Annotated in this window: 101 protein-coding genes, 2 tRNA genes, 1 other RNA gene and 1 pseudogene (1 of these 105 running past the window's edge); 68 read left to right on the top strand and 37 right to left on the bottom strand. The window is 62.5% G+C overall.

The features are described 5' to 3' along the window. The first annotated feature begins 9 nt into the window (after positions 1-9). Complete coding sequence (locus tag AC5O5I_RS24780) at positions 10-834, top strand: DUF6515 family protein (RefSeq protein WP_494511723.1); 825 nt, start codon at positions 10-12, stop codon at positions 832-834. Between the two features lie 124 nt (positions 835-958). Here AC5O5I_RS24780 and AC5O5I_RS24775 read toward each other — a convergent pair whose 3' ends face one another. Next, on the bottom strand, positions 959-1831 hold the full coding sequence (locus tag AC5O5I_RS24775) for a cation diffusion facilitator family transporter (protein ID WP_494511722.1): 873 nt from the start codon (positions 1829-1831) through the stop codon (positions 959-961). Between the two features lie 37 nt (positions 1832-1868). Beyond that, on the bottom strand, positions 1869-2288 hold the full coding sequence (gene pmcY, locus AC5O5I_RS24770; RefSeq protein WP_172288953.1) for a periplasmic Zn2+ metallochaperone PmcY: 420 nt from the start codon (positions 2286-2288) through the stop codon (positions 1869-1871). 116 nt (positions 2289-2404) lie between these two features. On the opposite strand from pmcY, the gene hrpB reads away from it, so the two are divergent. Beyond that, positions 2405-4933, top strand: a complete 2529-nt coding sequence (hrpB, locus tag AC5O5I_RS24765) for an ATP-dependent helicase HrpB (RefSeq protein WP_172285968.1) — start codon at positions 2405-2407, stop codon at positions 4931-4933. A gap of 22 nt (positions 4934-4955) precedes the next feature. On the opposite strand, the gene AC5O5I_RS24760 is transcribed toward hrpB, so the two are convergent. Then, positions 4956-5480, bottom strand: a complete 525-nt coding sequence (locus AC5O5I_RS24760; RefSeq protein WP_372242408.1) for a hypothetical protein — start codon at positions 5478-5480, stop codon at positions 4956-4958. 90 nt (positions 5481-5570) lie between these two features. Beyond that, positions 5571-6227, bottom strand: coding sequence for a YciC family protein (locus tag AC5O5I_RS24755; protein ID WP_172219908.1), 657 nt, complete (start codon positions 6225-6227; stop codon positions 5571-5573). A 166-nt stretch (positions 6228-6393) separates the two neighbouring features. Here AC5O5I_RS24755 and AC5O5I_RS24750 point away from each other — a divergent pair, with 166 nt between their 5' ends. The 5 genes and pseudogenes from AC5O5I_RS24750 to rhlE1 all read left to right on the top strand — a co-directional run bounded on the left by AC5O5I_RS24750 (position 6394) and on the right by rhlE1 (position 10732). Beyond that, on the top strand, positions 6394-7155 hold the full coding sequence (locus tag AC5O5I_RS24750; protein WP_172219905.1) for a DUF2076 domain-containing protein: 762 nt from the start codon (positions 6394-6396) through the stop codon (positions 7153-7155). Between the two features lie 78 nt (positions 7156-7233). Further along, positions 7234-7713: a LabA-like NYN domain-containing protein gene (locus AC5O5I_RS24745; protein ID WP_172219902.1), complete on the top strand. Its 480-nt coding sequence runs from the start codon at positions 7234-7236 to the stop codon at positions 7711-7713. A gap of 9 nt (positions 7714-7722) precedes the next feature. Beyond that, on the top strand, positions 7723-8328 hold the full coding sequence (locus AC5O5I_RS24740) for a 3'-5' exonuclease (RefSeq protein WP_172285970.1): 606 nt from the start codon (positions 7723-7725) through the stop codon (positions 8326-8328). A 104-nt stretch (positions 8329-8432) separates the two neighbouring features. Then, positions 8433-9354, top strand: a pseudogene (gene yedA / locus AC5O5I_RS24735) (drug/metabolite exporter YedA). Between the two features lie 55 nt (positions 9355-9409). Next, positions 9410-10732, top strand: a complete 1323-nt coding sequence (rhlE1, locus tag AC5O5I_RS24730; protein ID WP_172219893.1) for an RNA helicase RhlE1 — start codon at positions 9410-9412, stop codon at positions 10730-10732. A gap of 35 nt (positions 10733-10767) precedes the next feature. Here the strand turns inward: rhlE1 and AC5O5I_RS24725 are convergent, their stop codons facing one another. The 3 genes from AC5O5I_RS24725 to pmrG all read right to left on the bottom strand — a co-directional run bounded on the left by AC5O5I_RS24725 (position 10768) and on the right by pmrG (position 13797). Continuing rightward, positions 10768-12009, bottom strand: a complete 1242-nt coding sequence (locus AC5O5I_RS24725; RefSeq protein ID WP_172219890.1) for a TIGR03862 family flavoprotein — start codon at positions 12007-12009, stop codon at positions 10768-10770. Positions 12010-12157: 148 nt separating this feature from the next. Further along, positions 12158-13072, bottom strand: coding sequence for a histone deacetylase family protein (locus tag AC5O5I_RS24720; RefSeq protein ID WP_172219887.1), 915 nt, complete (start codon positions 13070-13072; stop codon positions 12158-12160). A 38-nt stretch (positions 13073-13110) separates the two neighbouring features. Beyond that, on the bottom strand, positions 13111-13797 hold the full coding sequence (gene pmrG, locus AC5O5I_RS24715; RefSeq protein WP_172219884.1) for a lipopolysaccharide core heptose(II)-phosphate phosphatase PmrG: 687 nt from the start codon (positions 13795-13797) through the stop codon (positions 13111-13113). Positions 13798-13976: 179 nt separating this feature from the next. Here pmrG and AC5O5I_RS24710 point away from each other — a divergent pair, with 179 nt between their 5' ends. The 4 genes from AC5O5I_RS24710 to AC5O5I_RS24695 all read left to right on the top strand — a co-directional run bounded on the left by AC5O5I_RS24710 (position 13977) and on the right by AC5O5I_RS24695 (position 17179). Next, complete coding sequence (locus AC5O5I_RS24710; RefSeq protein ID WP_172219881.1) at positions 13977-14546, top strand: GNAT family N-acetyltransferase; 570 nt, start codon at positions 13977-13979, stop codon at positions 14544-14546. A gap of 95 nt (positions 14547-14641) precedes the next feature. Beyond that, complete coding sequence (gene tesB, locus AC5O5I_RS24705; protein WP_172219878.1) at positions 14642-15511, top strand: acyl-CoA thioesterase II; 870 nt, start codon at positions 14642-14644, stop codon at positions 15509-15511. Beyond that, positions 15508-16098 (top strand): HAD family hydrolase, encoded by a 591-nt coding sequence (locus tag AC5O5I_RS24700; RefSeq protein ID WP_172219875.1) that lies wholly within the window; start codon positions 15508-15510, stop codon positions 16096-16098. The genes tesB and AC5O5I_RS24700 overlap by 4 nt, the downstream gene beginning before the upstream one ends. Before the next feature lie 70 nt (positions 16099-16168). Then, the gene (locus AC5O5I_RS24695) at positions 16169-17179 is read left to right on the top strand and encodes a zinc-dependent alcohol dehydrogenase family protein (RefSeq protein WP_172219872.1); all 1011 of its coding nucleotides are present in this window, start codon (positions 16169-16171) and stop codon (positions 17177-17179) included. Positions 17180-17276: 97 nt separating this feature from the next. Here AC5O5I_RS24695 and AC5O5I_RS24690 read toward each other — a convergent pair whose 3' ends face one another. Then, the gene (locus AC5O5I_RS24690; RefSeq protein WP_172285978.1) at positions 17277-17978 is read right to left on the bottom strand and encodes a FadR/GntR family transcriptional regulator; all 702 of its coding nucleotides are present in this window, start codon (positions 17976-17978) and stop codon (positions 17277-17279) included. A 260-nt stretch (positions 17979-18238) separates the two neighbouring features. On the opposite strand from AC5O5I_RS24690, the gene AC5O5I_RS24685 reads away from it, so the two are divergent. From AC5O5I_RS24685 to AC5O5I_RS24670, 4 genes are all read left to right on the top strand, one after another. Next, the gene (locus AC5O5I_RS24685) at positions 18239-19591 is read left to right on the top strand and encodes an MFS transporter (protein WP_494511721.1); all 1353 of its coding nucleotides are present in this window, start codon (positions 18239-18241) and stop codon (positions 19589-19591) included. Positions 19592-19610: 19 nt separating this feature from the next. After that, complete coding sequence (gudD, locus tag AC5O5I_RS24680) at positions 19611-20957, top strand: glucarate dehydratase (protein ID WP_172219863.1); 1347 nt, start codon at positions 19611-19613, stop codon at positions 20955-20957. Positions 20958-21396: 439 nt separating this feature from the next. Next, entirely contained in the window at positions 21397-22788 is a 1392-nt protein-coding gene (gene gabP / locus AC5O5I_RS24675; protein WP_172219860.1) for a GABA permease, read from the top strand. A gap of 142 nt (positions 22789-22930) precedes the next feature. Further along, positions 22931-23968 carry a PDDEXK nuclease domain-containing protein gene (locus AC5O5I_RS24670; RefSeq protein ID WP_172219857.1) on the top strand — a complete coding sequence of 346 codons (1038 nt, stop codon included), beginning with the start codon at positions 22931-22933 and terminating at the stop codon, positions 23966-23968. On the opposite strand, the gene AC5O5I_RS24665 is transcribed toward AC5O5I_RS24670, so the two are convergent. Further along, positions 23969-24838 carry a LysR family transcriptional regulator gene (locus AC5O5I_RS24665; RefSeq protein WP_494511720.1) on the bottom strand — a complete coding sequence of 290 codons (870 nt, stop codon included), beginning with the start codon at positions 24836-24838 and terminating at the stop codon, positions 23969-23971. 204 nt (positions 24839-25042) lie between these two features. Here AC5O5I_RS24665 and AC5O5I_RS24660 point away from each other — a divergent pair, with 204 nt between their 5' ends. From AC5O5I_RS24660 to AC5O5I_RS24625, 8 genes are all read left to right on the top strand, one after another. Further along, positions 25043-26587: an MFS transporter gene (locus AC5O5I_RS24660; RefSeq protein WP_172219852.1), complete on the top strand. Its 1545-nt coding sequence runs from the start codon at positions 25043-25045 to the stop codon at positions 26585-26587. 128 nt (positions 26588-26715) lie between these two features. Further along, complete coding sequence (locus AC5O5I_RS24655) at positions 26716-27567, top strand: STAS domain-containing protein (RefSeq protein WP_172219849.1); 852 nt, start codon at positions 26716-26718, stop codon at positions 27565-27567. 4 nt (positions 27568-27571) lie between these two features. Continuing rightward, positions 27572-27934 carry an STAS domain-containing protein gene (locus tag AC5O5I_RS24650; protein WP_172219846.1) on the top strand — a complete coding sequence of 121 codons (363 nt, stop codon included), beginning with the start codon at positions 27572-27574 and terminating at the stop codon, positions 27932-27934. Beyond that, complete coding sequence (locus AC5O5I_RS24645; RefSeq protein WP_172219843.1) at positions 27931-28335, top strand: anti-sigma regulatory factor; 405 nt, start codon at positions 27931-27933, stop codon at positions 28333-28335. Before AC5O5I_RS24650 ends, AC5O5I_RS24645 begins: the two co-directional genes overlap by 4 nt. After that, complete coding sequence (locus tag AC5O5I_RS24640) at positions 28332-29345, top strand: ATP-binding protein (protein ID WP_172219840.1); 1014 nt, start codon at positions 28332-28334, stop codon at positions 29343-29345. The genes AC5O5I_RS24645 and AC5O5I_RS24640 overlap by 4 nt, the downstream gene beginning before the upstream one ends. Next, a complete protein-coding gene (locus tag AC5O5I_RS24635; protein ID WP_172219837.1) occupies positions 29338-30186 on the top strand; it encodes a sensor histidine kinase in 849 nt (282 codons plus the stop codon). The genes AC5O5I_RS24640 and AC5O5I_RS24635 overlap by 8 nt, the downstream gene beginning before the upstream one ends. Beyond that, positions 30176-32119, top strand: coding sequence for a PAS domain-containing hybrid sensor histidine kinase/response regulator (locus tag AC5O5I_RS24630; protein ID WP_172288448.1), 1944 nt, complete (start codon positions 30176-30178; stop codon positions 32117-32119). Before AC5O5I_RS24635 ends, AC5O5I_RS24630 begins: the two co-directional genes overlap by 11 nt. A gap of 124 nt (positions 32120-32243) precedes the next feature. Then, positions 32244-33206 (top strand): hypothetical protein, encoded by a 963-nt coding sequence (locus AC5O5I_RS24625; RefSeq protein ID WP_494511719.1) that lies wholly within the window; start codon positions 32244-32246, stop codon positions 33204-33206. A gap of 45 nt (positions 33207-33251) precedes the next feature. Here the strand turns inward: AC5O5I_RS24625 and AC5O5I_RS24620 are convergent, their stop codons facing one another. Next, on the bottom strand, positions 33252-33437 hold the full coding sequence (locus tag AC5O5I_RS24620) for a DUF1737 domain-containing protein (protein ID WP_172288893.1): 186 nt from the start codon (positions 33435-33437) through the stop codon (positions 33252-33254). Positions 33438-33587: 150 nt separating this feature from the next. Here AC5O5I_RS24620 and AC5O5I_RS24615 point away from each other — a divergent pair, with 150 nt between their 5' ends. After that, positions 33588-35981 (top strand): TonB-dependent siderophore receptor, encoded by a 2394-nt coding sequence (locus AC5O5I_RS24615; protein ID WP_494511718.1) that lies wholly within the window; start codon positions 33588-33590, stop codon positions 35979-35981. A gap of 155 nt (positions 35982-36136) precedes the next feature. Here the strand turns inward: AC5O5I_RS24615 and AC5O5I_RS24610 are convergent, their stop codons facing one another. The 6 genes from AC5O5I_RS24610 to AC5O5I_RS24585 all read right to left on the bottom strand — a co-directional run bounded on the left by AC5O5I_RS24610 (position 36137) and on the right by AC5O5I_RS24585 (position 43736). Continuing rightward, positions 36137-36400, bottom strand: a complete 264-nt coding sequence (locus tag AC5O5I_RS24610; RefSeq protein ID WP_494511717.1) for a DUF3077 domain-containing protein — start codon at positions 36398-36400, stop codon at positions 36137-36139. 527 nt (positions 36401-36927) lie between these two features. Further along, positions 36928-37326: a transfer-messenger RNA gene (gene ssrA, locus AC5O5I_RS24605) on the bottom strand. A gap of 100 nt (positions 37327-37426) precedes the next feature. Next, on the bottom strand, positions 37427-37720 hold the full coding sequence (locus tag AC5O5I_RS24600) for a PA2433 domain-containing protein (RefSeq protein ID WP_494511716.1): 294 nt from the start codon (positions 37718-37720) through the stop codon (positions 37427-37429). Positions 37721-37973: 253 nt separating this feature from the next. Continuing rightward, on the bottom strand, positions 37974-40784 hold the full coding sequence (locus AC5O5I_RS24595) for an FAD-binding and (Fe-S)-binding domain-containing protein (protein ID WP_494511715.1): 2811 nt from the start codon (positions 40782-40784) through the stop codon (positions 37974-37976). A gap of 74 nt (positions 40785-40858) precedes the next feature. Beyond that, positions 40859-42004, bottom strand: a complete 1146-nt coding sequence (gene lldD, locus AC5O5I_RS24590) for an FMN-dependent L-lactate dehydrogenase LldD (protein ID WP_494511714.1) — start codon at positions 42002-42004, stop codon at positions 40859-40861. Positions 42005-42065: 61 nt separating this feature from the next. After that, positions 42066-43736, bottom strand: a complete 1671-nt coding sequence (locus AC5O5I_RS24585; protein WP_172222462.1) for a lactate permease LctP family transporter — start codon at positions 43734-43736, stop codon at positions 42066-42068. 255 nt (positions 43737-43991) lie between these two features. Here AC5O5I_RS24585 and AC5O5I_RS24580 point away from each other — a divergent pair, with 255 nt between their 5' ends. Next, positions 43992-44759, top strand: a complete 768-nt coding sequence (locus tag AC5O5I_RS24580) for an FCD domain-containing protein (protein WP_172286926.1) — start codon at positions 43992-43994, stop codon at positions 44757-44759. A 221-nt stretch (positions 44760-44980) separates the two neighbouring features. Here the strand turns inward: AC5O5I_RS24580 and smpB are convergent, their stop codons facing one another. After that, positions 44981-45463, bottom strand: a complete 483-nt coding sequence (gene smpB / locus AC5O5I_RS24575; RefSeq protein ID WP_172222482.1) for an SsrA-binding protein SmpB — start codon at positions 45461-45463, stop codon at positions 44981-44983. A 163-nt stretch (positions 45464-45626) separates the two neighbouring features. Between smpB and AC5O5I_RS24570 the strand changes: the two genes are divergently transcribed. Beyond that, positions 45627-46061, top strand: a complete 435-nt coding sequence (locus AC5O5I_RS24570) for a type II toxin-antitoxin system RatA family toxin (protein ID WP_172222485.1) — start codon at positions 45627-45629, stop codon at positions 46059-46061. Between the two features lie 62 nt (positions 46062-46123). On the opposite strand, the gene AC5O5I_RS24565 is transcribed toward AC5O5I_RS24570, so the two are convergent. Beyond that, positions 46124-46660: an outer membrane protein assembly factor BamE gene (locus AC5O5I_RS24565; protein WP_172222490.1), complete on the bottom strand. Its 537-nt coding sequence runs from the start codon at positions 46658-46660 to the stop codon at positions 46124-46126. A gap of 97 nt (positions 46661-46757) precedes the next feature. Between AC5O5I_RS24565 and fur the strand changes: the two genes are divergently transcribed. Then, positions 46758-47162 carry a ferric iron uptake transcriptional regulator gene (fur, locus tag AC5O5I_RS24560; RefSeq protein WP_172222494.1) on the top strand — a complete coding sequence of 135 codons (405 nt, stop codon included), beginning with the start codon at positions 46758-46760 and terminating at the stop codon, positions 47160-47162. A 195-nt stretch (positions 47163-47357) separates the two neighbouring features. Here fur and recN read toward each other — a convergent pair whose 3' ends face one another. After that, entirely contained in the window at positions 47358-49031 is a 1674-nt protein-coding gene (gene recN, locus AC5O5I_RS24555) for a DNA repair protein RecN (RefSeq protein WP_172222499.1), read from the bottom strand. 193 nt (positions 49032-49224) lie between these two features. Between recN and grpE the strand changes: the two genes are divergently transcribed. The 8 genes from grpE to AC5O5I_RS24515 all read left to right on the top strand — a co-directional run bounded on the left by grpE (position 49225) and on the right by AC5O5I_RS24515 (position 59651). Further along, entirely contained in the window at positions 49225-49782 is a 558-nt protein-coding gene (gene grpE / locus AC5O5I_RS24550; protein WP_172222502.1) for a nucleotide exchange factor GrpE, read from the top strand. Between the two features lie 101 nt (positions 49783-49883). Then, positions 49884-51809 carry a molecular chaperone DnaK gene (gene dnaK, locus AC5O5I_RS24545; protein WP_172222503.1) on the top strand — a complete coding sequence of 642 codons (1926 nt, stop codon included), beginning with the start codon at positions 49884-49886 and terminating at the stop codon, positions 51807-51809. Between the two features lie 197 nt (positions 51810-52006). Continuing rightward, on the top strand, positions 52007-53137 hold the full coding sequence (dnaJ, locus tag AC5O5I_RS24540; RefSeq protein WP_172222504.1) for a molecular chaperone DnaJ: 1131 nt from the start codon (positions 52007-52009) through the stop codon (positions 53135-53137). Positions 53138-53150: 13 nt separating this feature from the next. Then, positions 53151-53954, top strand: coding sequence for a 4-hydroxy-tetrahydrodipicolinate reductase (gene dapB / locus AC5O5I_RS24535; RefSeq protein ID WP_172222505.1), 804 nt, complete (start codon positions 53151-53153; stop codon positions 53952-53954). A 327-nt stretch (positions 53955-54281) separates the two neighbouring features. Then, positions 54282-55418 carry a glutamine-hydrolyzing carbamoyl-phosphate synthase small subunit gene (carA, locus tag AC5O5I_RS24530; RefSeq protein WP_172222511.1) on the top strand — a complete coding sequence of 379 codons (1137 nt, stop codon included), beginning with the start codon at positions 54282-54284 and terminating at the stop codon, positions 55416-55418. 105 nt (positions 55419-55523) lie between these two features. Continuing rightward, positions 55524-58745, top strand: a complete 3222-nt coding sequence (carB, locus tag AC5O5I_RS24525) for a carbamoyl-phosphate synthase large subunit (protein WP_494511713.1) — start codon at positions 55524-55526, stop codon at positions 58743-58745. Next, positions 58742-59224, top strand: coding sequence for a transcription elongation factor GreA (gene greA, locus AC5O5I_RS24520; protein WP_172230874.1), 483 nt, complete (start codon positions 58742-58744; stop codon positions 59222-59224). The genes carB and greA overlap by 4 nt, the downstream gene beginning before the upstream one ends. Beyond that, on the top strand, positions 59202-59651 hold the full coding sequence (locus AC5O5I_RS24515) for an MFS transporter (RefSeq protein WP_172230871.1): 450 nt from the start codon (positions 59202-59204) through the stop codon (positions 59649-59651). The genes greA and AC5O5I_RS24515 overlap by 23 nt, the downstream gene beginning before the upstream one ends. A 12-nt stretch (positions 59652-59663) precedes the next feature. Here AC5O5I_RS24515 and yhbY read toward each other — a convergent pair whose 3' ends face one another. Continuing rightward, positions 59664-59972, bottom strand: a complete 309-nt coding sequence (gene yhbY, locus AC5O5I_RS24510) for a ribosome assembly RNA-binding protein YhbY (RefSeq protein ID WP_172230868.1) — start codon at positions 59970-59972, stop codon at positions 59664-59666. 102 nt (positions 59973-60074) lie between these two features. On the opposite strand from yhbY, the gene rlmE reads away from it, so the two are divergent. The 16 genes from rlmE to AC5O5I_RS24430 all read left to right on the top strand — a co-directional run bounded on the left by rlmE (position 60075) and on the right by AC5O5I_RS24430 (position 76038). Continuing rightward, positions 60075-60701, top strand: coding sequence for a 23S rRNA (uridine(2552)-2'-O)-methyltransferase RlmE (gene rlmE, locus AC5O5I_RS24505; protein WP_172230865.1), 627 nt, complete (start codon positions 60075-60077; stop codon positions 60699-60701). 203 nt (positions 60702-60904) lie between these two features. Further along, positions 60905-62809 (top strand): ATP-dependent zinc metalloprotease FtsH, encoded by a 1905-nt coding sequence (ftsH, locus tag AC5O5I_RS24500; protein ID WP_494511712.1) that lies wholly within the window; start codon positions 60905-60907, stop codon positions 62807-62809. 8 nt (positions 62810-62817) lie between these two features. Further along, complete coding sequence (gene folP / locus AC5O5I_RS24495; RefSeq protein WP_494511711.1) at positions 62818-63669, top strand: dihydropteroate synthase; 852 nt, start codon at positions 62818-62820, stop codon at positions 63667-63669. A 16-nt stretch (positions 63670-63685) separates the two neighbouring features. Next, on the top strand, positions 63686-65026 hold the full coding sequence (gene glmM / locus AC5O5I_RS24490) for a phosphoglucosamine mutase (protein WP_172221625.1): 1341 nt from the start codon (positions 63686-63688) through the stop codon (positions 65024-65026). 65 nt (positions 65027-65091) lie between these two features. Next, positions 65092-65847: a triose-phosphate isomerase gene (gene tpiA / locus AC5O5I_RS24485; RefSeq protein ID WP_172221622.1), complete on the top strand. Its 756-nt coding sequence runs from the start codon at positions 65092-65094 to the stop codon at positions 65845-65847. A 4-nt stretch (positions 65848-65851) separates the two neighbouring features. Continuing rightward, complete coding sequence (gene secG / locus AC5O5I_RS24480) at positions 65852-66250, top strand: preprotein translocase subunit SecG (protein WP_494511710.1); 399 nt, start codon at positions 65852-65854, stop codon at positions 66248-66250. Between the two features lie 21 nt (positions 66251-66271). Beyond that, a tRNA-Leu gene (locus AC5O5I_RS24475) sits at positions 66272-66357 on the top strand. Between the two features lie 100 nt (positions 66358-66457). Further along, a tRNA-Met gene (locus AC5O5I_RS24470) sits at positions 66458-66534 on the top strand. 130 nt (positions 66535-66664) lie between these two features. Further along, positions 66665-67123 (top strand): ribosome maturation factor RimP, encoded by a 459-nt coding sequence (rimP, locus tag AC5O5I_RS24465; RefSeq protein ID WP_172221631.1) that lies wholly within the window; start codon positions 66665-66667, stop codon positions 67121-67123. Between the two features lie 59 nt (positions 67124-67182). Continuing rightward, positions 67183-68664, top strand: coding sequence for a transcription termination factor NusA (gene nusA, locus AC5O5I_RS24460; RefSeq protein ID WP_016489167.1), 1482 nt, complete (start codon positions 67183-67185; stop codon positions 68662-68664). 27 nt (positions 68665-68691) lie between these two features. Further along, positions 68692-71214 (top strand): translation initiation factor IF-2, encoded by a 2523-nt coding sequence (infB, locus tag AC5O5I_RS24455; RefSeq protein WP_172221616.1) that lies wholly within the window; start codon positions 68692-68694, stop codon positions 71212-71214. A 116-nt stretch (positions 71215-71330) separates the two neighbouring features. After that, positions 71331-71729 carry a 30S ribosome-binding factor RbfA gene (gene rbfA, locus AC5O5I_RS24450; protein ID WP_172221613.1) on the top strand — a complete coding sequence of 133 codons (399 nt, stop codon included), beginning with the start codon at positions 71331-71333 and terminating at the stop codon, positions 71727-71729. Between the two features lie 3 nt (positions 71730-71732). Beyond that, positions 71733-72650: a tRNA pseudouridine(55) synthase TruB gene (truB, locus tag AC5O5I_RS24445; protein ID WP_172221610.1), complete on the top strand. Its 918-nt coding sequence runs from the start codon at positions 71733-71735 to the stop codon at positions 72648-72650. 147 nt (positions 72651-72797) lie between these two features. Beyond that, positions 72798-73067, top strand: a complete 270-nt coding sequence (gene rpsO / locus AC5O5I_RS24440; protein ID WP_016489163.1) for a 30S ribosomal protein S15 — start codon at positions 72798-72800, stop codon at positions 73065-73067. 251 nt (positions 73068-73318) lie between these two features. Beyond that, the gene (gene pnp / locus AC5O5I_RS24435) at positions 73319-75424 is read left to right on the top strand and encodes a polyribonucleotide nucleotidyltransferase (protein WP_043202562.1); all 2106 of its coding nucleotides are present in this window, start codon (positions 73319-73321) and stop codon (positions 75422-75424) included. Between the two features lie 263 nt (positions 75425-75687). Next, positions 75688-76038: a BON domain-containing protein gene (locus tag AC5O5I_RS24430; RefSeq protein WP_172221607.1), complete on the top strand. Its 351-nt coding sequence runs from the start codon at positions 75688-75690 to the stop codon at positions 76036-76038. 73 nt (positions 76039-76111) lie between these two features. On the opposite strand, the gene AC5O5I_RS24425 is transcribed toward AC5O5I_RS24430, so the two are convergent. Then, the gene (locus AC5O5I_RS24425) at positions 76112-76414 is read right to left on the bottom strand and encodes a heme-binding protein (RefSeq protein ID WP_172221604.1); all 303 of its coding nucleotides are present in this window, start codon (positions 76412-76414) and stop codon (positions 76112-76114) included. Positions 76415-76474: 60 nt separating this feature from the next. Between AC5O5I_RS24425 and AC5O5I_RS24420 the strand changes: the two genes are divergently transcribed. Next, positions 76475-76888, top strand: a complete 414-nt coding sequence (locus AC5O5I_RS24420; protein ID WP_172221602.1) for a VOC family protein — start codon at positions 76475-76477, stop codon at positions 76886-76888. Between the two features lie 34 nt (positions 76889-76922). On the opposite strand, the gene AC5O5I_RS24415 is transcribed toward AC5O5I_RS24420, so the two are convergent. The 13 genes from AC5O5I_RS24415 to dksA all read right to left on the bottom strand — a co-directional run bounded on the left by AC5O5I_RS24415 (position 76923) and on the right by dksA (position 95521). Then, positions 76923-79859, bottom strand: a complete 2937-nt coding sequence (locus AC5O5I_RS24415) for a DUF748 domain-containing protein (protein ID WP_494511709.1) — start codon at positions 79857-79859, stop codon at positions 76923-76925. A 77-nt stretch (positions 79860-79936) separates the two neighbouring features. Beyond that, a complete protein-coding gene (locus tag AC5O5I_RS24410) occupies positions 79937-80806 on the bottom strand; it encodes an oxygenase MpaB family protein (RefSeq protein WP_172221596.1) in 870 nt (289 codons plus the stop codon). A 42-nt stretch (positions 80807-80848) separates the two neighbouring features. Further along, the gene (acs, locus tag AC5O5I_RS24405) at positions 80849-82783 is read right to left on the bottom strand and encodes an acetate--CoA ligase (protein ID WP_172221593.1); all 1935 of its coding nucleotides are present in this window, start codon (positions 82781-82783) and stop codon (positions 80849-80851) included. A 136-nt stretch (positions 82784-82919) separates the two neighbouring features. Beyond that, entirely contained in the window at positions 82920-84584 is a 1665-nt protein-coding gene (gene pgi, locus AC5O5I_RS24400; protein WP_172286430.1) for a glucose-6-phosphate isomerase, read from the bottom strand. A gap of 199 nt (positions 84585-84783) precedes the next feature. Next, positions 84784-85647 carry a pantoate--beta-alanine ligase gene (panC, locus tag AC5O5I_RS24395; protein WP_494511708.1) on the bottom strand — a complete coding sequence of 288 codons (864 nt, stop codon included), beginning with the start codon at positions 85645-85647 and terminating at the stop codon, positions 84784-84786. After that, complete coding sequence (gene panB, locus AC5O5I_RS24390) at positions 85644-86444, bottom strand: 3-methyl-2-oxobutanoate hydroxymethyltransferase (protein ID WP_172221584.1); 801 nt, start codon at positions 86442-86444, stop codon at positions 85644-85646. The genes panC and panB overlap by 4 nt, the downstream gene beginning before the upstream one ends. A gap of 262 nt (positions 86445-86706) precedes the next feature. Then, complete coding sequence (gene folK / locus AC5O5I_RS24385; RefSeq protein ID WP_494511707.1) at positions 86707-87186, bottom strand: 2-amino-4-hydroxy-6-hydroxymethyldihydropteridine diphosphokinase; 480 nt, start codon at positions 87184-87186, stop codon at positions 86707-86709. Further along, positions 87183-88571: a polynucleotide adenylyltransferase PcnB gene (locus AC5O5I_RS24380; protein WP_172221578.1), complete on the bottom strand. Its 1389-nt coding sequence runs from the start codon at positions 88569-88571 to the stop codon at positions 87183-87185. Before AC5O5I_RS24380 ends, folK begins: the two co-directional genes overlap by 4 nt. A 783-nt stretch (positions 88572-89354) precedes the next feature. Then, positions 89355-90797: a sigma-54-dependent transcriptional regulator gene (locus tag AC5O5I_RS24375; RefSeq protein ID WP_172231920.1), complete on the bottom strand. Its 1443-nt coding sequence runs from the start codon at positions 90795-90797 to the stop codon at positions 89355-89357. Positions 90798-90801: 4 nt separating this feature from the next. Then, positions 90802-93777: a sensor histidine kinase gene (locus tag AC5O5I_RS24370; RefSeq protein ID WP_172286432.1), complete on the bottom strand. Its 2976-nt coding sequence runs from the start codon at positions 93775-93777 to the stop codon at positions 90802-90804. Further along, the gene (locus AC5O5I_RS24365) at positions 93761-93937 is read right to left on the bottom strand and encodes a hypothetical protein (protein WP_003250005.1); all 177 of its coding nucleotides are present in this window, start codon (positions 93935-93937) and stop codon (positions 93761-93763) included. Before AC5O5I_RS24365 ends, AC5O5I_RS24370 begins: the two co-directional genes overlap by 17 nt. Positions 93938-94123: 186 nt before the next feature. Next, a complete protein-coding gene (gene gluQRS, locus AC5O5I_RS24360; protein ID WP_172286433.1) occupies positions 94124-95011 on the bottom strand; it encodes a tRNA glutamyl-Q(34) synthetase GluQRS in 888 nt (295 codons plus the stop codon). A gap of 63 nt (positions 95012-95074) precedes the next feature. Beyond that, positions 95075-95521, bottom strand: coding sequence for an RNA polymerase-binding protein DksA (gene dksA / locus AC5O5I_RS24355; RefSeq protein ID WP_003250009.1), 447 nt, complete (start codon positions 95519-95521; stop codon positions 95075-95077). 210 nt (positions 95522-95731) lie between these two features. Here dksA and AC5O5I_RS24350 point away from each other — a divergent pair, with 210 nt between their 5' ends. Next, complete coding sequence (locus tag AC5O5I_RS24350; protein WP_494511706.1) at positions 95732-96904, top strand: pyridoxal phosphate-dependent aminotransferase; 1173 nt, start codon at positions 95732-95734, stop codon at positions 96902-96904. After that, positions 96904-97617 carry a DNA/RNA nuclease SfsA gene (gene sfsA, locus AC5O5I_RS24345; RefSeq protein ID WP_172227597.1) on the top strand — a complete coding sequence of 238 codons (714 nt, stop codon included), beginning with the start codon at positions 96904-96906 and terminating at the stop codon, positions 97615-97617. The genes AC5O5I_RS24350 and sfsA overlap by 1 nt, the downstream gene beginning before the upstream one ends. Here sfsA and AC5O5I_RS24340 read toward each other — a convergent pair. After that, positions 97607-97924, bottom strand: a complete 318-nt coding sequence (locus AC5O5I_RS24340) for a Rieske (2Fe-2S) protein (RefSeq protein WP_494511705.1) — start codon at positions 97922-97924, stop codon at positions 97607-97609. The genes sfsA and AC5O5I_RS24340 overlap by 11 nt on opposite strands. A 149-nt stretch (positions 97925-98073) precedes the next feature. Here AC5O5I_RS24340 and AC5O5I_RS24335 point away from each other — a divergent pair, with 149 nt between their 5' ends. From AC5O5I_RS24335 to AC5O5I_RS24320, 4 genes are read left to right on the top strand one after another with little or no spacing between them, the layout of a single operon-like run. Next, positions 98074-98958, top strand: a complete 885-nt coding sequence (locus tag AC5O5I_RS24335; RefSeq protein WP_494511704.1) for a heme/hemin ABC transporter substrate-binding protein — start codon at positions 98074-98076, stop codon at positions 98956-98958. A 50-nt stretch (positions 98959-99008) separates the two neighbouring features. Then, a complete protein-coding gene (locus AC5O5I_RS24330; protein ID WP_172227613.1) occupies positions 99009-99992 on the top strand; it encodes a FecCD family ABC transporter permease in 984 nt (327 codons plus the stop codon). Beyond that, positions 99992-100759 (top strand): heme ABC transporter ATP-binding protein, encoded by a 768-nt coding sequence (locus tag AC5O5I_RS24325; protein WP_172287411.1) that lies wholly within the window; start codon positions 99992-99994, stop codon positions 100757-100759. Before AC5O5I_RS24330 ends, AC5O5I_RS24325 begins: the two co-directional genes overlap by 1 nt. Before the next feature lie 12 nt (positions 100760-100771). Continuing rightward, positions 100772-101659, top strand: coding sequence for a ChaN family lipoprotein (locus AC5O5I_RS24320; RefSeq protein WP_494511703.1), 888 nt, complete (start codon positions 100772-100774; stop codon positions 101657-101659). 180 nt (positions 101660-101839) lie between these two features. On the opposite strand, the gene AC5O5I_RS24315 is transcribed toward AC5O5I_RS24320, so the two are convergent. Together AC5O5I_RS24315 and AC5O5I_RS24310 are read right to left on the bottom strand one after the other, a co-directional pair. Further along, entirely contained in the window at positions 101840-102118 is a 279-nt protein-coding gene (locus AC5O5I_RS24315; RefSeq protein WP_172227607.1) for a TfoX/Sxy family protein, read from the bottom strand. Positions 102119-102295: 177 nt separating this feature from the next. Further along, positions 102296-103858 carry a bifunctional aminoglycoside phosphotransferase/ATP-binding protein gene (locus AC5O5I_RS24310; protein WP_494511702.1) on the bottom strand — a complete coding sequence of 521 codons (1563 nt, stop codon included), beginning with the start codon at positions 103856-103858 and terminating at the stop codon, positions 102296-102298. Positions 103859-103973: 115 nt separating this feature from the next. On the opposite strand from AC5O5I_RS24310, the gene mrcB reads away from it, so the two are divergent. The 10 genes from mrcB to AC5O5I_RS24260 all read left to right on the top strand — a co-directional run. Beyond that, complete coding sequence (gene mrcB, locus AC5O5I_RS24305) at positions 103974-106295, top strand: penicillin-binding protein 1B (RefSeq protein WP_494511701.1); 2322 nt, start codon at positions 103974-103976, stop codon at positions 106293-106295. 15 nt (positions 106296-106310) lie between these two features. Then, complete coding sequence (locus AC5O5I_RS24300) at positions 106311-107114, top strand: tetratricopeptide repeat protein (protein WP_172232065.1); 804 nt, start codon at positions 106311-106313, stop codon at positions 107112-107114. Then, positions 107114-107446 (top strand): YqcC family protein, encoded by a 333-nt coding sequence (locus tag AC5O5I_RS24295; RefSeq protein ID WP_172232067.1) that lies wholly within the window; start codon positions 107114-107116, stop codon positions 107444-107446. The genes AC5O5I_RS24300 and AC5O5I_RS24295 overlap by 1 nt, the downstream gene beginning before the upstream one ends. Before the next feature lie 408 nt (positions 107447-107854). Beyond that, the gene (locus AC5O5I_RS24290) at positions 107855-109579 is read left to right on the top strand and encodes an acetolactate synthase 3 large subunit (RefSeq protein WP_172288354.1); all 1725 of its coding nucleotides are present in this window, start codon (positions 107855-107857) and stop codon (positions 109577-109579) included. A 1-nt stretch (position 109580) separates the two neighbouring features. Beyond that, the gene (gene ilvN, locus AC5O5I_RS24285; protein ID WP_003250040.1) at positions 109581-110072 is read left to right on the top strand and encodes an acetolactate synthase small subunit; all 492 of its coding nucleotides are present in this window, start codon (positions 109581-109583) and stop codon (positions 110070-110072) included. 55 nt (positions 110073-110127) lie between these two features. Further along, the gene (gene ilvC / locus AC5O5I_RS24280; RefSeq protein WP_172230917.1) at positions 110128-111144 is read left to right on the top strand and encodes a ketol-acid reductoisomerase; all 1017 of its coding nucleotides are present in this window, start codon (positions 110128-110130) and stop codon (positions 111142-111144) included. 150 nt (positions 111145-111294) lie between these two features. Then, the gene (gene pssA, locus AC5O5I_RS24275) at positions 111295-112146 is read left to right on the top strand and encodes a CDP-diacylglycerol--serine O-phosphatidyltransferase (protein ID WP_172230914.1); all 852 of its coding nucleotides are present in this window, start codon (positions 111295-111297) and stop codon (positions 112144-112146) included. A 78-nt stretch (positions 112147-112224) separates the two neighbouring features. Continuing rightward, the gene (gene msrP / locus AC5O5I_RS24270; protein WP_494511700.1) at positions 112225-113238 is read left to right on the top strand and encodes a protein-methionine-sulfoxide reductase catalytic subunit MsrP; all 1014 of its coding nucleotides are present in this window, start codon (positions 112225-112227) and stop codon (positions 113236-113238) included. After that, complete coding sequence (msrQ, locus tag AC5O5I_RS24265) at positions 113238-113849, top strand: protein-methionine-sulfoxide reductase heme-binding subunit MsrQ (protein WP_172230908.1); 612 nt, start codon at positions 113238-113240, stop codon at positions 113847-113849. Before msrP ends, msrQ begins: the two co-directional genes overlap by 1 nt. A gap of 441 nt (positions 113850-114290) precedes the next feature. Beyond that, positions 114291-114555, top strand: partial view of a hypothetical protein gene (locus AC5O5I_RS24260; RefSeq protein ID WP_494511699.1) — the 5' portion only. 113 nt of this gene lie beyond the right edge of the window; 265 of the gene's 378 nt are visible here — the first part of the coding sequence; its start codon is at positions 114291-114293; its stop codon lies beyond the right edge, outside the window.

The following is a 114555-nucleotide window of genomic DNA, read 5'->3' as shown; positions in this document are numbered from 1 at the left end:
AGGCACAACATGAAGTCGCGCATCTGGCAGTTGGCAGGTGTTGGTTTGCTGGGTTTGAGCATCAGCCTCGGGGCCCTGGCCGAAGGGCCGGGCGAGGGGCATGGCGAACACGGCCAGCAGGTGCAAGGGGAGGGTGGGCCCGGTCGTTCGCTGAACTCGCGCGACGAGGTACGCCAGACCCAGCCGCCACGGCAGGGGTATTACCAGGACATTCCGCGCCGTCACGGCGATGACCACCACTGGCAGGCAGGTGGCCCGGGGCAACGGCCCGGCGGGGACTGGCAGGGGCGCCCGGATGGCCATGGCAATGGCTGGGGGCCTGGGCCGCAGTACCGTCCGGGGCAGACTGTGGAGCGCTTTGCGGATCGCTACTGGAAAGTGCCTTATCGCGGGCAGGAGTACTTTTATTCCGGTGGCTACTGGTACCGTCCGCACGGTGGCCGATACATCGTCGTGGCGCCGCCTTATGGAGTAAGGGTGGAGTACCTGCCGTCCTATGCCCGTGAAGTGTGGTTGGGCGGGGCGCTGTTTTTCCTGGTGGCCGATACCTATTACCAGTACATGGCCGACAGCCGCGAGTACGTGGTGGTCAACCCACCTGCCGTAGCGCCACCGCCGGTGGCGAGCGGTGGTTATGACGTGGTGGCTTACCCCATGTACGGCCAGGGCCAGGAGCAGCAGGACCAGGACCGCTACCAGTGCCATCGCTGGGCGGTCAGCCAGTCAGGGTTCGACCCGGCGACAGCGCCGTATGCGCCGCCGGTCAATGTGGCCGATAACTATCGCCGCGCGCTGGGCGCCTGCTTCAGTGGGCGGGGGTACAGCATCAACTGATCGAGGTGTACGGCCTGCCCAGGCGCTATCGCCGGCAAGCCAGCTCCCACCGGCATTGTGCATGCATCGAGGCCGGTGCAGGCCCTGTGGGAGCTGGCTTGCCGGCGATAGCGTCCTTGCAGGTTTACACAGGATCCGCGTGCACCATCACATCCGCTTGGGGATAACGCTGGCGGATTACCCTTGAGGCCTCGACGCATAGCTCATGTGCCTGATGCAGCGGCAGCTGCCCCGGCAGTTCCAGGTGCAACTGCACGAACCACTGGTTGCCCGACACCCGCGTACGCAGGTCATGCACGCCTTTCACCCCGGGGATGGCCAGCACCAGTGCGGCCATGGCCTCGCCGACATTACCGGGCAGTTCCTTGTCCATCAGGATGGCCGTGCTTTCGCGGGCAATCTGCAACGCGCTCCAGAGGATATAGAACGCGATGCCCAGGCCGAACAGCGCATCCAGTTGCGGCCAGCCAAAGCGTGCCAGCAGCAGGGCCAGCAGGATGCTGCTGTTAAGCAGCAGGTCCGACCGGTAGTGCAGGGAGTCGGCGCGCACCGCAGTTGAACCGGTCAGCCGGATGACCTTGTGCTGCAGCGCCAGCAGGGCCAGGGTGAGCGCCAGCGACAACAGCATCACCGCGATCCCTGTACCGGTATCCCCCAAAGGTTGCGGGCTCTGCAGGCGTTCGACCGCCTGTACCCCGATCAGCACCGCACTGACACCGATGAACAGGGCCTGCGCCATGCCGGCCAGGGCTTCTGCTTTGCCATGGCCAAAACGGTGGTCATCGTCGGCGGGGCGCAGCGCATAGTGCACGGCGAGCAGGTTGAGAAACGAGGCGACAGCGTCCAGTGCCGAGTCGGTCAGCCCGGCCAGCAGGCTGACCGAGCCGCTCAGCCACCAGGCCAGCGCTTTGCTCAGCACCAGGATGCTGGCCACCGCCAATGATGCGCGGGTGGCCAGGCGTAGCAGGCCCTGGTGTTCAGCCGGGGTGGTGCTCATCCGTGGTCAGTGTCCTTGTGCTCAGTGCCCTTGTGGTTCAGGCGGCGGGCACCAGGCCCAGGCTGGCCAGCTGCTCGACGCTGCCACGGTGCTGGATCAGCCGTGGGTCGTTCAGCGGCAGGCGCTGGCCCAGTTCGCTCTCGAGGATGGCCTGCAGCTTCAGGTTGTCGACCTTGCCATCCGGGCCGACGGCGTCGCGCAGTTTGCCCGGGTCGACCTGTGCGGTATGCCCGCCTGGGTAGTAGATGGCGCCCGTGGCGAAGTCGATGCCGAAGGCGATCAGGCCCGGGATCACGTAGAACAGGATGCCGATGGCGTCCATGGCGGCAACCACTGGGTCGATCTTGCCGCCGATCTGGCCGCGACGGTCCGGGTAGAAAAGGGTGCCGCAGGCGGTCAGTTGGGTCAGCAGGGTGGCGATGAGGGCGCCACCGATGACGCGGGTTGGGATGCGCATGTAAATCTCCGAAAAGTTCTTCAGCAGGGCAAGCGAAGCGCCTGCGCCTGTTGCTAAGACCATGATAGAGCAGGCTGGGTTCGCCGTTATACTCGCCGGACTGTTCGAGGACCACCATGATTTCTTTACCAATCGATGCCGTGTTGCCGGCCCTGCGCCAGGCCCTTGAAAACCGCGACGAAGCCGTGCTGGAGGCGCCCCCTGGCGCCGGCAAGACCACCCGCGTGCCGCTGGCGCTGCTGAACCAGCCGTGGCTGGCCGGGCAGACCATCCTCATGCTTGAGCCGCGACGCCTGGCGGCGCGGGCAGCTGCCGAGCGGCTGGCCAGCGAGCTGGGCGAAAAGGTGGGCGAAACCGTGGGCTACCGTATCCGCCTGGACAGCAAGGTCGGGCCGAAAACCCGCATCGAGGTGGTCACAGAAGGCATCCTCACCCGTCGCCTGCAGGCCGACCCGGCACTGGAAGGTGTGGGCCTGCTGATTTTTGACGAATATCACGAGCGCAGCCTGGACGCAGACCTGGCGCTGGCGCTGAGCCTGAATGGGCGCGAGCTTTTGCGTGACGACCCGCCGCTGAAGATTCTGCTGATGTCCGCCACCCTGGAGGGCGAGCGGCTGTCGCGGCTGCTGGACGATGCCCCGGTGGTCAGCAGTGAAGGGCGCATGCACCCGGTGGACATTCGCTGGGGCCGGCCCTTCCAGCCCGGGGAATTCATCGAGCCGCGGGTGGTGGATAGCGTGCTCCAGGCGCTGGCTGACCAGACCGGCAGTGTGCTGGTGTTCCTGCCGGGCCAGGCCGAGATCCGCCGTGTGCACCAGAGCCTGCAGGAGGCGTTGGGCGAACGCCCCGGGATTCTGCTGTGCCCGCTGCATGGCGAACTCGACCTCAATGCCCAGCGCGCTGCCATCGACCCTGCGCCCAAAGGCCAGCGCAAGGTGGTGCTGGCCACCAACATCGCCGAAACCAGCCTGACTATCGACGGCGTGCGCGTGGTGATCGACGCAGGCCTGGCGCGGGTGCCCCGTTTCGACCCCGGCAGCGGCATGACCCGCCTCGACACCCAGCGCATTTCCCGCGCCAGCGCCACCCAGCGCGCCGGCCGTGCCGGCCGACTTGAGCCGGGTGTGTGCTACCGCTTGTGGTCCGAGGCCCAGCATGACCAGCTTGCCGCCCATGGCAGCGCCGAAATCCTTCAGGCCGACCTGGCCGGCCTGGCCCTGCAACTCGCGCGTTGGGGCGTTACGCCCGAGCAGTTGCGCTGGCTGGACCAGCCGCCTGTTGCCGCATTCGGCCAGGCCCAGGACCTGCTGGCGCGGCTGAATGCCTTCAAGGCGGGTAGCCGCGACAACCTCAGCGAACATGGCCAGGCCATGGCCGAGCTACCCGCCCACCCGCGCATCGCCCACCTGTTATTGCGTGGCCAGGACCTGGGCCTGGCACAGATGGCTTGTGACGTGGCGGCGTTGTTGGGCGAGCGGGATATCCAGCGCGGCGGCGGTGCCGACCTGCACAGCCGGCTGGCGCTGGTCAGCGGCGAGAGCAAGGCTGCCCGTGGCGGCCAGGGTGGCGTGCAGCGCGCCCGCCAGCTGGCGCGCCAGTACCGCAGCTTGCTGCGGGTCAAAACGGGTGCGCCCGTCGCTGACCCGGATCACCCACGTTGGCTGGGCGCGCTGCTGGCGCTGGCCTACCCCGACCGCGTCGCCCAGCAGCGCCGCGAGGGCGGTGCCGAGTATCGCTTGGCCAACGGCCGTGCGGCGCTGTTTGCCGAAGTCGATGCCTTGATGAAGTGCCCGTGGTTGGTGATCGCCGACCTCGGTAGCCGGCAAGGCCAGCGTGAGGAGCGGATCTACCTGGCGGCCGAGTTCGACCCGGGCCTGCTCGACGGCGTGCTGGCCGAGCAGGTCGAGCGGGTCGACATTCTGGATTGGGACGAGCGCGAGCAGGTGTTGCGTGCCGAGCGCCAGATCAAGGTTGGCGAGCTGGTGCTCAGCCGCGAGCCGCTGCCCGGCCTGGACGACCAGGCTCGGGCCCGGGCGTTGCTTGGCCTGGTGCGGCGCAAAGGCTTGAACGTGCTGAGCTGGACGCCTGAACTGCGGCAGTGGCAGGCACGAGTGGCACTGTTGCGCCAGCTCGACCTGGCCAAGGAAAGCCACAGCGACTGGCCCGATCTGGGTGACGAAGCCCTGCTCGCCAGCCTGGAAGACTGGCTGCAGCCGTACTTGGGCAAAGTGTCCCGCCTCAGCCATTTCGCCGCGCTGGACCTGCCGTCGATGCTGCGCAACCTGTTGCCCTGGCCGCTGCCGCAGCGCCTGGAAGAACAGGCCCCGGCGCACCTGACGGTGCCGTCCGGCTCCAGCATCCGCCTGGATTACAGCGAAACCCCGCCGATCCTCGCCGTGCGCCTGCAAGAGCTGTTCGGCCTTGCCGACACACCGCGCATCGCCAACGGCCGCCAGCAAGTCAAACTGCACTTGCTGTCGCCGGCGCGTCGCCCGGTGCAGGTGACCCAGGACCTGGCCAACTTCTGGCGCACGACCTATGCCGAGGTGAAGAAGGACCTGAAAGGGCGCTATCCGAAGCATTACTGGCCGGATGACCCGCTAGTTGCCGAGGCTACGGCACGGGCCAAGCCTCGCGGGACCTGAAACCACAAGGTCTGGTTGGGGGTCAGTTGTGAACACGCTGCAGGATGAAAAGAGTGTCAGCACCTGCCTGGGCGTTCAAATAGGAGAATCGAGGGGTATCGGTTGCAGAATCGTGTCGCGCCTTGACGGCGTGGCCAAGATGGTCGCGCAGGCGGCACAGCACTGCGTTCTCTGACCACTCCAAGGGTTCGATCTTGATGAAGTCGCTGACGGTTGAGACCTGATAAAGGCCCAGGTAGCCATTGCGGCTGATGCCTACCTTTTTTTCGTGGTCCGGCCCACTTCCGGTGATCATGAAGTGCAATCGATCCGAGCTTCTTGAATGCAGCAGAAAGCGAAAGGTGTAGGCAGGCTTTTCCTTGCCCGCAACGATCCAGTCGCTTTGACCACCTAGGACGTTGCCCTCACGGTCTTCGAAATAGCTGCGGTAAACGGCTCTTTCGGGATCAGCAGACGGCGTTGTGGTAGCGGGCGGCACGGTATGCAGGGTGCCAAGGAATACTTCGAGTTGGTCAGCCCACGTGGTGGGGATGGTAGGTACGTTCACCTGCTGTTCTCCATCGGTTCGAAAAGGCGAGCCCAGCATAGTGGGCCCTCCGAACAGCAGGCATGGTCAAGGGCTTCCTTTGGCGGCATGTCAGCCGGCGGTTTCGCCCTCCAGCAGCATGAACAAGCGAAACAGCACCACGGTGCTGAACAGCTGCAGGAATCCGCTGAGGCTGTCCATGGCCAGTTCCATGCCCGGCGATGGCTCGGGGAAGGCCATCAGCAACAACCCGTCGATCAGCCAGATCGGCGCCAGCACACTCACCACGCAGATCATGATCCGCATGAAGTGACCGGTGGTCATGCGCGCGCTTTCGCGCATCGCCTGCACCACGGGCAGGCCGCGCAGCACCAGCAGGTACTCGGCGAACACCAGGTTGATCATGATCCACACCCCCGGGAACACGAACAGTGCCAGGCCGGCCATGATCAGCAGCGAGCTGATCAGTATCAGCAGCGCCAGTTGCGGCCACAGTTGCAGGGCCCGGGCGAACAGGTCGCGCTTGCCGATTTCCTGGCCATTGCTGCGGGTGTCGAGGTAAAGGATCAGTGCCGCGCTGTACAGCGGGTAGAACAACAGACTGACCAGCATGCCGTAGGCCGGCGATGCCTGGTCGCCCATCTGCCGGTACAGCAGTTGGGTGAGCAAGGCCTCCAGCACCACCAGCGGCAGGCACAGCTGGACAATGTTCGGCAGGTGGCGGCGGAAGAAGTACAGGGAGTCGCGCAGGACGCTCAGCGGATTCATCGGTCAACATCGCATGGCAGTAAAAACAGGGGCATAACTTTAGCCCAAAGCGGGCCCGCGTCTGTCACTTGCTGAAAAAAGTTTCACGGCACAGGTTATTGAATCCTACGCCTGCACGCCCCATCTTTGAGCCTGTCCGATGTCCCGCTACCCATGAGGTCGCCCCATGAATACTGAAGAACAATCCCTGATCGACGGCCTGTTCGGCCGCATCAAGCAAGCCGAAGACCCAGCGCAGCCGCGTGATGCGCAGGCCCAGGCATGCATCGAGGGGCACCTGCGTCAGCAGCCGGCGGCGCCTTACTACATGGCCCAGGCGATCCTGGTACAGGAAGCCGCACTCAAGCGCCTGGACGAGCAGAACAAACAGCTGGAAGCCGAACTGAAGCGGGCCCGCGCGCAGGCCGAGGCGGCACAGGCTGCCAATAGTGCGCCGAGCAATGGCGGTGGTGGCTTCCTGTCTGGCATCTTTGGTTCGGGTGGGCGTAGCGCTGCCCCGGCTGTGCAGCAGCCGCAGCGTCCTTCGGCACCCGCGGTGGCGTCGGGCGGTGGTTGGCGTGAGCCGTCGGCACCGGGTTTTTCCCAGCCACAGGCGCAGCAGCCGGGGTTTGGCGCCGCCCCTGCGCGCGGTGGTGCCAGCAGCTTCCTGGGTGGCGCCATGCAGACCGCCGCCGGTGTGGCGGGCGGGGTATTGCTGGCGCAGGGCATCAGCAGCCTGTTCAACCACAACTCGCAACCGGAAGAGGTGGTTGAAGTGGTCAATGAAGAGCCCCTGCCGGCCAGTGACAGCGGCGGCTGGAACGACCAGGGCGGGCAGCAGCAAGTGGCTGACAATAGTGGGTGGGGCAATGACCAGGGTGGTTACGCCGACACCGATTATGGCAGCGATGGTGGTGGGTTCTTCTCGGACGATGACTCGTACGTCTGACAGGTCTGGCATACTGCTGGCATTTCCGGTGGCTGCCAGGCGGCCCCCGGTATCCCAGGCCAGACATGAGGTTCCCAGGTGAAAAAGATCGCGCTGTTCGCCGATGTGCAGAACCTCTACTACACCGTGCGCCAGGCGCACGGTTGCCATTTCAACTACACCGCCCTGTGGGCCGATGTCAGCCGCGAAGGCCAGATCGTCGAGGCCGTGGCCTACGCCATTGATCGCGGTGACAGCAAGCAGCAGCAATTCCAGCAGATTCTGCGCAACCTCGGGTTCGAGGTGCGGCTGAAGCCGTTCATCCAGCGCAGCGATGGGTCGGCCAAAGGTGACTGGGACGTTGGCATCACCCTGGATGTGATTGACGCGGCAAGCCGGGTCGACCAGGTCGTGCTGGCCTCGGGGGACGGCGATTTTGACCTGTTGCTGGAACGGGTGATCCAGCGCCATGGCACCGAGGCGGTGGTGTATGGCGTGCCTGGGCTTACCGCGCTGTCGTTGATCCGTGCCGCCACCCGCTATGTACCTATCGAGGGTACGCTGTTGCTCAAACACTAAGGTCTGTTCATGGAACGTATTGCTGTCATCGACTTTGAAACCACTGGCATCACCCCCAGCGCCGGCTGCCGCGCCACCGAGGTGGCGGTCGTGATGCTGGAGCGCGGGCGTATCGTCGAGCGCTACCAGAGCCTGATGAACGCCGGCGTGCCGGTGCCGGCGTTCGTCGCCGGGCTGACTGGCATCACCACCGCCATGCTGCGCAGTGCGCCACCGGTGGACAAGGTGATGAACGAAGTGGCCGAATTCGTCGGTGGCACGCCACTGCTGGCGCATAACGCTGCCTTCGACCAGAAGTTCTGGGACTACGAACTTGGCCGTATCGGCCGCAGCCGCAGCCAGTCATTCGCCTGTTCGCTGTTGTTGTCGCGACGCTTGTTGCCGGCGGCACCGAACCACAAGCTGGGCACTCTGACCCGCTGGGCCGGGCTGCCGGATACCGGTGCCGCGCACCGTGCCATGGCTGATGCCGAGATGGCGGCCAACCTGCTGCAGCATCTGGCTGGCGTATTGCGCCAGAACCATGGGGTGCAGCAACTTTCGCACGATATGCTGTGCCGCTTGCAGAAAACACCTGCGGCGAAGGTTCGCGAGGCGTTGGCGAAATATTGTTAGAGCGGCGCAAAAGTGTGCCGCCCATTTCAAGCCATTTTGTAACTTATCTTTGCCTTGGCAGGCCCTTAAACTGAATCACCCGTAAACGGATTTCGAGTTTTCCCATGCCTGCCTCCCGTCGCTTCCCGTTGTTGCTCATTGGTGCCTTTCTTGCCCTGTATCTGGTTTGGGGCTCCACCTACCTGTTCATTCGCATTGGTGTCGAGAGCTGGCCGCCGATGCTGATGGCCGGGGTGCGCTTCCTGATTGCCGGTGGCCTGCTGTATGGCTTCCTGCGCTGGCGCGGGGTACCAGCGCCGACGTGGCCGCAATGGCGAGCGGCGGGGGCGATCGGCTTTCTGCTGCTGAGTTGCGGCAACGGCGGTGTGACCGTGGCCGAACATGCCGGCGTGGCTTCGGGCGTGGCAGCATTGGCGGTGGCGACGGTGCCCCTGTTCACCTTGCTGTTCGGCCTGTTGTTCGGGCACCGTAATTCCAGGTTGGAGTGGGCGGGGATTGCCCTTGGGCTGGTGGGCATCGGCATGCTCAACCTGGGCTCCAACCTGCAGGCCAGCCCGATTGGTGCAGCATTGATCATTTTCGCCGCCGCCTCCTGGGCGTTTGGTTCGGTGTGGAGCAAATCGCTGCCACTGCCGCAGGGCCCGATGGCCAGCGCCGCGGAAATGCTGGTCGGTGGTGCCGTGCTGTTGCTGGGCAGTGTGCTGTTCTGGCGAGCGCATGACGCAGATGCCGACAGCCGCCGGCTGGGGAGCGCTGGCGTACCTGGTGTTGTTCGGCTCGATCCTGGCGTTCAGTGCCTACATGTACCTGCTCAAGCATGTTCGCCCGGCGGCCGCCACCAGCTATGCCTACGTCAACCCGGCGGTAGCGGTGTTGCTGGGCATCGTCTTTGCCGGTGAACAGATTGGCGCCGAAGAGTGCGTGGCCATGGCGGTGATCATCGGCGCGGTGGTGCTGATCGGCCTGCCGCAGTGGCGCAAGGCACCTGCGCCGGCGCAACCGTTGAAAGGTGAAATCTGCAAGTAGGCAGGGGCGATGCGGTAAACTTGCCGCCTTCGCTGAACCCCCTGACGGTATTGCCATGAATTTCGCCAAACTCGGCCTGATCGAACCGCTGCTGCGCACCCTGCAGCAGCTGGACTACACCACCCCGACCCCGGTGCAGGCCAAGGCCATCCCCGCCGTGCTGGCCGGCCGCGACCTGATGGCCGCAGCCCAGACCGGCACCGGCAAAACCGCAGGTTTTGCCCTGCCTGTGCTGCAACGTCTGGCACTGGAGGGCGAGAAGGTGGCCGCCAACTCGATCCGCGCGCTGGTGCTGGTGCCCACCCGTGAGCTGGCCGAACAGGTGCACAACAACGTGCGCGAGTACGCTGAAAACCTGCCGCTGAGCACTTATGCGGTGTATGGCGGGGTCAGCATCAACCCGCAGATGATGCGCCTGCGCCGCGGTGTCGACCTGCTGGTGGCCACCCCAGGTCGCTTGCTCGACCTGTTCCGGCAGAACGCGGTGAAGTTCAACCAGGTGCAGACCCTGGTGCTGGACGAAGCCGACCGCATGCTCGACCTGGGCTTTGCCGAAGAGCTGCAGTCGGTGTACGCCGCACTGCCACGCAAGCGTCAGACGCTGCTGTTCTCCGCTACCTTTTCCGAGCAGATCCGCATGCTGGCGGGGCTGGCCCTGAATGACCCGCTGAGCATCGAAGTCAGCCCGCGCAACGCCGCGGCCGCCAGCGTCAAGCAGTGGCTGGTGCCTGTGGATAAAAAGCGCAAGGCCGACCTGTTCTGCCACCTGCTGCGCAAGCAGCGCTGGACCCAGGTGCTGGTGTTTGCCAAGACCCGCAACGGCGTCGACCAGCTGGTGGAGCGCTTGCTGGCCGAAGGGGTGAATGCCGACGGCATCCACGGCGACCGCCCTCAGGCCACCCGCCAGCGCGCCCTGGACACCTTCAAGGCCCGTGAAGTGCAGGTGCTGGTCGCTACAGATGTGGCGGCCCGTGGCCTGGATATCGACGACCTGCCGCTGGTCGTCAACCTTGACCTGCCGATTGTTGCCGAGGACTACGTGCACCGCATCGGGCGTACTGGGCGGGCGGGTAACAAGGGCGAGGCGATATCGCTGGTGTGTGCCGATGAAGTGCAGATGCTGTCGGCCATCGAAGTGCTCACCCGGCAGACCCTGGCGCGCCATGAAGAGCCTGATTTCATCCCCGAACACCGGGTGCCGATGACCGACGCCAGTGGCCAGGTGGTCAAGAAGCCGAAGAAGCCCAAGAAGCCAAAGGAAAACAGCGCCAAGCGGGGGTTGGGGCGCTGGATGGACAGTGGCGAGCCGGAGCCGGCGGTGAAGGCTGTGCGCAAGGTGCCTAGCTTCAATGGTGGGCCACGCAAGCGTAAGCCTTGAAAATTCTGGGGCTGCAAAGCAGCCCCGGCAATCTTTCAGTTAATCCGCATTACCCAATCCGCTGCCGCTCGCCCGGCGCGCAGCCCACTGGCAAAACATGCGGTCAGCAGATACCCGCCAGTCGGCGCCTCCCAGTCCAGCATTTCGCCGGCGCAGAACACCCCCGGCAGGGCCTTTATCATCAACCCCTCATCCAGCCCCTCGAAACGCACCCCGCCCGCGCTACTGATCGCTTCATCCAGCGGTCGTGCCCGCACCAGCGTGATCGGCAACGCCTTGATCGCCCGCGCCAATGCTTCGGGGTCGGCAAACGTCGCCTGATCGGTCAGTTCCCGCAGCAGCGCCGCCTTCACCCCGTCGATGCCCAGCTGGCTGTGCAAGTGCTTGGCCATGGAGCGCGAGCCTCGCGGTCTGGCGAGTGCCTGGGCAACTTTGTCCACAGGCTTGTCCGGTAGCAGGTCGAGCAACAGCACCCCACGGCCTTCGCGGTTGATGGCCTCGCGCACTGGCGCCGACCAGGCGTACACCAGGCTGCCCTCGATGCCTTGGGCAGTGAGAATGAACTCACCTTTGCGCGGCGCGCTGCCCGCTACCCCAAGGGCGATGTTCTTCAAGGGCGCCCCGGCAAACTTGTCCTTGAGCAGCGCGCTCCAGCCTTCGACTTCGAAGCCGCAGTTGCTCGGTTGCAAGGCCGAGATATCCACAGCCCGTTCGGCCAGCAGCGGCTGCCAGCTGCCGTCAGAGCCCAGGCGCGCCCAGCTGCCGCCGCCCAACGCCAATACCACGACCGCAGCATTCAGTAACCGCTCACCCTGTGGATAAGCGATTCGCAAGGCGCCCTCGGCGTCCCAGCCCAGCCAGCGGTGGCGGGTGTGGATAACTACCCCACTGTCGCGCAGCCGCTTGAGCCAGGCGCGTAGCAGGGGTGCCGCTTTCATGTCGGTGGGGAACACCCGGCCCGAGCTGCCGACGAAGGTTTCAATGCCCAGGCCATGAATCCACTGGCGCAAAGCGTCGGCGTCGAAGTCGCGCAGCAGCGCAGCGATCTCGCCCTGGCGCTCTGCATAGCGGGACACGAATGCCGGGTAGGGCTCGGAATGGGTGATGTTCATGCCACCGACCCCGGCCAGCAGGAACTTGCGCCCCACCGAAGGCATGGCGTCGAACACCTCGACCGCCAGGCCCGCTTGGGCCATGGCTTCAGCGGCCATCAGGCCGGCGGGGCCGCCACCAATGACGACTGCGAGGGGAGGGAAGGTGGGCTTCAGATCGGACATGGCGGGCGGCGGGCTGTGGAAAAGATGCGCATTCTAACGCAGGGCTGCCAACGGAAGCACTGGTCAAAAAATGATCAGTTCTATGCAAGCCTTACGGGCCATGGCTCACAGCCGCTTTCCAGCAGGTTATCCACAGGCGGTTCCACAGTCATTGTGAACAACCCATGACACGTGCTGCGCTGTGATGGAGGATGCCGTGGCGTTTGGCCAAGGCCGCGCGGTCTTTGCTGTAGCCACCGCCGATCACGCCCACCACCGGGATGTCGCGGCCCAGGCAGTGGCGCAGCACCGCCTCGTCCCGCGCGGCAACACCGACGTCGGTCAATTGCAGGTAGCCGAGGGCGTCGTCCTTGTGCACATCCACGCCGGCGTCATACAACACCAGGTCGGGTTGATACAGGGGCAGCAGGTAGTTGAGCGCGTCGTCGACCACCTTCAGGTAGGCGGTATCACCCATGCCACGGGGCAGCGGGATGTCCCAGTCGCTTTGCGCCTTGCGCGCCGGGAAGTTCTGCTCACAATGCAGCGATACGGTGATGGCCTCTGGTGTGTCGTGCAGGATGCGCGCGGTGCCATCGCCCTGGTGGACGTCGCAGTCGAAGATCAGCACGCGATGCACCCGGCCAGCTTCCAGCAGGTAGCGGCTGATCACTGCCAGGTCGTTGAAGATGCAGAAGCCTGCCGGGTGGTCGTAATGGGCGTGGTGGGTGCCGCCGGCCAGGTGGCAAGCGATGCCGTGCTGCAGTGCCATCTCGGCGCTTAGCAGCGAGCCACCGACTGCGCGTACGGTACGCCGGGCCAGGGCCTCGCTCCAGGGCAGGCCCAGGCGGCGCTGGTCCTCGCGTGACAGCTCGCCGTTCATGTAACGCTCGATGTAGCCGCGGTCATGGGCCAGGGCGAGGATATCGTTGGGGCAGATATCCGGACGCAAAAGCGCCTGGTCGGTGGTCAGCCCGCTGTCGACCAGGTGGTCGTGAAGCAGGCGGAACTTGTCCATCGGAAAGCGGTGTTCGGCGGGGAACTCCGGGCTGTAGTCTTCGTGGTAGATCAGCGGCAACGGCATGGGGCATTCGCAATCAGGGCCAGTGCTGATCTTGCCAGTTATCGCCCTGCGCTCGCCAATACTCGTTGCCAGTCCGGTTCGTTCAGGCGCCCGAGGATGCGTGCCTTGCCATTGCCATCCACCGAAACGAACAATGCGCTGGCGTAACCGCTTTCACGCTCACCGCCTGCAACGTTCTGCTGGCGGGCGAAGTGATCGATGCAACCGTTATGCGTCACCAGTACCAGGTTATGCCCCGGGCGCTTGCGGGCCAGGGCTTCACTGGCAAACCGATTGTCGCACCCTTCCAGCCAGTCTTCGCTGGCCACTGCCTGGCCAAGGATGAAGTGCGCGGTTTGCCGGGTGCGCAGTTTCGGGCTGCTGAGCAGATCGGCGTTGTTCAGGCCCAGCTGGTGCAGCCCTTGGCCGACCCGGCCGGCGGCCTGGCTACCGGCCACGGTGATGCCGGTGGGGTCGTCCAGGCAGGGGCCGGGGGCGCTGTCGCAGCGTTCGGCGTGGCGGATCATCACGATCACCGCCCCCTCGACCCAGTCCTGCAGCAATCCGCTGTCACTCAGTTGTTGATCGTTGCCAAGGTCCACGATGTGCGTCCTCGTCGCCAGCCAGGTGGTCAACGCCGCCACGACCATGCACAGGCCAAGGGCGGCACCGAGGGCCTTGCGGCCCAGGCGGCGCTTGCGCCGGGCGTGGATGGCAGGGTGCCCCAGGGTATTGCTCGATAACATGCGTTGCTCCATAGACATGGCCGCGCCTGGCGCGGCAGTGGTGGCGAGCATGTTGCCGAGCGGGCTGTCGGGGACCGGTGAAGGGCTTGTGAAAATTGCATTCGGTTGCTGCAGCTGGGTGAAACCCGCACCCGCGCCTACGCTGTAAACTGCAAGGCGGCAAAACCGGAGCAGGCCCGATGACCCCCATTCATGAACTGCAAAGCGCACGGCTGGTGCTGCGCCAATGGCGCGACGACGACCTGGGCGAGTTCGCCGCGCTGTGTGCCGACCCGCAGGTGATGCGTTATTTCCCCGCCCCACTGACGCGCCTGGAGGCTGCCGCGCTGATCGGCCGCGTGCGCGGGCATTTCAACGAATACGGTTTTGGCCTGTGGGCGCTCGAACGCCAGGACACCGGTGCGTTCATCGGCATGACCGGGTTGCTCAACGTCAATTTTGACGCCAGCTTCGCGCCAGCCGTGGAGATCGGTTGGCGCTTGGCGCGGCGCCACTGGGGCCAGGGCTTTGCCAGCGAAGCGGCGTGGACCTGCCTGCGTTGTGCGTTCGCCCAATTGCGCCTGGAGGAAGTGGTGTCGTTCACTAGCGAGAGCAACCTGCCGTCGCAAAAGGTGATGCAGGCCATTGGCATGCAGCAGGACGTGCACGGCAGTTTCGAGCACCCCCGCCTGCCCGTCGGGCACCCGCTGCGCCCGCATGTGCTGTACCGCATCGACCGCGCGCACTGGGAGCGCACCCTGCGCGCCTGAATACACGGCCATGCCCGGCGCGAATGACAAACCCTGTATCATTTGCCCTCATAACAGCGCTGTAGAGATGTGTTGCCTTGCTAGGAGAAGCCCCGATGAGTCATGTGTTGGACGACCTGGTCGACCTGTTGAGCCTCGAGTCCATCGAGGAGAACCTGTTCCGCGGACGCAGCCAGGACCTGGGCTTCCGCCAGTTGTACGGTGGGCAGGTGCTGGGCCAGTCATTGTCGGCGGCCAGTCAGACGGTCGAAGACGCACGCCATGTGCATTCGTTGCACGGCTACTTCCTGCGCCCGGGCGATGCCAGCCTGCCGGTGGTGTATTCGGTGGACCGCGTGCGCGATGGCGGCAGCTTCAGCACCCGGCGGGTGACTGCGATCCAGAAGGGCCATACCATCTTCACCTGCAGCGCGTCGTTCCAGTACGACGAAGAAGGCTTCGAGCACCAGGCACAGATGCCTGATGTGGTCGGCCCGGAAAACCTGCCCACCGAAGTGGAGCTGGCCCGCGCCATGGCCGATCAGCTTCCCGAGCGAATTCGCGACAAGGTGCTGTGCGCCAAGCCGATCGAGATCCGCCCGGTCACCGAGCGTGACCCGTTCAACCCCAAGCCCGGCGACCCGGTGAAGTACGCCTGGTTCCGCGCCGACGGCAAGCTGCCCGACGTGCCAGCTTTGCATAAATACCTGCTGGCCTACGCCTCTGACTTCGGCCTGCTGACCACGGCGTTGCTGCCGCATGGCAAGTCGGTGTGGCAGCGCGACATGCAGATCGCCAGCCTCGACCATTCGCTGTGGTTCCACGGCAACCTGCGCGCAGACGAGTGGCTGCTGTATGCCACCGACAGCCCATGGGCCGGCAACTCTCGCGGTTTCTGCCGTGGCAGCATTTACAACCAGGCCGGGCAACTGGTGGCGTCGTCGTGCCAGGAAGGCCTGATTCGCCACCGCAAGGACTGGGCATGAACCTGGCCGAGATCCGCAACTGGGTGTTCGACATGGACGGCACCCTGACTGTGGCAGTGCACGATTTTGCCGCGATCCGCGAGGCACTGGAGATTCCGCCTGAAGACGATATTTTGACCCACCTGGCGGCGTTGCCGGCAGCGGAGGCGGCGGCCAAGCATGCCTGGTTGCTGGAGCACGAGCGCGACCTGGCCATTACCTCGACGGCAGCCAGCGGGGCGGTGGAGCTGGTGCGCGAGCTGGCCGGGCGCGGTTGCCGGCTGGGTATCCTCACCCGCAATGCGCGGGAGCTGGCGCATGTGACGCTGGAGGCGATCGGCCTGGCGGACTGTTTTGCCGTCGAGCATGTGCTCGGGCGGGACGAAGCTGCGCCCAAGCCAAGCCCTGATGGGCTGCTGAAGATCGCCAGCGCCTGGGGCGTGGCGCCGAGCGAGCTGGTGATGGTCGGCGATTACCGCTTCGACCTGGACTGCGGTCGGGCGGCGGGGGCGCGTACGGTACTGGTGAACCTGCCGGACAATCCCTGGCCGGAGCTGGTGGATTGGCATGCGGCCGATTGCCGGGCATTGAAGGTGATGCTGGGCTGATCTTTGTGTTGGCAATGCGGGCCCTGTCTATGCTGAACCCCATTCTTTTCCCTGAAACGGAGACCCACCCATGACCAGCAAGGCCATCTACGTACAACCCGGCGGCGGCTACGACAAGGTCGAGGTCGGCACCAGCGAAGCCGCTGCACCACAGGCCGGCGAGATCACCGTGCGCCTGCACGCCAGCTCCCTCAACTACCACGACTTCGCGGTGGTCAGTGGCATGTGGGGCCCGAGCGAGCGGCGCATTCCCATGGCCGATGGCGCCGGTGAAGTGCTTGCGGTGGGTGCCGGCGTCACCGAGTTCCAGGTAGGCGACAGCGTGGTCAGCACCTTCTTCCCCGACTGGCTGGACGGCCAGGCCAATGTCGAAGGCTTTGCCAGGGTGCCCGGTGATGGCCTCGATGGTTACGCCCGCGAGCAGGTCACCGCCCGCGCCACCTCGTTCACTTTGGCGCCCAAGGGTTTCAGCCACGCCGAAGCCGCTACCCTGACCACTGCCGGGCTTACCGCCTGGCGTGCGCTGATGAGCGACGATCACCTCAAACCGGGTGACACGGTACTGGTGCAGGGCACTGGCGGGGTGTCGATCTTTGCCCTGCAGTTCGCCAAGCTGGCCGGCGCCACGGTCATCGCCACCTCGTCCAGCGACGCCAAGCTCGAGCGCCTGAAAGCCCTGGGGGCCGATCACCTGATCAATTACAAGAGCACCCCGGCCTGGGGTGAGAAAGTGCGCGAGCTGACCGACAACCGCGGTGTCGACCATGTCATCGAAGTGGGCGGACCGGCGACGCTGGAACAATCGATGATTGCCGCGCGCATTGGCGGGCATGTGTCGCTGATCGGCATTCTCACCGGTGTGGCCGGGCAATTGCCGCTGGTGCAGGCGCTGGTGCGGCAGATTCGCCTGCAAGGCGTGCTGGTGGGCAGCCGCGCGCAGCAGCAGGCGATGGTGCGGGCGATCGATGCCAACGGCTTGCGGCCAGTGGTGGACAAGCATTTCGAGCTGGAGCAGATCGTCGAGGCGTTCCGCTACCAGGAGAGCAACCGCCACTTCGGCAAGATCTGCCTGACCTGGTGAAGTGCGGGCGGCTGGATGTAACAGTCGCCCTGCAAGCCAATCCATTCGCCGAGGATGCGGTACGCCAGCAGGTGCATGCGGGGTAGTGTGACGGCGCCTATTCCGGCAGCAGCCGATCGCGGCTGTTGGACAGGTGCAGGCACACCGCCGCGCGCGCTGCATCCGGGTCTTGCCGGCGAATGGCATTGAGGATTGCCTCATGCTCCAGGTTGGCCAGGTACGCCTGCCGCGCCAGCCTGGACCCTGCACGCTCAGCCTGGGCCATGCGGTTGCGCGGGATCAAGCCATTGCCCAGTTGCAGCAGCATTTCGGTGAAATACAGATTGCCGGTGGCCTCGGCGATCAACAGGTGAAAACGCCGGTCGGCCTCGATGCAACTGTCGCCCGCGGCGGCCAGGTCCTGGTAGTCATCCAGCGCCTGGCGCATGCGTGCCAGTTGCCCTTCATCACGGCGCTGCGCAGCCAGGGCGGCGGCCTGGCCTTCCAGGCCAATGCGCAGTTCCAGCAGGTCGCGCACATTGGCCGCACTTTCCGCGGCGATGCGCAGGCCAGCCTGTGGCTGGCGCTCCATCACGAAGGTACCGATACCGTGGCGTGGCTCCACCAGCCCCGAGGCCTGCAGCTTCGACAAGGCTTCGCGAACCACCGTGCGGCTTACCCCATGCTCGCGCACCAAGGTGTTCTCCGAAGGCAGCTTGTCACCAGGCTTGAAGGTGCCGAGCAAAATCTGTTGAGTCAGGCTCGAGACCAGGTCATGGGCGCGGCTGTGGCCGCGTTTATGGACGGGTGTGGTTTCCATGTGGCGGTCCGTTCTTGTTGTGCTTGTACGACAAGTTAATCGATAAAAATATTTTTTGTCGGTTTTTCGGTAATCAGGCTTCGCTGATCCATGAGCTGTTACCGCATGATCGAAGCAAGTTAGCATTGTGACAGCTTGTATTTTGGGTTTTAAGCGCTAATCGCCATCTTGTCGTACAACTTCCCTGCGCATATGCTCCACCCCACTGTCATGTCAGACAACCTCGACCCGCACAAAAACAATTAGTGGGAGATTCGTAAGTGAACGACACCCTCGCTCCGTCTGCACGGGCTGAAGGCGACGCGCTGGCCAGTGCCGTGGCCAAGGTCAAGCGCCACGTCCTGCCGCTGTTCGTCATCATGTTCATCGTCAACTACCTCGATCGTGTCAACATCGGCTTCGTCCGCCCGCACCTGGAAAGCGACCTGGGCATCAGCGCCGCTGCCTTCGGCTTTGGCGCCGGCTTGTTCTTCATCGGCTACGCACTGTTCGAAGTGCCGTCGAACATGCTGCTGCAAAAGGTCGGTGCACGCCTGTGGCTGACCCGCATCATGTTCACCTGGGGGCTGGTGGCCACGGCCATGGCCTTTGTGCAGACCGAAACCCAGTTCTACGTGCTGCGCTTTTTGCTGGGTGTCGCCGAAGCGGGCTTCTTCCCCGGGGTGATCTACTACTTCACCCGCTGGCTGCCGGCGGCCGAGCGGGGCAAGGCGATTGCCATCTTCCTCAGCGGTTCGGCACTGGCCTCGCTGATTTCCGGGCCGCTGGCCGGGGCGCTGATGCAGATCCAGGGCCTGGGCCTGCATGGCTGGCAGTGGATGTTGTTCATCGAAGGCATGGCTTCGGTGACGCTGTGCTTCTTCGTGTTCTTCTGGCTCGACTCCAAGCCCCACGACGCCAAGTGGCTGAGCAAGGCCGAGCAGGACGCGCTGGCCGATACCATCGACCGCGAGCAGCGTGAGCGCGAAGCCGTCGGCGCGGTAAAGGTGTCGTCCTGGAGCCTGCTCAAGGACCGCCAGATCGTGCTGTTCTGCCTGATCTACTTCTGCATCCAGCTGACCATCTACGCCGCGACCTTCTGGCTGCCCAGCATCATCAAGCGCATGGGCGACCTCAACGACCTGCAGGTAGGGTTCTTCAACTCGATCCCGTGGCTGATCTCGATCCTGGCCATGTATGCCTTCGCCGCAGGGTCTGCACGCTGGAAGTTCCAGCAGGCCTGGGTCGCGGGTGCGCTGCTGATCGCTGCCATTGGCATGTTCATGTCCACCACCGGTGGGCCGGTGTTCGCCTTCGTTGCCGTGTGCTTCGCCGCCATCGGCTTCAAGTCGGCGTCGTCACTCTTCTGGCCAATCCCGCAGGGCTACCTGGATGCGCGCATCGCCGCGGCAGTAATCGCGCTGATCAACTCGGTCGGCAACCTTGGCGGTTTCGTTGCCCCCACCACCTTCGGCCTGCTGGAGCAGCAGACCGGGTCGATCCAGGGCGGCCTGTACGGCCTGGCGGTGACCTCGGTGCTGGCGGCCATCGCCATCTTCTTCGTGCGCACGCGCCCAAAGGGCGTGCCTGCCGATCCACTCAAGGCCCCTTCGGCCCTGGGCCAGACCCACTGACGACTGCGAGACAACAATCATGAACATGCAGACCTTGCACACCAGCACCCCCGTGGTCACCGACCTGCGCGTCATCCCCGTGGCCGGCCACGACAGCATGCTGCTCAACCTCAGTGGCGCCCATGGCCCGTACTTCACCCGCAATGTGGTGGTGCTGCGCGACAGCGCCGGCAATACCGGCCTGGGCGAAGTGCCTGGTGGCGAGAACATTCGCCAGACCCTGGAAGACGCCCGCAGCCTGGTGGTCGGCCAGCCGATCGGTCATTACCAGCGCGTGCTCAATGCCATGCGCCAGACCTTCGCCAACCGCGACAGCGCCGGGCGTGGCCTGCAGACCTTCGACCTGCGTATCACCGTGCATGCGGTGACGGCTGTCGAATCGGCGCTGCTCGACCTGCTCGGCCAGCACCTGAATGTGCCCATGGCGGCACTGCTGGGTGAGGGGCAGCAACGGGATGCGGTGAAGATGCTCGGCTACCTGTTCTATATCGGTGACCGCCAGCAGACCGACCTTGCCTACCGCAACGAAGCTGATGCCGATGACGACTGGTTCCGTCTGCGCCACGAACAGGCCCTGACCCCGGAGGCGGTTGTGCGCCTGGCCGAAGCGGCCAAGCAGCGTTATGGCTTCAGCGACTTCAAGCTCAAGGGCGGCGTGCTGCGAGGTGAAGAAGAAATGGAAGCGGTGACGGCGCTGGCCGAACGCTTCCCCGAAGCGCGCATCACCCTGGACCCCAACGGTGCCTGGTCACTCAAGGAAGCCATCGCCCTGTGCCGCGACAAACACGATGTGCTGGCCTATGCCGAAGACCCGTGCGGCGCCGAGAACGGCTACTCGGGCCGCGAGGTGATGGCCGAATTCCGTCGCGCTACGGGTTTGCCCACGGCTACCAACATGATCGCCACCGACTGGCGGCAAATGGGCCATGCCATCCAGCTGCAGTCGGTGGACATCCCGCTGGCCGACCCGCATTTCTGGACCCTGCAGGGGTCGGTACGGGTGGCGCAGATGTGCAATGACTGGGGGCTGACCTGGGGGTCGCACTCGAATAACCACTTCGACATCTCGCTGGCGATGTTTACCCAGGTGGCGGCTGCGGCGCCGGGCGAGATCACCGCGATCGATACGCACTGGATCTGGCAGGACGGCCAGCGCCTGACCCGGGAGCCACTGCGCATCGTCGACGGGCACGTGGGGGTGCCGGCGCGGCCGGGGTTGGGGGTGGAGCTGGATGAAGACCAGCTGGCCAAGGCCCATGAGTGCTACCGCAATATGGGCCTGGGAGCGCGGGATGACAGTGTGGCGATGCAGTTCCTGATTTCGGGGTGGAGTTTCGACAACAAGCGGCCTTGCATGGTCAGGTGAGCCAGCATCGAGGTGTTGCAAGGAGGCCCTGGGAGACCGGGGCTTTTTTGTATCCGACCAAGAGTGCGCATGGCATCAAATCGATGCGGTCGAGGTGGAGCTGGCTTGCCGGCGATAGGGCCAGGGCAGGCAACACACATTCAAATGAAAAACAAAAGCGCCAGATGACCCGGTGGCGCAATCGGACATGCCATTCGCGACATCTGGCGTGAATGGAAAGGCCCTGTCGTGATCGAACAGTTCCGGGGCGTTCTCGTGTAATTTCCCACAGCCCTGCGGAGCTTAAATGAACCCCGAACCGCACTGGCACGTTGCTCTGTGACGCACACCAAAGAACATCAACAGAACCCGAGCAACCTGTCGACTTATTGATTTCAAAGGAGATATTTTCGCCTACGCCTGCCCCCATCCTTGTGTCAGCAAAAAGAGAACAACATCAATGAACACCGTGGGATCTGATGGCAACCTTGCACAAGGTTTCAAGCCACGTCATGTAACGATGCTGTCCATCGCCGGCATCATCGGCGCCGGACTTTTCGTAGGCTCTGGGCACGCCATTGCGGCGGCCGGGCCCGCAACCATAATTTCCTATTTCGTGGCCGGGACCCTGGTAGTCCTGGTCATGCGCATGCTCGGCGAAATGGCCGTGGCACACCCCGATACCGGATCGTTTTCCACCTACGCCGACCAGGCCATCGGCCGCTGGGCCGGCTATACCATCGGCTGGCTGTACTGGTGGTTCTGGGTACTGGTGATCCCGATCGAAGCACTGGCCGCCGGGCATGTGCTGAACGCCTGGTTCCCGCAGGTGGACAGCTGGATCTTTGCCCTGGCCTCGGTACTGTTGCTGGCCTGCACCAACCTGTTCAGCGTGGCCAAGTACGGTGAATTCGAGTTCTGGTTCGCCATCCTCAAGGTCACGGCGATCCTGGGCTTCATCGGCCTTGGTTTCGCTGCCCTGATGGGCTGGCTGCCCAACCGCGAGGTCAGCGGCCTGAGCGGGTTGATCGCCGAGCACGGCGGCTTCGCCCCGAACGGCTGGTCGGCGGTGATCGGTGCGTTCATTACCGTGATGTTCAGCTTTATCGGCACCGAGGCGGTGACCATCGCTGCCTCCGAGTCCAGCGACCCGTCGCGCAACATCGCCAAGGCGACGCGTTCGGTGATCTGGCGCATCAGCACCTTTTACATCCTGTCGATCTTCGTGATCATCTCGGTGGTGCCATGGAACGACCCGCAGTTGGCGGTGGTGGGTTCCTACCAGCGTGCGCTGGAAATCATGAACATCCCCAACGCCGCGTTCATGGTCGACCTGGTGGTGCTGGTGGCCGTGACCAGCTGCATGAACTCGTCGATCTACATCGCCTCGCGCATGATGTACTCGCTGGCCAAGCGCGGTGACGCCCCGGCCTTCCTCAACAAGACCTCCAGGGTAGGCGTACCGCGCTCTGCGGTCTTTGGCAGTACCTTGATCGGCGCGGCGATTGCCATCCTCAACTACTTCGCACCGAAAGGCGTGTTCGAGTTCCTGCTGGCCAGTTCCGGCGCCATCGCCTTGCTGGTGTACATGGTCATCGCCATCTCGCAGCTGCGCATGCGCCGCCGCCTGGAGCGCGAGAACACCGAGCTGAAGTTCCGCATGTGGCTGTTCCCGTACCTCACCTGGGCGGTGATCATCTTCATTGCCGGGGCGCTGGCGGTGATGATGTACACCCCGGAGCACCGGGTAGAAGTGAGTTCGACACTGGGCCTGGCAATCGTCATTTCCTTCCTGGGGATCGTGACATCGCGGGGCCATGCGCAACCTGTAGGGGCGCGGTCGATGGGGTGATCGGGTTCACCTTGCGGTAGGGCGAAGGGCACCAGTGGATGGGTGCCCTTTGCTTTTTGAAACAAATCAGAGGTGCTGCCGGTGGCGGGGTGACGGCTCACCGGGGGTAGACTTCCTGGCGAATTCAAAAGGGAGTCGATGCATGAGCGCTGAACAACAAGAACCACAAGCGCCGGTGGCCCTTCCTTCGGTAAAGGATGACCGTTTCGAGGAAGTGCTCAGGTTGATTCAGGATGCCAGGCAGCGTGCGGTGCAGGCGGTCAATACGCAATTGATCGACCTGTACTGGCAGGTTGGGGCCTACATCAGCCACAAGCTGGAGCGGGCGGAATGGGGCGATTCGGTGGTCAGTCAGCTGGCTGCTCATCTTGCCCAAACGCAGCCTGGGCTACGAGGTTTTACGAGACCTAACCTGTTTCGGATGCGCCAATTTTATGAAGCCTATCGCCATGACGAAAGAGTCTCGGCACTGCTGAGACAATTGCCATGGACCCACAACATGATGATTCTCAGCCAGAGCAAGCTCACTCAGGAGCGCGAGTTCTACCTGCGCATGGCGATTCAGGAAAGGTGGTCAAGCCGAGAATTGGAAAGGCAACTCAAGGCCTCGCTTTTTGAACGCAGTGTCGCAAACCCGGCCAGGGCTTCGGCAGTATTGCGTCAAGATTATCCGGCAGCCATGGAGGTTTTTCGGGATGCCTACATGGTGGAGTTTCTCGGGCTAACGGGGGATCATGCAGAAGCAGACCTACATGGCGCGCTGATGAATCGGCTCAAACAGTTCCTCATCGAACTGGGCCGCGACTTCTGCTTCGTCGGCTCTCAGTACCCGCTTCAGGTCGGTGGCCGCGACTTCGCACTGGATTTGCTGTTCTTTCACCGCGGCCTCAACTGCCTGGTAGCGATAGAGCTGAAGGTCGGCCGCTTCGAGCCCGAGTACCTGGGCAAACTCGATTTCTACCTGGAAGCGCTTGACCGAAACGAGCGCAAGCCGCATGAAAACCCTGCGATTGGCGTGTTGCTGTGCGCCAGCAGGGACGATGAGGTGGTCGAGTACGCGCTTAATCGCAGTTTGTCGCCAGCACTGATTGCGGAATACCAGACACGCTTGCCGGACAAGGCCTTGCTGCAGGCCAAGCTGCATGAATTCTACGCCTTGGGTGCTGCAGGCGATCACTGATCAGGCACCGCCTTTCACGCTCTGCACATAACGCATCACCGCCGGCGCTTTATCGAAGCGCCGGTGAATCAGGCTGAGCCATGAACTGGCGTGGCAGTCGACGATCCGCCGGTAGTTCACTTGCGGCAGGCAGATGCGCTGCACCACCGATTCCGGCACCACGGCGATGCCCTGGCCGAGAGACACCAGGGTAATCACCGCCACCAGGCTGCCGGGCTGCGGGCCAAGCTGCGGGACGAAGCCACCTTGCGCGGCGACCTCCAGCGTGCCGGATATCTGCTCGGGCAGGATGAAGGTTTCATTGGCCAGGCGCGATGCCGGGATCTGAGGCACTTCATTGATCCGTGAATGGGCGGGCAGGGCAAGGACGAAGCCCTCCTGGTGCAGCGCAATGGCTTCCAGCTCTTCCGGCAGTTCCATCGGCGAGCGCACATACGCAAGGTCAAGCAGGCCATCACAAACCCTGGCGGGCAGTTCGGCCATGGGCAGTTCGCGCATGCTCAGGCGTACCTCGGGGCAGGCTTCGCTGAAGCGAAGCACTTGCTGCTGGAGCATGCCCGAGTAGGCGGCCGAAGCCACGTAGCCCAGTTCGATACGCCCGCTTTCGCCACGGGCGGCGCGTTGTGCCCCCAGTTGCGCCGCGTCGAACTGACGCACGGTCTGTTCGGCTTCGATGAACAGGGCCTGGCCGGCGGCGGTCAGGTTGACCTCGCGCTGGTTGCGCTCGAACAGGCGAACGCCCAGTTCGCGCTCCATGTCCTGGATCTGCCGGCTGAGGGTGGGCGGGGCGATGCCCAGTTGCTCGGCGGCACGGGTGAAATGGCCATGGCGGGCAACGCAGAGGAAATAGCGGAAATGGCGGATTTCCATGGGTGTTACCTGCAGGGTAATGACGGGGGCCGCCGAGGCTAACAAGGCGTTGGGTTGGCAGCGTTATGGTGAGGCCAACACTACAAGCCTGGTGGCCTGGGGGCAAAGATTACCTGGGAGATTGGCGGGGCCGCTTTGCGCCCCAGGCGATCCTGCAGGCAAACCGCCTTTCAGGCGAACCAGCCCACCCCCCGGAGCCCTGCCATGCCTTCTGCGCGTTTTACCCTGCTCACTGCCTCCCTGGTCTGCGCCCTGATCATCCTCGACACCAATATCGTCGCAGTCAGCCTGCCCAGCATCGCCCGCGACCTGTCCGGCTCGTTCGCCGATATCGAATGGGTGGTCAGCGCCTACCTGCTGGCGTTCGCCGCCTGCCTGCTGCCGGCCGGCAGCCTGGCCGACCGCTTTGGCCGGCGGCGCATGCTGCTGCTCGGCCTGGTGCTGTTCGGCATAGCCTCGCTGGCCTGTGGTGCCGCGCCCACGCTGTTGTTTCTCGACCTGGCCAGGGCAGCCAAAGGTGTGGGCGCCGCGTTGCTGTTGACCTCGGCCCTGGCGGCGATCGGCAACCGCTTCCACGAGCCGCAAGAGCGCATGCGCGCCTGGGCCTTCTGGGGCGCATGCATGGGCGCCACCATCACCTTTGCGCCACTGCTGGGCGGGGTGATCGCCAGCACCTTGGGCTGGCGCTGGATCTTCTATATCAACCTGCCCCTGGTGGTGCTGTTGGCGCTGATGGTGCTGCACAGTGTCGAGGAGTCGCGTGACAGCGCAGCGGCGCGGCTCGACCCGTGGGGCAGCCTGACCTTCGCCGGCAGCCTCGGCTACCTGATCTGGGCGATGATCGATGCCAACCAGGTGGGTTGGGGCAGCGCGCAAACCCTTGGCCGTCTGGTGATCAGCGCTTTCCTGTTCGGCCTGTTCGTCATGGTCGAGCGCAGCCAGCAGCGCCCGATGATCGACCTGCAGCTGATGCGCAGCGGGCGTTTCGTCGGCGCCTTGCTGGGCATGTTCGCCTACGCTGCCTGCGCCCAGGTGATGATGACCCTGCTGCCGCTGTACCTGCAAAACGGCCTGCAGCTGTCGGCGCTGGCCGCAGGCGCCGGCATGCTGCCATTTGCCGTCGCCATGCTGCTGACCCCGCGCGTTGGCATGCGCTTGGCCGCGCACCTGAGCCCGGCGCAGGTGTTTGCGCTGGGCCTGGTGCTGGTTGGCATGGGCAACCTGCTGTGTGCCTGGGCCACGCGCCAGGGCGGCTATGGCGCGTTCGCCCTGGCCAGCCTGGTGCTGGGCGCTGGCGCCGGGTTGCTCAATGGCGACACGCAGAAAAACATCATGGCTTGCGTGCCGCGTGAGCGCACCGGCATGGCCTCGGGGCTGAGTACCACCACGCGGTTCGGGGCAATCGTGCTGGCCATTGGTGTACTTGGCGGCGTGCTGGCCGGCCGTAGCGGGCAGCTGTTGCACGAGGCCATCGCCGCCGTGGCACCCGCGCACTCGGGCCAGGTTGCGGCAATGGCGACACGGGTTGCCGCAGGCGACCTGCAGGCCGCCCTGGCGCTGCTCGAACCCGCCCAGCGCGAGGCCGTGGCGCCCCTGGCCCGGCAGGCATTCATCGGTGGTTTCGAGGCCGTGCTGCACACCGCAGGTATTGCCGCACTGGTCTTCGCAGTGCTGGTCGGCCTGTTGCTGTCTCGCCCGCCAATCCCGCTTGCAACGGATACCAGGCAGGTGGGCCAGGACGCTGCATAGGCTACCCTCAGATGGCGCATTGCAATTAACTGTCCCCCGCGCACAACTATTTCATCCGGCAAATGTCATTCACAGCAGGCCGGCCAATTTATGGGGAAGCCGGCCTTTCAGCCCAGGAGCTAAGGTACATGGCAGCACTGCACGGCAGCACATCGGAAGCGATCAAGAACAACCAGGCGCAATTGCAGAAAGAATGGCTTTCTGGCCTGGAAACCAACGGCGCCACGCGAAATATCAAGGAACAGGTACTCGCACAGGAAACTCGCGAATTCCTGCAATTGCTGGTCGAGGGCCTGCTAAGCGAAGGCGGCAGCAACCTGGCTGCAACGGGCTGGGAAGGGGTGCGCCGTTTTCTGGAAAAACTGTCCGTCTCGCGCGCGCAGCTGGGGCATGACTCGCACCAGGCCGTGTACTTCATCTTTGCCCTGAAGGGGCCACTGTTCGGCCTGTTGCAATCGCACTTCAGTGATGAACCGGCGCGCCTGGCCGAGCAGCTGTGGGCGATCTCCGAGCTGATCGACGGCATGGGCATGCACACCATCCGCACCTTCCAGAAAACCCGCGAAGACGTGATCAAGCGCCAGCAGGAAGAGCTGCTGGAACTGTCCACCCCCGTGGTCAAGCTGTGGGACGGGGTACTCGCCCTGCCGCTGATTGGCACCCTGGACTCGCAACGCAGCCAGACCGTCATGGAGTCGCTGCTGCAGCGCATCGTCGATACCGGCTCGGAAATCGCCATCATCGATATCACCGGCGTTCCGACCGTCGACACGCTGGTGGCGCAACACCTGCTCAAGACCGTGACCGCGATCCGCCTGATGGGCGCCGATTGCATCATCAGCGGGGTGCGCCCGCAGATCGCGCAAACCATCGTCCACCTTGGCCTGGACCTGGGCACCCTGACCACCAAGTCCAACCTTGCGGATGCCCTCAAACTCGCCCTTGCGCGCCTGGGCGGCGACATCGGCAAGCAGGTATAAGCCTATGGAGCGCATTCCGATCCTGCAGATGGGCGAATTCCTGCTGGTGACCATTCAGGTGGACATGCACGACCAGCTGGCGCTGACGCTGCAGGAAGACCTGACCGACCGCATCAGCCATACATCGGCCCAAGGTGTGCTGATCGATATTTCCGCACTCGACATGGTCGACTCCTTCATAGGCCGGATGATCGCCAGCATTTCCGGCCTGTCGCGCATCATGGATGCCGAAACCATGGTGGTCGGCATGCAGCCGGCCGTGGCCATTACCTTGGTCGAACTCGGCCTTACCCTGCCGGGCGTCAGTACGGCACTGAATGTGGAGCGCGGCATGCAAGTGCTGCGTCAACGTGTGAGCCGAAAATGAATGTTCGCGAAAGCGGCAGCCATCCTGTGCGCATAGAGCAGGATGTAGTGTTGGCGCGCCAATTGGCGCGCAAGTTGGCCGGTGAATGCGGCATGCGCCTGGTGGACCTGACCAAGCTCGTGACCGCCGTCAGCGAGCTGGCTCGTAACACGGTGGTCTACGGCGGCGGCGGCGACATGGACTGGCAGGTGCTGGAGGATGCCGGGCGTGCAGGGCTGCGCTTGCTGTTTCGCGATGAGGGCCCGGGCATTCCCGATGTCAAGCTGGCGCTGACCGATGGCTGGACCTCGGGCAGTGGCCTTGGCCTGGGCCTTACCGGCGCCCGACGGCTGGTCGACGAGTTCGAGCTGGACACGGCCCCCGGCCTGGGCACGCGTGTGACGATCACCCGATGGGCATGAATATTCACGCTACCGCGACTCAAGTGCTGCGCCTGGACGACCCCAGCGACGTCGGCCATGCCCGACGTACTGCACAAAAGCTGGCCGAGCGACATGGCTTTGAGCCGGAAGAGGCAGGGCGTGTGGCCCTGGTGGCCACCGAGCTGTGCAGCAATGTCCTCAAGCATGCCCGCCATGGCGAGCTGCACATGCGCGTGCTTCCCCGTAAGCAAGGCGCCTTCGCCATCGAGCTGCTCACCGTGGACCGGGCCCAGGGCTTCGATGCCCACAGTTGCCTGGCCGATGGCTATTCGACGGCGGGCACCCAGGGTATCGGCATGGGGGCCATGGTGCGTCAGGCCCAGGTGTTCGACATGTACGCAGATGCTCGCGGAGCCGTGGTGCTGGCGCGCCTGCACAGGACGCTTGACCGCGGCGCAGACCTGCGCTGGGGCGTCAGCCAGCATGCCCTGCACAACGACCCCGCCTGCGGGGATACCTGGCACCTGGCTATCGATGGACAATGCATCAGTGCACTGGTGATCGATGGTCTGGGGCATGGCCCTGATGCCGAAGTGGCGGCCAAGGCGGGCGCCGCCGCATTTGCCGAAGCGCCGTATGGCGACCCGTTGCAACTGTTGCAGGCCATGCACCAGGCCATGTCCGGCACCCGGGGTGGGGCTACGGCGGTGGCGCAATATGACCGTGCCCATGACCGCCTTAGCTTCACCGGCATCGGTAACATCGGTGCAAGCCTGGTGGCCGGGGCACAAGTGCGCGGCCTGGCTTCGCTGCCGGGCATCGTGGGTGGGCAGTTCAGGAAAGCCCAGGTGTTCGACTACGCTGAGCTGAATGGAAACCTGTTGATCATGTACAGCGACGGCCTGCAGTCCCGTTGGAACCTGAAGGACTACCCTGGCCTGGTGCACCGCCACCCGGCCGTGATCACCGCCGTGCTGCACCGCGATTTCTGCCGCGGCCGCGATGATGTGACGGTGCTGGCCGTCGACCTGGAGGCCGCGCATGTCTGATGCACAACTGATAGCCCGGCTGCAGGCCGAGAACGACGCCTTGCGCGCCGAACTGGAGGAAACCAACCAGGGCGTGCTGGCGTTGTACGCCGAGCTGGACATCCAGGCCGAGCAACTGCGCCAGGCGTCGGACCTGAAAAGCCGCTTCCTGTCCTACATGAGCCACGAGTTCCGCACGCCGCTGGGCTCAATCCTGAGCATCACCGGCCTGCTGACCGATGAACTGGACGGGCCCTTGTCGCAAGAGCAGCACCGCCAGGTGACGTTCATCAGCACCGCCACCCGCGAGCTGTCCGACATGGTCGACGACCTGCTCGACCTGGCCAAGATCGAAGCCGGGCGCATCACCATTTCGCCCGCCTGGTTCGATATGCTCGACCTGTTCGCAGCCTTGCGCGGGATGTTCCGGCCGATTGTCGATGTCACGGCGGTCGACCTGATTTTCGAAGAGCCGGTGGGGTTGCCACGGCTTTACACCGACGACAAGAAACTTGCGCAAATCCTGCGCAACTTCATCTCCAATGCACTGAAGTTCACCACCCGCGGTGAAGTACGCGTGTCTGCCGAGTTGCTGGGCAACGACATGATCCGCTTTGCGGTCAACGATACCGGCATCGGCATTGCCCAGGAGCTGCTGGGGACCTTGTTCGAGGACTTTGCCCAGGTCGACTCGCCGCTGCAGAAGCGCCTGCGCGGCACGGGTCTGGGCCTGTCGTTGTGCAAACGCTTCGCCATGCTGCTGGGTGGCGAAGTGGGTGTGCACAGCGAGCCAGGGGTCGGCTCATGCTTCTTCGTGATCATTCCTCTGGCCCTGGCCCAGGAGAACGTCGATGAAACCTGATGTGCGCCTGCTGATCGTCGACGACAACGTCGCCACCCGCTACGCCCTGCGCCGGCGCCTGGCGGTGCACGGCTACGAAGTGATGGAGGCGGGCACGGGCGGTGAAGGGCTGGCGATGATCCGCGACCAGCAGGTGGACGCACTGATCCTGGATGTGAACCTGCCGGACATGAGCGGTTTCGATATCGTCAGGTTGCTGCGCGAGGACGCGCGCACCGCACTGCTGCCGGTCATCCACGTGTCGGCGGCGTCGATACTGAGCGGCGATATCATCACTGGCCTGAACGCCGGCGCCGATGCCTACCTGGTCCACCCGGTGGACCCTGAGGTACTGGTCGCCACCCTGCGCACCCTGCTGCGTGTACGTGATGCCGAGCGTGCGCTGCGTGAGAGCGAGGCGCGCTTCCGGGAGATTTTCAGCAGCGTGTCGGCCCCCATCGCCGTGCTCGATGCAGAACTGAAGGTGCATGAATGCAATCAGGCGTTCAGCCACCTTACCCAGGACAACCGCGATGCTGCGCAGCTTCGGGAGTGCTTCGCCGAGGGCCAGGCGGCAGCCCTGGACGCCCTGCGCCAGCACCTGTTGGCCGGCGAGCGCTGGAAAGGCACCCTGAGCATGCAAGTGCGGGGGCACTTGCGCGAGACCGAGTGGCAGCTGTCACCCTACCAGGCGACGGGGCTGTGCCTGGTGTTCGTCGAAGACGTCACCGAGCACCGTCACCGCGAGCGCTCGCACCTGGCCCGCCTGGACGTTGCCACCAGCCAGCTGGCGCGGGAGGTGGCCGAACGCGAGCGCACCGAGGCGCAGCTGCTGCAGCTGCAGAAAATGGACGCCCTGGGCAGCCTGACCGGCGGCATCGCCCACGACTTCAACAACCTGCTTACCGGCATCATCACCAGCCTGGAACTGATCCGTAAACGGGTGGCGCAAAACCGTGTCGAGATGGTGCCCAAATACGCCGAGGCCGCGCTGAGTTCGGCCACCAGCGCCGCGTCGCTCACCCACCGCCTGCTGGCCTTCGCCCGCCAGCAGCCGCTGGACACCCGCCCGATCGATGTCAACCGGCACGTGCGTTCGCTGGAAGAGCTGCTGACGCGCACCATTGGCGAGCGAGTGATGCTGACCCTGGAATTGTCGCCCCAGCCAGCCATTGCCCTGGTCGATCCGGTGCAGCTGGAAAGCGCCGTGCTCAATCTGGTCATCAACGCCCGCGATGCGCTGTGCAAGAACGGCCAGATATGGGTCAACACTGCCGCGACCTGGTCCCACGGCAACCCCAACCTGCTGGATGGCCCGTACATTGCGGTGAGCGTGCGCGACGATGGCAGCGGTATCCAGCCCGAACTGCTGGAGAAAGTCTTCGACCCGTTCTTCACCACCAAACCCGTGGGGCAGGGCACTGGCCTGGGCTTGTCGACCATCTATGGCTTCGCCCGCCAATCGGGTGGGCATGTGGTATTGAGCAGTGTGGTCGGGCAGGGCACCGAAGTGACGCTGATGCTGCCCGCCAGTGCCGAGGCCGCTGTACACGTCGAGCGCGACAGCGGTCTGGACCTGCAAGGCAACGGCGAGCACGTGCTGGTGGTAGAGGACATGGCCTCCGTGCGCCTGTCGGTGGCCGAGGCGCTGACCGATGCGGGGTATCGCTGCAGCCTGGCCTCGACCACCGACGAAGCGCTGGCGTTATTGGGCGGCGACTCCAACCTGGACCTGATGCTGACCGACGTCGGCTTGCCGACGTTGAGCGGCCGCGAACTGGCTGACCTGGCACGGGGCTACCGGCCGGATCTGCCGGTGTTGTTCATGACCGGCTATGCGGATGCGGCACTCGACCGCCAGGCGTTTCTAGGGGTTGGCATGGATATGCTGTTGAAACCGTTTCAATTGGCAGAGTTGCTTGGGAAAGTCCGCCAGGCGGTACGCAAGGGCTGATGACAAAGCCATGCTTTGCACTTGATTACCCGGGTCGATAATATTTCCGGGCGACATTCAAATGGCATCATAAGTGATGCCAATTTAATGGCAATTAGTGTTCTTCAAGAAAATGGAGTTTCGGATGCAAGACCCGGCCAAACCAGCCCAGCAAGATATCGAATTACCGAATGGCGTCTTCCCGCCGATGCCTGGGTATACCAACGAAAACCTGCTCGAAGTTGTAAACACGCCTGTTGTGGCCTTCCTTGAGGCGCTGCAAGCCGACCCCGGGTTCATTCGGGAAACCAGCATCGCGCTGGTCACCCACTTGTGGGCCGACTTGCAACGGATGGGCATCGAGTACCAGATTTCGACCTGGTACCAGACGCCGTATCAACACCCGGAAACCCGCGCGCGCAATATCAGCAGCATGGCGCTGCAGCTGGGCAGCTTTGCCGCGCAGTCGGCGTTCGAATCGTTGCAGGGCTCGCCGCTGATGAACGAGGGCGATGATCTTGTGCGAGCGTTTACCGACAAGGCGGCGTGGGGCATACATGATCATATCGTCAGGCTGAATGACCAAACGCTGACCAACCCTGAAGAGCTGATGGGGAAGAAGGCGGAACTGGTGCGTGACGAATACTCGGATTACGTAAGCGCGCCGTTCGAACTTACCCCGAACGTGTTGCCTCCGATGGCAGGTTATACCCTCGACGATTTACTGGCGGCTGTACTAAGTCCGATCGCAGCATTTCTGCAACATCACAATATCGAAAACAGCCAGATTGACGATAGCGTGGGGGCGTTGAAAGCTCAGTTGAGCAAAAGTTTCGAAAAGAACGGTATTGCCTGTTTGATTGCCTTCTATTACCTGCAGCCATTGGCTGACCCAGCACGCCGCGCACGCAATATCGCTGGTTTTGCAGAAACGGCCGAGGGTGTAGCGATGGAAGCTGCGGCCGACGCGTTGCAAGACTCACCCTTGCAGGAGCAGGGCGACGCCTTTTGCTGCGAGCTGTTCGAAATGGCTGGCAACGCCATCAAGGCACACATTCTGCAGCTGAATGATGCCACTGCCGATGCGGGTTCAGCGCCGTTGCGTTGACGCGGCCCGTGTTCAGCGCTTGAGCTCCCTGCTTTAGCAACTTGCCTATTTGGCCTCGGGCCAGAGCAGTGCCTGCGCCACAATCACGGTTTCACCGTTGAAGGTGAGCGCTGGCGAGCCGTGCAGCTGGTAGCCCAGTTCCAGGGCGGCGCTGACCCGGCGGCAGAAGTTCACATCGTCGGGGCCGGTCAATACGCGGTAGATTGGCAGGCCGTCTGGGGGTTGGGTCATGCGGGAAGTCCTTGTCAGTAGTGGCAACGCGCAACCAGTCTAGCACTGTAAAACTCCCTGAAAATAAATGAGGTGTTTTCTCATTCTCGTTCGGCTTGTAGAAAAGGCCGGAATACAGGCCCGTCTGCCGACCCTCTACGGAGCGAGAAAATGAGTTTTACCCCGGTTCCACAGCGCCATCCATTGAGCCGTGCTGTGCACGCTGCTTTCCTTGGCCTGGTTGTCAGCAGCTGTGCGCTGCCTGCGCTTGCGCACGCTGCAAACGCTGAGCAAAACAACCCGGTGCAGCAATGGAACATTCCTGGTGGCCCACTGGCCCCGGCGCTTGACCACTTTGCGCGCCAGGCGGGGATCAGCTTGTCCTTCGACGCAAAGAGCGTAGCCAACCGCGACACGGCGGGCGTGCAGGGTACGCTGGGCACCTCGGCTGCACTCTCGTCGTTGTTGCAGGGGACCGAGCTTCAGGCGGAGCAGCAAGGCCCGAGTGCTTACCTGGTAAAACCACAACCAAAGCCAGCCGGCCCGCTGGAAATTGGCGCTACCGAGGATTATCGCCTGGCGCCGCTGATCATCAATGCCAAGGTCAAGGCCAGTGCCGATGATGACCTGAACTCGGTGGTCGCCCAGGAGCTTTGGGTAGGCGGCAAGGTGGCGACCAGCATCCGCAACACGCCTGCATCCGTGTCTGTGGTGACCCGCAAGGAAATGGAGCAGCGCAGTGTCAGCACCACGGAAGAGGCCCTGCAGTACACCCCGGGCGTAGTCAGTGACTTCTATGGCTCGGATGATCGCAACGACTACTTTCAGATCCGCGGCTTTCAGGCCACCACTTACCGTGACGGCCTGACCTTGAGTTCGATGCGCGGTGTGCGTGAAGACCCTTATGCCTACGAGCGCATCGAGATTCTGCGCGGCGCCAACTCCACCTTGTTTGGCCCGGCAGACCCAGGCGGCTCGGTGAACTTCGTGACCAAGCAGCCGCGCTTCGAGCAGTTTGGCCAAGGCTACGTGACCTATGGCTCGTATGACCATGCCGAGACCGGCATTGACGTGGGCGATGCCCTGAACGACGACCAAACCCTGGCCGGCCGATTCACTGCCAAGATGCAGAACAGTGACCGCGAGTACGACCACTCGCAGGACGACAACCGGTTCATCATGGGCGGCCTGACCTGGGCGCCAACCGATTTCACCTCGGCCACCGTGATCCTGGACTACCTGAAGACCAACAGCTCGCCGAACAGCGGTGGCTACCCGCTGGACAAGGAATACGACCGCAGCGACTTCTTTGGTGAGCCTAGCTACAACTTTCATGATGTGGAGCGCACCAGCCTCAGCGGCAACATCACCCACGACTTCGACAACGGCTTTGTGCTGCGCAGCAACCTGCGCTATAGCGAGCTGAGCGATGACTTTGGCTATGTCTACCTGAGCGACAGCGCCGCACGTGTGGGCACCACCATCCCCCGCTACGTGTTTGGCACCGACAGCGAAGCCGATCAGCTCAACGGCAACCTGATGCTGCAGTACGACGCCCGGTTCGAGCACATCGACAGCAGCACCCTGGTGGGTGTGGAGTACCTTGATTCGACGACCAAACAGAGTTCGGTTTACAGCCTGGCGCCTTCCATCGACATCGCCAACCCGGTGTTCACCGGCGTTCCGGGGGGCGTCACGCCTTATACCCGCAAGCAAAATGACGCCACCACCAAGGCGGTGTTCCTGCAGCAGAACCTGTCGTTCTACGACCGTCTGATCGCCACGGCGGGTGTGCGCAATGACTCGATGGACCTGTCCAGCAAGGAGTACGTGGGCGGGGCACAGAAGCAAAGCGACAACTTCTCCGAGACCTCATACCGCGGCGCACTGACTTACATCGTCAATGATGAAGTCTCCACCTACGTAAGCATGGTGGAATCGGTGTCGCCACCCCAGGTTGGCGTAACCCCGCAGACCGGTCGGCAGTACGAAGTGGGCGTGAAGTACTCGCCTGTGGGCATGGACGCATTGTTCTCCGCCGCCGTTTACGACCTGACCCAGGAAAACGTCACCATTGCCGTGGTGCTGCCCAGCGGCATCATCGAGCAGCAAACCGTTGGCGAGTCACGCGCGCGCGGCCTGGACCTGGAAGGCAAGGCGCAAATCACCCAGAACCTCAGCCTGATCGGTGCTTATTCCTACATGGAGACCGAGGTGCTGCGCGGGGCGTTGTATGACGGTTCTTCGCTAAAGGGCAAGGAGTTTACCGTCGCGCCGAAGCATACCGCCTCGCTGTGGAGCTACTACGACATTCCCGACATTGACGTGAGCGTTGGCCTGGGTGCACGCTATGTGGGCGGTTACTACATGGATGCAGCCAACACCAAGAAAAGCGACGGCACCACGCTGTTTGACGCGGCGTTGAACTACAAGATTGCCAAGGGCACAGACCTTGCGCTGAATGTCAGCAACCTGTTTGACGAGCAGCATGTGGTGGGGTCCGGGACGGCGAATTATTACAACCCGGGGCGCGAAGTTACGGCCAAGTTGAGTTACAGCTGGTAAGCGAGTAGCGATGGCACCGGCTGCGGCATGATCCAGAATCCTGTAAAGACCCCTGTGGGAGCGGCTTCAGCCGCGAACACCGGCGCAGCCGGTGCCATCCACCGCGTCACACACTTAGCGGGCGAGCCCACAGGTTCATACGCGCCTTTCAGGGTCTAACGCTTCATGCCCAGCTCTGCATCATCCAGCAGGGCCTTACCCAAGGCGCACAGGTAATGCGCGGCCCAGATCAGCTGCGGCTTATCCTCCATCAGCCCGTCAATGGTCAGGTCACGCGCGTAGCCCATCAGCTCGGAAGCCTGCTCGCGGGCGTTCTGGCAAGGAATGCCAGCTTCGATGCGGAATAGTGCATGAGTCTGGTTTTCGCCTTGAAAGAAGATGGTTTTCCCGACGGTGCAGTTCGTGTCTTCGGTGGTCATTGGTCTATCTCCCTGGTCTTGTTGTTGTCTGGGCGGGCCCTATCGCCGGCAAGCCGGGCTCCCACAGGTTTTCGCTTGGCCTGCGATTCAATGCATCGGATTCAGGGAGGTGGTGGGGTGGGTCGGGGACTATCTTCAGCATGGCATGGCTCCTGTCGTAGTGAAGCAACCACTCACGGCGGCTAAACAGTAAGGTGGCAGCTGTACGCGGGTTAGCCGACCGGGACGTCAGGCACCCGGCGCACCCGAAGGTGCCCCACGCACAGCCGCCATAAAGCGCCAATGCCGATTGCTCGGAATTGCACGGCTGTGTTGTCTGACGAAATCGGGCGGCTAAACCCGGTCGTTGAATGCCAACGACACGTCGAGACTAGAGACCACATTTACCGTGTGCAACGGAAAACAGACGCTGGGAGTATCTTTGGGAAACGCCCTACAAGGAAGGGGTTAAATCCGACTTTTTGACCCGCAGATCGCAAAATCCAGGCACAAAAAAAGACGCCCGAGGGCGTCTTCTTTCTAGGATTTGGTGGAGCCGGGGGGATTTGAACCCCCGTCCGCCAGTACTCCGCTGTCGGTACTACATGCTTAGCCGTGTCTACTGATTTAATCCGCAGCCGCCCGACGGGCAGGGTGCTTTGGATGAGTTGTGTAAGTTTTAGTCACTTCGCCCACAACGTGCTACGCGACGATCCTGTTCTGTATGACAATCAGTTCGGGTTTACAGGCATCCCCTAATGATTGCTGGAGCCGAAGCTACCAGAAGCAACGGGTCAAGAGGGCCGCTTACGCAGCCAGCTTGAACTCCGCGCCGTAGTTTTCGTCATTGGCAACTATAAAAGTTGCAACAGTGGATTTACGAGTTCTGTTACCAACTCGGCATGCACCTAGAGTTTCGCTACCGGCGTCGAATCCTAATCGGCCCCACACTAGCGTTACGCTAACGCACCTTACGGTACGTGGGGTGGAGTATACGCCATTGCGCGGGCGACGTCGACAGCCGGTCCGGTCGCCCGCAACGAGGCATCAAGTACCGCTACCACCGGCCGAACCGCTGCCTTTGTCGGTTTTTTCCAGACGCTCCAGCACCTTGCTGGTAATCGCGATGCATTCCTTGGTGTCGCCTGAGGCCTGGGCGGCCTTGGCTTTGTCGACGTGTTCGGTCACGGCCTTGTCCATGCCTTCGGAGGTGGCGCCGGCGGTGGCCATGCTGTCATCGATCTTTTGCAGGTTGATGGTGCAGAGGTCTTCGGCGGCGAACGCCGGCGAAGCCAGCAGGGTTGCGGCCGCGAACAGGGCCGAAAGCGCGGTACCTTTCATGGGAGTCTCCTCTGGGGCCTCGGGAAGGTGGGCCTGTAAGGTGGACTGCGGGGTATTGGCGGGGGTTCAATCGGGATGGTGGTCGCGAGGATGGTGAGTGTGGAGACCACGTGCGCTGCAACCTGTAGGAGCGGCCTTGCGTCGCGAAAGGGTTGCGAAGCAGCCCCAGGATTTCAACGTTTGTGCATAGATCGGGGCCGCTTCGCGGCCCATCGCGACACAAGGCCGCTCCTACAGAGGACGCGTTAGTCGGTCACAGACTGCGTGGGCGGGTCACGCGGTCGACCAGGTAGACCAGCCCGTGGTAGTCGATGCCGCTGTGGCTGCTCAAGCCGATCTCGCAGGTACGGCTGGTGGAAATGCCTTCGGCGCAATACTGCACCGCATCCTTCAGGCTGCGCAGCGAATGGGCATTAAGCTCGGGAGTGGTGAAGCCCTTGTCGCCAGCGAAGCCGCAACAGTGAATGCCTTCCGGTATTACCACTTGCTTGCTGCAACGCCGCGCCAGGTCGATCAGCGCCTGGCTTTCGCCCAGGTGCTGGGTGCTGCAGGTCACGTGCACGGCCACCGGCTCGTCCTGGGGGGTGAACTCCAGGCGGTCGAGCAGGTGGGTGCGGATGAAGCGCACCGGGTCGTAGAGGTCCAGCCGGGTTTCACCCAGGTCTTGCACCAGGCGCAGGGTGCAGGGGCTGGTGTCGCAGTAGATCGGGTCAAGGCCGCCACGGCTGGCGTGCAGCAGTGCGTTGATCAGCTCCTGGCGCTTGTGTTCGGCCTGCTCGGGGTAACCCTTGGAGGCGAACGGCTGGCCGCAGCACAGGCTGTCGGCGTTTTCGGGGAACACCACCTGGTAGCCGGCCTTTTCCAGCAGGGCGCGGGTCTTGTCCAGCAGCGAGCTCTGTTCGCGGTCGGCGTACGCCGGGCCCATGACGCGCGACACGCAGGCGGCCAGGTAAACCACGCGCGGGCGGGCGTCGTTGCTGGCCGCGCTGAACTGCAGCGGGCGCAGCGGTTGTGGCATGGCCGCGGTCCACTGCGGCAGGCGGCCGTTGCTGGCTTTGCTCATGGATGCGCTCAGGCAAGCCAGGCGGGGCGCGCCGAGCAGCTTGCGTGCAGTGTTGGCGGCGGTCAGGGTCAGGCGCGCGCCGCCCAGTGCTGTGTTGAAATGCTCGGCGAGCCATTCGGCTGTTTTTGGGTGGCCGGCAGCCTGGCTGCGTAGCTTCTTGACCAGTTCGCCGGTGTTGATTCCGACCGGGCAGCGTTGCGCGCACAGCCCGGTGGCGGCACAGGTGTCGATGCCTTGGTACTGGAAGGTCTTCATCAAGTCGCCGGTGTCGATACCGGCGCGTTGCCTGGCCTGGATGTCGCGCCACATGACGATGCGCTGGCGCGGGCTGAGGGTCAGCCCCTTGGACGGGCAGACCGGCTCGCAGAAACCGCATTCGATGCACTTGTCGACGATTTCGTCGGCAGCGGGCAGCGGCTTGAGGTTTTTCAGGTGTATATCCGGGTCTTCGCTCAGCACCACGTCGGGGTTGAAGATGCCGTTGGGGTCGAGCAGGCGCTTGAGCTTCCACATCAGCTGGTAGGCATCCTGGCCCCATTCCAGCTCCACGAACGGCGCCATGTTGCGCCCGGTGCCGTGCTCGGCTTTCAGCGAACCGCCGAACTCCACCGCCACCAGTTGCGCCACGTCATCCATGAATGCCTGGTAGCGGGCCACTTCTGCGGCGCTGTTGAAGCCTTGGGTGAAGACGAAGTGCAGGTTGCCTTCCAGGGCATGGCCGAAAATGATCGCTTCGTCGTAGCGGTGCTTGTCGAACAGCTGAATCAGCCGGTTGACCCCTTCGGCCAGTTGCTCGACGGGGAAGGTCACGTCTTCGATGATGACCGTGGTGCCGGTCTGGCGCACGGCGCCGACGGCGGGGAAGGTGTCCTTGCGGATTTTCCACAGCTGGTTGTACACCGCCGGGTCTTCGCTGAAGTCGACCTGCTGTTCCAGCGGGAAATCGGCGATGGAGGCCATTATCTGTTGCAACTGTTCGTGCAGCAGGCTCTGGCTGGCGGCGCGTGATTCGATCAGCAGGGCGCAGGCGTTGTCCGACAGGCCTTTGACCCACAGCGGCATGCCCGGCATGTTCTGCACCGAGCGCAGGCTGCGGCGGTCGAGCAGCTCCACGGCGGACACCGGCTGGCGCTTGAGCAGGGGCACGGCGCGACAGCAGCTTTCGACGCTGGGGAACACCAGCAAGGCGCTGGCCTTGTGCGGGTGGTCGGGCACGGTGTCGTAGGTGACGGCGCTGATAAAGCCCAGCGTGCCTTCGGAACCGACCAGCAGATGTTGCAGGATATCCAGCGGCTGGTCGTAGTCCACCAGCGCGTTCAGTGACAGACCGGTGGTGTTCTTCAGTCGGTACTTGTGCCGGATGCGCTCGGCCAGTGGGGTGTTGGCACGGGTTTCACGGCCCAGGCGGGCCAGTGATTCCAGCAAGTCAGCGTGGCTGCTTGCAAAGGCTTCTACGCTGGCCGGGTCTTCGCTGTCCAGGCGGGTGCCGTCGGCCAGCACCAGGCGCAGGCCGGCCAGGGTGTGGTAGGTGTTCTGCGCGGTACCGCAGCACATGCCGCTGGCGTTGTTGGCGACGATGCCGCCGATTTTGCAGGCGTTGATCGAGGCCGGGTCGGGGCCGATCTTGCGCCCGAAAGGGGCCAGCCAAGCGTTGGCCTGGGCACCGATCACGCCCGGCTGCAGGCGAATCTGCTCGCCCTGGCCACGAATCTCGCGACCGTTCCAGTTGTCGCCGAGCACAATCAGCACCGAATCGCTGATGGCCTGGCCAGACAGGCTGGTGCCGGCGGCGCGGAAGGTAACCGGCACCCGCTCGCGCTGAGCCAGCTTGATCAGGCCGACCACTTCGTCCTCGGACTCGACGCGTACCACCAGCTTGGGGATCAGCCGGTAGAAGCTGGCGTCGGTGCCGAAGGCCAAGGTAGAGGTGGGGTCGTCGAACCGGCGTTCGGCGGGGATCAGGCGCTCGGCATCACGCAGAAACGCGGCGGGCAGGCTCATGCAGTCTCCTCGCGGGGCCACGGCGTCTGGCGCGCGGTGTGCCCCGGTCATTCAGGCAGTGGTGGGTGCAGGCGTCAGGCGCCCAGTTCGCGTACCAGCGAGTCGCGGGTGATTTCGCTGATCGACTTGGCACCGGTCAGCACCATGGCTACGCGCATTTCCTTCTCGAACAGATCCAGCAGGTTTTTCACCCCGGCCTGGCCGTGCACGGCCAATGCCCAGAGGAACGCGCGGCCGATCAGTACGGTGTCGGCGCCCATGGCGATCATGCGCACTACGTCGAGACCGCTGCGGATGCCCGAGTCGGCAAGAATCTTGATGTCACCTTTGACTGCGTCAGCGATGGCGGGCAGGGCGCGGGCGCTGGACAGCACGCCGTCGAGCTGGCGGCCGCCGTGGTTGGAGACGACGATGCCGTCGGCACCGAAGCGGACCGCATCGCGGGCATCATCGGCATCGAGAATGCCCTTGATGATCATCGGGCCATCCCAGAACTCGCGGATCCACTCCAGGTCTTTCCAGGAAATGGAAGGGTCGAAGTTGTTGGCCAGCCAGCCAATGTAGTCGGCAAGGCCCGTGGGGTTGCCACGGTAGGTGGAGATGTTGCCCAGGTCGTGTGGGCGCCCCATCACCCCGACATCCCACGCCCATTCGGGGTGGGTCATGGCTTGCAGAACGCGGCGCAGCGGGCCGTTCTTGCCGCTCATGCCTGAGTGAGCGTCACGGTAGCGGGCGCCGGGGGTCGGCATGTCGACGGTGAATACCAGGGTTTTAACCCCGGCTGCCTTGGCGCGCTCCAGCGCGTTGCGCATGAAGCCGCGGTCCTTGAGTACATACAGCTGGAACCACATCGGCCGGTTGATGGCAGGCGCCACCTCTTCGATCGGGCACACCGACACCGTGGACATGGTGAACGGGATGCCATGGGCTGCCGCTGCGCGCGCGGCCTGCACTTCGCCACGGCGGGCGTACATGCCGGTAAGGCCGACCGGGGCAAGGGCCACCGGCATGCTCAGGGTTTCGTCGAACAGCCTGGTTTCCAGGCTGAGTTCGGACATGTTCTTCAGCACGCGCTGGCGCAGGGCGATGCTGGCCAGGTCCGACACGTTGTGGCGCAGGGTGTGCTCGGCGTAGGCGCCGCCGTCGGCATAGTGGAACAGGAAGGGAGGCAGCTTGCGTTGGGCCGCGGCGCGATAGTCGGTAGAGGCAGAAATAATCATGGATTCTCGCAGCGTTGCTTGTGGGGAGTGCCGGGCGCAGCTGGCGCCCGGCCCTTTCACTTTAGTGATGAACCAGCATGCCGGTCAGCCAGTAGGCCTGGACCAGAGTGATCAGGCCGACGATGGTGGCGAAGAACAGGCTGTGCTTGACGGTGAAGCGGAACAGATCGGATTCCTTGCCGACCAGGCCGGTAGCGGCGCAAGCCACGGCGATCGACTGCGGCGAAATCATCTTGCCGGTTACGCCGCCGCTGGTGTTGGCGGCCACCAGCAGGGTGTCGTTGACCCCGATCTGGTGCGCGGTGGTGGCCTGCAGCGAGCTGAACAGGGCGTTGGACGAAGTGTCCGAGCCCGTCAGGAACACGCCCAGCCAGCCGAGGAACGGCGAGAAGAACGGGAAGGCAGCGCCAGTGCCGGCCAGCACCAGAGCCATGGTCGAGGACATGCCCGAGTAGTTGGTGACGAAGGCAAAGGCCAGCACCATGCCGATCGACAGGATTGGCCAGCGCAGTTCCCAGAAGGTCTCCTTGAAAGTGGTCAGACCAGTTTTGAAGTTGATCTTCAGCACGGCCATGGAGATCAGCGCCGACAGGAAGATCGCGGTGCCGGTGGCAGAGATCGGGTCGAGCTTGAACACCGCCGGCATGGCGGTCGGCGCGGCGACGATCGGCGCGGTCTTGATCACCAGCTGGTCGAGGTGCGGGATGGCAAAATTGAACACGAAGTTGTACATCGCGCCGCCTGGGGCGAAGGCTGCCTTGAACGGCTTCAGGGTCCAGATGGTGACCAGCACGGTAAGGATCAGGAACGGCGACCAGGCCTTGAAAATTTCGCCAAAGCTGTAGGGCGTCGGCTGGCTGCCGGTCGGCTGCACCACGGCGGCGCCAACGCTGCCTTTGGCTTCGCTGAACGAGCGCTTGGGCTGCCAGACTTTCAGGAACAGGGTCAGGCAGATCAGGCTGGCCAGCGCCGAGGTGATGTCCGGCAGCTCGGGGCCGATGAAGTTCGAGGTGAAGTACTGGGTCACGGCGAAGCTCAGGCCGGCGACCAGGGCGGCAGGCCAGGTTTCCTTCACGCCGCGCAGCCCGTCCATCATGAACACCAGCCAGAACGGTACGAACAACGACAGCAGCGGCAGCTGGCGGCCGGTCATGGCGCCGATGTGGAAGGCGTCGATACCGGTGACCTGGCCGGCCACGATGATCGGGATGCCCAGGGCGCCGAAGGCCACCGGTGCGGTGTTGGCGATCAGGCACAGGCCGGCGGCGTACAGTGGGTTGAAGCCCAGGCCTACCAGCAGCGCTGCGGTAATTGCCACCGGTGCACCAAAGCCCGCCGCCCCTTCCAGGAAGGCACCGAAGCAGAAGCCGATCAGCAGCACTTGCAGGCGCTGGTCGTCGGTGATCGACAGCACCGAGCTGCGGATCACTTCGAACTGGCCGCTCTTGACCGTGAGTTTGTACAGGAACACCGCGGCAACGATGATCCAGGCAATGGGCCAGAGGCCGTAGAGGAAGCCATAACCCGCGGCGGCGAAAGCCATGTCGACAGGCATCTGGAAGGCGAAGATCGCCACCAGGATCGACAGCGCGAGGGTGATGCTGCCCGCCACGTGGCCCTTGAGGCGGAACACGGCGAGGGCAAGGAAGAAGAACACAATGGGAATGACCGCCGCCAGTGCGGACAAGCCAAGACTACCAAGCGGGCTATAGAGTTGTTGCCAGGTTTGCATATGGGGTGGCCCCTAATTGTTGTTGGTCAGCACTGGCATTGGATAATTGGTAAGACCAATTTACAATGACTGGGCGCTAGGTTAAAAGCGCCGTCGTGGGTGTGTCAATTTGTCCTGTGCAAAACTTTGGTCGGGTACCGATGAACGGGCGCCTGGTGCGCTGGGAAAATCGTGGCTTGATGGGTGTTTGCGCGGCCTGGATCGGCGAGAATAGGCGCCCCCTGAAATCTGCCGGGGGTTTGTGGAGAGCATGTGATGGTTTTTGATCAGGTCCGCCAACGGCGCCTGTCCGACGATATTGTCGATCGGTTGGAAGGGATGATTCTGGAAGGCACGCTGACCTCGGGGCAGCGGCTGCCGGCCGAGCGCGTCCTCGCCGAGCAGTTCGGCGTGTCTCGCCCGTCACTGCGTGAGGCGATCCAGAAGCTGGTGGCCAAGGGGCTGCTGGTCAGCCGCCAGGGAGGGGGCAATTTTGTAGCCGAATCCCTGGGCTCCACGTTCAGCGACCCGTTGCTGCAATTGCTTGAGCACAGTGCAGAGGCGCAGCGCGATCTGCTCGAATTCCGCCATACCCTGGAAGCGTCCTGTGCGTATTACGCAGCCCAGCGCGCCACCGAGCCAGACCGGGCGCGGCTGAAGGCAGCCTTCGATGTGCTTCAGGACTGCTATTCCAGGGTCGACGAAGTGACCCGGGCAGAAGAGGGCGTGGCGGATGCGCGCTTCCACCTGGCGATCGCCGAGGCCAGTCATAACGCGGTGTTGCTACACACCATCCGTGGCTTGTTCGACCTGCTCAAGCGCAACGTGGTGACCAACATCGGTGGCATGTACCAGCAGCGCACCGAAACCCGGGACATGCTGATTAGTCAGCATCGGGAGCTTTACCTGGCGATTGTCGAGGGCAGGGCGGAGGATGCGCGAGAAATATCCAGCCGGCACATTCTGTATGTGCAGGAAGTGCTGGCAGAGGCGCAGCAAGAGGCGCAGCGGGTGGCGCGGGCAGAGCGGCGCAGCGGTCGCTGACCTTCGCTGGTCTCATCGCCGGCAAGCCAGCTCCCACAGGTGTTGCATTGGCTGTGAGCCGTGTGCAGTACCTGTGGAAGCTGGCTTGCCGGCGATGAGGCCAGAACAGGCTAACCGAAAGATCTGGTCTCCCACAGGTGTTGCATTGGCTGTGAGCCCTATGCAGTACCTGTGGGAGCTGGCTTGCCGGCGATGAGGCCAGAACAGGCTAACCGAAAGATCTAGTCTTCCTTGCCCTTGTTGCGCACAGCCCGCTGCAGCTCGCGGTTGGAATCGCGTTCGCGCACCGTGTCGCGCTTGTCGAATTCCTTCTTGCCCTTGCCCAGTGCGATTTCACACTTGATCAGGTGCTTGCTCCAGTACAGCGACATGGCGACGCAGGTGTAACCCTTTTGCGCCACCGCCGCTTCCAGGCGCTCGAGCTCGCGCTTGTTCAGCAGCAGCTTGCGCGTGCGCATCGGGTCGGCGATGACATGCGTGCTGGCCGTGGTCAGCGGGGTGATGTGGCTGCCGAACAGCCAGGCTTCGCCGTCCTTGAGCAGCACGTAGCTGTCAACGAGGTGCGCCTTGCCGGCCCGCAGGCTTTTTACTTCCCAGCCGGACAGGACCAGCCCGGCCTCGAACTTGTGTTCGATGAAGTAATCGTGTCGCGCTTTCTTGTTCTGCGCGATGGTCCCGGTCGGATGTTTTTTTTGCTTAGCCATAGGGGCGGCATTATAGGCAAGTCCGCGCGTCGTCCGCTATGGGATTTCGGTGTGCTTGAGCCACTGCAATGAATACCGGACAATACAGCCCCTGTCTTGTCGACAGAACCTGTTTTCGGCACGCTGCGAAGCGCCGCCACCCAGCCTTGGAAGTGATGCCTGGATGACTACCCATATTCAACGCTCCGCCCTGCTGCCATACCCTGCCCAGGCGCTCTACGATCTGGTCAACGATGTGGCCAGCTACCCAGAGTTCCTGCCGTGGTGCTCGGCTTCGACGGTGCTCGAGTGCAGCGACACGCACATGCGTGCCAAGCTCGAAGTGGCCAAGGGTGGCATGAGCCAGCACTTCGTCACGCGTAACGTGCTGGTGCCTGGGCAGTCCATCGAGATGAACCTGGAAGAGGGGCCGTTCACCCAGTTGCATGGCCTGTGGGTGTTCAAGCCGTTGGGTGAGAAAGCCTGCAAGATCAGCCTGGACCTGTCGTTCGATTATGCCGGGTCAATCGTGCGCGCTACCTTGGGGCCTCTTTTCAACCAGGCCGCCAACACCCTGGTGGACGCCTTCTGCCAGCGCGCCAAGCAACTGAATGCCTGACGCATAGAGCGGCAACAAAAAGCCCGGATCATGTCCGGGCTTTTTTGCATCTGCTGTCCCGGTTACCGGGTTTCCAGCGGTGCCGGGGTCGGCACTGGCGTAGTTTCGATGGTGTCGATCTCGCGCTGGATGGACTCTTCTACCGAGCCTGGCTTGGCCGGTTTTTCTTCAGGCTGCGTAGCAGGTTGTGCTGGCTGCTCGGTCTGGCTTGCCGGGCTTACCGTGGTGTCGCTGCTGCCACCGAGGATTTCCTGGTCGCGGCTGACGCCTGGCATGAAGTCACCCGACAGGCTGACCAGCTGGTCGCTTTCATTGAAGAAAATGCTCATGCGTTCTTGCTGACGTTTACCGCCACCAGGCTGCAAGCTGTACAGGTAGTCCCACCGATTGGTGTTGAACGTATCCTGAATGAGCGGGTTGCCCATGATAAACCTTACTTGCCGTCGGGTCATTCCGGGGCGTAATTGGTCTATCATGTCCTGCGTGACGACATTGCCCTGCTGGATGTCGATTTTGTAAACCCCGGGAAACGAGCAACCGGCGAGTGCGAGCAGTCCCACTAGGGTGAGGCTGGTTAGCAAGAGCTTGGTGTTTTGCATCGGTGGGCGACTTCCACTATCTTGGCTGGACAACGTAAACCCCGATCATACCCGTATTAAGAGAAGCTGCGAAGCAGCATCGGCGAGAAAGCTGACCATGGTTGAAAATAGCGAATTACGCAAAGCCGGTCTCAAGGTGACCCTGCCTCGAGTGAAGATCCTTCAGATGCTCGATTCCACCGAGCAGCGTCACATGAGTGCCGAGGACGTCTACAAAGCGCTGATGGAAGCAGGTGAAGACGTCGGCCTGGCCACTGTTTATCGCGTGCTGACCCAGTTCGAAGCGGCGGGGCTGGTTGTTCGCCACAACTTCGACGGCGGCCATGCAGTGTTCGAGCTGGCCGATGGCGGTCACCACGACCATATGGTTGACGTGGATACCAGCGAAGTTATCGAATTCATGGATGCCGCGATTGAAAAGCGTCAGCGTGAGATTGTGGAAGAGCACGGTTTCGAGCTGGTGGACCACAATCTGGTCCTGTACGTGCGTAAGAAAAAGTAACGTTTTTTATCGTTATAAATAACAAAGGCGACCCTCGGGTCGCCTTTGTGCTTTCTGCTTTGGGCAGATGAATTTGGTGGCCTGCACTGGCCCTATCGCCGGCAAGCCAGCTCCTACCTCGATCGCATTGGGCTCAGGCCAGGCGCTGTCCCTGTGGGGGCTGGCTTGCCGGCGATAGGGCCAGTGCAGGAAGGATCAGGCCTTGCCGGAAACCACCATCTTGCGCGCATGCGCCAGGGATTCCTTGGTCAGGTCGATGCCGCCCAGCATTCGCGCCACCTCTTCGACCCGCTCCCGCTTGCCCAGGCTGGCGACGGCGGTGTGTGTGGTGTCGCTGTTGCGCACCTTGTGCACGAACAGGTGCTGGTGTCCTTGCGCTGCCACCTGCGGCAGGTGGGTTACGGTCAGCACCTGGCCACGCTCGCCCAGGCGGCGGAGCAGCTGGCCGACGATTTCAGCGGTAGGCCCACCGATGCCTACGTCGACTTCGTCGAATACCAGGGTCGGAATGCGCGAGGTTTGCGCGGTAATGACCTGGATGGCCAGGCTGATGCGTGAAAGCTCGCCACCCGATGCCACCTTGGCCAGGCCCTTGAGCGGTTGGCCGGGGTTGGCGCTGACCAGCAGCTCGATCTGCTCCAGCCCGTGGGGCGACAAGTCTGCCGCGTCGTTGGCGGTAAGCTCGATGCGGAAGCGCCCGCCGGGCATGCCAAGGCGCTGGATTTCCTGTTCTACCGCCCCTGACAGCTGCTGCGCAGCCTGTTGGCGCAGGCCACTGAGTTCGCGCGCTTTCTCTTTATAGTGCTGGGCAAATGCGGTCAGTTCTTCTCCTAGCCGCTCGATCGATTCGTCACTGGCGTTCAGGCCTTCCAGTTCTTCCATCAGCTGCTGTTGCAGGTGGGGCAGTTCGGTCGGGTGAACGCGGTGTTTACGCGCCAGGGTGTAGATGGTGTCGAGGCGCTCTTCCAGCGCCTGCAGGCGCATGGGGTCGGCATCGAAGTTGTCGAGGAAGCGATTGAGCTCGCCAACGGCTTCCTCTACCTGGATCTGGGCACTGGCGATCAGGTTGGCCGCCTCACCGAGTGCTTTCGGCGAGTGGGTCGCTGCACCCAGGCGGTTGAGGCTTGAGGTGAGGGCGCTGAGCACATTGCCCGAATCGCTCTCGCTGCACTGGTCGATCACCTGGCGGCAGATGCCAAACAGGGCTTCGGCGCTGGTCAGGTTCTTGTGTTCCTGCTCCAGTTGCTCCAGTTCGTGCTCGCCCAGGCCGAGGTTGTCCAGCTCCTCCAGCTGGTAGCTGAGCAGCTGATGACGCGCGCGCTGCTCGTCGCCGGAATTGGACAGGCGCTCGAGCTCCAGGCGGGTCTGGTTCCAGCGCTTGGCGGCCAGTTGCACCTGACGCGACAGGTCGACGGCGCCGGCATACTCGTCGAGCAGGCGACGGTGGGTGTCGGCCTTGAGCAGCGACTGGTGCTCGTGCTGGCTGTGGATATCGATCAGCAGCTCCCCCAGCGCCTTGAGGTCGCCGAGTGGGCAGGGCGTGCCATTGATGTAGCCACGGCTGCGGCCTTCGGCAGTGATCACCCGGCGCAGGATGCACAGGCCTTCGTTGGCCAGGTCGCGCTCGGCCAGCCAGGTATGGGCCTCGGGGATGTCCACCAGGTCGAAGGTGGCGAGGATGTCGGCCTTGTCGGTGCCTGGGCGCACCACGCCGCTGTCGGCCCGGTCGCCCAGGGCCAGACCTAGGGCGTCGAGCATGATCGATTTGCCGGCACCGGTCTCGCCCGTGATGACGGACATGCCGCGGGCAATTTCGAGGTCGAGGTGCTCGACGATGGCATAGTTGTGAATGGACAGGTGCACCAGCATGAGGGGCGGCTCCCGAGAGTCTTGTCTGGTTATTTATACAGTACTTTTTTCAGGCCTGCCAATGCCCCTTGGCAGATTCTGTTGCGGCCGGGAAATCCATCGTGCCCCTTGAAGCTGGTTTTTCCGGCCCCATATAGCCGACATCACAGGCGAGCCTGGCTCGCAGTCCACAAAATTGCGCAGGAGAGACCCCATGGCTGATGAACAGCTGAACGAGAACAACCTTAACGTCGAAGAAGCCGCTGCAGGCAACGCTGCCGAGGCCCGTGTTCTGGAGCTCGAGGAGCAGCTGGCAACAGCCAAGGACCAAGCGCTGCGCGCCGTCGCCGACGTGCAGAATGCCCGCCGTCGGGCCGAGCAGGACGTGGAGAAAGCCCACAAGTTCGCCCTGGAGAAATTCTCCAGCGACCTGCTGCCGGTGATCGACAGCCTGGAACTGGCCCTGGCCCACTCCAGTGCCGACGATGAGCACGTCAAGCAGATCCGCGAAGGCGTCGAGCTGACCCTGAAGATGTTCCAGGACACCCTGAAGCGCTACAACCTCGAAGCTGTCGACCCGCACGGCCAGCCGTTCAACCCTGAGCACCACCAGGCGATGGCCATGCAGGAGAATGCTGAAGTAGAGCCCAACAGCGTGCTGAACGTGTTCCAGAAGGGTTACCTGCTGAACGGCCGCCTGCTGCGCCCCGCCATGGTGGTGGTCAGCAAGGCGCCGAGCGCGGCGCAACCCTCGATCAATGAAAAGGCTTGAAATCCGTCGGGGCAACCCCATCTAGGTGTCAAGCCTTCAAGTATTACCGCAGTTGGCCAAAGTAGTCGCTGCTAACAAATTCAAGTTTCGGGAGAGTTAACATGGGCAAAATCATCGGTATCGACCTGGGGACCACCAACTCGTGCGTCTCCATTCTGGAAAACGGTAACGTCAAGGTCATCGAAAACGCCGAAGGTGCGCGCACTACCCCTTCGATCGTGGCCTACGCCAACGATGGCGAAATCCTGGTAGGTCAGTCGGCCAAGCGCCAGGCTGTTACCAATCCGCACAACACCCTGTTCGCGGTAAAGCGCCTGATTGGCCGCCGCTTCGAAGAGCAGGTGGTGCAGAAAGACATCCAGCTGGTTCCGTACAAAATCGCCAAGGCCGACAACGGTGACGCCTGGGTCGAAGTGAACGGCCAGAAAATGGCGCCGCCGCAAATCAGCGCCGAAGTGCTGAAAAAGATGAAGAAAACCGCCGAAGACTACCTCGGCGAGCCAGTGACCGAAGCGGTCATCACCGTGCCGGCCTACTTCAATGACAGCCAGCGCCAGGCGACCAAGGACGCCGGCCGCATTGCAGGTCTGGACGTAAAACGCATCATCAACGAACCGACCGCTGCTGCGCTGGCCTACGGCATGGACAAGGCCAAGGGCGACCACACTGTCATCGTTTATGACCTGGGTGGCGGTACCTTCGACGTTTCGGTCATCGAAATCGCCGAAGTCGACGGTGAGCACCAGTTTGAAGTACTGGCCACCAACGGCGACACCTTCCTGGGTGGCGAAGACTTCGACATGCTGCTGATCGACTACCTGGTCGAAGAGTTCAAGAAAGAGTCGGGCATGAACCTGAAAGGCGATCCGCTGGCCATGCAGCGCCTGAAGGAAGCTGCCGAGAAGGCCAAGATCGAGCTGTCGTCCGCTCAGTCGACCGACGTGAACCTGCCGTACATCACTGCAGACGCTACCGGTCCTAAGCACCTGAACGTGAAAATCTCCCGCGCCAAGCTGGAGTCGCTGGTTGAAGAGCTGGTGCAGCGCACCATCGAGCCTTGCCGCATCGCCCTGAAAGATGCCGGCATCGATGCCAGCAAGATCGACGACGTGATCCTGGTCGGTGGCCAGACCCGTATGCCGCTGGTGCAGAAAACCGTTGCCGACTTCTTCGGTAAAGAAGCCCGCAAGGACGTCAACCCGGACGAAGCTGTGGCCATGGGTGCTGCCATCCAGGGTGCTGTTCTGGCCGGTGACGTGAAAGACGTGCTGCTGCTGGACGTCAGTCCGCTGACCCTGGGTATCGAAACCATGGGTGGCGTGATGACCCCGCTGATCGAGAAGAACACCACCATCCCGACCAAGAAGTCGCAGGTGTTCTCGACTGCCGACGACAACCAGGGCGCCGTGACCATTCACGTGCTGCAGGGCGAGCGCAAGCAAGCCGCCAGCAACAAGTCGCTGGGCAAGTTCGACCTGGCTGACATCCCGCCAGCACCGCGGGGTGTTCCGCAGATCGAAGTGACCTTCGACATTGACGCCAACGGCATCCTGCACGTCGGCGCCAAAGACAAGGCCACCGGCAAGACCCAGTCGATCGTGATCAAGGCCAACTCCGGCCTGTCCGACGAAGAAATCGAGAAAATGGTGCGTGACGCCGAGGCCAATGCCGAGGAAGACCGCAAGTTCGAAGAACTGGCCGCTGCCCGTAACCAGGGTGATGCACTGGTTCACTCGACCCGCAAGATGGTCGCTGACGCAGGTGACAAGGTCACCGCTGAAGAGAAAACCGCCATCGAGGCCGCTGTGGTTGCCCTGGAAGCCGCTGTCAAAGGCGACGACAAGGCTGCGATCGACGCCAAGGTCGAAGAGCTGTCCAAGGTCTCTGCCCCGGTTGCCCAGAAGATGTACGCCGAGCAGTCGGCCGAACAGCCTCAGGGCGGCGCGCAGCAGGCCGAGCCGGAAGCCAAGCACGATGACGTGGTTGACGCCGAGTTCGAAGAAGTAAAAGGCGACGACAAGAAGTAATCGTTGCATGTTGTCGGCCAGCTCACCGCCGTTTGGCGGTGAGCTGGTAGGATGTCGCCGCGCGGGGGCTTGCTCCCGCGTTGGCGTATCTGGAATTCGAGAATTTTTACAGCATTTGTCGACGCCCCAGGCGGGCAGGCGGCAGGTGCTGATGGCGCGGCGCAGATGCCAGACGCCCAACAAGGTGCAAATGACCTATGTCCAAGCGTGATTATTATGAGGTTCTGGGTGTCGAGCGCGGCGCCAGCGAATCTGACCTCAAGAAGGCCTACCGCCGTCTGGCGATGAAGTATCACCCAGACCGCAACCCGGGCGACAAAGAGTCGGAAGACATGTTCAAGGAGGCCAACGAGGCCTACGAAGTGCTGTCTGATGCCAGCAAGCGCGCGGCCTTCGACCAGTACGGTCATGCCGGCGTCGACCCAAGCATGGGGGCTGGCGGTGCCGGCTTCGGTGGCGCCAACTTCTCCGACATCTTCGGCGATGTGTTCAGTGACTTCTTCGGTGGTGGTGGGGGGCGCGGTGGCGGCCGCGGCGGTGCCCAGCGCGGCAGCGACCTGCGCTACACGCTGGAGCTGAACCTGGAAGAAGCGGTGCGTGGCACCACGGTCAGCATTCGCGTGCCTACGCTGGTCAACTGCCAGCCTTGCGACGGTTCCGGTGCCAAGAAGGGTTCGACCCCGTCGACCTGCCCGACCTGCGGCGGCATCGGCCAGGTGCGCATGCAGCAGGGCTTCTTCTCGGTGCAGCAGACCTGCCCGCGCTGCCATGGCCAAGGCAAGATCATTACCGATCCGTGTGGCTCGTGCCACGGCGAAGGCCGCGTCGAGGAATACAAGACGCTGTCGGTCAAGGTGCCGGCAGGTGTCGATACCGGTGACCGCATTCGCCTGTCGGGTGAGGGCGAGGCGGGTACCCATGGTGGCCCGACTGGCGACCTGTATGTAGTGATCAGCGTGCGTGAGCACGAGATCTTCCAGCGCGACGGCAAGCACCTGTACTGCGAAGTGCCGATCAGCTACACCGATGCTGCCCTGGGTGGCGAGCTGGAAGTGCCGACCCTCGACGGTCGCGTGAAGCTGAAGATTCCGGAAGGCACCCAGACCGGCAAGCAGTTCCGCCTGCGTGGCAAGGGTGTGGCGCCAGTGCGTGGTGGTGGTGCCGGTGACCTGCTGTGCCGTGTCGCGGTGGAAACCCCGGTCAACCTCAGCCGCCGCCAGCGTGAATTGCTCGAAGAGCTGCGTGACTCGCTGGAAGGGGACAGCTCCCACTCGCCCAAGGCCAGTGGCTGGTTCGATGGCGTGAAGCGCTTCTTCGGCGACCTCTGACAAGGAAATGGCTATGCGACGTATTGCAGTAATGGGTGCGGCAGGGCGAATGGGCAAGACCCTGATCGAAGCCGTGCAGCAACACCCGGGTGCAGGGCTGACGGCGGCGATCGATCGCCCGGACAGCTCGCTGGTCGGTGCGGACGCCGGTGAGCTGGCGGCCCTGGGCCGTATCGGCGTGCTGCTGTCCGACGACGTGGCCAAGGTGGCTGACGAGTTCGACGTGCTGATCGATTTCACGCACCCTTCGGTGACCCTGAAGAACCTGGCGTTCTGCCGTAAGCACGGCAAGGCGATGATCATCGGCACCACCGGTTTCAGCGTCGAGGAAAAGCAGTTGCTGGCTGAGGCGGGCAAGGACATTCCCATCGTCTTTGCCGCCAACTTCAGCGTTGGGGTGAACCTTAGCCTCAAGTTGCTGGACATGGCGGCGCGGGTGCTGGGTGATGATGTCGACATCGAAATCATCGAGGCGCACCACCGGCACAAGGTCGATGCGCCGTCGGGTACTGCGCTGCGCATGGGTGAAGTGGTTGCCAATGCGCTGGGCCGTGACCTGCAGGAAGTGGCGGTTTACGGCCGTGAAGGCCAGACCGGTGCGCGTGACCGCAAGACCATCGGCTTCGCTACCGTGCGTGCCGGTGATGTGGTCGGTGACCATACCGTGCTGTTCGCCGCCGAAGGCGAGCGCCTGGAAATCACCCACAAGGCTTCCAGCCGCATGACCTTCGCCAAGGGCGCGGTGCGTGCGGCGCTGTGGCTGGATGGGCGCGATGCTGGCCTGTACGATATGCAGGATGTGCTCGAACTGCGTTAAGCCGTTGGAGCGCTGTTGGTTTCTTCGCGGGCTTGCCCGCTCCCGCAGGATTTGTACCGGGCGCAGACTTTGTGCGGTCCCTGTGGGAGCGGGTTTACCCGCGAAGAAGCCACCGCCGGTGTCAGTCTGTCGCATTCATGTGTTTTAGAGACACATATACGGTAGACCGAAAACGCACTTTTCTGTAAGCTACAGCTTTAGTGTGTCCACTAAAAGCGCGCAGCGAATTGAATTCAGCACATGAAAGCGGGGTGACGTGTCCATACGTCACTCCGCTTTTTTGCAACCTGCGATCGCCCTTTCATGCTTGATTTACGGGAGGTCTTCTTGACAAAGCCAGCCATACTCGCCCTTGCCGACGGCAGTATTTTTCGCGGTGAAGCCATTGGTGCCGACGGTCAGACCGTTGGTGAGGTGGTATTCAACACCGCTATGACCGGCTACCAGGAAATCCTTACAGACCCTTCCTATGCGCAGCAAATCGTTACCCTGACCTACCCGCACATTGGCAACACCGGCACCACGCCGGAAGACGCCGAGTCGAACCGTGTCTGGTCCGCTGGCCTGGTCATCCGTGACCTGCCGCTGCTGGCCAGCAACTGGCGTAACACCCAGTCGCTGCCTGAGTACCTCAAGGCCAACAATGTGGTTGCCATTGCCGGCATCGACACCCGTCGCCTGACCCGAATCCTGCGCGAAAAGGGCGCCCAGAACGGTTGCATCCTCGCCGGTGACAACATCAGCGAAGAGGCCGCCATTGCTGCCGCCCGCGGCTTCCCAGGCCTCAAAGGCATGGACCTGGCCAAGGTCGTCTCCACCACCGAGCGTTACGAGTGGCGCTCCAGCGTGTGGGAGCTGAAGACCGACAGCCACCCGACCATCGACGCCGCCGACCTGCCGTACCACGTGGTTGCCTTCGACTACGGCGTCAAGCTGAACATCCTGCGCATGCTGGTCGCCCGTGGCTGCCGCGTGACCGTGGTGCCGGCCCAGACCCCGGCCAGCGAAGTACTGGCACTCAACCCGGACGGCGTGTTCCTGTCCAACGGCCCGGGTGACCCGGAGCCGTGCGACTACGCCATCCAGGCGATCAAGGAAATCCTCGAGACCGAGATCCCGGTATTCGGCATCTGCCTCGGCCACCAGTTGCTGGCCCTGGCTTCCGGTGCCAAGACCGTGAAAATGGGCCACGGCCACCACGGTGCCAACCACCCGGTCCAGGACCTGGACACCGGCGTGGTCATGATCACCAGTCAGAACCACGGCTTTGCCGTTGACGAGGCGACCCTGCCGGCTAACGTCCGCGCCATCCACAAGTCGCTGTTCGACGGCACCCTGCAGGGTCTCGAGCGCACCGACAAGAGCGCGTTCAGCTTCCAGGGTCACCCTGAGGCGAGCCCAGGCCCGACCGACGTCGCGCCACTGTTCGATCGTTTCACCGATGCCATGGCCAAGCGCCGCTGAGCATCCTGCTTCAAGGCCCCGGGCCGGCACCTGCCGCGCCCGGACGCGCCTGACCCAGATTGTTCAAAGCGGCTTGCCGACTGACCCCGGATTTGAGTGACCACCATGCCAAAACGTACAGACATCAAAAGCATCCTGATTCTCGGTGCCGGCCCGATCGTGATCGGCCAGGCCTGCGAATTCGACTACTCCGGCGCCCAGGCCTGTAAAGCCCTGCGCGAGGAAGGTTTCCGCGTCATCCTGGTGAACTCCAACCCAGCCACCATCATGACCGACCCGGCCATGGCCGACGCCACCTACATCGATCCGATCAAATGGCAGACTGTGGCCAAGATCATCGAGAAAGAGCGCCCGGACGCCGTTTTGCCGACCATGGGTGGCCAGACCGCACTTAACTGTGCCCTGGACCTGGAGCGCCACGGCGTTCTGGAAAAGTTCGGCGTAGAAATGATCGGCGCCAACGCTGACACCATCGACAAGGCTGAAGATCGTTCGCGCTTCGACAAGGCGATGAAGGCCATCGGCCTGGAGTGCCCGCGCTCCGGTATCGCCCACAGCATGGAAGAGGCCAATGCGGTCCTCGAAAAGCTCGGCTTCCCGTGCATCATCCGCCCGTCGTTCACCATGGGTGGCACCGGCGGTGGTATTGCCTACAACCGTGAAGAGTTCGAAGAAATCTGCACCCGTGGTCTGGACCTGTCGCCGACCAAAGAGCTGCTGATCGACGAATCGCTGATCGGCTGGAAAGAATACGAGATGGAAGTGGTCCGCGACAAAAAGGACAACTGCATCATCGTCTGCTCGATCGAGAACTTCGACCCGATGGGTGTGCACACCGGTGACTCGATCACCGTTGCCCCGGCACAGACCCTGACCGACAAGGAATACCAGATCATGCGCAACGCCTCGCTGGCGGTGCTGCGTGAAATCGGTGTCGAAACCGGCGGTTCCAACGTGCAGTTCGGTATCTGCCCAGACACCGGCCGGATGGTCGTCATCGAGATGAACCCGCGCGTATCGCGTTCGTCCGCCCTGGCGTCCAAGGCCACCGGCTTCCCGATCGCCAAGATTGCCGCCAAGCTGGCCATTGGTTACACCCTCGACGAACTGCAGAACGACATCACCGGCGGCCGCACCCCGGCTTCGTTCGAGCCGTCGATCGACTACGTTGTCACCAAGTTGCCGCGCTTTGCCTTCGAAAAATTCCCGAAAGCCGACGCCCGCCTGACCACCCAGATGAAATCCGTGGGTGAAGTCATGGCCATCGGCCGGACCTTCCAGGAATCCCTGCAGAAAGCCCTGCGCGGTCTGGAAGTCGGCGCCTGCGGCCTCGACCCGAAAGTCGACCTGGCCAGCCCTGAAGCCGCCAGCATTCTCAAGCGCGAGCTGACCGTGCCGGGCGCCGAGCGTATCTGGTACGTCGCCGACGCCATGCGTTCGGGCATGACCTGCGAAGAGATCTTCGCCCTGACCGGCATCGACATGTGGTTCCTGGTGCAGATGGAAGATCTGATCAAGGAAGAAGAGAAGGTCAAGACCCTGGCCCTGTCGGCCATCGACAAGGCGATGATGCTGCGCCTCAAGCGCAAAGGTTTCTCGGACCAGCGACTGGCTGTTCTGCTCGGTATCACCGACAAGAACCTGCGCCGTCACCGCCACAAGCTGGAAGTGTTCCCGGTCTACAAGCGCGTCGACACCTGCGCCGCCGAATTCGCCACCGACACCGCCTACCTGTACTCCACTTACGAGGAAGAGTGCGAGGCCAATCCGTCGACCCGCGACAAGATCATGATCCTCGGTGGCGGCCCTAACCGTATCGGCCAAGGGATCGAGTTCGACTACTGCTGCGTACACGCGGCCCTGGCGCTGCGCGAAGACGGTTACGAGACCATCATGGTCAACTGCAACCCGGAAACCGTCTCCACCGACTACGACACCTCCGACCGCCTGTACTTCGAGCCGTTGACCCTGGAAGACGTGCTGGAAGTGTGCCGCGTCGAGAAGCCGAAAGGCGTCATCGTCCACTACGGCGGCCAGACCCCGCTGAAACTGGCCCGTGCCCTGGAAGAAGCCGGCGTACCGATCATCGGCACCAGCCCGGATGCCATCGACCGTGCCGAAGACCGTGAGCGCTTCCAGCAAATGGTGCAGCGTCTGAACCTGCTGCAGCCGCCAAACGCCACCGTGCGCAGCGAAGAAGAAGCCATTCGCGCAGCGGGCAGCATCGGCTACCCGCTGGTGGTGCGCCCGTCCTACGTACTCGGCGGCCGCGCGATGGAGATCGTCTACGAACTGGACGAGCTCAAGCGCTACCTGCGCGAAGCGGTACAAGTTTCCAACGACAGCCCGGTACTGCTCGACCACTTCCTCAACTGCGCCATCGAGATGGACGTGGATGCGGTGTGCGACGGCACCGACGTGGTGATCGGCGCCATCATGCAGCACATCGAGCAGGCCGGCGTTCACTCCGGTGACTCGGCATGCTCGCTGCCACCTTACTCGCTGAGCAAGGAAGTGCAGGACGAAGTCCGCGAACAGGTCAAGAAAATGGCCCTGGAGCTGGGCGTGGTCGGCCTGATGAACGTGCAGCTGGCCCTGCAGGGCGACAAGATCTACGTGATCGAAGTCAACCCGCGTGCTTCGCGTACCGTGCCGTTCGTGTCCAAATGCATCGGCACCTCCCTGGCGATGATCGCGGCCCGCGTCATGGCTGGCAAAACCCTGAAAGAGCTTGGCTTCACCCAGGAAATCATCCCGAACTTCTACAGCGTCAAGGAAGCCGTGTTCCCGTTCGCCAAGTTCCCGGGGGTTGACCCGATCCTCGGCCCTGAGATGAAATCGACCGGTGAAGTCATGGGCGTCGGCGACAGCTTCGGCGAAGCCTTTGCCAAGGCCCAGATGGGCGCCAGCGAAGTGCTGCCGACTGGCGGTACCGCGTTCATCAGCGTGCGCGATGACGACAAGCCACAAGTGGCTGGCGTTGCCCGCGACCTGATTGCCCTGGGCTTCGAAGTGGTTGCTACTGCTGGCACCGCCAAGGTCATCGAGGCGGCTGGCCTGAAAGTGCGCCGTGTGAACAAGGTGACCGAAGGTCGCCCGCACGTGGTCGACATGATCAAGAACGACGAAGTGTCGCTGATCATCAACACCACCGAAGGCCGCCAGTCGATCGCCGATTCGTACTCGATTCGTCGCAATGCGCTGCAGCACAAGATTTACTGCACCACTACCATTGCGGCCGGTGAAGCCATCTGCGAAGCGCTGAAATTCGGTCCCGAGAAGACCGTTCGTCGCTTGCAAGATCTGCATGCAGGACTCGAAGCATGAGCATTACGAAATACCCGATGACCGTCCAGGGCGCTCGCGCCCTGGAAGAGGAGCACCTGTTCCTGAGCAAGACCGAGCGCCCGCGCCTGAGTCAGGCGATCGGTGAAGCCCGCGAGCTGGGTGACCTCAAGGAAAACGCCGAATACCATGCTGCCCGCGAAGAGCAGGGTATGGTCGAGGCCCGTATCCGTGATATCGAAGGCCGTCTGCAAAACTCGGTAGTGATCGACGTGACCACCATTGCCCATACCGGCAAGGTCATTTTCGGTACCACCGTGGAGCTGGCCAACACTGAAACCGACGAGCGTGTGAAGTATCAGATCGTCGGCGAAGATGAAGCTGACGTGAAGAAAGGCAAGCTGTCGAGCAGCGCGCCTATCGCCCGTGCCATCATCGGCAAGGAAGAAGGCGACGTCGTCGTCATCAAGACGCCAAGCGGCACGGTCGAGTACGAGATTGTCGAAGTCCAGCACATCTGACCGGCGCCTGCGGGCGCCATCCCTCGAGGGGATCCTCTGGCAGCTGGCCCAGGTTTTCTGGGTCGGTGGCCTGTGGGTGTTTCACGTGGGGCTGGTGCCCGCGCTCAAGGTCAGTGGCCTGGCGCCGTTGCTGGTGCAGGACATCGCCGGGCAGATCGACCGCTGGTTGATCGGCGTGGCGTTGTTGGGGTTATTGACCCAGCTGGCGGTGCTGGCGAGGGTTGACGGCCTGGCGGCCTGGTGGCGGCAGTTCCGGGGCCAGATGCTGCTGCTCGGCTTCGCTGCCTGCGTGGGGTACTACACCTTGCGCTACGGTATTTCCGTAGGCGAGCGCTGGCAGATGTTCTGCTTCCTGGTGCTGGGCTTTTCCGGCATCGTGCTGGTAGCCCAGCCAGTCCCGGTCAGGGCGCGGTTGACGCGCCGCTGAGCGGAGCCACCGTTACTTGTAGCGGTGGATGTTGGACAGCTGCTTGTTCGGCTGTGGGTTCTTGCGGTAGATCAGGGCTTTCTTGCCGATGGTCTGCACCAGCTCGGCACGGCCGGCCTTGCACAATTGGGCAATGGTTTCGGCCCGTTCTTCGCGATCTTCCGAGCGAATCTCGACCTTGATCAGCTCATGGTCGGCCAGGGCGCGTTCCAGTTCGGCGATGACGCCTTCATTCAAACCGTTGCCAGCAACGATCAGGACCGGCTTCAGGTCATGACCAATGGACTTGTATTGCTTCTTCTGCTCGTTATTGAGCGGCATAATCTGACCCTTTCTGTCTGATTCTGTAAAATTGACCGGCATTTTACCCGAGGGCCACCGGCTCCGCCCAGTCAATCACGACGCATATCATCGAGGTGCCCCGTGGTACAACGTTCCAAAAGCAGCGCAAACTGGCTGCGAGAGCATTTCAACGACCCTTTTGTTAAACAGGCACAGAAGGATGGCTACCGCTCGCGTGCGAGCTACAAACTGCTGGAGATCCAGGAAAAGGACCGTCTGATCCGCCCCGGCATGAGCGTGATCGACCTCGGCGCCGCCCCGGGTGGCTGGTCGCAGGTGACCAGTCGTCTGATTGGTGGCCAGGGCCGTCTGATCGCCTCCGACATTCTGGAAATGGACTCGATCCCCGATGTGACCTTCATCCAGGGCGACTTCACCCATGATTCAGTGCTGCAGCAGATTCTCGAGGCGGTCGGTGATACGCATGTAGACCTTGTGATTTCCGACATGGCCCCCAATATGAGTGGTACGCCCGAAGTGGACATGCCGCGTGCCATGTTCCTCTGCGAGCTGGCCCTGGATCTGGCAACCCGCGTGCTCAAGCCCGGCGGTGATTTCCTGATCAAGATTTTCCAGGGCGAAGGCTTCGACATGTACCTGAAGGACGTGCGCACCAAGTTCGACAAGGTGCAGATGCGCAAGCCGTCTTCTTCGCGCGACCGTTCTCGCGAGCAGTACTTGCTGGGCAAGGGTTTCAAAGGCGTTTGAAAAGGCGTGCTACGGGTGGCCGATAGTTATTTCCAATCGGCCCTCCCGTCTGGATCGTCCGAACTTCGTGTAGTCTAGCTTTCACAAAGGGTTACAGACGGTGCCTGCGGCTGCGTAGGTAATGTAGTAAGTTAGGGCGATGAATATCATGCGAGGCACGGCTGCGTCGTGCGCCGGCCTCAGAGGGTAGCGAATTGAACGACATGGCAAAGAATCTGATCCTGTGGTTGATCATCGCAGCTGTCCTGGTGACAGTGATGAACAACTTCTCCAGCCCTAACGAGCCGCAGACCCTCAACTATTCCGACTTCATCCAGCAGGTCAAGGATGGCAAGGTCGAGCGTGTGACTGTCGACGGCTACATCATTACCGGCAAGCGCGCCGACGGCGACAACTTCAAGACCGTGCGCCCGGCCATTACCGACAACGGCCTGATCGGCGACCTGGTCGACAACCACGTGGTCGTTGAAGGCAAGCAGCCGGAACAGCAGAGCATCTGGACCCAGTTGCTGGTTGCCAGCTTCCCGATCCTGGTCATCATTGCCGTGTTCATGTTCTTCATGCGCCAGATGCAGGGCGGTGCAGGCGGCAAGGGCGGGCCGATGAGCTTCGGCAAGAGCAAGGCACGCCTGCTTTCCGAAGACCAGGTCAAGACTACCCTGGCCGACGTTGCGGGCTGCGACGAGGCCAAGGAAGAGGTTGGCGAGCTGGTCGAGTTCCTGCGTGATCCGGGCAAGTTCCAGCGCCTGGGTGGCCGTATCCCGCGCGGTGTGTTGATGGTCGGCCCACCCGGTACCGGTAAGACCCTGCTGGCCAAGGCCATCGCTGGCGAGGCGAAAGTGCCGTTCTTCACCATTTCCGGTTCGGACTTCGTGGAAATGTTCGTCGGTGTCGGTGCCAGCCGTGTGCGCGACATGTTCGAGCAGGCCAAGAAGCACGCCCCGTGCATCATCTTCATCGACGAAATCGACGCCGTTGGTCGCCACCGTGGTGCCGGCATGGGCGGCGGTCACGACGAGCGCGAGCAAACCCTCAACCAGTTGCTGGTAGAGATGGACGGCTTCGAGATGAACGACGGCATCATCGTCATCGCGGCTACCAACCGTCCGGACGTGCTCGACCCGGCGCTGCTGCGTCCTGGTCGCTTCGACCGTCAGGTAGTGGTTGGGCTGCCGGACATCCGCGGTCGCGAACAGATCCTCAAGGTGCACATGCGCAAGGTGCCGGTCGGCGATAACGTCAACCCGGCGGTGATTGCCCGTGGTACTCCAGGCTTCTCCGGTGCCGACCTGGCCAACCTGGTCAACGAGGCTTCGCTGTTTGCCGCACGCTCCAACAAGCGCCTGGTCGAAATGAAAGAGTTCGAGCTGGCCAAGGACAAGATCATGATGGGCGCCGAGCGCAAGACCATGGTCATGTCGGAAAAAGAAAAGCGCAACACCGCTTACCACGAGGCTGGCCACGCCATTGTCGGTCGACTGGTGCCTGAGCACGACCCGGTCTACAAGGTTTCGATCATCCCGCGCGGTCGCGCCCTGGGTGTGACCATGTTCCTGCCGGAAGAGGACCGCTACAGCCTGTCCAAGCGCGCGCTGATCAGCCAGATCTGTTCGCTGTACGGTGGCCGTATCGCCGAAGAAATGACCCTGGGCTTCGATGGCGTCACCACCGGTGCGTCCAACGACATCATGCGTGCCAGCCAGATCGCTCGCAACATGGTCACCAAGTGGGGCTTGTCCGAGAAGCTCGGCCCGCTGATGTACGCCGAGGAAGAGGGCGAAGTGTTCCTCGGTCGTAGCGCCGGCAGCCAGCATGCCAGCGTCTCCGGCGAGACCGCCAAGCTGATCGACTCCGAGGTGCGCAGCATCATCGATCAGTGCTACGCCACTGCCAAGCAGTTGCTCATCGAAAACCGCGACAAGCTCGAGGCGATGACCGAAGCGCTGATGAAGTATGAAACCATCGATGCCGATCAGATTGACGACATCATGGCCGGGCGCACCCCACGCGAACCGCGTGACTGGGACGATGACAAGAACTCGGGCACGCCAGCGGCCCAGGATGATCGTCCAGAATCGCCAATCGGCGGCCCGGCAGCTCAACACTAAGGGCATCTATGAGCTCAGTGCAGTACCCGACCCGGTTGCCTTGCGGCAACCGGGTTCTTGATTTGTCACGTACCCATGTCATGGGTATTCTCAATATCACCCCCGATTCCTTCTCCGATGGCGGGCGCTTCAATCAGCGCGACGAGGCCTTGCGCCATGCCGAAGCGATGGTTGCCGCCGGTGCCACGCTGATCGATATTGGCGGCGAATCCACGCGCCCTGGTGCGCGTGCGGTGTCGGTGACCGAGGAGCTGGAGCGGGTGGCGCCGATGGTCGAGGCGATCAACAGCCGCCTCGACGTGGTCATATCGGTCGATACTTCCACGCCCGCGGTCATACGTGAGTCGGCGCGGCTCGGTGCCGGGTTGATCAACGACGTGCGTGCGCTGGAGCGCGATGGCGCCCTGGACGCGGCTGCGGATACCGGGCTGCCGGTGTGCCTCATGCACATGCGTGGCGAGCCGGGCAACATGCAGGATGACCCGCATTACCAGGATGTGACCGCTGACGTTACGCGCTATCTTGAACAGCGTATGGCCGCCTGCGCGGCAGCGGGTATCGACGCGAACAGAATCATTCTTGACCCGGGCTTTGGTTTCGCCAAGACACTGGCGCACAACCTGAGCCTGTTCAAGCACATGGAAGCGCTCTATTGCCTTGGGCGCCCACTGCTGGTGGGCGTTTCGCGCAAGAGCATGATCGGCCTGACGCTGGAACGTCCGGTCGGCGAGCGGTTGTACGGCAGCCTGGCGCTGGCGGCGTTGGCCGTGACCAAGGGGGCAAGCATCCTGCGTGTCCATGACGTGGCCGAAACTGTCGATGTAGTGCGCATGATTGCTGCGGTGCAAAACGCCGAATAAGAACATTGGAGTCCCTATGAGCAGAAAATATTTTGGTACCGACGGCATTCGTGGCCGCGTCGGCGTATACCCGATCACGCCGGACTTCATGCTGAAGCTCGGCTGGGCGGCCGGCATGGCCTTCCGCAAGGCGGGCCACTGCCGGGTGCTGGTGGGCAAGGACACTCGGATCTCCGGCTACATGTTCGAGTCGGCGCTCGAGGCCGGCCTGTCTGCAGCAGGTGCCGATGTGCTGCTGCTCGGACCGATGCCGACGCCGGCCATCGCCTACCTGACGCGCACTTTCCACGCAGAGGCCGGTATCGTCATCAGTGCCTCGCACAATCCGCATGATGACAACGGCATCAAGTTCTTCTCGGGCCAGGGCACCAAGTTGCCGGACGAAGTCGAGCTGATGATCGAGGAGCTGCTCGACCAGCCGATGACCGTTGTCGAGTCGGGCAAGCTGGGCAAGGTTTCGCGCATCAATGACGCCGCCGGCCGCTACATCGAATTCTGCAAGAGCAGCGTGCCGAGCAGCACCAGTTTCGAAGGCCTCAAGCTGGTGGTCGATTGCGCCCACGGCGCCACCTACAAGGTCGCGCCAAGCGTATTCCGCGAGCTGGGTGCCGACGTGACCGTGCTGCACGCCCAGCCGGACGGCCTGAACATCAACGAAGGCTGCGGCTCGACCCATATCGAGTCGCTGCAGGCGGCCGTGCTGGTGGGGCATGCCGACCTCGGTATCGCCTTCGACGGCGACGGCGACCGCGTGCTGATGGTCGACCACACTGGCGCGATCATCGACGGTGACGAGCTGCTGTTCATCATCGCTCGCGACTTGCACAGCCGTGGCAAGCTGCAGGGCGGAGTGGTCGGTACGCTCATGAGCAACCTGGGCCTGGAGCTTGCACTGAAGGACCTGGATATCCCGTTCGTGCGGGCCAAGGTCGGCGACCGGTACGTGATGGCCGAGCTGCTGGAACGTGAGTGGCTGGTCGGTGGTGAAAACTCCGGCCACGTGGTGTGCTGCAACCACACCACCACCGGTGACGCGATCATTGCCGCGCTGCAGGTGCTGATGGCGCTCAAGCGTCGTGGTGAAAGCCTCGCACAGGCCCGCCAGGCCCTGCGCAAGTGCCCGCAGGTACTGATCAACGTGCGCTTTGGGGCGAGCAAGGTCGACCCGCTGGAGCACCCGGCGGTCAAGGAAGCCAGTGCCAAGGTGACCGAAGCGTTGGCCGGTCGTGGCCGTGTGCTGCTGCGCAAGTCCGGGACCGAGCCGTTGGTGCGGGTCATGGTCGAGGGCGAAGACGAAAGCCAGGTGCGCACGCACGCCGAAGCGTTGGCCAAACTGGTCGGCGAAGTTTGTGTCTGAAGGCGCTTGCCAGCGCAGATCTGGTTGGGTAAGATCTGCGCCCACTTTGACCGACGAGGTAAAGCATGCGTCGCCCTATGGTAGCTGGTAACTGGAAGATGCACGGTACCCGCGCTAGCGTCGCTGAGCTGACCGAAGGCTTGAGCAATCTTGCCTTGCCGAGCGAAGTGGAAGTCGCGGTATTTCCACCCGCCTTGTTCATCAATCAAGTGATCGATGGCCTGGCAGGCAAAGAAATTACTGTCGGCGCACAGAATTCTGCTGTACAACCCGAACAGGGTGCGCTGACCGGGGAAGTTGCTCCGGAGCAGCTGGCTGAAGCAGGTTGCAAGTTGGTGTTGGTGGGTCACTCGGAGCGTCGCCAGATCATTGGCGAAACCGACGATGTGCTCAATCGCAAGTTTGCAGCGGCCCAGGCCAAAGGTTTGAAGCCAGTGCTTTGCATAGGGGAGACCCTTGAAGAGCGCGAGGCGGGCAAGACGCTAGAAGTTGTCGGGCGTCAACTAAGCAGTATCATCGAAGCTTTCGGTGTTAAGGCTTTTGCCAATGCAGTAATTGCCTATGAGCCTGTATGGGCCATCGGTACGGGCCTTACGGCCTCGCCACAGCAGGCCCAGGATGTGCACGCCGCCATCCGCGGCCAGCTGGCGGCAGAAGATGCTGAAGTGGCTGCGAAGGTGCAGCTGCTCTACGGCGGCAGCGTGAAGGCGGCCAATGCGGCCGAACTGTTCGGCATGCCGGATATCGATGGGGGGCTCATTGGTGGAGCGTCCCTGAACGCAGACGAATTCGGTGCAATTTGTCGCGCCGCAGGAAACTGAACAAATGCTGGAAACAGTCATCGTTGTTTTTCATCTGTTGGCAGCGCTGTCGCTTGTAGTGCTGGTTCTGTTGCAACAGGGTAAAGGTGCTGAAGCAGGTGCATCTTTCGGCGCGGGTGCCTCAAACACCGTGTTCGGGAGTCAGGGCTCTGCAACGTTCCTAAGTAAATTCACTGCTATACTCGCTGCCACTTTCTTTTTGACAGCACTTGGGTTAGGATACTTCGCGAAGCAACAAGCTCACCAGCTTAGCCAAGCAGGTCTTCCAGATCCAGCAGTGCTAGAAGTGAAAGAGCAGCAAAAGCCGGCAGTTAATGATGATGTACCGGTGCTCCAACAGCAGAAGAGTGAAGTCACCCCTAATACTGGTGATGTACCTCCTCAGGCAGAAGAGCAGAAGTAACGGGCTTCAAGTAGTAGTATTGCCGAGGTGGTGGAATTGGTAGACACGCAACCTTGAGGTGGTTGTGCCCATAGGGTGTAGGGGTTCGAGTCCCCTTCTCGGTACCAATTAAAGCTTGAGAGCCCGCTTTAGCGGGCTTTCTTGTAGGTGATCGTTTGGATTTGACCCCCAACGGGGTTCGGTCTTATACTTTCGCCCCAGCTTTGTCGCGGGGTGGAGCAGCTTGGTAGCTCGTCGGGCTCATAACCCGAAGGTCGTTGGTTCAAATCCAGCCCCCGCAACCAGCTTCAGCGGAGCCCCTTTTCAGGGGCTTTTTGCTAACCGAACAGTTTTCGGCGTCGTTGTCCAACGGCGCTTTCAGGGATGGGCGCTTCGCCCATTTTTTATTTGCACAGCATGCACGAGGGGGTTCAGGTGTCGAGCAAGCTAGAACAGTTGCAGGCCTTGTTGGCCCCGGTGGTCACGGGGTTGGGCTTCGAATGCTGGGGGATTGAATTCGTCTCCCAGGGCAAGCATTCGGTACTACGTGTCTACATCGACAAGGAAGGCGGGATTCTGGTGGACGACTGCGCAGAAGTCAGTCGCCAGGTCAGCAGCGTTCTTGATGTGGAAGATCCGATCAGCTCTGAATATACCCTAGAGGTTTCTTCTCCTGGCATGGAACGCCCGCTGTTCACGCTTGAACAGTTTGCCTCGCATGCCGGCGAACAAGTGAAGATCAAGCTGCGCTCACCCTTCGAGGGTCGTCGTAACTTCCAGGGCCTTCTCCGCGGTGTGGAGGATCAGGATGTGGTGGTCCAGGTGGACGACCAGGAGTTCCTGTTACCGATCGACTCGATCGACAAGGCCAATATTATTCCCAGTTTTGACTGAGACGTGCCGGGCCCGGTGGACTATCCGGGCCCAATGGCTTGCGCAAGGCGAGGCGTACGATGAGCAAAGAAGTACTGCTGGTTGTTGAATCGGTATCCAACGAAAAAGGTGTACCGCCCGGCGTCATTTTCGAAGCGCTGGAAGTGGCCCTGGCCACTGCAACCAAAAAACGTTTTGAAGATGAAGTCGACCTGCGTGTGGAAATCAACCGCCACACCGGTAGCTACGAGACCTTCCGTCGCTGGACCGTGGTCGACGAGGCCGATCTTGATGATCCGGCAATCGAGACCTGGCTCGACAAGATCAAGGACACTCACCCGGAAGCCAAGATCGGTGACGTGATCGAAGAGAAGATCGAGTCCATCGAATTCGGTCGTATCGCCGCCCAGACCGCCAAGCAGGTCATCGTGCAGAAGGTCCGTGAGGCCGAGCGCGCCCAGGTGGTCGACGCCTACCGCGAGCGCGTAGGCGAGATCATCTCCGGTACCGTCAAAAAGGTTACCCGCGACAACGTCATCGTTGACCTGGGCAACAACGCCGAGGCCTTGCTGGCTCGCGAAGATATCATTCCGCGTGAAACCTTCCGGGTCGGCGTGCGCCTGCGTGCACTGCTCAAGGAAATTCGCACGGAAAACCGTGGTCCACAGCTGATCCTGTCGCGCACTGCGCCACAGATGCTGATCGAGCTTTTCCGCATTGAAGTGCCGGAAATTGCCGAGGGCCTCATTGAAGTCATGGCCGCCTCCCGTGATCCGGGATCGCGAGCCAAGATCGCCGTCCGCTCCAAGGACAAGCGCATCGACCCGCAAGGTGCCTGTATCGGCATGCGTGGTTCGCGCGTCCAGGCCGTATCCGGGGAGCTGGGTGGTGAGCGTGTGGATATCGTCCTGTGGGACGATAACCCGGCGCAGTTCGTCATCAACGCCATGTCGCCGGCTGAAGTCGCGGCGATCATCGTTGATGAAGATGCCCATGCCATGGACATCGCCGTCGCCGAAGACAACCTGGCCCAGGCCATTGGCCGTGGCGGTCAGAACGTTCGCCTGGCCAGTCAGTTGACTGGCTGGACCCTGAACGTGATGACCGAGAAGGACATCCAGGCCAAGCAGCAGGCCGAAACCGGTGACATCCTGCGCAATTTCATTGATGAACTGGAAGTCGACGAGGAGCTGGCCCAAGTGCTGGTCGACGAAGGCTTCACCAGCCTCGAAGAAATTGCCTACGTACCGTTGGAAGAAATGCTCAACATCGATGGCTTTGACGAAGATATCGTCAATGAGCTCCGCGCTCGAGCCAAGGACCGTTTGTTGACCAAGGCCATCGCTACCGAAGAAAAACTGGCAGACGCCCACCCGGCCGAAGACCTGCTCTCCCTTGAGGGCATGGACAAGGACCTGGCGGCTGAACTGGCGGTGCGCGGCGTGGTTAACCGCGAAGACCTGGCCGAGCAGTCGATCGACGATCTGCTCGACATCGACGGCATCGACGAAGAGCGTGCCGGCAAGTTGATCATGGCCGCCCGAGCCCATTGGTTCGAGTAATTAGGCGCGGCCTGAGGAGAGAAGTGCATGACGCAAGTCACGGTGAAAGAACTGGCCCAAGAGGTCGAGGCACCGGTAGAGCGCCTGCTGCAGCAGATGCGTGAGGCAGGTCTGCCGCACACCGACGCCGGTCAGGTAGTGACCGACAATGAGAAGCAGACCCTGCTGACTCATTTGAAGAGCAGCCACAAGAGCAAGGCGGAAGAGCCGCGCAAGATTACCTTGCAGCGCAAAACCACCAGCACCCTGCGTGTCGCCGGTAGCAAGAGCATCAGCGTAGAAGTACGCAAGAAGAAAGTATTCGTGCAGCGCAGCCCGGAAGAAATCCAGGCTGAGCAGAAGCGAGAGCAGGACGAGCGCCGCGCGGCTGAAAACGCCGCTCGCGACAAGGTTGACGCCGACGTTCGCCAGCGCAACGAAGAGCAGGCTCGCCGTCAGGCAGCAGAAGCCCCTGCTGCTGCCCCGGCAGCCGCCGCCAAGCCAGCTGCAGCCGCGGCTCCGGCCCCGGTAGTCGCTGACGCACCGGCGTCCGAAGACGCTGCAGCCCGTGCTGCCGAGCGCAAGAAGGACGAGACCCGTCGCAACGAAAGCCGTACTCGCGATGACGACCGTCGTCGCGGCGAGGCTCCGCGTGTGTCGATCAAGGTCAAGGTCAAGGAGAAGGAAAAAGCGCCGACTCCACGTGCCGCTCCGCGCACCACCGACGAAGAGAGCGATGGCGCTCGTCGTGGTCGTGGTGGCAAGGGCAAGCTGAAGAAGCGCAACCAGCACGGCTTCCAGAACCCGACTGGTCCGGTCATTCGTGACGTGACCATCGGCGAGACCATCACGGTCTCCGAACTGGCCAACCAGATGTCCGTCAAGGGCGCCGAAGTGGTCAAGTTCATGTTCAAGATGGGTACTCCGGTCACCATCAACCAGGTGCTCGACCAGGAAACCGCTCAGCTGATCGCAGAAGAGCTGGGTCACAAGGTCACCCTGGTCAGCGATACCGCCCTGGAAGATTCCCTGGCCGAATCGCTGAAGTTCGAAGGCCAGACCGAGTCGCGCGCCCCGGTCGTTACCGTCATGGGTCACGTTGACCACGGCAAGACCTCGCTGCTCGACTACATCCGTCGTGCCAAGGTTGCCGCTGGCGAAGCCGGTGGTATCACCCAGCACATCGGTGCCTACCACGTGGAAACCGACCGCGGCATGGTCACCTTCCTCGATACCCCAGGTCACGCTGCGTTTACCCAGATGCGTGCCCGTGGTGCCAAGGCTACCGACATCGTCATCCTGGTGGTGGCGGCGGACGACGGCGTGATGCCGCAGACCCGTGAAGCCGTACAGCATGCCAAGGCAGCTGGCGTCCCACTGGTTGTAGCAGTGAACAAGATCGACAAGCCGGGTGCCGACCTCGATCGCATCCGTAACGAACTGTCGGTTGAAGGCGTGACCTCCGAGGAATGGGGTGGTGACACGCCGTTCGTCAAGGTTTCGGCGAAGATGGGTACCGGTGTCGACGAGCTGCTTGAAGCCGTCCTGCTGCAGGCCGAAGTGCTTGAGCTGACCGCCACTCCGACCGCTCCTGGTCGTGGTGTCGTCGTCGAATCGCGCCTGGACAAGGGCCGTGGCCCGGTGGCTACCATCCTGGTTCAGGACGGTACCCTGCGTCAGGGCGACATGGTCCTGTGCGGCTCCAACTATGGCCGCGTACGTGCCATGCTCGACGAGAACGGCAAACCTGTGAAGGAAGCCGGCCCGTCGATCCCGGTCGAGATTCTCGGCCTGGACGGTACCCCGGAAGCCGGTGACGAGCTGTCCGTGGTTGCCGACGAGAAGAAAGCCCGTGAAGTTGCCCTGTTCCGTCAAGGCAAATACCGCGAGGTCAAGCTGGCCCGTGCTCACGCCGGCAAGCTGGAAAACATCTTCGAGACCATGGGTCAGGAAGAGAAGAAGACCCTCAACATCGTCCTCAAGACCGATGTACGTGGTTCCCTGGAAGCGTTGAACGGCTCGCTCGGCAGCCTGGGCAACGATGAAGTCCAGGTGCGCGTGATCGGTGGTGGCGTTGGTGGTATCACCGAGAGCGACGCCAACCTGGCGCTGGCTTCGAATGCAGTACTGTTCGGCTTCAACGTGCGTGCCGATGCCGGCGCGCGCAAGATCGTCGAGCAGGAAGGTCTGGATATGCGTTACTACAACGTGATCTACGACATCATCGAAGACGTCAAGAAGGCCCTGACCGGCATGCTGGGCAGCGATGTTCGCGAGAACATCCTGGGTGTCGCGGAAGTGCGTGACGTGTTCCGTTCGCCGAAGTTCGGCGCCATCGCTGGCTGTATGGTCATCGAGGGTACCGTGTACCGCAACCGTCCGATCCGCGTACTGCGCGAGGACGTTGTGATCTTCGAAGGCGAGCTGGAATCGCTGCGTCGCTTCAAGGACGATGCTGCCGAAGTGCGTAATGGCATGGAGTGCGGTATTGGCGTCAAGAGCTACAACGACGTCAAGGTCGGCGACAAGATCGAAGTCTTCGAGAAAGTCCAGGTGGCTCGTACCCTTTAAGGGTGAGCTTGCCGCCAAACCCCGCCCTACGGCGGTTGGCGGCACCTTTACAGGTAGCGCCCGGTCAGGCATCAGCTTGACCGGGCGTTTGCCGCTTTAAGTTACAGGTAGCAAGAATGGCCAAAGAATATAGCCGTACCCAACGTATTGGCGATCAGATGCAGCGCGAGCTGGCCGAGCTGATCCGTCGCGAAGTCAAGGACCCACGTGTCGGCCTGGTGACCATCACTGCCGTGGACGTCAGCCGTGACCTGGGCCATGCCAAGGTGTTCATCACCGTCATGGGCGAGGAAACCCCGGACGCCGTGCAGCAGTCGCTGAAGGCACTTAACAGCGCTGCCAGCTTCCTGCGCCTGCACCTGGGCCGCTCGATGCAACTGCGCAGCGTGCCGCAGCTGCACTTCCACTTCGATGAAAGTGTCAGCCGTGGCGTGCACCTGTCGGCGCTGATCGAGCGTGCAGTGGCCGAAGACCGCCTGCACCAAGGTACCGACGAGCCGGACACCAAGGAGTAAGCGGTGGCCCAGGTCAAACGTATCCGCCGCAACGTCAGCGGCATCATCCTGCTGGACAAGCCGCTGGGCTTCACCTCCAACGCCGCGCTGCAAAAAGTGCGCTGGCTGCTGAACGCGGAAAAGGCCGGCCACACCGGTAGCCTCGACCCGCTGGCAACCGGTGTGCTGCCGCTGTGCTTCGGCGAAGCGACCAAGTTTTCGCAGTACTTGCTCGATTCCGACAAGGGCTACGAAACCGTCATGCAGATGGGCCAGACTACCAACACCGGCGATGCCGAAGGTGAAGTGCTGCAGACCCGCGACGTGACCGTTGGTCGCGCCGACATCGAAGCGCTGCTGCCACGTTTTCGCGGCCCGATCAGCCAGATACCGCCTATGTACTCGGCGCTCAAGCGCGACGGCCAGCCGCTGTACAAGCTGGCACGTGCAGGAGAGGTAGTGGAGCGCGAGGCGCGTTCTGTTACTATTAACCGGCTGGAGTTGCTCGAGTGCGAAGGCACCCGTGCACGGTTGACCGTAGGATGCAGCAAAGGCACCTATATCCGCACCCTGGTGGAGGATATTGGCGAGGCTCTTGGCTGCGGCGCCTATGTAGCCGAGCTGCGCAGGACCCAGGCCGGGCCCTTCGCGCTGGCGCAAACCGTCACACTCGAAGAACTCGAGCAGGCCCATGCCGACGGCGGCAACGAAGCGCTTGATCGCTTCCTCATGCCATCGGACAGCGGGTTGCAGGATTGGCCAATGGTCAGCCTGTCCGAGCACAGTGCGTTCTACTGGCTGCATGGCCAGGCGGTACGCGCACCGGACGCGCCACAGTTCGGCATGGTCCGGGTACAGGATCACAACGCACGCTTCATCGGTATCGGTGAAGTGAGCGAAGACGGGCGCATTGCGCCGCGTCGACTGATTCGGTCGGAATGACCGATACCACCCGGGGCGGCTCGAGCCGGTCCGGGCGGAACCGAGGATGGCTGTCAGTAGGCACGGTCACACCTCATTTATTAATACAGGGTTCGTCCCTGGCCTATTGGACCCCGCTTGCGGGATCCGTGTAATTGGAGTTGCCTCATGGCCCTCAGCGTTGAAGAAAAAGCTCAAATCGTTACCGACTACCAGCAAGCTGCTGGCGACACTGGTAGCCCGGAAGTTCAGGTTGCTCTGCTGACCGCGAACATCAACAAACTGCAAGGCCACTTCAAGGCCAACGGTAAAGACCACCACTCGCGTCGTGGCCTGATCCGCATGGTTAACCAGCGTCGTAAGCTGCTGGACTACCTGAAGGGCAAAGACACCACTCGTTACAGCGCCCTGATCGGTCGCCTGGGCCTGCGTCGCTAATAGCGGCCTGGTCAGTGGTGTGCATGGCGTGTCTCATGCATTGGCAACGTTGCCTTGCAGCGTTGTCTTTGAGCACGCCATGCGTATCTGCGAGGCTGGCAGCCTGGTGATGTCGAGCGGTTCTACCGCTCGGCAGCCAGGCTCCCGGCCTCGTGTTGTATCTGGACGGTCAATGGGGCCGACTCCCCGTTCTGCCCAAGAATTCGCAAGAAACCAGTTCCCCCAGAGCCACTGAAAAAAGGTAGGAAACCGTGAACCCGGTAATCAAGACTTTCCAGTTCGGTCAATCGACCGTTACTCTCGAAACGGGCCGTATCGCCCGTCAGGCAACCGGCGCCGTGCTGGTTACCGTCGACAACGACGTCACCGTGCTGGTGACTGTGGTAGGCGCCAAACAGGCTGATCCAGGCAAGGGTTTCTTCCCGCTGTCGGTTCACTACCAGGAAAAGACCTACGCCGCCGGCAAGATCCCGGGTGGCTTCTTCAAGCGTGAAGGCCGTCCTTCCGAGAAAGAGACGCTGACCTCGCGCCTGATCGACCGTCCGATCCGTCCGCTGTTCCCAGAAGGCTTCATGAACGAAGTGCAGGTTGTCTGCACCGTGGTTTCCACTAGCAAGAAGACCGACCCGGACATCGCTGCGATGATCGGTACCTCGGCTGCGCTGGCCATCTCCGGTATTCCGTTCGAAGGCCCGATCGGCGCCGCCCGTGTTGCTTTCCACGAGAGCACCGGCTACCTGCTGAACCCGACCTACGAGCAACTGGCTGCCTCGAGCCTGGACATGGTCGTTGCCGGTACTTCCGACGCTGTGCTGATGGTTGAGTCGGAAGCTCAAGAGCTGACCGAAGACCAGATGCTGGGCGCCGTACTGTTCGCCCACGACGAATTCCAGGCTGTTATCCAGGCCGTCAAGGAGCTGGCTGCAGAAGCTGCCAAGCCTACCTGGGACTGGAAGCCTGCCGTCGCCAACACCGAACTGTTCAACGCCATTCGCGCCGAGTTCGGCGAAGGCGTTTCGCAGGGCTACACCATCACCGTCAAGGCTGACCGCTATGCGCGCCTGGGCGAGCTGCGTGATCAGGCCATCGCCAAGTTCTCGGGTGAAGAAGGCCAGCCTTCGGCTTCCGAAGTGAAAGAAATCTTCGGCGAAATCGAATACCGCACCGTTCGCGAAAACATCGTCAACGGCAAGCCACGTATCGACGGCCGCGACACCAAGACCGTTCGCCCGCTGAACATCGAAGTCGGCGTTCTGCCGAAAACCCACGGTTCGGCGCTGTTCACCCGTGGCGAAACCCAGGCCCTGGTCGTCGCGACCCTGGGTACTGCGCGTGATGCCCAGCTGCTGGACACCCTCGAAGGCGAGAAGAAAGACCCCTTCATGCTGCACTACAACTTCCCGCCGTTCTCGGTAGGTGAGTGTGGCCGCATGGGCGGTGCTGGCCGTCGCGAAATCGGTCACGGCCGCCTGGCTCGCCGTTCGGTACAGGCCATGCTGCCTGCGGCCGACGTGTTCCCGTACACCATCCGTGTGGTGTCGGAAATCACCGAATCCAACGGTTCCAGCTCCATGGCTTCGGTCTGTGGTGCTTCCCTGGCGCTGATGGATGCGGGCGTGCCGATGAAGGCACCGGTTGCCGGTATCGCCATGGGCCTGGTCAAGGAAGGCGAGAAGTTCGCAGTCCTCACCGACATCCTGGGTGACGAAGACCACCTGGGCGACATGGACTTCAAAGTTGCCGGTACCGCCAAAGGTGTTACTGCGCTGCAGATGGACATCAAGATCAACGGCATCACCGAAGAGATCATGGAAATCGCCCTGGGCCAAGCCCTGGAAGCGCGCCTGAACATCCTCGGCCAGATGAACCAGATCATTGGCCAGTCGCGTACCGAGTTGTCGGCCAACGCCCCGACCATGATCGCGATGAAGATCGACACCGACAAGATCCGTGACGTCATCGGCAAAGGCGGCGCCACCATTCGCGCCATCTGTGAAGAGACCAAGGCTTCGATCGATATCGAAGACGACGGCTCGATCAAGATCTTCGGCGAAACCAAGGAAGCGGCGGAGGCTGCCAAGCAGCGCATCCTGGGTATCACCGCCGAGGCCGAGATCGGCAAGATCTACGTCGGCAAGGTCGAGCGCATTGTCGACTTCGGCGCCTTCGTCAACATCCTGCCGGGTAAAGATGGCCTGGTGCACATCTCCATGCTGAGCGATGCTCGCGTCGAGAAAGTGACCGACATCCTGAAAGAAGGCCAGGAAGTTGAAGTACTGGTACTGGACGTGGACAACCGCGGCCGTATCAAGCTGTCGATCAAGGACGTCGCCGCTGCCAAGGCATCGGGCGTCTAAGCGACTGCCAGGCAACAGGAAAAGGGCTCTTCGGAGCCCTTTTTTTATGCGCGACAGGGAACCTTTTGCGGACTTGCATCTTGCATGCAGGTTTACCGCGCAGGTTGCAAAATGCACGACACCTTGAACCTCGGCGATCAACTAACTCATTGATTTATAAGTAAATAATCAAAGAGTAAAAGCTGGCACAGCCCATGCAACTACCTTCATACCTGCCGCCAGGACATACGGCGCAGACCTTTCGAAAAACAGGAGTGACACACATGAAGAAGTTCGCCATTGCTGCTGCTACTGCCACCGCTCTGACCCTGACCATGGCTAACGCGGCATTTGCCCAGCAAACCACCCAGGCCCCGATGACGCTGGCCGCCGGTGAGGTGACCCAAGCCAAGGAAGCGACCTCTGACACTTGGATCACCACCAAGGTCAAAGCCGACCTGATGACCGAGAAAGGTGTGCCTGGCAGCGACATCAAAGTGGAAACGAATAAAGGTGTCGTGTCGCTGTCGTCCGACATGAAAGTGACTGAGGCCCAGAAAGAGATGGCAGTTGCCATCACCAAGAAGATCAAAGGCGTACAAGCCGTATCGGCTGATGGCCTGAAGTCCGAATAAGGATTGTCCCGACGGCCAAATGGATTTGGCCACCATCCCTGGAAGGGGCCGCATTGCGGCCCCTTCTTCGTTTTCAGTACACCGGGTTGCGCGCTACGACGTCGCTCTCGATGCACTCCTGGCTGACGATGAGCGGCTCCACCAGCGGGCGGCTATCCCGGTAATGCGCGGTCTGGGTATGCGCCTCATAGGCCGCATCATCACGGTAGATTTCGTACAGGTAGATGACCTGCGGGTCGACGCGATCCTGCGACACGTCGAACACCAGGCATCCAGGCTCGGTGGCGACAGAGGCAGCGGCATTGACCTTGATCGCGGTCAGAAAATCCTCGACGCAACCTGGCTTTATACGGGTCTTGATAAACAGGCTATACACAAGTCGCTCCTTATGTTTTAAATTCACGAATGAATTGTATACAAAAATGGAGCTTCGCTGATGTCCGAATTGCCTGCACGCCCCGGTCGCCTGAATGGCCTGCGCCATATTGCCCTGCTGGTCCCCAACCTTGAGGAGTGTGAGCGTTTCTACGTCGATGTGCTGGGAATGGAAGTGCTCAACCGCGCCAACGAGGACCTGGTGTACCTCACCTGCGGTAACGACAACCTGTCGCTGGGGCGTGGGGCAGGGGCAGCCAATGGGCTGCAGACCCTGGACCACTATGGTTTCATCGTGGATAGCGTGGAGGAGCTGGAGGCCTGGTATGCGTACTTCAAGGCCCTGGGCGTGACCTTGCTGGATCGGCCGTTCAACCATGGTGACGGGGCGCGCAGCTTCCACCTGCTGGACCCGGCGGGGAACAAGGTACAGCCGCTGTATCATCCGGCGGTGTCCGGGCAGCGGCTGGTCTGAAGCCTGGATTCAGCCGCTGCCACAAGCTTGCTGATTACTCGGCATCCAGATGCATCGGCGTTACCACCCGCCCATCGCTTTCAGGCTGCCCCAGGCTGGTATCGATGAAATACACCCGGTCATCTTCCAGCTTGCCTTTGTCCACCAGGTAATCCTTGATGCTGCTGGCCCGCTCCTGGCCAAGGGTGCGTAGCAGCGCGGTACTTTCGGCCCAGGACTTGATCACCGCTTCGCGCAGCTTGGCCGTACGCTCGTCACGGCCCAGTTGTTCCCAGTCAGCCGGCGGTTGCTGCTTCAGGCGGGTGCGGTAGATGCCTTCGAGCATTGCCGGCTTGTCGCTGTCGTCGACCACCAGCAGCGAGGCATTGGCCGGCACCTTGTCGCCCCGGCGCTGCAGGATCTTGTACCAGGTAGCCTGATATTCACGCTCCAGCCGCTGCTCGGCGATCAGCGGGCCATCGCTGGCCTGTGCGCTGGTGCCTTCGATTTCCAGGCGCAGCGCCGGGCGCTCCTTCAGCGCCGCCGCCAGCTTGTCGAGGGACGCCTGGGCGTCGCCGCCGAGCTCGCTCGAGCCCGGGGCGAACGCCACGCTGCCGAGGTCTTCCGAGCCACCGCCGGTAATCAGCCCGCCAATGAACTTGAACGGCGCCTGCGCCGCGCGCAGCACCAGGTTGCGCAAAGTTTGCCAGACAATCGGCATCACGCTGAACTGCGGGTTGTTGAGGTCACCGGTTACCGGCAGTTCGATCGAGATCTTGCCCTCGGTATCCTTCAGCAGCGCCACGGCCAGGCGGATCGGCAGGTCGACCGCGTCCGGGCTGTCGACCTTCTCGCCCAGCTGCAGCTGCTCTACCACCACCTTGTTCTCGGCCTTGAGCTGGCCGTTGGTGATCAGGTAGTGCAGGTCGAGGTTGAGCCGCCCCTTGCGGATGCGGAAGCCTGCGAACTTGCCGGAGTAGGGCGTCAGCGTGGTCAGCTCGACGCGCTTGAAGCTGGTGGCGATGTCCAGGCTGGCCAGCGGGTTGAACGGGTTCAGGGCACCCTTGATGGTCACGGGTGCATAGCGGTCGACCTTGCCCTTGATGTCGACCTTGGCCGGTACTGCCTTGCGGTTGTCGATGGTGCCGATCTGGCCGTTGAGCTGCTGCACGGCCGTGGCGAAGTTGGGTGTGAGTGACAGATCGGCGAAGTTGGCCGAACCGTCGTTGATGTCTATCTGGCCAATGTGGATGCCCAATGGCTTGCTGCTGCCAGCAGCAGCCGGCTTGGCCTGACTGCTCGCCGGGGCGCCTGCCGGCTGTGGGATCAGCAGGTCATTGACGTTGGTGGTGCGGTCTTCATTGATGATGAAGCGCGCATAAGGCTGCAGCAGGGTCACCTTGTCGATCGACAGCGCATCGCCGTGTACATAGGCCAGGCCGTCGACATTGACCTGCTGCCATTTGACGAAGTCGCGGCTCTTGATGGTGTCGAGGGTATGCAGCTGGTTGACCTGTGCCTTGCCGGTGACAGTGAAGGCAAGCGGGGCGGTGTTCTTCAGGTCGACCTTGAGGTCGCTGGCGAGCATGCCGCTGCGCAGTTCCAGCAGAATGAACGGACTGATGTAGGGCTGGGCTACCCGCAGGTCGATGTCGCGGGTGCTGACATCCAGCTTGGCCCATACCGGTGCCAGGTTGACCTGGCCGGCTGCCTGCAGCTTGCCCTGTTTACCTACGCCGCTGTCGAGCTTGAGGGTGAAGGGCGACTGGTTGAGGCTGTCGAAACCTTGCAGGTCCGCGTTGAGCGGGCCGACGTCGAGGGCAACCGGCTCTTTTTGCGAACGGTCGGCCAGGTGCACCATGTAGTTACGCAGCTGTACGTCCTTGAGCAGCACCTGCCAAGGTTTGCTGGGCTCTTTGGCAGCTTTCTGTTCAGGCGTGGGCTCGGCGGCAGCCGGCTCGGCCTTTTCCTTCGGCGTGGCCTTGGCCGGCTGGCTGGCAAACAGCTTCAGCCAGTCGAGCTGGCCGTCTTTTTCCAGCGCGGCCCAGGTTTCGAGTTTTTCGCTGCGGATCTTGCCCACGGTCACCCGCTGCTTGACCAGGTCGACGGAGGTCTCGCTGACCTCCAGGCTGGCCAGGCGGGCCAGCGGGCGGCCATCCGGTGCCTTGATGGCGAACGGCGCAATGCGCACGGAGGCATTGTCCAGCAGCAACTCGGTCTGTTTGGCGAGGTTGAGCTTGTAATGCGTATCGAGGCTGACAATGCCTTCTTCCAGCACCAGCGGCACGGCATCGCGCACGTAGGGCCAGAACGCCTTCATCTTGGCGTCGGTGACCTTCAAGGTGCCCTCGGAGGCGATCGGCGACAGGCTCAAGGTGCCGTTCCAGTCAATGCGACCGCCGTTGGGGCCGTTGGCTACGAGGGTCATGTCGGCATTGTCGTCGGGCAAGGTGCTGAGGTTTTTCAGCTCCAGGTTCATGTTGTCGTACAGGAACTCGATCGGCTCGCTCGGGCGCTGGTCGGCGAAGTGCAGGTAACCCTCACTGAGCTTGATGCTGCCGATGCGCAGCGGAAACGGGTCGCTGGGCGGCTCGTCAGCTTTGGCTTGGTTGGCCGGCAGCTTGAACAGCCCTGTCAGGTTCAGGGCCCCGTCCTTGGCGAACAGCACTTCGGTGCGGGGTTTGTCGAGTTCGACCGCTTCCAGGTGCAGGGCGCGGGTCCACAGGCTGTCGAGCGAGAGGTTGGCGTACAGGCGCTCGAAGGCGACCTGTTCCTTGCCTGGCTCGCCGAGCTGCAGGCCCCACAGCGTCAGCTCGAGGCTGAAGGGGTTGAACTCGATGCGTTCGAGATGCGCCGGCACGGTCGCGTACTGGGCCAACTGCTGGTTGGCAATACGCAGCGCGAAACCAGGAAGAATGAGAAAGCCGAGCAGGCTGTAGAGGGCTACGAGGGCCACGATTGCGCCAGCGGCGCGAGTCAATCCTTTGTACATGTGTCGCTTCGTCTGTCTAAGCAGGAGTGCTTGGAGTATGGCAGGTTAAATCAGTTCCGCTGGGACGGTAGCTGGTGTCATTCGATACCCATGCGCCGCTTGGCCCGATGCGCCGAGCCGTCGCGCATGGCCCAGCGCAGCACTGGCGCGGTGCGTTGCAGGCCCAGGCGGATCAGGCGCCGCTGCAAGGGGCCGTGCTGCAGGCCGAGCATCGCCTGGCCCCAGCCCGGCAGCAGGTCGATGCCGGCGTGCAGCATCAGCTTGCCCACCGGTTGCGCCAGGCGGCTGGGGGCGGGGGCATCAAGCAGAATCTGCATTACCTCGTGGCTGCGCGCATCGCAGTGCAGCTGCGGGCGCATGCGTTGCAGGTAATCTTCGACCTGCTGGCACGAACGCGGCACGTCACGGGCGCCAAGGCGCTCGGCGATCAATGCAATTTCGTTGTAATAGGCATCCTGCTCGGCACGCGAAAGGTGCGGGTTGCGGTAACGCAGGTGGGCAGCGAGAAAGCTGCTGACCTCCGCCACATGCACCCAGGTGAGCAAATCTGGGTCGCTGGCTGCATAGGGACGGCCATCCGGCGCGGTGCCGGTGACCTGGAGGTGAATCGTGCGCACCTTGTCGATCAGCCATTCGGCATCGCCAGTGGCGCCGAAGGTGGTGCCGGAGATGAACTGGCTGGTACGGCGCAGCCGGCCGAGCAAGTCCTGACGGAAATTGGAGTGGTCCCACACGCCAGCCAGGGCCAGCGGATGCAGCAACTGCAGCATCAGCGCGCTGATGCCGCCGACCAGCATGCTCGGGAAGTCCCCGTGCACGCGCCAGCTGATGCTGTGCGGGCCGAACAGGCCGGGGTCGCCCTTGGGCGATTCCAGGTCGAGCTGGCCTAGGGCCAGCCCGGTGAGGCTCATGACCTGGGTTTCGATGCGGCGGCGGAGGGCTTCCATGGCGACCTGTCGTGCAGGGCGGCCAGGGACTGCGGCCGCCGGTTACTGGTTGAGGCGTTTGTCGATCAGGCCCTGCACCACGCTGGGGTCGGCCAGGGTCGAGGTATCGCCCAGGTTGTCCAGCTCGTTGCAGGCGATTTTGCGCAGTATACGCCGCATGATCTTGCCTGAGCGTGTCTTGGGTAACGCCGGCGCCCACTGGATCAGCTCGGGCTTGGCGAAACTGCCGATTTCCTTGCTGACCAGGGCTAGCAGTTCGGCCTTGAGCCCGTCGTCGGGGGTTACTCCGTTCATCGGTGTGACGAAGGCGTACACGCCCTGGCCCTTGAGGTCGTGGGGGTAACCGACCACCGCTGCTTCGGCGACGCTGTCATGCAGCACCAGCGCGCTTTCGACTTCAGCAGTGCCTATCCGGTGACCGGAAACGTTGATCACATCGTCGACCCGTCCAGTGATCCAATAGTCGCCATCGGCATCGCGGCGGGCCCCGTCACCGGTGAAGTAATAGCCGGGCATCGGCTTGAAGTAGGTATCGACCATGCGCTGGTGGTCGCCATAGACGCTACGGATCTGCCCGGGCCAGCTGGCCTTGATTGCCAGCAGGCCTGCGCCGGGGCCTTCGATCAGCTGGCCTTTTTCGTCCAGAAGAACCGGCTGCACGCCAAACATCGGCTGTGTGGCGCAGCCGGGCTTCAGCGTCTGCGTACCTGGCAATGGCGTAAGCATGATGCCGCCGGTTTCGGTCTGCCACCAGGTATCGACGATGGGGCAACGCTGCTGCCCGACTTCCTCGAAGTACCACTCCCAGGCTTCGGGGTTGATCGGTTCGCCAACACTGCCCAGCAAGCGCAGGCTTTTGCGCGAGGTACTTTGCAGCGGCCCGGAACCTTCGCGCATCAGCGCCCGCAGCGCAGTCGGGGCGGTATAGAAGATGTTCACCTGGTGCTTGTCCACGACCTGCCAGAACCGCGAGGTATCCGGGTAGTTGGGTACGCCTTCGAACATCAGCGAGATTGCGCCATTGGCCAGCGGGCCATAGACGATGTAGCTGTGGCCGGTGACCCAGCCGACGTCGGCCGTGCACCAGAACACTTCGCCTTCGCGGTAATCGAACACCACCTTGAAGGTCATCGTCGCCTGCAGCAGGTAGCCGCCGGTGGTGTGCAGGACGCCTTTGGGTTTGCCGGTGCTGCCGGAGGTATAAAGAATGAACAGTGGGTCTTCAGCCTCCATCGGCTCTGGCTCGCAGTCATCGCCGGCGTTTGCCGTCGCCTGGTCATACCAGAGGTCGCGGCCTTCGGCCCAGGCAACTTCACCGCCGGTGCGGCGCACCACGAATACGCTGCTTACAGCAGGGCAACTGGCCAGGGCCTGGTCGACGTTCTGTTTCAGCGGGACGCGCTTGCCGCCGCGCACGCCTTCATCTGCGGTGATCACTGTGCGGCAGTCTGCATCGAGGATGCGGTCACGCAGGGCGTCAGGGGAGAAACCGCCGAACACCACCGAGTGGATGGCGCCGATGCGGGTGCAAGCGAGCATGGCGAAGGCGGCCTCGGGGATCATGGGCATGTAGATGCATACCCGGTCGCCTTTTTTAACCCCGCGTGCTTTCAGGGCGTTGGCCAGGCGGCAGACCTGGCGATGCAGCTCGCGGTAAGTAATGGCCTTGGAGTCGTTGGGGTCGTCGCCTTCCCACAGCAGGGCGGTCTGTTCGCCGCGCTGGGCCAGGTGGCGGTCGATGCAGTTGTAGCTGACGTTGAGCTGGGCCCCGTCGAACCAGCGCGCCTGGCCAGTGTGCAGGTCACATTGCTGCACGCTCGACCAGGGTTTGATCCAGTCCAGGCGCTTGGCTTGCTCGGCCCAGAAGGTGTCGGGGTCGTCGACCGACTGGCGGTACAGGCGGTGGTATTCGTCGAGGGTGAGGATGGCGGACTGGCTGACGGCCAGCGCCTGGGGATAGTTGCGGATATCGAACATGGCGGGTGGTCCTGCTCTTGTGAGGGGCGAGGGACTGCAACGGCTATTCGATAGGACAGTGTAGCTGGGAGGGGTGTTCAACCCATACCGGCCTCTTCACGGGGTTAACCGCAAAGAGGCCGGTACAGGCTTTGGATCACCCGCGGTGACGGCTGCGGAAGTAGTTGATCAGGCCTTGGGTGGAGCCATCTTCGGCGCTGTCTTCAAGGCTGCCGACCAAGCGCTGGTACACGCCCTTGCCCAGCTCCTTGCCCAGCTCCACGCCCCACTGGTCGAAGGCATTGATACCCCAGATCACGCTCTGCACGAACACCTTGTGCTCGTACATCGCCACCAGCGCGCCCAGGCGGCGCGGGCTGATGCGCTCGACCACCAGGGTGTTGCTCGGGCGGTTGCCAGGGATCACCTTGTGCGGGGCCAGCTTTTCGATGTCCGCTTCGTTCAGCCCTTTGCCGCGCAGTTCGGCTTCGGCTTCTTCGCGGGTCTTGCCCTGCATCAGCGCCTGGCTCTGCGACAGGCAATTGGCGTACAGCCACTGGTGATGGTCGGCCACCGGGTTGAAACTCACTACCGGCACAATGAAGTCGGCCGGAATCAGCTGGGTACCCTGGTGCAGCAACTGGTGGTAGGCATGCTGGCCGTTACAGCCGACGCCGCCCCAGATAACCGGGCCGGTGTCAGTCTTCACCGGGCTCCCGTCCTGCAGCACGCTCTTGCCGTTGGACTCCATGTCCAGCTGCTGCAAGTGCTTGGTGATGTTGCGCAGGTAGTGGTCGTACGGCAGGATCGCGTGGCTGTTCGCGCCCCAGAAGTTGCCATACCACACGCCCAGCAGGGCCAGCAGCACCGGCATGTTCTTGTCGAACGGCGCGGTCTGGAAGTGCTGGTCCATGGTGTGCGCACCCGACAGCAGCTCTTTGAAGTTGGCCGTGCCGATGGCCAGGGCAATCGGCAAGCCGATGGCCGACCACAGCGAGTAGCGCCCGCCCACCCAGTCCCACATCGGGAAGATGTTCTCCTCGCGGATACCGAAGGCCACGGCGGCGGCCTTGTTGCTGGAAACGGCGATGAAGTGGCGGTACAGCTCGGCTTCCGAGCCGCCCTGGGCCAGGTACCAGGTGCGTGCGGCCATGGCGTTTTTCAGGGTCTCGAGGGTGTTGAACGACTTTGACGAGACGATGAACAGGGTGGTTTCGGCGCGCAGGTTGGCCGACAGTTCGTGGAACTCGCTGCCGTCGATGTTCGCCAGGTAGTGGCAGCGCACGCCGCGCTGGGCGTAGGGCAGCAGCGCCTCGGATACCAGCTCGGGGCCAAGGAACGAGCCGCCAATGCCGATGTTGACCACGTCGGTGATGGGTTTTTCGCTGTAGCCACGCCACAGGCCGTCGTGAATGCGGCCGACCAGTTCGGTGATCTGGTTCAGCACCTTGTGCACTTCCGGCATCACGTTCACGCCGTTGACGCTGAGCTTGTCACCCACGGGCCTGCGCAGGGCGGTGTGCAGTACCGGGCGGCCTTCGGAGGCGTTGATGATTTCGCCGCTGAACATCGCCTTGATGGCGTCCTGCAGGCCCACCTCGTTGGCCAGGTTTACCAGCAGGTCGCGGCTTTGTTCGGTGATGAGGTTTTTCGAGTAATCGAGGAACAGGCCGCAGCAGCTCAGGGAGAACTGGTCGAAGCGTTGGGCATCGGCGGCGAAGGCTTCGCGCATGCTGAAGCCTTGCATGGCGTCGCGGTGTTGCTGAAGCGCCTGCCAGGCGGGCAGGGCCGTCACATCGTGGGGTGTACGGTAATACGCCATTGCGCGGGGTTCCCTTGGTGCGTGGTGATGCCTTGGACAAGGCACTCATTGCCGGGTTCAGGCTGGCATCATTATAGGCAAAGGGTTGGCGCTGGGAATGGGTAGCGCTGGGGGATTTTGGAGGGGCTGCTCCTACGAACGCGATCTCCTGTAGGAGCAGCCTTGTGCTGCGAATGGGCTGCGAAGCAGCCCCAGGCCGTCAAGCGGTCTTTTCTTCCAGATGCAGGTACAGGTTGTCGATCAATCGTGTGTTACCCAGGTACGCCGCAGCAATTACCACCAGGTCCCGGTCATCTATAGCCGCCGGGCGCAAGGTCAGTGCATGGCGTACTTCCAGGTAGTCGGAACGGAACCCGGCAGCGCTCAGCTGTGCCTGGCCTTGCGCAACCAGCGCGGCAAAGTCTCGTTGGCCCCGAACGATGCCTGCCGCGATCTGCTGCAGGGTGCGATACAGTGCTGGTGCTGCCGTACGCTGCTCCGGTGTGAGGTAGCCATTGCGCGACGAAAGCGCCAGGCCATCTTCTGCCCGCACGGTAGGCTCGCCGATGATCTGGATCGGCATGTTCAGGTCGCGGACCATGGCGCGGATCACCGCCAGCTGCTGGAAATCCTTTTCGCCGAACACCGCAAGGTCTGGCTGGACCATGTTGAACAGCTTGCTGACCACGGTGGCCACGCCTTCGAAATGCCCCGGCCGGCTGGCACCGCACAGGCCTTGGGAAAGGTGGGGCACACTGACCCGGGTTTGCACGCTCATGCCGTCGGGGTACATCTCTTCCACGGTCGGCGCAAACAGCAGGTTGCAGCCTGCCTGCAGCAGGCGCTCCTGATCCGCGGCCAGGGTGCGCGGGTAGGTGTCGAGGTCTTCGTTGGCGCCAAATTGCAAAGGGTTGACGAAGATGCTGGCGACCACGAAATCGGCGCGCTGCGCGGCCTTGGTCACCAGCGCAGCGTGGCCGCTGTGCAGGTTGCCCATTGTCGGCACGAAGCCGATGCGCTTGCCTTCACCGCGGGCGCGGGCTACCGCTGCGCGCAGTTCGCGGACGGTCTTGACTGTATTCATGCGCTGAACCCGTGTTCGCTACCTGGGAAGCTGACCTGCTTGACCGCCTCGACGTAGGCGACGAGGGCGCTGTGGATATCCGGCTGGCCTTGCATGAAGTTCTTCACGAACTTGGGTACCCGGCCGCTCAGCGACAGGCCAAGCATGTCGTGCAGCACCAGCACCTGGCCATCTGTGGCGCTACCGGCGCCAATGCCGATCACCGGGATGCCCACGGCATTGGTAATTTCTGCCGCCAGTTCGCTGGGCACGCATTCAAGCAGCAGCATCGCCGCGCCTGCTTGTTCCAGGGCGATGGCGTCGGCGCGCATTTGCCGCGCCTGGGCTTCCTGGCGACCTTGTACCTTGTAGCCGCCCAGCACGTTGACGGTTTGCGGGGTGAGGCCCATGTGCGCGCACACCGGCACACCACGCTCGGCCAGCAGGCGAATGGTTTCGGCCAGCCACGCAGCGCCTTCGATCTTGACCATATGGGCGCCAGCCTGCATCAGCGTCGCGCTGTTGGCAAAGGCCAGTTCGGCAGTGGCGTGCGCCATGAACGGCAGGTCGGCGAGGATCAGCGCGCCGTCGTTGCCGCGTTTGACGCTGGCGGTGTGGTAGGCCATGTCCACCGTGGTGACTGGCAAGGTGCTGTCGTGGCCCTGCAGGACCATCCCCAGCGAGTCGCCCACCAGCAACACTTCGACACCGGCCTGGCTGGCGGCCTTGGCGAAGGTCGCGTCGTAGCAGGTCAGCATGGTGATTTTTTCACCCTTGGCCTTGAGGCCATTGAGGGTGGTCAGGGTTACTTCGGGCATGTAGGAAATTCCTCGTTCAGGCGCTGTAAAAAACGACTGCAATCAACGCGTGTAGTCATCTTCCGGAGCGGCACATCATCGCGTGTGATGTTCGGGTACAGGTCCGTCCGGGCCTAAATACGGGTATGCGGCACATTGGTGCCACACGGGACGCCTATAGTCGTGAGCGAGGTGGGGGAAGTCAATCACCCTGTTACCGCATTGTTACGATCAGGGTGTTACTGGCGTTACCGTGCCAGACCGGATGCCTGGAGTGCCCGGTTTACAGGCGTTCCAGGCCGACCAACGGGCAGTCGTCAAGCAATTGCGCAAGGGCACGGCCATCGGCCAGGCAAAAATCCTCCGGCACCAGTTCGGCCAGCGGGTACAGCACGAAAGGGCGGGCGTGCATGTGGTAATGCGGCACTTTCAGGCGTGGCTCGTTGAGCACCTGGTCGCCGAACAGCAGCACGTCGAGGTCCAGCGTGCGCGGGCCCCAGCGCTCCTTGCGCACCCGGCCCTGGGCGTTTTCGATGGCCTGCAGCGCATCGAGCAGGGCCAATGGCGCCAGGCTGGTATCCAGGGCGGCGACAGCGTTGGTGTAGCGCGGCTGGCCCGGCAACAGCGAGTCACTGGTATACAGGGCCGAAGCCGCCACCAGGCGCGTGCCGTCGACCTGGTCAAGCGCCTGCAAGGCGCTGCGCAGCTGCTCGGCAGGTGCGTCCAGGTTGCTGCCCAGGCCGATATAGGCGCGGGTAGTCACTCGAACGCCTCGTCGCCGCTGCGCTTGCGTTTGCTGCCGCTGCGCTTGCGTTTGCGCGGGCCGGCACCGGTGCCTTCGTCACGGCTGCCCAGCTCGCGAATCATCTCGCGGCGTTCGCTGTCGTTGGCATCCTGGTAGTCGGTCCACCACTGGCCGAGATCGTCGGTTTCCTCGCCGGCGCTTTCCCGCAGTAGCAGGAAGTCGTAACCGGCGCGGAAGCGAGGGTTGTCCAGCAGCATGTCGGCGCGTTTGCCGCTGCGACGTGGCAGGCGCTCCTGCATGTCCCAGATTTCGCGGATCGGCAAGGTGAAGCGCTTGGGGATGGCGATGCGTGCGCACTGTTCGGCGATCAGGTCGTGGGCTGCACCGTTCATGGCCGGGATCGGCGGCACACCCTGGTTCTGCAGGTGCAGCACACGGGCCGGCAGGGCTGGCCACAGCAGCGCGGCGAACAGGAACGCTGGCGTTACCGGTTTGCCCTGCTTCACACGCAGGTCGGTATTCTGCAGTGCCTGGCTGATCAGCGTGTGGGTGTAGGTAGGGCGCTCTTCCAGGGCGTGTGCACTGGCCGGGAACAGCGGCTCGAACAGGTCCAGGTCGACCAGCATTTCGAAGGCCATGGCCCCCTGGCCGGAAAGGAACAGCTTGAGGCACTCTTCGAACAGGCGCGCTGGCGGAATTTCGCGCAGCATCGGGGCCAGTTCGCGGATAGGCTTGAACGTGTGCTTCTCGATGCCGAAGTCCAGCTTGGCCGCGAAACGCACTGCGCGCAGCATGCGCACCGGGTCTTCCTGGTAGCGGTGAGTAGGGTCACCGATCAGGCGCAGCAGGCGATTGCGCACGTCGTGCACACCGTTGGCGTAATCGAGAATGCGCTCGCTGACCGGGTCGTAGTAGAGGGCGTTGATGGTGAAGTCGCGGCGTTGCGCGTCTTCTTCCAGAGTGCCGTACACGTTGTCACGCAGGATGCGGCCACTGGCATTGTGCGACGAACGGTGGCTGTCGCCCTCGTCGTCTTCCGAATGGTGGGCGCGGAAGGTGGCGACTTCGATGATGTCACGGCCGAAATGGACGTGAACCAGCTTGAAGCGGCGACCGATGATGCGCGCATTGCGGAACTCGGCACGGACCTGTTCGGGGGTGGCGCTGGTAGCCACGTCGAAATCTTTCGGCGTGATGCCCAGCATCAGGTCGCGGACACAGCCACCGACCAGGTAAGCCTGATAGCCGGCGCTTTGCAGGCGCTCCACGATGTTTACCGCATGGCGGCTGAACTGGTGGCGCTGCAGCGAGTGCTGGCTCTTGTTGATCACCTCAGGCGTAGTGCGCCTGTGGTGCTGGCCCGGTACGGGCGGGCGGAACGACTGGAACAGCTTCTTCAGCATGGGATGCACTGTTTGAAGGAATGTTCGGCCAAGAATAGGAGAATGGCCGCATGATGGGCGGGGATTCTAGCATTTACTCAGGGAATGGTGTAGGCGGGTAGCAGAGTGTCTGCCGGAAGGGTAGAAACGACAAGGGGAGCCTAAGCTCCCCAAGAAGTCGTTGCGTGCTCTTATTGTTTTTTTATTGGGCTTCTTGTTTTTGTTGAGTGCCCTGTCCACAAATCTCGAAGCTTGTGGACGACCCCCAATTCAGGGGTAAAGAGCAAACGGATTGCTTTGGCCGCTGATGTCACGTTGATCTGTCGATCCAACCAGTTCAGGCGCTGCTTTTTAGTGCAGTTTTTGTTGTTCTCTGCCTGGTCGTGGGGCAAGCCCCAAACACGCATCCTCTCCAAAAGAATCAGTTAGCTGCGCCTCCGCCGTCTTGTTTTTATTGTGCGTGAGCCGTTTCGTCTTGTTCTTATTCTGAGTTGCAGTGCTTGTTATTGTTCTTGTACCAAACATATAGCAGGTGCCGTGCCAACTTTTCAAAACCCACTAAAATCAAGGGCTTGGGCAGTTTTGACAAAATCTCGGAGGCTGGAAATGTTGAAATTTCGTTACCGTATGCCTCGGGAGCTGTTACGGCGGAAAGGGTGGGTAACAGATTTTTGTGTGGGCTGATGTGTTACCTGGGGTGTTTCCAGCTCAGGTGTGTTCGCCACACCCCGTCCAGCGCCTGTGAGACCGAGCGCCGCCCGCGCGGCGCTCGGTCTCACAGGCGCCGCAAATGCTGCGGGCGTATCACTCGCTGGTAGCGTTACTCTTGCGCCGTGGAATCCCCAGTCGCTGGCGCCGTTCCCACAGGCACTTACGGCTGACCCCGAGCTTGCGTGCCAGCTCGGTCTCGGTCATGTGGTCCTGGTGCTCGAGGACGAAATGCTGGAAGTAGTCCTCCAGCGACAGGTCCTCGGTCGGCTCGTGGCTGGCATTGCTGGCACTGGCTGCGACCAGGGCGTTGTTGAGGATCTCGTCCTCTTCCAGGTCGCTCAGCTCGATGTCGATGCCCAGCAGCTCTGCGGAAATTTCTGCGCTTTCGCTGAGGATCACCGCACGCTCCACAGCGTTTTCCAGCTCTCGCACGTTGCCAGGCCAGCTGTAGTGACGAATGGCCTGCTCGGCTTCGGCCGAGAAGTGCAGGTCGTCACGGCCGATGCGCGCGCGCTGGCGAGCCAGGAAGGCGCTGGCGATTTCATTGACGTCGCTGCCGCGTTCACGCAGGGCCGGCAGTTTCAGGGCAATCACGTGCAGGCGGTAATACAAGTCCTCACGGAACTGGCCGGCCTTGGCCAGGTTCTTCAGGTCGCGGTGGGTCGCGGCGATAAGGCGTACGTCGACCTTTTGCGACTGCACCGAACCCACCCGGCGAATCTCCCCTTCCTGCAGCACGCGCAGCAGGCGGGCCTGGGCTTCCAGTGGCAGTTCGCCGATTTCATCGAGGAACAGGGTACCGCCGTCAGCGGCTTCGACCAGGCCGGCACGGCCTGCGCTGGCGCCGGTGAACGCGCCTTTCTCGTGGCCGAACAGTTCGGATTCGATCAGTGTCTCGGGGATGGCCGCACAGTTCACCGAGATCATCGGTGCCTTGGCCCGCCGCGAAAGGTTGTGCAGGGCGCGGGCCACCAGCTCTTTACCGGTGCCCGATTCGCCCTGGATCAGCACATTGGAGTCGGTGGGCGCGACCTTGCGGATCTTGCTGTACATGTCCTGCATGGGCGGGCACGAGCCAATGATGCCGATTTCGCCATTGGCTGCTGCCGCGGTGCCTTTGTCGGCCGCTGCGGCCTTGCCATTGCTGGCGCGTGGCTCGGCAGCCGGTGCCGCCGCGGGGGCGTTCTGCCGGTCGCGGAGGATGCGTGCCACTGCCTGCAGCATCTCGTCGTGGTCGAAGGGCTTGGCGATGTAATCCACCGCGCCCATTTTCATCGAGTCCACCGCCGAGCGCAGGCTGGCGTAGCTGGTCATGATCAGCACCGGCGTACCCTGGCCGAGCTTGATCAGCTCGGTACCGGGCGCACCTGGCAGACGCAGGTCGCTGACGATCAGATCGAAGGTGGCAATGCTGAAGCGTTCCTGGGCTTCCTGCACCGAGCCGGCCTCGCTGACCTGGTACTGGTTCCGCTCGAGCAGGCGACGCAGGGCCGAGCGGATGATGGTTTCGTCTTCGACGATCAGAATATGCGGCATTGATTCAATTCTCTCGACGGTCTCGAATTTCAGGGGACGTCGCTACGACATGCCGGGGCAGGGTCACGCGGATCCGGGTGCCACGTTGCCGTTCGATATCGGCAGGGCTGTCGATGGTGATTTGCCCATAATGCTCTTCCACGATGGAATAGACCAGAGCGAGCCCCAGTCCGGTGCCTTCGCCCGGGTCCTTGGTGGTGAAAAAGGGCTCGAACAGGCGGTCCATGATGCTCTTCGGAATCCCGCTGCCCTCGTCCTCGACGATAAGGTCTACCGTGTGCTCGCTGATTTCGCTGCGCACGCGCACGGCACTGCCTGCCGGCGAGGCGTCGCGGGCGTTGGAGAGCAGGTTGATCAGCACCTGGGCCAGGCGCTGCGGGTCCCCTTCGGCCCAGTGGTCGGGGTCGCAGAGGTTGAAGAACTGCACTTCGAAATTGCGCCGGTTCAATGCCAGCAGGCCGATGGCGTCCTGCGCCACTTCGGCCAGGCACACCGGCTCTTCGCTGTTCTGGTGGCTGCCGCCGGCATGGGCAAAGCTCATCAGCGACTGGACGATGCGCGACACCCGCTTGGTCTGCTCGAGGATCTGGCTGGACAGCTCGGTGATTTCACCGTCGCCCTCGCGCTCCTCGCGCAGGTTCTGGGCCAGGCAGGCGATGCCGGTGATCGGGTTGCCGATCTCGTGGGCCACGCCTGCCGCCAGTCGGCCAATGCTGGCCAGGCGTTCGGAGTGCACCAGCTTGTCTTCCAGCGCCTGGGTTTCGGTGAGGTCTTCCACCAGCAGTACCAGGCCACTGTTACCCGGTGCCAGCGGTTCGTCGATGGCCGCCTTGTGCAGGTTCAGCCAGCGCGGCTGGCCGTCCAGCGCCAGGCGCTGCTTGTGCAAGTGCTCGTCCGGCACGTTGATGAAGCCCTGCAGCAAGCCACGCCAGGGTTCGTCGATGGTGACCAGGCGTGAGCCGACCACGTGCTTGGCGGCGATACCGGTCAGCTCTTCCATGGCCTTGTTCCACATGAGGATTTCCTGGTCCTTGGCCAGCGAGCAGACACCCATGGGCAATTCCTGCAGGGTCTGGCGGTGGTAACGGCGCAGGGCATCGAGTTCGGCCGCCAGGCCGGTCAGGCGCGAGTGGTAGTCCTCAAGGCGGCTTTCGATGAAGTGGATGTCCTCGGTCACGTAGTTCTCGTTACCGGACTTGTACGGCAGGAAGCTCTCGACCATGTCCTGAGCCACACTCGGTCCCATCAGGCCGGACAGGTTGGCCTCGATGCGATCGCGCAGGCGGCGCAGGGCATAGGGGCGTCGCTCGTCGAACGGCAGGTAGAGGTCACGCAGGGCTTGCTCCACTTCTTTTTGCGCCGCCTTGGCGCCGAGCGGTTTGGCCAGCTGGGTAGCGAACTCCTGCGGCGAGGCGGCGTGCAGTTCGCGGCGCTGGGGGCGGCGCACGTTGTCCACGGCGCAGGCTTCTGCCGCGCTGACCTCTTCGTTGCTGGCGTTGGTGAACAACGAGATCAGGGTGAACAGCAGCACGTTGGCTGCCAGCGAAGCGATGGCCGCCATGTGCCAGCTGGTGTCGTCCAGCACATAGATCATGTCCAGCAGCGGGATATAGAAGCCCTGCAGGTTGCCCAGCAGCGGCAGCAACATGGTCACCATCCACACCAGGGTGCCGGCCAGCAGCCCGGCGATGAAGCCGCGGCGGTTGGCGGTGGGCCAGTACAGCACCGACAGCACCCCTGGCAGGAACTGCAAGGTGGCGACGAAGGCGACGATGCCCAGGTTGGCCAGGCTCTGGTGGTTGTTCTGGGTCAGGTAGAACATGAAACCGGCGGTGATGATGGCGACGATCAGCGCGCGGCGGGTCCACTTCAGCCAGCGATAGATATTGCCCTCTGCCGGTGGTTGGTACAGGGGCAGCACCAAATGGTTGAGGGCCATGCCTGACAGCGCCAGTGTAGTGACGATGATCAAGCCACTGGCAGATGCCAAGCCGCCGACGTAGGCCAACAGTGCCAGTGCCTTGTTGTTGGCGGCAATCCCCAGGCCCAGGGTGAAGTACTCGGGGTTGGTGCTGGCGCCCAGGCGCAGGCCGGCCCACAGCACCAGGGGTACGGCCAGGCTCATCAGCAGCAGGAACAGCGGCAGGCCCCAGCTGGCGCTGACCAGCGAGCGCGGGTTGAGGTTTTCGGTGAAGGCCATGTGGTACATGTGCGGCATGACGATGGCCGAGGCGAAGAACACCAGCAGCAGGGTACGCCATGGGCCTTCCTGCAGCGGAGTATGCAGCGCCGCCAGGGCGGTCTGGTTCTGCAGCAGCCAGACCTCCAGTTCGTGAGGCCCGCCGAACACCCCGTACAGGGCGTACAGGCCGACCCCGCCCAGGGCCAGCAGCTTGATCACCGACTCGAAGGCGATGGCGAACACCAGCCCTTCATGCTTTTCACGAGTGGCAATGTGGCGCGAACCGAAAAAGATGGTGAACAGAATGATCAGTGCGCAGAACGCAAAAGCCACCCGGGCCTTGACTGGCTCGCCGGTGAGGATGCTGATCGAGTCGGCCACCGCCTGGATCTGCAGGGCCAGCAACGGCAATACCCCGATCAGCATGATGATGGTGGTCAGGGCGCCGGCCCAGGTGCTGCGAAAGCGAAACGCCAACAGGTCGGCCAGCGATGACAGCTGGTAGGTGCGGGTGATCTTCAGGATCGGGTACAGCAGCACCGGCGCCAGCAGGAATGCACCGGATACCCCCAGGTAACAGGCGAGAAAGCCGTAGCCGTACTGGTAGGCCAGGCCCACCGAGCCATAGAAGGCCCAGGCACTGGCGTATACGCCCAGCGACAATGTGTAGGTAAGCGGGTGGCGAATGATCGAGCGCGGGATCAGCCCGCGTTCGCTGATCCAGGCCACGCCGAACAGCACCATGAGGTACCCGGCGCTGATCAGGATCATCTGGGTCAGGCTAAAGCTCATCGGCATCTCGTTGGCTCTGCAGGATGAAGGTGACGACGATCAGGATGAGCCAGAGCAGGTAAGGGCGGTACCAGGCTCCGGTCGGCTCGATCCACCAGTCCATGATGGCCGGGGAGAACAGGTAGATCCCCACGACCAGAAGCAGGACCAAACGATAGATGTACATGCTGGCCTCGATGGTTGGGCGCTGCGGGCTTGGACTTATTATTGGCGCAAATGGCGGGGGGGATGCTAGCGGGAATCCATGGTCTTCGCCAAGGTTTTGAATTTGTTGGGCTTTTGATTTTCAGATACGGGTTGCCCGGGGCAACCCTGTGGGAGCGGGTTTACCCGCGAAAGGGCCGAGCCTGCGTTAGCGCAAATCAGCCTCTGGCACCGTGGTGCGCTGTGCAATCCGCTCAGGCTGCCACTGCTTCCGCGCCACCGCCAACACTTCAGCCGGCGTCGCCAGCAGCAGCTCGGGGTCGGCCTTCTGCCCCAGCGCCCGCAATGCCCGCAACAGCAACGGTGTCGCATGCTCAACCTGCAACGGCGGCGAACGGTATGACTTGCCCAGCTTGTGCCCGTCCGGCTGCACGATCAGCGGGATATGCAGGTAGCGCGGCTGCGAAAAGCCCAGCAGTTCCTGCAGGTACAGCTGGCGCGGAGTGTTGTCGAGCAGGTCGGCGCCACGCACGATGTCGGTAACACCTTGCCAGGCATCGTCCAGCACGACTGCCAACTGGTATGCATACAGCCCGTCGCGGCGCTGGATGACGAAATCGCCCACCTCACGGCCCAGGTGCTGCTGGTACTCGCCCTGCACCCGGTCGGTAAAGCGGTAGATCAGCTCCGGTACCCGCAAGCGGATCGCCGCGCCGTCACGGGCATGCCCGGCGTTGCGGCAAAAGCCCGGGTAGATCCCGTTGTAACCTTCCAGCTGTTTGCGCGAGCAGGTGCAGGCATAGGCCAGGCCCAGGTTGAACAGGCGGTCGACCACTGCGGCATAGGCATCGTGCCGCTGGCTCTGGAACACCACCTCGCCATCCCACTCCAGGCCGTAGCGCTCCAGCGTCTGCAGGATCGCATCGCGGGCGCCGGGCATTTCCCGGGGCGGGTCAGTGTCCTCCATGCGCAGCAGCCAGCGGCCGTTGACGGCACGGGCATCAAGCCAGGAGGCGAGGGCGGCGACCAGCGAGCCGAAGTGCAGGAAGCCGCTGGGGGTGGGGGCGAAGCGCCCGATGTAGCGGGAGTCATTCATGGCTTTGGGGTTTCTGAAAATGAAACGGGGCGCCTGATGCGCCCCGTCCGGATTGGAGAAAAATCAGCCTTTGCCGACTGTCTTTTCCTTTTTCTCCGCAATTTCCTTGCAATCGAAGCACAGGTCGGCAGTCGGGCGTGCTTCCAGCCGGCGCAGGCCGATCTCGATGCCGCAGGATTCGCACCAGCCGTATTCTTCGTCCTGGATCTTTTGCAGGGTCTTGTCGATTTTCTTGATCAGCTTGCGCTCGCGGTCGCGGTTGCGCAGCTCGAGGGCAAACTCCTCTTCTTGAGACGCTCGGTCTGCCGGGTCTGCAAAGTTGGCTGCTTCTTCCTTCATATGGTCTACGGTCTTGTCGACGCCGACCATCAACTCTTGCTTCCAGCCAGTGAGAATTTTGGTGAAGTGCTTGCGCATGGGCTCACCCATGTACTCCTCACCCTTGGTCTCCTGATAAGGCGCGACCCCATAAAGATTCTGGTTGGCTTTTTGCTTTTCTAGGGTGGACATGAATAGACCGCCTCTCACTCATCTGATCCAATGCGCAGGATGCTCCATCTCCGGCGACCGCCGGCCCTGCGACTGCGAGCCGCCGAACTTACCAGATAGATCGGGGGTGCGCTACCCCGCCCGATCCTGGCAATTGACCGCAGCGCGAGCCGTACGTTCGGTGGCGTGCAGAGGTAGAATCTCTAGTTTAGACCCTATTGAGAGAAGGTCATGGCCCACCCCTACAGTGCGCGCAGCCGCGCCATCGAACCCTTCCACGTCATGGCGCTGCTGGCCCGGGCCAATGAGCTGCAAGCCGCCGGGCACGACGTGATCCACCTGGAAATCGGCGAACCGGACTTCACCACGGCTGCACCGATCGTCGCCGCTGGCCAGGCTGCACTGGCCGACGGGCACACGCGTTACACCGCCGCACGCGGGTTGCCGGCGCTGCGCCAGGCCATTGCCGGCTTTTACGAGCAGCGTTATGGCCTGAGTATCGACCCCGAGCGCATCCTGATTACCCCCGGTGGCTCCGGCGCGCTACTGCTGGCCAGCAGCTTGCTGGTCGACCCGGGCAAGCACTGGCTGCTGGCCGACCCCGGTTACCCCTGCAATCGCCACTTCCTGCGCCTGGTCGAAGGTGGTGCGCAACTGGTGCCGGTAGGGCCCGAGGTGAACTACCAGCTCACCGCCGATCTGGTCGACCGTTACTGGGACAAGGATTCGGTCGGCGCGCTGGTTGCCTCGCCGGCCAACCCGACCGGCACCGTGCTGGGCCGTGACGAGCTGTCCAGCCTGGCAAAGGCCGTTCATCAGCGCCATGGTCACCTGGTGGTCGACGAGATCTACCACGGCCTGACCTATGGCATGGATGCACCCAGCGTGCTGGAAGTCGATGACTCGGCGTTTGTCCTGAATAGTTTTTCCAAGTATTTCGGCATGACCGGCTGGCGCCTGGGCTGGCTGGTCGCCCCCCCTGGCGCAGTGGCCGATCTGGAGAAGCTGGCGCAGAACCTGTACATCAGTGCACCAAGCATGGCCCAGCATGCCGCGCTGGCCTGCTTCCAGCCGGAAACCCTGGCCATTCTCGAAGAACGCCGCGCCGAATTCGCCCGCCGCCGCGACTATCTGTTGCCTGCCCTGCGCGAACTGGGCTTCCGGATTGCCGTCGAGCCGCAGGGGGCGTTCTACCTGTATGCCGATATCAGTGCCTTTGGCGGTGATGCATTCGCCTTCTGCAGGCACTTTCTGGAAACCGAGCACCTGGCCTTCACCCCGGGGCTGGACTTCGGCCGCCACCTGGCCGGGCACCATGTGCGCTTTGCCTACACCCAGAGCCTGCCACGCCTGGAGCAAGCGGTGCAGCGTATCGCCCGTGGCCTGCGGAGCTGGCAAGGCTGATGCGGTTTTCTCCTTCACTCGAACAGGGCCGCCTGCTGCGCCGCTACAAGCGTTTTCTCGCGGACATCGAGCTGGCCGGCGGCGAGCAGATGACCATCCACTGCCCGAACACCGGCTCCATGCTCAATTGCATGCGTGAAGGCGGGCAGGTGTGGTTCAGCCGCTCCAACGACCCCAAGCGCAAGCTGCCCGGCACCTGGGAAATCAGCGAAACCCCGCAGGGGCGACTGGCCTGCGTGAACACCGGGCGGGCCAATGCGCTGGTAGAAGAGGCCCTGCGCGCCGGCAGCATCGCCGAACTGGCCGGTTTTACCGCGCTCAGGCGTGAAGTGGCCTACGGCGAGGAAGGCAGCCGCATCGACTTTCGCCTGGAGTTCGACGGCGCCCCGGCCTACGTCGAGGTCAAGAGCGTGACCCTGGGCTTCCCCGACAGCACGGTGGCGGCCTTCCCCGATGCGGTCACCCAGCGTGGTGCCAAACACCTGCGCGAGCTGGCTAAACTGGCCAGGCAGGGGGTACGGGCGGTGCAGTTGTATTGCGTGAACCTGACCGGCATCGACGCCGTGCGCCCGGCCGAAGAAATCGACGCGGCCTATGCCCAGGCCCTGCGCGCCGCCGTGGCGGATGGCGTGGAGGTGCTGGCCTATGGCACCCGCCTGGATCCTGAAGGAATCGTCATCGACCGCGGTTTGCCAGTGCTGCTTACCCCTTGAGCCAGATGCCCAGGCTGTCTTCATGGCAGCCCAGGGCCTGCAGTTGCTCACCTTCGCAGGGGCCGGCGACACATTCGCCGCTGTCGATCAGGAACAGCGCGCCATGATGGGCGCAGTGGATCAGGCTGGCACTTTCATCGAGAAACGCATCCCCTGCCCAATTCAGCGGGATACCCCGATGCGGGCAGCGGTTGCGGTACAGGTACACCAGGCCCTGGCGACGCACACCGAACAGTTCGGTGCCGTCTACGCTGAAGGCGCGGCCTTGGCCTTCGGTCAGGCCGTCGGAGGTACAAAGGAAGTGCATGGCAGGGACGACTCGTGAAACAGATGATGGCTTGACGCTTCAATGCGAATAATTATCAAATTGCCCGCATTCGCTGCGTCCGGCTGTCTATGGTGCGCAGTTCTGCCGCCCGCCACAAGGCGCGCGGCCCGCCTTAAGAAGGAAACCCGATGATGCGCCGTCCTGTCGCCGTGCTCGGCTTGTTCGCAAGCCTTGTGCTCTCCACCCAGGCCCTGGCGGCCCAACTGCCGCAGCGTTGGGTCAGCGCCGGCGGTGCACTGAGCGAGTGGATAACCGCGCTGGGTGGTGAAGCGCGGCTGGTCGGCGTCGACACCACCAGCCAGCACCCGGCATCGTTGAAGTCACTGCCCAGTGTGGGTTATCAGCGGCAGCTGTCGGCCGAAGGCATCCTGAGCCTGCGACCGGATGTGCTGGTGGGCACCGACGAAATGGGGCCGCCGCCGGTGCTGGCGCAAATTCGCACAGCCGGCGTGCAGGTCGAGCTGTTCTCCAGCAAGGCCGAACTGGCTGCGGTGGATGCAAACCTCAAGCACCTTGGGCAGTTGCTTGGCGCAGAAGCGCAAGCTTCGGCGTTGTCGGCGGATTATCACCAGCAACTTGACGCCTTGCAGGGCAAGGTCAGGCAGGCCCAGGCCGGGCAGAAGGCGCCGGGGGTGTTGTTGCTGGTCGGGCATGCCGGTGCCAAGCCGCTGATCGCCGGGCAGGGCACCGCCGGTGACTGGCTTTTGCGCCAGGCTGGCGGGCGTAACCTGGCAGAGCACCAGGGTTACAAGAACTTCTCCAATGAAGCACTGGCCGCGCTGGACGCCGATGTCGTGGTGGTCTCCGACCGGGCGCTGGCTGATGATCAGGCCTTGCAAGCACTGCTGAAAGAAAACCCGGCGTTGGCGGCCTCGCGCGCCGTACGCGAGAAGCGCCTGGTGTCGCTTGACCCGACCCTGCTGGTCGGCGGGCTGGGGCCACGCCTGCCGGCGACCTTGCAGTCTTTGGCTGGCACCTTCTACCCGGCAGCCCAGGCCAGCTTCGCACAATGAAACAGCGGGTCCAGCCACGTACGCTGTTCGTTTGCCTGAGCCTGCTGTGCCTGTTGGCGGTGTGGTTGTCGCTGGCCTTGGGGCCGGTCAGCCTGCCGCTGTTCGATACCCTGCGCGCCGGCCTGCGCCTGCTGGGGTTGCCAATTAGCGCTGACGGTTTGCAACAGGCCGAGATGATCCTGGGGCAGATTCGCTTGCCGCGTACCTTGCTGGGGCTGGCGGTGGGCGCAGTGCTGGCGTTGTCTGGCGTGGCCATGCAGGGGCTGTTCCGCAACCCGCTGGCCGACCCCGGGTTGGTGGGGGTGTCTGCCGGCGCGGCGATGGGGGCAGCGGTTGCCATCGTTGGCGGCGCCTGGTTTGGCGGCATGCCGGATGCCTTCGCGCCCTATCTGCTGTCGTTCTGCGCTTTTGTTGGCGGGCTTGGGGTAACCGCGCTGGTCTACCGGCTAGGCCGGCGCGATGGCCAGACCAACGTCGCCACGATGCTGCTGGCCGGTGTGGCGATGACCGCGCTGGGGGGCGCGGCCGTGGGGCTGTTCTCTTACCTGGCCGACGACGCCACCCTGCGCACGCTGACGTTCTGGAACCTGGGCAGTCTCAATGGCGCCAGTTACCAGCGGCTGTGGCCGCTGCTGCTGGTGGCGGCGGGTGTTGCACTGTGGCTTCCGCGTCGGGCCAAGGCGCTGAATGCCCTGCTGTTGGGGGAGTCCGAGGCGCGGCACCTGGGGGTTGATGTGGAGCGGCTCAAGCGCGAGCTGGTGTTCTGCACGGCGCTGGGCGTGGGCGCTGCAGTGGCCGCTGCCGGCCTGATCGGCTTTATCGGCCTGGTGGTTCCGCACCTTGTACGCCTGCTGGCCGGGCCGGATCACCGCGTGGTACTGCCCGCCTCGTTACTGGCAGGGGGCGTGCTGATGCTGTTCGCCGACCTGGCGGCGCGGCTGTTGCTGGCGCCTGCCGAGCTGCCAATCGGTATTGTAACGGCATTCATCGGTGCGCCGTTTTTCCTGTTATTGCTGATACGAGGGCGCAGCTGATGTTGCAAGTCGAGGGCCTGCACCTGCGTCGGGGCAGCAATGAGGTGCTGCATGACATCAGCGTACAGCTGAGCCCGGGGCAGGTAGTGGGTGTACTTGGCCCCAACGGTGCGGGCAAGAGTAGCCTGTTGGGCGTGCTGTGCGGCGAGCTGGCGCCCGACCGCGGGCATGTCACGCTACTGGGCCGGCCGCTGGCCGACTGGGCCGGCCAGGAACGCGCCCGGCGCCTGGCGGTGCTGCCGCAAATCTCCAGTTTGGGCTTCTCGTTTCGGGTCGAGGAAGTGGTGAGCATGGGGCGCATGCCCCATGGCACCGGGCAGCGCCGCGATGCAGAAATCATCGAGGCGGCGTTGCGCGCGGCAGATGCCTGGCACCTGGTGGGCCGCAGTTACCTGGCGCTGTCCGGCGGCGAACGGCAGCGTGTTCATCTGGCCAGGGTACTGGCGCAACTGTGGCCGGGGGAGGCGGGCACCACGCTGCTGCTCGACGAGCCGACCTCGATGCTCGATCCGCTGCACCAGCACACCACCCTGGAAGCCGTGCGCCGCTTCGCCGACCGTGGTGCCGCGGTGCTGGTGATTCTGCATGACCTGAACCTGGCGGCGCGCTATTGTGACCGTATCCTGCTGCTGGAACAGGGCCGCTGCCATGCGTTCGCCTCGCCCGAAGCTGTGCTGACGCCCGGGTCGTTGAAAGAGGTATACGGGATCGATGTGCTGGTACAGGCGCACCCGGAGCGCGGGCATCCGTTGATCATCACGCGTTAGGAGGCATTGCCGATGCGCTTTGCGCTTTTGTCCGGCTTGTGGCTGTGCATGGTGCTGGTGCTGGGTGGCTGCCAGGCCAGCCTGCCGCCATTGCCCGCCTGGCAAAGCAGTGAGGGGCGCAGTGATCCGCAGCTGGGACAGATAATCGATCTTGCCAGTGGCCAGCGGATCAGCCCTGAGCAGTTGCTGCAGCGTCTGGCGGTCGCCCCCCGGGTTCTGGTCGGCGAGAAACATGACAACCCTGACCATCACGCCTTGCAACTCTGGTTGCTGCGGGCCCTGCAGGCTCGGCGTACGCAGGGCAGCCTGCTGCTGGAGATGTTGCAGCCCGAGCAGCAGGCTCGGGTGGACAAGGCTGCCGGGCAGCCGTTGCCGGCAGACCTGCCCAAGGCCCTGGACTGGCAGGAGGGCTGGGATTGGCAGCTTTACGGCCCGATCGTTACTGAAGCCTTGCAAAAACGCGGTGTGCCGTTGCTGGCGGCCAACCTTTCTCCCGCCGAAATGCGCCAGGCCTACCGCCAGCCGGCCGCGTTGGCGGGCGAGCAGTCCAATACGCCAGCGGTGAAAGCCGCCCTGTTGGAAGAGGTGCGCGCGGGGCATTGCGGGATGCTGCCGGAAAGCCAGTTGCCGGCGATGCTGGCCGTGCAACAGCAGCGCGACCGGCGCATGGCCGAGCGCCTGCTGGCCGCGCCGCAGCCGGCAATGCTGTTCGCCGGGGCCTATCACGTGCGCAAGGACCTGGGTGTGCCATTGCACCTGGCCGACCTGGGCGCACAGGGGGAAAGCAAGGTGCTGCTGCTGGCCGAGGTTGGCGAAAAGGTCGAGGCAGCCGAGGCTGACTATGTGTGGTACACGCCGGCGATGCCGCAGCAGGATTACTGCGCTCAGCTGCGACGATAGGACCGGGTGGAATTCAGGCAAAAAAAGACCCGGCAAAAAGCCGGGTCAATAACCGTGATTAGCCTGATGAGGAGATAATCTGAGAGTCCGAACCAGGGGCTCTTAGCTTATCCAACCAGTCTCGCGACCAGTTGCGATAATCATAACGATTCTCATTTTCACGTCAATCCATTTTCACGATTATTTTGGATTTTTTTGTGCCGGGCCTTTCGCATCCAGTTGCTGGTTAAGTGCTTCTTTGCGTTCGAGCGGCAAGTCGTTCCAGTGCATGTCCAGCAGGGCGCCTTCAATGGCATACAACAGCACCTTCGATGCGCGGAACCCTCGTGTCTTCACGGCCTGGTAGGCACCCACCGCGCCCAGGCGGCGCAAATCCGATGCACTGTGGATGCCGGCTGCATGCAGCCACTGCGCAGAGGTCTTGCCAAGGTTCTTCAGATGCTGCAATTCATCGTTCATCTAGCCTCCTTGCGATGGCTGAACGGGTCTTGGGGGATAAATCGCGAGCAGGTCAGAGAGGAGTGTAGCGGGGGTTGGGGAATACGCGGCTTTTTGCCATCGGGGTGGATGAGCTGTTCTGTACCGGCCTCTTCGCGGGCTTGCCCGCGAAGAGGTCAGAGCAGGAGAGTGATGAGGTTAAAGGCCCGGCAGGCGCTGACGAATCTGTTCGATGACCTGGTTCATGCTGCTGGCATCCTGGGTATCGACCCGGGTGCTTTGTTCCAGCTCGTGGGCATCCAGCGGTTCACGGCTGGCCTGCTGGGCCTTGACCACTTCCAGGGTGGCATCCGACGGGTCGGTGTTTTCTGCCTGGCGCTGTTCCAGCCAGCTGGCGATCACCGCGTCCGGTGCGTTGCAGTCGAGGATCAGGAACGGTACGCCCGTCTCGCTGGCGACAGCCGCTGCTGCCAGGCGCTGCCCGCGTTGCAGGTAGGTGGCATCGAGTACTACCGGAAACCCGGCGCGCAGCACCGTTGACGCAACCTCGTGCAGGCGCTGGTAGGTGGCAGCACTGGCATCCTGGTCGTAGATACCGCCGGCCAATTGGCCGGCATCCTGCGCCGGCTGTTCACCGAACAGACGCTTGCGTTCCACATCCGAACGCACGCGAACCGCGCCCAGGGCTTCGACCATGCGCATGGCCACATGGCTTTTGCCTACAGCCGAGACACCGTGGGTGATTGCCAGCAGGCGCGACGGGATGGCGCTGTAGCTCTCGGCCAGGTTGGCGTAGTTACGGTAGGTGCGCAGGGTGGTGGCCCGTTGCACGCCATCAGCATTGGCCGGCATGCTGAACAGCGCCACCTTGGCCCGCACCAGTGCGCGGTAGGCTTTGTAGAAGTTGAGCAGTTCCAGGCCTTCGTAGTCACCGGTCAGTTCCAGGTACTGGCTGATGAAGCGTCGCGCCAGGCACTTCAGGCCCCGGTCTTCCAGGTCCATGGCCAGGAAGCCGGTGTCGGCGTAGACGTCGGTCAGGCGGAACGGTTCGTTGAACTCGATGCAGTCGAAGATCACCACCTTGCCATCGATCAGCGTGGCGTTGCCCAGGTGGATGTCACCGTGGCACTCACGGATAAAGCCATTGGCCTTGCGTTTTTCCAGCAGCCCGTGCAGGCGCTCGAAGCTGCTGCGGGCCCAGGCCTGCAGGGCATCGAGTTGCTGCAGGTCGGCCTTGTCGCTGAGGAACGGGCGAATCTGCTCGAAGTTCTGCTCCACAGGCGCCATGACGCTGTCCGGCGTGCCCAGTGGGTGCTCTACCGGCACGCGCGGCGCCTGCAGGTGGAATTCGGCAATCTGCTGGGCCATCTGGTCGATGTGCGCGGCATTCAGTTCGCCATTGGCCTGCAGGGTACTGAGCATCTGCCCCTGGGGGAACTGGCGCATCTTCAGCGCATATTCGATAGCCTCGCCTTCGCCACCGATCTGCGGTGCTTCGGCGCTGCCGGTAATCGGCAACACTTCCAGGTACAGGCCTTCGGTAAGGCGCTGGTTCAGGCGCAATTCTTCGTTACAGAAATGCTGGCGCTGGTCCAGGCCAGTGAAGTCGAGAAAGCCGAAGTTCATCGGCTTCTTGACCTTGTAGGCGTACTCGCCGGTGAGCAGCACCCAGGAGATATGCGTCTCGATGAGCTGGAACCCATCCACAGGGTGAGGGTACAGGGCTGGGTTCTGCAACGCAGTGATAAGGGCTTGGCTCACAGGAAAACCTTCCGGGGGCAGGGAATTCGAATGCGCCATTATGGTCAATGGTGCCGTCCCTGCCTACCGCCGGGCCGTCTGCCCAGCCTTTATAAAGTGCGTATAATCCGCCGCCATGACCCGAACCCGAAATTCCCGCACCCCTCAGAAACGCCCGACTGGCCGCTCCCGCGCCTGGCTGGGCTGGGCTTTGAAGCTCAGCCTGGTAGGCCTGGTGATCGTCGCCGGCTTCGCGGTTTACCTCGATGCCGTTGTCCAGGAGAAGTTTTCCGGCAAACGCTGGACCATCCCGGCCAAGGTGTACGCCCGGCCGCTGGAGATGTTCACCGGCCAGAAACTCAGCAAGGCCGACTTCCTCACCGAGCTCGATGCGCTCGGCTACCGGCGTGAAAGCGCGGCCAACGGCCCGGGTGCAGTGGCAGTCAACGGCAATACCGTCGACCTGAACACCCGTGGCTTCCAGTTCTACGAGGGCATGGAACCTGCGCAGTTCGTGCGCGTGCGCTTCTCCGGCGATTATGTGGCTGGCCTCTCCGGCGCCAACGGCAAGTCGCTTGACGTGGTGCGCCTGGAGCCGCTGATGATCGGCGGTATCTACCCGAAAAACCTCGAAGACCGCATCCTGATCAAGATCGACCAGGTGCCCAAATACCTGCTCGAGACCCTGGTAGCGACCGAAGACCGCGATTTCTACAGCCACTTCGGTGTATCACCGAAGTCCATTGCCCGGGCGATGTGGGTCAATACCTCGTCCGGCTCGATGCGCCAGGGCGGCAGTACCTTGACCCAGCAGCTGGTGAAGAACTTCTACCTCAGCAGCGAGCGCAGCCTCAGCCGCAAGCTGACCGAGGCGATGATGGCCATGCTGCTGGAGCTGCACTACGACAAGCGCGAAATCCTCGAGGCCTACCTCAACGAGGTGTTCGTCGGTCAGGATGGCCAGCGGGCCGTGCACGGCTTTGGCCTGGCCAGCCAGTTCTTCTTCAGCCAGCCGCTGTCCGAGCTGAAGCTGCACCAGATCGCCTTGCTGGTGGGCATGGTCAAGGGGCCGTCCTATTACAACCCGCGGCGTTACCCTGATCGTGCCCTGGCCCGCCGTAACCTTGTACTTGACCTGGTGGCCGAGCAGGGCGTGGCCAGCCAGGCCGAAGTCGATGCGGCGAAGAAGATGCCGTTGGGCGTGACCAAGCGAGGCAGCCTGGCCGACAGCTCGTTCCCGGCCTTCCTCGACCTGGTCAAGCGCCAGCTGCGCCAGGACTACCGTGACGAAGACTTGACCGAAGAAGGCCTGCGCATCTTCACCAGCTTCGACCCGATTTTGCAGATGAAGGCCGAAACCTCGATGAGCGAGACCTTCAAACGCCTGGCGGGGCGCAAGGGCGCTGACGAGGTGGAGTCGGCGATGGTCGTGACCAATCCGGAAACCGGTGAAGTGCAGGCGCTGATCGGTAGCCGCCAGGCAGGCTACGCTGGTTTCAACCGCGCCATCGACGCCGTCCGGCCTATCGGCTCGCTGGTCAAGCCGTCGGTGTACCTGACCGCGCTGGAACAGCCGAGCAAGTACACCCTGACCAGTTGGGTACAGGATGAACCGTTCTCGGTCAAAGGTGCCGACGGCCAGGTCTGGCGCCCGCAAAACTATGATCGTCGCCCACATGGCACCATCTACCTGTATCAGGGGCTGGCCAACTCCTACAACCTGTCGACTGCCAAGCTTGGCCTGGAAGTCGGCGTGCCCAACGTGATCAAGACCATTGGCCGGCTGGGCGTGAATGTCGACTGGCCGGCGTTCCCGGCAATGCTGCTGGGCGCCGGTGGCATGTCGCCGATGCAGGTCGCGACCATGTACCAGACCATCGCCAACGGCGGCTTCAATACGCCGATGCGCGGTATCCGCAGCGTGCTTACCGCCGAGGGCGAGCCGCTCAAGCGCTATCCGTTCCAGATCCAGCAAACCTTCGATCCGGGGGCCATCTACCTGGTGCAGAACGCCATGCAGCGGGTCATGCGCGAAGGCACCGGGCGCTCGGTGTACAACACCTTGCCGCGTTCGCTGACCCTGGCTGGCAAGACCGGTACCAGTAACGATTCGCGCGACAGCTGGTTCTCCGGCTTCAGCCAGGACCTTTTGGCGGTGGTCTGGATGGGCCGTGACGATAACGGTAAAACACCGTTTACCGGTGCCACCGGTGCCCTGCAGGTGTGGACCAGCTTCATGAAAAAAGCCGACCCCCTGCCGCTGGACATGCCGCAGCCGGACAACGTGGTGGAGGCCTGGATCGACCCCTACAGTGGCCATGGGTCTGATGGCAGCTGTCCGGGAGCTGTGCAGATGCCGTATATTCGCGGGAGTGAACCGCCCGCCGGCGCGACCTGTGGCGGCGAACAGAATCCGGCAGAATCAGTCATGGACTGGGTCAAAGGCTGGATGAATTAAGCGCAGGCTGCATTGATGAGGTGTTACGTGAACAAGTGGCTGTTTCCTGCCGTGACGGCGCTGGTTGTGCTCCAGGGCTGCTCCAGCGTCCAGCGCGGCAATATTCCGGTGGTCGACTCGAGCACCCGCGTGTCCAACAGCGAACGTGTAACGGCCAACCGCTCGGCGGGTGGCTACAATGCGGGCACTGCGCAAGCGCAGACGCTGCCAGAAGACTCTGGCGTCACCGTGATGATCCCGCAGGGTGCTGGCGCTTCAGGCATCCAGACGTTCCCGGCGGCCAATGGCGCGGCGCCCATCAGCACCTCGCCGATCACCCCGGGGCCAATTACCCCAGGCCCGGTCAGTTCGGCGCCGATGACCACCAACCCCAACCCGATCGCCGATGAACCGTTCGATATCGCCTCGATGAATAGCGCTCCGGCGAGCACCAGCGCGCCAACCGGCATTCCGCGCAGCAACACCGCTGCCGGTGGCCTGTCGGCCGATGAACAGCTGGACGGCCCGGTGCTGGCGCTGCTGACCACCGCGAAAACCCAGCAGGGCAGCGGTGATTTCAACGGTGCTGCGTCGAGCCTCGAGCGCGCCCAGCGCATTGCCCCGCGCGAGCCGCAGGTGCTGTATCGCCTGGCCCAGGTGCGGCTGTCGCAGGGTGATGCAGCGCAAGCCGAGCAGCTGGCGCGTCGGGCCCTCACGTATGCCAACGGTCGCCCAAGCCTGCAGGCTGCGCTGTGGAACACCATTGCCCAGGCCCGTGAAAAGCAGGGTGACAGCGCAGGTGCGGCATTGGCCCGTCAAAAAGCCCAGGTCAATTCGTGATGATCGAGCAACGCATTCTGGATATTGCCGACAACCTGCTGCTGATCGAGCGTGAGCTTCAGGTGCAGGGCTGGTGGGATGACGAACCACCAAGCGACGAGGCGCTGGACAGCACGGTGCCGTTTGCCGTTGATACGCTGAGCTTCGAACAGTGGCTGCAATGGATCTTCCTGCCGCGCATGAAGATCATCATTGAGCTGGGCCAGCAGCTACCCAACGCCTCCGGCATTCTGGTCATGGCAGAAACCGTGTTTACCGACCGACCAGAACAAAGTCGCGAGCTGCGCCGCCTGTTGGCAGCTTTTGATCAATTGATAGCTGCTTCCGCCTGATTTCTTCCGTTTTTCGTTCAAGGGCCGCAGATTGTGGCCCTTTTTTGTGGAAATCTTATTTATTCTGCTGCTGAAGCGATTTTTAGTGGTGGCAGTGGTTCATCTTGAGGAAAAATTGGCAATAATTTTTCTTGACTTGTACGCCGCAAATCACAAGAATCCAACTTCCGCTGTAGAGGGACTGCCAGAAGCAGACCCGCTAAGCAGATCATGAGGCGCACACCCGCGCCGACCTGTAACACCCCGCAACGCGTTACCTCGCGCTGGGTGGGAAAACCCCGCAACACTCTGGGGCGCTCCCAATACTTGCTCAGTCAGTGCTGACGTTCGCTCGTGCTCTGCTTGGCAGTAAACCTATTAAGACCCGTCCACTAGGGACGGTATTCTGGCGTTTTAGAGGTGAACAACGTGGAGCTTTTATCCGGCGGTGAGATGATCGTCCGCTTCTTGCGTGACGAAGGCGTCAAGCATATCTATGGGTACCCTGGTGGTGCTCTCCTGCATGTTTACGACGCACTGTTCAAAGAACCGGAAGTGGAACACATCCTGGTTCGTCACGAGCAGGCGGCAACCCATATGGCGGACGGCTACGCCCGCGCCACCGGCAAGGCCGGTGTGGTGCTGGTAACCTCCGGCCCGGGTGCGACCAATGCCATTACCGGCATTGCCACTGCCTATATGGACTCGATTCCGATGGTCATTCTGTCCGGCCAGGTGCCTAGCACCATGGTGGGTACCGATGCCTTCCAGGAAACCGACATGATCGGTATCTCGCGGCCGATCGTGAAGCACAGCTTCATGATCAAGAACCCGACCGAGATCCCTGAAGTTCTGAAAAAAGCTTTCTACCTGGCGCAATCCGGTCGCCCAGGTCCGGTCGTGGTCGACATTCCAAAAGATATGACCAACCCGGCCGAGAAGTTCGAATACGTCTACCCGAAAAAGGTCAAGCTGCGCTCCTACAGCCCTGCGGTCCGCGGCCACTCCGGCCAGATCCGCAAGGCCGCCGAGATGCTGCTGGCTGCCAAGCGCCCGATCGTATATTCCGGTGGTGGTGTGATCCTGGGCGGTGGCTCCGAGTCCCTCACCGAAATCGCCAAGTCGCTCAACCTGCCAGTCACCAACACCCTGATGGGGCTGGGTGGCTTCCCGGGTACCGATCGCCAGTTCCTGGGCATGCTCGGCATGCACGGCAGCTTCACCGCCAACATGGCCATGCACAATGCCGACGTGATCCTCGCCGTCGGTGCGCGTTTCGACGACCGCGTAGTCAATGGCCCGGCCAAGTTCTGCCCGAACGCCAAGATCATCCACATCGACATCGACCCGGCGTCGATCTCCAAGATGATCAAGGCCGACGTGCCAATCGTAGGTCCGGTCGACAGCGTGCTCGGCGAAATGCTCGGCATCCTCAAGGAAATCGGCGAGCAGCCTGAAAAGGCGGCGCTGGATGCCTGGTGGAAGCAGATCGACGAATGGCGTGGCGATGGCGAGATGTTCCCTTACGACAAGGGCGACGGCAACGTCATCAAGCCGCAGAAAGTCATCGAAACCCTGTGCGAAGTGACTCATGGCGATGCTTTTGTCACCTCCGACGTGGGCCAGCACCAGATGTTCGCGGCGCAGTACTACCGCTTCAACAAGCCGAACCGCTGGATCAACTCCGGTGGCCTGGGCACCATGGGCTTCGGCTTCCCGGCGGCGATGGGCGTAAAGCTCAGCTTCCCCGACCAGGACGTGGCCTGCGTGACCGGCGAAGGCAGTATCCAGATGAACATCCAGGAACTGTCCACCTGCATGCAGTACGGCCTGCCGGTGAAGATCGTCAACCTGAACAACGGTGTGTTGGGTATGGTCCGCCAGTGGCAGGACATGGCTTACAACGGTCGTCACTCGCACTCGTACGTCGAGTCGCTGCCTGACTTCATCAAGCTGGCCGAGGCCTATGGCCATGTGGGTATCCGCATCACCAGCCTGAAGGACCTCAAGCCGAAGCTGGAAGAAGCATTTGCGATGAAGGACCGTCTGGTGTTTATCGACATCGCGGTTGACCGCAGTGAGCATGTCTATCCGATGCAGATCAAGGATGGCTCGATGCGTGACATGTGGCTGAGCAAGACGGAGCGTACCTGATATGCGGCACATCATTTCCCTGCTGCTGGAAAACGAACCTGGTGCGTTGTCCCGTGTGGTCGGCCTGTTCTCCCAGCGCAACTACAACATTGAAAGCCTGACCGTGGCGCCGACCGAAGACCCGACCCTGTCGCGTCTGACGCTGACCACAGTTGGCCATGACGAGGTGATCGAACAGATCACCAAGAACCTGAACAAGCTGGTTGAAGTGGTCAAGCTTGTCGACCTGTCGGAGAGCGCTCACATCGAGCGTGAACTGATGCTGGTCAAGGTCAAGGCCACCGGTGCCCAGCGTGCCGAGATCAAGCGCACCACGGACATCTTCCGTGGCCAGATCGTCGACGTTACCGCCAGCGTGTACACCGTGCAGCTGAGTGGTACCAGCGACAAACTGGACAGCTTCATCCAGGCGATCGGCACTGCATCGATTCTCGAAACCGTGCGCAGCGGCGTTACCGGCATTGCCCGTGGCGACAAAGTGCTCAGCATCTAAATTCAAAAATTAGCGATGGCTCCGCAGGGGCCGAGATATAACCAGGGGTATTTTCATGAAAGTTTTCTACGATAAAGACTGCGACCTTTCCATCATCCAGGGTAAGAAAGTCGCCATCATCGGTTACGGCTCCCAGGGCCACGCTCAGGCGTGCAACCTGAAAGACTCCGGTGTAGACGTTACTGTCGGTCTGCGTAAAGGTTCGGCTACTGTTGCCAAGGCTGAAGCCCACGGCCTGAAAGTTGCCGACGTTGCCTCCGCCGTCGCTGCCGCCGACCTGGTCATGATCCTGACCCCGGACGAGTTCCAGGGCGCTCTGTACAAGAACGAGATCGAACCGAACATCAAGAAGGGCGCTACCCTGGCCTTCTCCCACGGCTTCTCGATCCACTACAACCAGGTTGTTCCGCGTGCCGACCTCGACGTGATCATGATCGCGCCGAAAGCCCCGGGCCACACTGTTCGCTCCGAGTTCGTCAAAGGCGGCGGCATCCCTGACCTGATCGCCATCTACCAGGACGCCTCGGGCAACGCCAAGAACGTCGCCCTGTCCTACGCCGCTGGCGTCGGTGGCGGCCGTACCGGCATCATCGAAACCACCTTCAAGGACGAGACCGAAACCGACCTGTTCGGTGAGCAGGCTGTTCTGTGTGGCGGTACCGTCGAGCTGGTCAAAGCCGGTTTCGAAACCCTGGTTGAAGCTGGCTACGCGCCGGAAATGGCCTACTTCGAGTGCCTGCACGAGCTGAAGCTGATCGTTGACCTCATGTACGAAGGCGGCATCGCCAACATGAACTACTCGATCTCCAACAATGCCGAGTACGGTGAGTACGTTACCGGTCCGGAAGTCATCAACGAAGAATCCCGCAAGGCCATGCGCAACGCTCTGAAGCGCATCCAGGACGGCGAGTACGCGAAGATGTTCATCTCCGAAGGTGCTACCAACTACCCATCGATGACTGCCAAGCGCCGCAACAACGCTTCGCACGGCATCGAGATCATCGGCGAGCAACTGCGCTCGATGATGCCTTGGATCTCGGCGAACAAAATCGTCGACAAAGCCAAGAACTAAGTTTTATCGCATCATGAAAAACGCGGCTTCGGCCGCGTTTTTTCGTTCTGGCAGTCAGCTTCTGGTATAAAGCAGACCAGTGGCCTGCTGTCAGAACCTGTTTCGCCGGCCCGTGTCGAACATTTTCCATCCTGTTGCAAGGTACCCTCCATGAGCGAACGTCCCGAAGAGCCGAACAAGCCCTCCGACGCCGAAAGCCTGCTACCTGTCGATGAGCACGTTGAAGAAGGGCATGACGCGGAAGGTCGCAAGGTGCGCCACCGCGGCATCTACCTGCTGCCCAACCTGTTCACCACCGCCAACCTGTTTGCCGGCTTTTATTCCATCATCAACTCCATGAGCGCGCAGAGCGCCCTGAGTGCGGGTGACCCGCGCGAGGCGAGCAAGTACTTCGCCTTTGCCGCCATCGCCATCTTCGTGGCCATGGTGCTCGACGGCCTGGATGGCCGCGTTGCGCGGATGACCAATACCCAGAGTGCCTTCGGCGCCGAGTACGACTCGCTGTCGGATATGGTCGCCTTTGGCGTGGCCCCGGCGTTACTGGCATTTGGCTGGGCACTGGGTGACATGGGCAAGGTCGGCTGGATGGTCGCCTTCATCTATGTAGCCGGTGCGGCACTGCGCCTGGCCCGGTTCAATACCCAGGTCGGCACCGCCGACAAGCGCTACTTCATCGGCCTGGCCAGCCCGGCTGCTGCGGGTGTGGTGGCCGGTACCGTATGGGCGTTCAGTGACTACGGCATCCAGGGCTCCAAGCTGTCGTTCCTGGTGGCGTTGCTGGTGGCTGCTGCCGGCATGCTGATGGTCAGCAACATCAAGTACAACAGCTTCAAGGAGCTTGACCTGAAGGGTCGTGTGCCGTTCGTGGCGATCCTTGCCGTGGTCCTGGTGTTTGCGGTGGTGTTCAGCGATCCGCCGCGTATCCTGCTGCTGATCTTCCTCGCCTATGCAGCGTCGGGCCCTGTCCAGTTCCTGCTCAAGGCCCGCCGGCGTAAAGGGTGACAAACATTTAATGCTGGAATAACCCTCCGGCTCCATAGTCTTACTGGTATACCCTTTACCAGTGCTATGGAGCCGACCATGCTCATCAAGCTTCCCAGGTCTTCCGAGTGCAAGGCGTCGGAGATCACCCCCGAAGGCATTTACCTTTCCCGTCGCACCTTGCTGGGTGGCGCCATGGCTGGCCTTGCCCTGGGTTCACTGCCGGGCAGGGTGAGTGCAGCCGAAGCCTCCCGCTATGCCGATGTACAGGCCGGTACTCCGCCAAGCTGGTTCACCGACAAACTTGCAGCCACGCGCTGGCAAGCGGTAACAGTGAAGGACGAAGCGATCACGCCGTTCATGGATGCTACCCACTACAACAACTTCTATGAGTTCGGGCCTGACAAGGGCGATCCGGCGGCCAATGGCGGCAGCCTCAAGACCGAGCCCTGGTCGGTGGTGGTGGATGGAGAAGTCGGCAAGCCTGGGCGCTATGCGCTTGAGGACTTCGTCAAACCCTACCAGCTTGAAGAACGCATCTACCGACTGCGCTGTGTCGAAGCCTGGTCGATGGTCATTCCCTGGCTGGGTATTCCCTTGGCGCAGGTGCTCAAGCAGGTTGAGCCCACCTCCAATGCGCGCTATGTGCGGTTCGAGACCTTGAAGGACCCAGAGCATATGCCTGGGCAGCGTTCGGGGTTCGCCCTGATCGACTGGCCTTATAGAGAGGGGTTGCGCCTGGACGAGGCGATGCATCCCTTGGCCATCCTGGCAGTGGGCATGTATGGCCGGGAGCTGGCCAATCAGAATGGCGCCCCATTGCGGCTGGTGGTGCCGTGGAAGTATGGCTTCAAGAGCATCAAGTCTATCGTGCGCATCAGCCTGGTTGCCGAACAGCCTGGTACTACCTGGGAAGGGTTGGCGCCGGATGAATATGGTTTTTATGCCAACGTGAACCCGACGGTCGATCACCCTCGCTGGAGCCAGGCGCGTGAGCGTCGGCTGCCCAGCGGGTTGTTCAGCCCGAATGTGCGTGAGACACAGATGTTCAATGGCTACGCCGATGAGGTGGCGTCGCTGTATGCCGGGCTTGATCTGCGGAAGAACTACTGATGCGCTATCCCTGGTTTCGCCTGGCCATCTTTGTTGTGGGGTGCCTGTTCCCGGCGTGGTGGTTATATGAGGCTGCGATGAATCTGCTCGGGCCGGATCCTGGGAAGATCATCATGGACCGTCTTGGGCTTGGGGCGCTTACCTTTCTTTTGATTACCCTGAGCATGACCCCGCTGCAGAAGCTGACGGGATGGTCGGGCTGGGTCGTGGTGCGTCGGCAGCTGGGGCTGTGGGTGTTTGCCTATATCGTGCTGCATATCCTGGCCTACCTGTTCTTTATTCTCGGGCTGGACTGGGGGCAGTTGGCGGTGGAGTTGCGCAAGCGGCCTTACATAATAGTGGGGGCGCTGGGGTTCCTTGGGTTGCTGGCGTTGGCGGTTACCTCGAACCGGTATAGCCAGCGGCGTTTGGGGGCGCGGTGGAAGAAGCTGCACAGGCTGGTGTATGCGGTGTTGGGGTTGGGGTTACTGCATTTTTTGTGGATTGTTCGTTCGGATCTGCGGGAGTGGGCGATTTATGCGTTTATTGGGGTGGTGTTGATGGGGTTGAGGATTCCAGCGGTTTCGCGGGGGTTGGCAAGGTTGGTCAGGAAGCAGGGTAGGGCGGTTTGATGATGGGGTAGGTTGCGGGGTGCCTGTCTTGGGATCGAGTTGGGTTTGAAAGGTGCTCGCCTTTGTTTCTTTGGCGCCTATCAGATCGAGCGCCGCCCGCGCGGCGCATCGCGGATAAATCCGCTCCATTTGTTGCAACGTGCCGAACCTGTTACGCCATGGTCGCCTGCCTTGGTGCATGTCTTGAGTCTTGCAAACCGCAGACAACCATGGCCTGTCAGGCATGGCCACGTTGCAACAAATGTAGGAGCGGATTTATCCGCGATGCGCCGCGCGGGCGGCGCTCGATCTGATAGGCGCTGAAGGGGTTGTGGCGAGCACCTGTTAGCCCTGATGCGGTCTTTTCCCCTTATATTCACTTTCTTGAAATTAAAGATTGACGCCCTTTCGAATCCCCTTATAATGCGCCCCACTTCCAGCGACAATGGAACGACAAACTCCTTGAAATTCAACGAGTTAGGTGGTTCAGGCGATGCTGTAAGGGCTTCGATCGAAAGATCGGCAGCGGTGATAAAGGCAGTTGACAGCGGATTTAAACGCTGTATTATTCGCCTCCCGCTACGAGAGATCGCAGCGAGCCAAGTGTTTGAAGCTAAACGAGTTTCTCGGAAAAAACTTCAAAATAAACGCTTGACAGGCTCTGAGGAAAGCGTAGAATGCGCGCCTCGGTTGAGACGAAAAGCTCTTAACCAAACGCTCTTTAACA

It is taken from the genome of Pseudomonas sp. 9_2_1, assembly GCF_059295275.1.
Note: the sequence above shows the minus strand (reverse complement) of the source record. Positions and strands in the feature narration are given on the sequence as shown.

Bases quoted from the DNA above. Each gene is read 5' to 3' on its own strand.
- AC5O5I_RS24780 (WP_494511723.1), top strand. From the start codon at position 10: ATGAAGTCGCGCATCTGGCAGTTGGCAGGTGTTGGTTTGCTGGGTTTG.
- AC5O5I_RS24775 (WP_494511722.1), bottom strand. From the start codon at position 1,831: ATGAGCACCACCCCGGCTGAACACCAGGGCCTGCTACGCCTGGCCACC.
- pmcY (WP_172288953.1), bottom strand. From the start codon at position 2,288: ATGCGCATCCCAACCCGCGTCATCGGTGGCGCCCTCATCGCCACCCTG.
- hrpB (WP_172285968.1), top strand. From the start codon at position 2,405: ATGATTTCTTTACCAATCGATGCCGTGTTGCCGGCCCTGCGCCAGGCC.
- AC5O5I_RS24755 (WP_172219908.1), bottom strand. From the start codon at position 6,227: ATGAATCCGCTGAGCGTCCTGCGCGACTCCCTGTACTTCTTCCGCCGC.
- AC5O5I_RS24750 (WP_172219905.1), top strand. From the start codon at position 6,394: ATGAATACTGAAGAACAATCCCTGATCGACGGCCTGTTCGGCCGCATC.
- AC5O5I_RS24740 (WP_172285970.1), top strand. From the start codon at position 7,723: ATGGAACGTATTGCTGTCATCGACTTTGAAACCACTGGCATCACCCCC.
- rhlE1 (WP_172219893.1), top strand. From the start codon at position 9,410: ATGAATTTCGCCAAACTCGGCCTGATCGAACCGCTGCTGCGCACCCTG.
- AC5O5I_RS24725 (WP_172219890.1), bottom strand. From the start codon at position 12,009: ATGTCCGATCTGAAGCCCACCTTCCCTCCCCTCGCAGTCGTCATTGGT.
- AC5O5I_RS24720 (WP_172219887.1), bottom strand. From the start codon at position 13,072: ATGCCGTTGCCGCTGATCTACCACGAAGACTACAGCCCGGAGTTCCCC.
- pmrG (WP_172219884.1), bottom strand. From the start codon at position 13,797: ATGTTATCGAGCAATACCCTGGGGCACCCTGCCATCCACGCCCGGCGC.
- AC5O5I_RS24710 (WP_172219881.1), top strand. From the start codon at position 13,977: ATGACCCCCATTCATGAACTGCAAAGCGCACGGCTGGTGCTGCGCCAA.
- tesB (WP_172219878.1), top strand. From the start codon at position 14,642: ATGAGTCATGTGTTGGACGACCTGGTCGACCTGTTGAGCCTCGAGTCC.
- AC5O5I_RS24700 (WP_172219875.1), top strand. From the start codon at position 15,508: ATGAACCTGGCCGAGATCCGCAACTGGGTGTTCGACATGGACGGCACC.
- AC5O5I_RS24695 (WP_172219872.1), top strand. From the start codon at position 16,169: ATGACCAGCAAGGCCATCTACGTACAACCCGGCGGCGGCTACGACAAG.
- AC5O5I_RS24690 (WP_172285978.1), bottom strand. From the start codon at position 17,978: ATGGAAACCACACCCGTCCATAAACGCGGCCACAGCCGCGCCCATGAC.
- gudD (WP_172219863.1), top strand. From the start codon at position 19,611: ATGAACATGCAGACCTTGCACACCAGCACCCCCGTGGTCACCGACCTG.
- gabP (WP_172219860.1), top strand. From the start codon at position 21,397: ATGAACACCGTGGGATCTGATGGCAACCTTGCACAAGGTTTCAAGCCA.
- AC5O5I_RS24670 (WP_172219857.1), top strand. From the start codon at position 22,931: ATGAGCGCTGAACAACAAGAACCACAAGCGCCGGTGGCCCTTCCTTCG.
- AC5O5I_RS24665 (WP_494511720.1), bottom strand. From the start codon at position 24,838: ATGGAAATCCGCCATTTCCGCTATTTCCTCTGCGTTGCCCGCCATGGC.
- AC5O5I_RS24660 (WP_172219852.1), top strand. From the start codon at position 25,043: ATGCCTTCTGCGCGTTTTACCCTGCTCACTGCCTCCCTGGTCTGCGCC.
- AC5O5I_RS24655 (WP_172219849.1), top strand. From the start codon at position 26,716: ATGGCAGCACTGCACGGCAGCACATCGGAAGCGATCAAGAACAACCAG.
- AC5O5I_RS24650 (WP_172219846.1), top strand. From the start codon at position 27,572: ATGGAGCGCATTCCGATCCTGCAGATGGGCGAATTCCTGCTGGTGACC.
- AC5O5I_RS24645 (WP_172219843.1), top strand. From the start codon at position 27,931: ATGAATGTTCGCGAAAGCGGCAGCCATCCTGTGCGCATAGAGCAGGAT.
- AC5O5I_RS24640 (WP_172219840.1), top strand. From the start codon at position 28,332: ATGAATATTCACGCTACCGCGACTCAAGTGCTGCGCCTGGACGACCCC.
- AC5O5I_RS24635 (WP_172219837.1), top strand. From the start codon at position 29,338: ATGTCTGATGCACAACTGATAGCCCGGCTGCAGGCCGAGAACGACGCC.
- AC5O5I_RS24630 (WP_172288448.1), top strand. From the start codon at position 30,176: ATGAAACCTGATGTGCGCCTGCTGATCGTCGACGACAACGTCGCCACC.
- AC5O5I_RS24625 (WP_494511719.1), top strand. From the start codon at position 32,244: ATGCAAGACCCGGCCAAACCAGCCCAGCAAGATATCGAATTACCGAAT.
- AC5O5I_RS24620 (WP_172288893.1), bottom strand. From the start codon at position 33,437: ATGACCCAACCCCCAGACGGCCTGCCAATCTACCGCGTATTGACCGGC.
- AC5O5I_RS24615 (WP_494511718.1), top strand. From the start codon at position 33,588: ATGAGTTTTACCCCGGTTCCACAGCGCCATCCATTGAGCCGTGCTGTG.
- AC5O5I_RS24610 (WP_494511717.1), bottom strand. From the start codon at position 36,400: ATGACCACCGAAGACACGAACTGCACCGTCGGGAAAACCATCTTCTTT.
- AC5O5I_RS24600 (WP_494511716.1), bottom strand. From the start codon at position 37,720: ATGAAAGGTACCGCGCTTTCGGCCCTGTTCGCGGCCGCAACCCTGCTG.
- AC5O5I_RS24595 (WP_494511715.1), bottom strand. From the start codon at position 40,784: ATGAGCCTGCCCGCCGCGTTTCTGCGTGATGCCGAGCGCCTGATCCCC.
- lldD (WP_494511714.1), bottom strand. From the start codon at position 42,004: ATGATTATTTCTGCCTCTACCGACTATCGCGCCGCGGCCCAACGCAAG.
- AC5O5I_RS24585 (WP_172222462.1), bottom strand. From the start codon at position 43,736: ATGCAAACCTGGCAACAACTCTATAGCCCGCTTGGTAGTCTTGGCTTG.
- AC5O5I_RS24580 (WP_172286926.1), top strand. From the start codon at position 43,992: ATGGTTTTTGATCAGGTCCGCCAACGGCGCCTGTCCGACGATATTGTC.
- smpB (WP_172222482.1), bottom strand. From the start codon at position 45,463: ATGGCTAAGCAAAAAAAACATCCGACCGGGACCATCGCGCAGAACAAG.
- AC5O5I_RS24570 (WP_172222485.1), top strand. From the start codon at position 45,627: ATGACTACCCATATTCAACGCTCCGCCCTGCTGCCATACCCTGCCCAG.
- AC5O5I_RS24565 (WP_172222490.1), bottom strand. From the start codon at position 46,660: ATGCAAAACACCAAGCTCTTGCTAACCAGCCTCACCCTAGTGGGACTG.
- fur (WP_172222494.1), top strand. From the start codon at position 46,758: ATGGTTGAAAATAGCGAATTACGCAAAGCCGGTCTCAAGGTGACCCTG.
- recN (WP_172222499.1), bottom strand. From the start codon at position 49,031: ATGCTGGTGCACCTGTCCATTCACAACTATGCCATCGTCGAGCACCTC.
- grpE (WP_172222502.1), top strand. From the start codon at position 49,225: ATGGCTGATGAACAGCTGAACGAGAACAACCTTAACGTCGAAGAAGCC.
- dnaK (WP_172222503.1), top strand. From the start codon at position 49,884: ATGGGCAAAATCATCGGTATCGACCTGGGGACCACCAACTCGTGCGTC.
- dnaJ (WP_172222504.1), top strand. From the start codon at position 52,007: ATGTCCAAGCGTGATTATTATGAGGTTCTGGGTGTCGAGCGCGGCGCC.
- dapB (WP_172222505.1), top strand. From the start codon at position 53,151: ATGCGACGTATTGCAGTAATGGGTGCGGCAGGGCGAATGGGCAAGACC.
- carB (WP_494511713.1), top strand. From the start codon at position 55,524: ATGCCAAAACGTACAGACATCAAAAGCATCCTGATTCTCGGTGCCGGC.
- greA (WP_172230874.1), top strand. From the start codon at position 58,742: ATGAGCATTACGAAATACCCGATGACCGTCCAGGGCGCTCGCGCCCTG.
- yhbY (WP_172230868.1), bottom strand. From the start codon at position 59,972: ATGCCGCTCAATAACGAGCAGAAGAAGCAATACAAGTCCATTGGTCAT.
- ftsH (WP_494511712.1), top strand. From the start codon at position 60,905: ATGGCAAAGAATCTGATCCTGTGGTTGATCATCGCAGCTGTCCTGGTG.
- folP (WP_494511711.1), top strand. From the start codon at position 62,818: ATGAGCTCAGTGCAGTACCCGACCCGGTTGCCTTGCGGCAACCGGGTT.
- glmM (WP_172221625.1), top strand. From the start codon at position 63,686: ATGAGCAGAAAATATTTTGGTACCGACGGCATTCGTGGCCGCGTCGGC.
- tpiA (WP_172221622.1), top strand. From the start codon at position 65,092: ATGCGTCGCCCTATGGTAGCTGGTAACTGGAAGATGCACGGTACCCGC.
- secG (WP_494511710.1), top strand. From the start codon at position 65,852: ATGCTGGAAACAGTCATCGTTGTTTTTCATCTGTTGGCAGCGCTGTCG.
- nusA (WP_016489167.1), top strand. From the start codon at position 67,183: ATGAGCAAAGAAGTACTGCTGGTTGTTGAATCGGTATCCAACGAAAAA.
- infB (WP_172221616.1), top strand. From the start codon at position 68,692: ATGACGCAAGTCACGGTGAAAGAACTGGCCCAAGAGGTCGAGGCACCG.
- rbfA (WP_172221613.1), top strand. From the start codon at position 71,331: ATGGCCAAAGAATATAGCCGTACCCAACGTATTGGCGATCAGATGCAG.
- rpsO (WP_016489163.1), top strand. From the start codon at position 72,798: ATGGCCCTCAGCGTTGAAGAAAAAGCTCAAATCGTTACCGACTACCAG.
- AC5O5I_RS24430 (WP_172221607.1), top strand. From the start codon at position 75,688: ATGAAGAAGTTCGCCATTGCTGCTGCTACTGCCACCGCTCTGACCCTG.
- AC5O5I_RS24420 (WP_172221602.1), top strand. From the start codon at position 76,475: ATGTCCGAATTGCCTGCACGCCCCGGTCGCCTGAATGGCCTGCGCCAT.
- AC5O5I_RS24415 (WP_494511709.1), bottom strand. From the start codon at position 79,859: ATGTACAAAGGATTGACTCGCGCCGCTGGCGCAATCGTGGCCCTCGTA.
- AC5O5I_RS24410 (WP_172221596.1), bottom strand. From the start codon at position 80,806: ATGGAAGCCCTCCGCCGCCGCATCGAAACCCAGGTCATGAGCCTCACC.
- acs (WP_172221593.1), bottom strand. From the start codon at position 82,783: ATGTTCGATATCCGCAACTATCCCCAGGCGCTGGCCGTCAGCCAGTCC.
- pgi (WP_172286430.1), bottom strand. From the start codon at position 84,584: ATGGCGTATTACCGTACACCCCACGATGTGACGGCCCTGCCCGCCTGG.
- panC (WP_494511708.1), bottom strand. From the start codon at position 85,647: ATGAATACAGTCAAGACCGTCCGCGAACTGCGCGCAGCGGTAGCCCGC.
- panB (WP_172221584.1), bottom strand. From the start codon at position 86,444: ATGCCCGAAGTAACCCTGACCACCCTCAATGGCCTCAAGGCCAAGGGT.
- AC5O5I_RS24380 (WP_172221578.1), bottom strand. From the start codon at position 88,571: ATGCTGAAGAAGCTGTTCCAGTCGTTCCGCCCGCCCGTACCGGGCCAG.
- AC5O5I_RS24375 (WP_172231920.1), bottom strand. From the start codon at position 90,797: ATGCCGCATATTCTGATCGTCGAAGACGAAACCATCATCCGCTCGGCC.
- AC5O5I_RS24370 (WP_172286432.1), bottom strand. From the start codon at position 93,777: ATGCCGATGAGCTTTAGCCTGACCCAGATGATCCTGATCAGCGCCGGG.
- AC5O5I_RS24365 (WP_003250005.1), bottom strand. From the start codon at position 93,937: ATGTACATCTATCGTTTGGTCCTGCTTCTGGTCGTGGGGATCTACCTG.
- gluQRS (WP_172286433.1), bottom strand. From the start codon at position 95,011: ATGAATGACTCCCGCTACATCGGGCGCTTCGCCCCCACCCCCAGCGGC.
- dksA (WP_003250009.1), bottom strand. From the start codon at position 95,521: ATGTCCACCCTAGAAAAGCAAAAAGCCAACCAGAATCTTTATGGGGTC.
- AC5O5I_RS24350 (WP_494511706.1), top strand. From the start codon at position 95,732: ATGGCCCACCCCTACAGTGCGCGCAGCCGCGCCATCGAACCCTTCCAC.
- sfsA (WP_172227597.1), top strand. From the start codon at position 96,904: ATGCGGTTTTCTCCTTCACTCGAACAGGGCCGCCTGCTGCGCCGCTAC.
- AC5O5I_RS24340 (WP_494511705.1), bottom strand. From the start codon at position 97,924: ATGCACTTCCTTTGTACCTCCGACGGCCTGACCGAAGGCCAAGGCCGC.
- AC5O5I_RS24335 (WP_494511704.1), top strand. From the start codon at position 98,074: ATGATGCGCCGTCCTGTCGCCGTGCTCGGCTTGTTCGCAAGCCTTGTG.
- AC5O5I_RS24325 (WP_172287411.1), top strand. From the start codon at position 99,992: ATGTTGCAAGTCGAGGGCCTGCACCTGCGTCGGGGCAGCAATGAGGTG.
- AC5O5I_RS24320 (WP_494511703.1), top strand. From the start codon at position 100,772: ATGCGCTTTGCGCTTTTGTCCGGCTTGTGGCTGTGCATGGTGCTGGTG.
- AC5O5I_RS24315 (WP_172227607.1), bottom strand. From the start codon at position 102,118: ATGAACGATGAATTGCAGCATCTGAAGAACCTTGGCAAGACCTCTGCG.
- mrcB (WP_494511701.1), top strand. From the start codon at position 103,974: ATGACCCGAACCCGAAATTCCCGCACCCCTCAGAAACGCCCGACTGGC.
- AC5O5I_RS24300 (WP_172232065.1), top strand. From the start codon at position 106,311: ATGAGGTGTTACGTGAACAAGTGGCTGTTTCCTGCCGTGACGGCGCTG.
- AC5O5I_RS24295 (WP_172232067.1), top strand. From the start codon at position 107,114: ATGATCGAGCAACGCATTCTGGATATTGCCGACAACCTGCTGCTGATC.
- ilvN (WP_003250040.1), top strand. From the start codon at position 109,581: ATGCGGCACATCATTTCCCTGCTGCTGGAAAACGAACCTGGTGCGTTG.
- ilvC (WP_172230917.1), top strand. From the start codon at position 110,128: ATGAAAGTTTTCTACGATAAAGACTGCGACCTTTCCATCATCCAGGGT.
- pssA (WP_172230914.1), top strand. From the start codon at position 111,295: ATGAGCGAACGTCCCGAAGAGCCGAACAAGCCCTCCGACGCCGAAAGC.
- msrP (WP_494511700.1), top strand. From the start codon at position 112,225: ATGCTCATCAAGCTTCCCAGGTCTTCCGAGTGCAAGGCGTCGGAGATC.
- msrQ (WP_172230908.1), top strand. From the start codon at position 113,238: ATGCGCTATCCCTGGTTTCGCCTGGCCATCTTTGTTGTGGGGTGCCTG.